The 115,343-nt window shown below is 44.2% G+C and carries 116 protein-coding genes and 2 tRNA genes (1 of these 118 running past the window's edge); 63 read left to right on the forward strand and 55 right to left on the reverse strand.

Annotation, left to right across the window (positions count from 1 at the left end; all coding sequences use genetic code 11):
• Positions 1 to 107: 107 nt before the first annotated feature.
• The 12 genes from FK220_RS15305 to FK220_RS15360 form a co-directional block, all read right to left on the reverse strand.
• Positions 108 to 189 (reverse strand) — tRNA-Tyr (locus tag FK220_RS15305).
• A gap of 184 nt (positions 190 to 373) precedes the next feature.
• Positions 374 to 447 (reverse strand) — tRNA-Thr (locus FK220_RS15310).
• 101 nt (positions 448 to 548) lie between these two features.
• On the reverse strand, positions 549 to 851 hold the full coding sequence (hpf, locus tag FK220_RS15315; protein ID WP_152575231.1) for a ribosome hibernation-promoting factor, HPF/YfiA family: 303 nt from the start codon (positions 849 to 851) through the stop codon (positions 549 to 551).
• A 38-nt stretch (positions 852 to 889) separates the two neighbouring features.
• Entirely contained in the window at positions 890 to 1,780 is an 891-nt protein-coding gene (locus tag FK220_RS15320; RefSeq protein WP_152575232.1) for a tyrosine-type recombinase/integrase, read from the reverse strand.
• 276 nt (positions 1,781 to 2,056) lie between these two features.
• Positions 2,057 to 2,251, reverse strand: coding sequence for a 30S ribosomal protein S21 (rpsU, locus tag FK220_RS15325; RefSeq protein ID WP_152575233.1), 195 nt, complete (start codon positions 2,249 to 2,251; stop codon positions 2,057 to 2,059).
• A 132-nt stretch (positions 2,252 to 2,383) separates the two neighbouring features.
• On the reverse strand, positions 2,384 to 3,556 hold the full coding sequence (locus FK220_RS15330) for an acyl-CoA dehydrogenase family protein (protein WP_152575234.1): 1,173 nt from the start codon (positions 3,554 to 3,556) through the stop codon (positions 2,384 to 2,386).
• Positions 3,557 to 3,566: 10 nt separating this feature from the next.
• Positions 3,567 to 4,484 carry a ComEA family DNA-binding protein gene (locus tag FK220_RS15335; RefSeq protein ID WP_152575235.1) on the reverse strand — a complete coding sequence of 306 codons (918 nt, stop codon included), beginning with the start codon at positions 4,482 to 4,484 and terminating at the stop codon, positions 3,567 to 3,569.
• Positions 4,485 to 4,494: 10 nt separating this feature from the next.
• The gene (locus FK220_RS15340; RefSeq protein ID WP_152575548.1) at positions 4,495 to 6,108 is read right to left on the reverse strand and encodes an alanine/glycine:cation symporter family protein; all 1,614 of its coding nucleotides are present in this window, start codon (positions 6,106 to 6,108) and stop codon (positions 4,495 to 4,497) included.
• Between the two features lie 89 nt (positions 6,109 to 6,197).
• Positions 6,198 to 7,205, reverse strand: a complete 1,008-nt coding sequence (locus FK220_RS15345; protein WP_152575236.1) for a potassium channel family protein — start codon at positions 7,203 to 7,205, stop codon at positions 6,198 to 6,200.
• A gap of 1 nt (position 7,206) precedes the next feature.
• Positions 7,207 to 7,434 (reverse strand): PspC domain-containing protein, encoded by a 228-nt coding sequence (locus tag FK220_RS15350; RefSeq protein WP_152575237.1) that lies wholly within the window; start codon positions 7,432 to 7,434, stop codon positions 7,207 to 7,209.
• A 111-nt stretch (positions 7,435 to 7,545) separates the two neighbouring features.
• Positions 7,546 to 8,823 carry a DUF2851 family protein gene (locus FK220_RS15355; RefSeq protein WP_152575238.1) on the reverse strand — a complete coding sequence of 426 codons (1,278 nt, stop codon included), beginning with the start codon at positions 8,821 to 8,823 and terminating at the stop codon, positions 7,546 to 7,548.
• Positions 8,824 to 9,041: 218 nt separating this feature from the next.
• Positions 9,042 to 9,356 (reverse strand): rhodanese-like domain-containing protein, encoded by a 315-nt coding sequence (locus tag FK220_RS15360; RefSeq protein WP_152575239.1) that lies wholly within the window; start codon positions 9,354 to 9,356, stop codon positions 9,042 to 9,044.
• Positions 9,357 to 9,497: 141 nt separating this feature from the next.
• On the opposite strand from FK220_RS15360, the gene FK220_RS15365 reads away from it, so the two are divergent.
• The 12 genes from FK220_RS15365 to FK220_RS15420 all read left to right on the forward strand — a co-directional run bounded on the left by FK220_RS15365 (position 9,498) and on the right by FK220_RS15420 (position 20,354).
• Positions 9,498 to 9,944 (forward strand): MarR family winged helix-turn-helix transcriptional regulator, encoded by a 447-nt coding sequence (locus tag FK220_RS15365; RefSeq protein ID WP_152575240.1) that lies wholly within the window; start codon positions 9,498 to 9,500, stop codon positions 9,942 to 9,944.
• A 52-nt stretch (positions 9,945 to 9,996) separates the two neighbouring features.
• Positions 9,997 to 10,575: a YceI family protein gene (locus FK220_RS15370; protein ID WP_152575241.1), complete on the forward strand. Its 579-nt coding sequence runs from the start codon at positions 9,997 to 9,999 to the stop codon at positions 10,573 to 10,575.
• 262 nt (positions 10,576 to 10,837) lie between these two features.
• Positions 10,838 to 12,235 (forward strand): anthranilate synthase component I family protein, encoded by a 1,398-nt coding sequence (locus FK220_RS15375; RefSeq protein ID WP_152575242.1) that lies wholly within the window; start codon positions 10,838 to 10,840, stop codon positions 12,233 to 12,235.
• A 2-nt stretch (positions 12,236 to 12,237) separates the two neighbouring features.
• Complete coding sequence (locus FK220_RS15380; protein ID WP_152575243.1) at positions 12,238 to 12,801, forward strand: anthranilate synthase component II; 564 nt, start codon at positions 12,238 to 12,240, stop codon at positions 12,799 to 12,801.
• An 85-nt stretch (positions 12,802 to 12,886) separates the two neighbouring features.
• A complete protein-coding gene (gene trpD, locus FK220_RS15385; protein WP_152575244.1) occupies positions 12,887 to 13,879 on the forward strand; it encodes an anthranilate phosphoribosyltransferase in 993 nt (330 codons plus the stop codon).
• A gap of 82 nt (positions 13,880 to 13,961) precedes the next feature.
• Entirely contained in the window at positions 13,962 to 14,744 is a 783-nt protein-coding gene (trpC, locus tag FK220_RS15390) for an indole-3-glycerol phosphate synthase TrpC (protein ID WP_152575245.1), read from the forward strand.
• Between the two features lie 6 nt (positions 14,745 to 14,750).
• A complete protein-coding gene (locus FK220_RS15395; protein WP_238719058.1) occupies positions 14,751 to 15,431 on the forward strand; it encodes a phosphoribosylanthranilate isomerase in 681 nt (226 codons plus the stop codon).
• Between the two features lie 5 nt (positions 15,432 to 15,436).
• Positions 15,437 to 16,666, forward strand: coding sequence for a tryptophan synthase subunit beta (trpB, locus tag FK220_RS15400; RefSeq protein WP_152575246.1), 1,230 nt, complete (start codon positions 15,437 to 15,439; stop codon positions 16,664 to 16,666).
• A gap of 60 nt (positions 16,667 to 16,726) precedes the next feature.
• A complete protein-coding gene (trpA, locus tag FK220_RS15405; protein WP_152575247.1) occupies positions 16,727 to 17,491 on the forward strand; it encodes a tryptophan synthase subunit alpha in 765 nt (254 codons plus the stop codon).
• Positions 17,488 to 17,721, forward strand: coding sequence for a hypothetical protein (locus tag FK220_RS15410; protein ID WP_152575248.1), 234 nt, complete (start codon positions 17,488 to 17,490; stop codon positions 17,719 to 17,721). Before trpA ends, FK220_RS15410 begins: the two co-directional genes overlap by 4 nt.
• A gap of 97 nt (positions 17,722 to 17,818) precedes the next feature.
• A complete protein-coding gene (locus tag FK220_RS15415; RefSeq protein WP_152575249.1) occupies positions 17,819 to 19,318 on the forward strand; it encodes a M20/M25/M40 family metallo-hydrolase in 1,500 nt (499 codons plus the stop codon).
• Between the two features lie 73 nt (positions 19,319 to 19,391).
• On the forward strand, positions 19,392 to 20,354 hold the full coding sequence (locus FK220_RS15420) for a peptidase associated/transthyretin-like domain-containing protein (protein ID WP_152575250.1): 963 nt from the start codon (positions 19,392 to 19,394) through the stop codon (positions 20,352 to 20,354).
• A gap of 76 nt (positions 20,355 to 20,430) precedes the next feature.
• Here the strand turns inward: FK220_RS15420 and FK220_RS15425 are convergent, their stop codons facing one another.
• Together FK220_RS15425 and FK220_RS15430 are read right to left on the reverse strand one after the other, a co-directional pair.
• Positions 20,431 to 22,977 (reverse strand): phosphoenolpyruvate carboxylase, encoded by a 2,547-nt coding sequence (locus FK220_RS15425; RefSeq protein WP_152575251.1) that lies wholly within the window; start codon positions 22,975 to 22,977, stop codon positions 20,431 to 20,433.
• Between the two features lie 305 nt (positions 22,978 to 23,282).
• The gene (locus tag FK220_RS15430) at positions 23,283 to 23,975 is read right to left on the reverse strand and encodes a uracil-DNA glycosylase family protein (RefSeq protein ID WP_152575252.1); all 693 of its coding nucleotides are present in this window, start codon (positions 23,973 to 23,975) and stop codon (positions 23,283 to 23,285) included.
• A gap of 129 nt (positions 23,976 to 24,104) precedes the next feature.
• On the opposite strand from FK220_RS15430, the gene FK220_RS15435 reads away from it, so the two are divergent.
• A complete protein-coding gene (locus tag FK220_RS15435; RefSeq protein WP_152575253.1) occupies positions 24,105 to 24,233 on the forward strand; it encodes a 30S ribosomal protein THX in 129 nt (42 codons plus the stop codon).
• Positions 24,234 to 24,236: 3 nt separating this feature from the next.
• Here the strand turns inward: FK220_RS15435 and FK220_RS15440 are convergent, their stop codons facing one another.
• The 4 genes from FK220_RS15440 to FK220_RS15455 all read right to left on the reverse strand — a co-directional run bounded on the left by FK220_RS15440 (position 24,237) and on the right by FK220_RS15455 (position 27,138).
• A complete protein-coding gene (locus tag FK220_RS15440; protein WP_152575254.1) occupies positions 24,237 to 24,602 on the reverse strand; it encodes a hypothetical protein in 366 nt (121 codons plus the stop codon).
• A 56-nt stretch (positions 24,603 to 24,658) separates the two neighbouring features.
• On the reverse strand, positions 24,659 to 25,420 hold the full coding sequence (gene yaaA / locus FK220_RS15445) for a peroxide stress protein YaaA (RefSeq protein WP_152575255.1): 762 nt from the start codon (positions 25,418 to 25,420) through the stop codon (positions 24,659 to 24,661).
• Positions 25,421 to 25,511: 91 nt separating this feature from the next.
• Positions 25,512 to 26,543, reverse strand: a complete 1,032-nt coding sequence (locus FK220_RS15450; RefSeq protein ID WP_152575256.1) for an RluA family pseudouridine synthase — start codon at positions 26,541 to 26,543, stop codon at positions 25,512 to 25,514.
• A 7-nt stretch (positions 26,544 to 26,550) separates the two neighbouring features.
• Positions 26,551 to 27,138 carry a PASTA domain-containing protein gene (locus FK220_RS15455; protein ID WP_152575257.1) on the reverse strand — a complete coding sequence of 196 codons (588 nt, stop codon included), beginning with the start codon at positions 27,136 to 27,138 and terminating at the stop codon, positions 26,551 to 26,553.
• 218 nt (positions 27,139 to 27,356) lie between these two features.
• On the opposite strand from FK220_RS15455, the gene FK220_RS15460 reads away from it, so the two are divergent.
• The 5 genes from FK220_RS15460 to FK220_RS15480 all read left to right on the forward strand — a co-directional run bounded on the left by FK220_RS15460 (position 27,357) and on the right by FK220_RS15480 (position 33,080).
• Entirely contained in the window at positions 27,357 to 28,331 is a 975-nt protein-coding gene (locus tag FK220_RS15460; RefSeq protein WP_152575258.1) for a D-alanine--D-alanine ligase, read from the forward strand.
• A 40-nt stretch (positions 28,332 to 28,371) separates the two neighbouring features.
• Positions 28,372 to 28,830, forward strand: a complete 459-nt coding sequence (gene coaD, locus FK220_RS15465; protein WP_152575259.1) for a pantetheine-phosphate adenylyltransferase — start codon at positions 28,372 to 28,374, stop codon at positions 28,828 to 28,830.
• A gap of 207 nt (positions 28,831 to 29,037) precedes the next feature.
• Positions 29,038 to 30,888, forward strand: a complete 1,851-nt coding sequence (locus FK220_RS15470; protein ID WP_152575260.1) for a PAS domain-containing sensor histidine kinase — start codon at positions 29,038 to 29,040, stop codon at positions 30,886 to 30,888.
• Positions 30,875 to 31,279 (forward strand): response regulator, encoded by a 405-nt coding sequence (locus FK220_RS15475; protein ID WP_152575261.1) that lies wholly within the window; start codon positions 30,875 to 30,877, stop codon positions 31,277 to 31,279. The genes FK220_RS15470 and FK220_RS15475 overlap by 14 nt, the downstream gene beginning before the upstream one ends.
• Before the next feature lie 55 nt (positions 31,280 to 31,334).
• Complete coding sequence (locus FK220_RS15480; protein ID WP_152575262.1) at positions 31,335 to 33,080, forward strand: M14 family metallopeptidase; 1,746 nt, start codon at positions 31,335 to 31,337, stop codon at positions 33,078 to 33,080.
• 12 nt (positions 33,081 to 33,092) lie between these two features.
• Here FK220_RS15480 and FK220_RS15485 read toward each other — a convergent pair whose 3' ends face one another.
• On the reverse strand, positions 33,093 to 33,680 hold the full coding sequence (locus FK220_RS15485; RefSeq protein ID WP_152575263.1) for an NUDIX hydrolase: 588 nt from the start codon (positions 33,678 to 33,680) through the stop codon (positions 33,093 to 33,095).
• Between the two features lie 7 nt (positions 33,681 to 33,687).
• On the opposite strand from FK220_RS15485, the gene pyrE reads away from it, so the two are divergent.
• Positions 33,688 to 34,329, forward strand: a complete 642-nt coding sequence (gene pyrE / locus FK220_RS15490; protein WP_152575264.1) for an orotate phosphoribosyltransferase — start codon at positions 33,688 to 33,690, stop codon at positions 34,327 to 34,329.
• 4 nt (positions 34,330 to 34,333) lie between these two features.
• The gene (locus tag FK220_RS15495; protein ID WP_152575265.1) at positions 34,334 to 34,726 is read left to right on the forward strand and encodes an SRPBCC family protein; all 393 of its coding nucleotides are present in this window, start codon (positions 34,334 to 34,336) and stop codon (positions 34,724 to 34,726) included.
• A gap of 30 nt (positions 34,727 to 34,756) precedes the next feature.
• Here FK220_RS15495 and FK220_RS15500 read toward each other — a convergent pair whose 3' ends face one another.
• A complete protein-coding gene (locus FK220_RS15500) occupies positions 34,757 to 35,488 on the reverse strand; it encodes a biotin--[acetyl-CoA-carboxylase] ligase (RefSeq protein WP_152575266.1) in 732 nt (243 codons plus the stop codon).
• Between the two features lie 93 nt (positions 35,489 to 35,581).
• On the opposite strand from FK220_RS15500, the gene rsfS reads away from it, so the two are divergent.
• Genes rsfS through FK220_RS15530 form a run of 6 tightly spaced genes read left to right on the forward strand, consistent with a single transcriptional unit; the run spans position 35,582 to position 40,356 of the window.
• On the forward strand, positions 35,582 to 35,968 hold the full coding sequence (gene rsfS, locus FK220_RS15505; RefSeq protein ID WP_152575267.1) for a ribosome silencing factor: 387 nt from the start codon (positions 35,582 to 35,584) through the stop codon (positions 35,966 to 35,968).
• 21 nt (positions 35,969 to 35,989) lie between these two features.
• Positions 35,990 to 37,978 carry an ATP-dependent zinc metalloprotease FtsH gene (gene ftsH / locus FK220_RS15510; RefSeq protein WP_152575268.1) on the forward strand — a complete coding sequence of 663 codons (1,989 nt, stop codon included), beginning with the start codon at positions 35,990 to 35,992 and terminating at the stop codon, positions 37,976 to 37,978.
• A gap of 56 nt (positions 37,979 to 38,034) precedes the next feature.
• The gene (locus FK220_RS15515; protein WP_152575269.1) at positions 38,035 to 38,643 is read left to right on the forward strand and encodes an LUD domain-containing protein; all 609 of its coding nucleotides are present in this window, start codon (positions 38,035 to 38,037) and stop codon (positions 38,641 to 38,643) included.
• 1 nt (position 38,644) lies between these two features.
• Positions 38,645 to 39,454, forward strand: a complete 810-nt coding sequence (locus FK220_RS15520) for a phosphatidate cytidylyltransferase (RefSeq protein ID WP_152575270.1) — start codon at positions 38,645 to 38,647, stop codon at positions 39,452 to 39,454.
• Positions 39,444 to 40,124 (forward strand): phosphatidylserine decarboxylase family protein, encoded by a 681-nt coding sequence (locus FK220_RS15525; protein WP_152575271.1) that lies wholly within the window; start codon positions 39,444 to 39,446, stop codon positions 40,122 to 40,124. Before FK220_RS15520 ends, FK220_RS15525 begins: the two co-directional genes overlap by 11 nt.
• Positions 40,102 to 40,356, forward strand: coding sequence for an acyl-CoA-binding protein (locus tag FK220_RS15530; RefSeq protein WP_152575272.1), 255 nt, complete (start codon positions 40,102 to 40,104; stop codon positions 40,354 to 40,356). Before FK220_RS15525 ends, FK220_RS15530 begins: the two co-directional genes overlap by 23 nt.
• 143 nt (positions 40,357 to 40,499) lie before the next feature.
• Here the strand turns inward: FK220_RS15530 and FK220_RS15535 are convergent, their stop codons facing one another.
• From FK220_RS15535 to FK220_RS15585, 11 genes are all read right to left on the reverse strand, one after another.
• Positions 40,500 to 41,261, reverse strand: coding sequence for a creatininase family protein (locus FK220_RS15535; RefSeq protein WP_152575273.1), 762 nt, complete (start codon positions 41,259 to 41,261; stop codon positions 40,500 to 40,502).
• Between the two features lie 53 nt (positions 41,262 to 41,314).
• On the reverse strand, positions 41,315 to 41,737 hold the full coding sequence (locus tag FK220_RS15540; RefSeq protein ID WP_152575274.1) for a hypothetical protein: 423 nt from the start codon (positions 41,735 to 41,737) through the stop codon (positions 41,315 to 41,317).
• A 20-nt stretch (positions 41,738 to 41,757) separates the two neighbouring features.
• The gene (locus tag FK220_RS15545) at positions 41,758 to 42,354 is read right to left on the reverse strand and encodes an RDD family protein (protein WP_166204943.1); all 597 of its coding nucleotides are present in this window, start codon (positions 42,352 to 42,354) and stop codon (positions 41,758 to 41,760) included.
• Between the two features lie 138 nt (positions 42,355 to 42,492).
• Complete coding sequence (locus FK220_RS15550; RefSeq protein ID WP_152575276.1) at positions 42,493 to 43,761, reverse strand: sterol desaturase family protein; 1,269 nt, start codon at positions 43,759 to 43,761, stop codon at positions 42,493 to 42,495.
• A gap of 5 nt (positions 43,762 to 43,766) precedes the next feature.
• Positions 43,767 to 44,375 (reverse strand): DUF1684 domain-containing protein, encoded by a 609-nt coding sequence (locus FK220_RS15555; protein ID WP_152575277.1) that lies wholly within the window; start codon positions 44,373 to 44,375, stop codon positions 43,767 to 43,769.
• Between the two features lie 121 nt (positions 44,376 to 44,496).
• Complete coding sequence (locus FK220_RS15560) at positions 44,497 to 45,012, reverse strand: GNAT family N-acetyltransferase (protein ID WP_238719059.1); 516 nt, start codon at positions 45,010 to 45,012, stop codon at positions 44,497 to 44,499.
• 3 nt (positions 45,013 to 45,015) lie between these two features.
• Positions 45,016 to 45,618, reverse strand: coding sequence for a short chain dehydrogenase (locus tag FK220_RS15565; RefSeq protein WP_152575278.1), 603 nt, complete (start codon positions 45,616 to 45,618; stop codon positions 45,016 to 45,018).
• Between the two features lie 42 nt (positions 45,619 to 45,660).
• Positions 45,661 to 46,761 (reverse strand): serine hydrolase domain-containing protein, encoded by a 1,101-nt coding sequence (locus FK220_RS15570; RefSeq protein ID WP_166204945.1) that lies wholly within the window; start codon positions 46,759 to 46,761, stop codon positions 45,661 to 45,663.
• Positions 46,762 to 46,879: 118 nt separating this feature from the next.
• Positions 46,880 to 47,812 carry an NAD-dependent epimerase/dehydratase family protein gene (locus FK220_RS15575; protein WP_152575280.1) on the reverse strand — a complete coding sequence of 311 codons (933 nt, stop codon included), beginning with the start codon at positions 47,810 to 47,812 and terminating at the stop codon, positions 46,880 to 46,882.
• 46 nt (positions 47,813 to 47,858) lie between these two features.
• Positions 47,859 to 48,323 (reverse strand): GNAT family N-acetyltransferase, encoded by a 465-nt coding sequence (locus tag FK220_RS15580; protein ID WP_152575281.1) that lies wholly within the window; start codon positions 48,321 to 48,323, stop codon positions 47,859 to 47,861.
• Between the two features lie 149 nt (positions 48,324 to 48,472).
• A complete protein-coding gene (locus FK220_RS15585) occupies positions 48,473 to 51,103 on the reverse strand; it encodes a valine--tRNA ligase (RefSeq protein WP_152575282.1) in 2,631 nt (876 codons plus the stop codon).
• A gap of 199 nt (positions 51,104 to 51,302) precedes the next feature.
• Between FK220_RS15585 and FK220_RS15590 the strand changes: the two genes are divergently transcribed.
• Entirely contained in the window at positions 51,303 to 51,689 is a 387-nt protein-coding gene (locus FK220_RS15590; protein WP_152575283.1) for a DUF1573 domain-containing protein, read from the forward strand.
• A 43-nt stretch (positions 51,690 to 51,732) separates the two neighbouring features.
• Here the strand turns inward: FK220_RS15590 and FK220_RS15595 are convergent, their stop codons facing one another.
• Positions 51,733 to 52,974: an aspartyl protease family protein gene (locus FK220_RS15595; RefSeq protein ID WP_317168342.1), complete on the reverse strand. Its 1,242-nt coding sequence runs from the start codon at positions 52,972 to 52,974 to the stop codon at positions 51,733 to 51,735.
• 254 nt (positions 52,975 to 53,228) lie between these two features.
• Here FK220_RS15595 and FK220_RS15600 point away from each other — a divergent pair, with 254 nt between their 5' ends.
• The 9 genes from FK220_RS15600 (at position 53,229) to FK220_RS15640 (ending at position 62,406) form a co-directional block, all read left to right on the forward strand.
• On the forward strand, positions 53,229 to 54,419 hold the full coding sequence (locus FK220_RS15600) for a pyridoxal phosphate-dependent aminotransferase (protein ID WP_152575284.1): 1,191 nt from the start codon (positions 53,229 to 53,231) through the stop codon (positions 54,417 to 54,419).
• Complete coding sequence (gene murB, locus FK220_RS15605) at positions 54,419 to 55,435, forward strand: UDP-N-acetylmuramate dehydrogenase (RefSeq protein ID WP_152575285.1); 1,017 nt, start codon at positions 54,419 to 54,421, stop codon at positions 55,433 to 55,435. Before FK220_RS15600 ends, murB begins: the two co-directional genes overlap by 1 nt.
• 293 nt (positions 55,436 to 55,728) lie before the next feature.
• The gene (locus FK220_RS15610) at positions 55,729 to 56,295 is read left to right on the forward strand and encodes an RNA polymerase sigma factor (protein ID WP_152575286.1); all 567 of its coding nucleotides are present in this window, start codon (positions 55,729 to 55,731) and stop codon (positions 56,293 to 56,295) included.
• A gap of 62 nt (positions 56,296 to 56,357) precedes the next feature.
• Positions 56,358 to 57,116 carry an anti-sigma factor gene (locus FK220_RS15615; RefSeq protein ID WP_152575287.1) on the forward strand — a complete coding sequence of 253 codons (759 nt, stop codon included), beginning with the start codon at positions 56,358 to 56,360 and terminating at the stop codon, positions 57,114 to 57,116.
• 79 nt (positions 57,117 to 57,195) lie between these two features.
• Positions 57,196 to 57,399, forward strand: coding sequence for a membrane or secreted protein (locus FK220_RS15620; RefSeq protein ID WP_152575288.1), 204 nt, complete (start codon positions 57,196 to 57,198; stop codon positions 57,397 to 57,399).
• Positions 57,400 to 57,440: 41 nt separating this feature from the next.
• On the forward strand, positions 57,441 to 58,004 hold the full coding sequence (locus FK220_RS15625) for an RNA polymerase sigma factor (RefSeq protein WP_152575289.1): 564 nt from the start codon (positions 57,441 to 57,443) through the stop codon (positions 58,002 to 58,004).
• 186 nt (positions 58,005 to 58,190) lie between these two features.
• Positions 58,191 to 59,066, forward strand: a complete 876-nt coding sequence (lipA, locus tag FK220_RS15630; RefSeq protein ID WP_152575290.1) for a lipoyl synthase — start codon at positions 58,191 to 58,193, stop codon at positions 59,064 to 59,066.
• 110 nt (positions 59,067 to 59,176) lie between these two features.
• Entirely contained in the window at positions 59,177 to 60,190 is a 1,014-nt protein-coding gene (gene gap / locus FK220_RS15635) for a type I glyceraldehyde-3-phosphate dehydrogenase (protein ID WP_152575291.1), read from the forward strand.
• Positions 60,187 to 62,406 carry a tetratricopeptide repeat-containing hybrid sensor histidine kinase/response regulator gene (locus FK220_RS15640; protein WP_238719061.1) on the forward strand — a complete coding sequence of 740 codons (2,220 nt, stop codon included), beginning with the start codon at positions 60,187 to 60,189 and terminating at the stop codon, positions 62,404 to 62,406. Before gap ends, FK220_RS15640 begins: the two co-directional genes overlap by 4 nt.
• On the opposite strand, the gene lpxK is transcribed toward FK220_RS15640, so the two are convergent.
• Complete coding sequence (gene lpxK / locus FK220_RS15645; protein WP_152575292.1) at positions 62,387 to 63,391, reverse strand: tetraacyldisaccharide 4'-kinase; 1,005 nt, start codon at positions 63,389 to 63,391, stop codon at positions 62,387 to 62,389. The genes FK220_RS15640 and lpxK overlap by 20 nt on opposite strands.
• Positions 63,392 to 63,439: 48 nt before the next feature.
• Between lpxK and FK220_RS15650 the strand changes: the two genes are divergently transcribed.
• The 4 genes from FK220_RS15650 (at position 63,440) to FK220_RS15665 (ending at position 66,199) form a co-directional block, all read left to right on the forward strand.
• Positions 63,440 to 64,534 carry a Nif3-like dinuclear metal center hexameric protein gene (locus FK220_RS15650; RefSeq protein ID WP_152575293.1) on the forward strand — a complete coding sequence of 365 codons (1,095 nt, stop codon included), beginning with the start codon at positions 63,440 to 63,442 and terminating at the stop codon, positions 64,532 to 64,534.
• Between the two features lie 2 nt (positions 64,535 to 64,536).
• Positions 64,537 to 65,316, forward strand: coding sequence for a zinc ribbon domain-containing protein (locus FK220_RS15655; protein WP_152575294.1), 780 nt, complete (start codon positions 64,537 to 64,539; stop codon positions 65,314 to 65,316).
• A 65-nt stretch (positions 65,317 to 65,381) separates the two neighbouring features.
• Positions 65,382 to 65,843: a DUF4174 domain-containing protein gene (locus FK220_RS15660; RefSeq protein ID WP_166204947.1), complete on the forward strand. Its 462-nt coding sequence runs from the start codon at positions 65,382 to 65,384 to the stop codon at positions 65,841 to 65,843.
• Entirely contained in the window at positions 65,840 to 66,199 is a 360-nt protein-coding gene (locus FK220_RS15665; protein WP_152575296.1) for a DUF2834 domain-containing protein, read from the forward strand. The genes FK220_RS15660 and FK220_RS15665 overlap by 4 nt, the downstream gene beginning before the upstream one ends.
• Here FK220_RS15665 and FK220_RS15670 read toward each other — a convergent pair.
• Positions 66,185 to 67,525, reverse strand: coding sequence for an FAD-dependent oxidoreductase (locus tag FK220_RS15670; RefSeq protein WP_152575297.1), 1,341 nt, complete (start codon positions 67,523 to 67,525; stop codon positions 66,185 to 66,187). The two genes, FK220_RS15665 and FK220_RS15670, sit on opposite strands and share 15 nt — an antisense overlap.
• Before the next feature lie 254 nt (positions 67,526 to 67,779).
• On the reverse strand, positions 67,780 to 68,328 hold the full coding sequence (locus tag FK220_RS15675; protein WP_152575298.1) for a ClpP family protease: 549 nt from the start codon (positions 68,326 to 68,328) through the stop codon (positions 67,780 to 67,782).
• A 118-nt stretch (positions 68,329 to 68,446) separates the two neighbouring features.
• Here FK220_RS15675 and FK220_RS15680 point away from each other — a divergent pair, with 118 nt between their 5' ends.
• On the forward strand, positions 68,447 to 69,115 hold the full coding sequence (locus FK220_RS15680; protein WP_152575299.1) for a hypothetical protein: 669 nt from the start codon (positions 68,447 to 68,449) through the stop codon (positions 69,113 to 69,115).
• Here the strand turns inward: FK220_RS15680 and FK220_RS15685 are convergent.
• The 4 genes from FK220_RS15685 to FK220_RS15700 form a co-directional block, all read right to left on the reverse strand.
• Positions 69,112 to 70,260: an MFS transporter gene (locus tag FK220_RS15685; protein WP_152575300.1), complete on the reverse strand. Its 1,149-nt coding sequence runs from the start codon at positions 70,258 to 70,260 to the stop codon at positions 69,112 to 69,114. The genes FK220_RS15680 and FK220_RS15685 overlap by 4 nt on opposite strands.
• A 51-nt stretch (positions 70,261 to 70,311) precedes the next feature.
• Entirely contained in the window at positions 70,312 to 70,722 is a 411-nt protein-coding gene (locus tag FK220_RS15690) for a VOC family protein (protein ID WP_152575301.1), read from the reverse strand.
• 81 nt (positions 70,723 to 70,803) lie between these two features.
• On the reverse strand, positions 70,804 to 72,075 hold the full coding sequence (kynU, locus tag FK220_RS15695; RefSeq protein ID WP_152575302.1) for a kynureninase: 1,272 nt from the start codon (positions 72,073 to 72,075) through the stop codon (positions 70,804 to 70,806).
• Positions 72,076 to 72,105: 30 nt separating this feature from the next.
• Entirely contained in the window at positions 72,106 to 72,591 is a 486-nt protein-coding gene (locus tag FK220_RS15700) for a GNAT family N-acetyltransferase (protein WP_238719062.1), read from the reverse strand.
• 59 nt (positions 72,592 to 72,650) lie between these two features.
• Here FK220_RS15700 and FK220_RS15705 point away from each other — a divergent pair, with 59 nt between their 5' ends.
• A complete protein-coding gene (locus FK220_RS15705; protein ID WP_152575303.1) occupies positions 72,651 to 73,292 on the forward strand; it encodes an O-methyltransferase in 642 nt (213 codons plus the stop codon).
• On the opposite strand, the gene FK220_RS15710 is transcribed toward FK220_RS15705, so the two are convergent.
• From FK220_RS15710 to FK220_RS15735, 6 genes are all read right to left on the reverse strand, one after another.
• Entirely contained in the window at positions 73,270 to 73,830 is a 561-nt protein-coding gene (locus tag FK220_RS15710) for a phosphatase PAP2 family protein (RefSeq protein WP_152575304.1), read from the reverse strand. The genes FK220_RS15705 and FK220_RS15710 overlap by 23 nt on opposite strands.
• A 7-nt stretch (positions 73,831 to 73,837) precedes the next feature.
• Entirely contained in the window at positions 73,838 to 74,176 is a 339-nt protein-coding gene (locus tag FK220_RS15715) for a Sec-independent protein translocase subunit TatA/TatB (RefSeq protein WP_152575305.1), read from the reverse strand.
• Positions 74,177 to 74,258: 82 nt separating this feature from the next.
• Entirely contained in the window at positions 74,259 to 76,565 is a 2,307-nt protein-coding gene (locus FK220_RS15720) for a M1 family metallopeptidase (RefSeq protein WP_152575306.1), read from the reverse strand.
• A 61-nt stretch (positions 76,566 to 76,626) separates the two neighbouring features.
• Positions 76,627 to 77,127 carry a DUF6702 family protein gene (locus tag FK220_RS15725; protein WP_166204949.1) on the reverse strand — a complete coding sequence of 167 codons (501 nt, stop codon included), beginning with the start codon at positions 77,125 to 77,127 and terminating at the stop codon, positions 76,627 to 76,629.
• A gap of 54 nt (positions 77,128 to 77,181) precedes the next feature.
• Positions 77,182 to 77,955, reverse strand: a complete 774-nt coding sequence (locus FK220_RS15730; protein ID WP_166204951.1) for a carboxypeptidase-like regulatory domain-containing protein — start codon at positions 77,953 to 77,955, stop codon at positions 77,182 to 77,184.
• Complete coding sequence (locus FK220_RS15735; protein ID WP_152575308.1) at positions 77,942 to 78,703, reverse strand: carboxypeptidase-like regulatory domain-containing protein; 762 nt, start codon at positions 78,701 to 78,703, stop codon at positions 77,942 to 77,944. Before FK220_RS15735 ends, FK220_RS15730 begins: the two co-directional genes overlap by 14 nt.
• A gap of 367 nt (positions 78,704 to 79,070) precedes the next feature.
• On the opposite strand from FK220_RS15735, the gene FK220_RS15740 reads away from it, so the two are divergent.
• The 7 genes from FK220_RS15740 to FK220_RS15770 all read left to right on the forward strand — a co-directional run bounded on the left by FK220_RS15740 (position 79,071) and on the right by FK220_RS15770 (position 90,684).
• Entirely contained in the window at positions 79,071 to 83,051 is a 3,981-nt protein-coding gene (locus FK220_RS15740; RefSeq protein WP_152575309.1) for a vacuolar protein sorting family 37 protein, read from the forward strand.
• Between the two features lie 9 nt (positions 83,052 to 83,060).
• Entirely contained in the window at positions 83,061 to 84,233 is a 1,173-nt protein-coding gene (locus FK220_RS15745) for a gliding motility-associated C-terminal domain-containing protein (protein ID WP_238719063.1), read from the forward strand.
• A gap of 503 nt (positions 84,234 to 84,736) precedes the next feature.
• Positions 84,737 to 87,322 (forward strand): collagen-like protein, encoded by a 2,586-nt coding sequence (locus FK220_RS15750; RefSeq protein WP_152575310.1) that lies wholly within the window; start codon positions 84,737 to 84,739, stop codon positions 87,320 to 87,322.
• A 19-nt stretch (positions 87,323 to 87,341) separates the two neighbouring features.
• Complete coding sequence (locus FK220_RS15755) at positions 87,342 to 88,499, forward strand: gliding motility-associated C-terminal domain-containing protein (RefSeq protein WP_166204953.1); 1,158 nt, start codon at positions 87,342 to 87,344, stop codon at positions 88,497 to 88,499.
• Positions 88,500 to 88,731: 232 nt separating this feature from the next.
• Positions 88,732 to 89,466 carry a M15 family metallopeptidase gene (locus FK220_RS15760; protein ID WP_152575312.1) on the forward strand — a complete coding sequence of 245 codons (735 nt, stop codon included), beginning with the start codon at positions 88,732 to 88,734 and terminating at the stop codon, positions 89,464 to 89,466.
• 39 nt (positions 89,467 to 89,505) lie between these two features.
• On the forward strand, positions 89,506 to 90,270 hold the full coding sequence (locus FK220_RS15765) for a M48 family metalloprotease (RefSeq protein ID WP_152575313.1): 765 nt from the start codon (positions 89,506 to 89,508) through the stop codon (positions 90,268 to 90,270).
• A 246-nt stretch (positions 90,271 to 90,516) separates the two neighbouring features.
• The gene (locus FK220_RS15770) at positions 90,517 to 90,684 is read left to right on the forward strand and encodes a DUF6747 family protein (RefSeq protein WP_166204955.1); all 168 of its coding nucleotides are present in this window, start codon (positions 90,517 to 90,519) and stop codon (positions 90,682 to 90,684) included.
• Positions 90,685 to 90,799: 115 nt separating this feature from the next.
• On the opposite strand, the gene FK220_RS15775 is transcribed toward FK220_RS15770, so the two are convergent.
• Positions 90,800 to 91,186 (reverse strand): ankyrin repeat domain-containing protein, encoded by a 387-nt coding sequence (locus FK220_RS15775; RefSeq protein ID WP_152575314.1) that lies wholly within the window; start codon positions 91,184 to 91,186, stop codon positions 90,800 to 90,802.
• Between the two features lie 215 nt (positions 91,187 to 91,401).
• On the opposite strand from FK220_RS15775, the gene gpmI reads away from it, so the two are divergent.
• The 3 genes from gpmI to FK220_RS15790 all read left to right on the forward strand — a co-directional run bounded on the left by gpmI (position 91,402) and on the right by FK220_RS15790 (position 94,611).
• Positions 91,402 to 92,919, forward strand: coding sequence for a 2,3-bisphosphoglycerate-independent phosphoglycerate mutase (gpmI, locus tag FK220_RS15780; protein ID WP_152575315.1), 1,518 nt, complete (start codon positions 91,402 to 91,404; stop codon positions 92,917 to 92,919).
• 33 nt (positions 92,920 to 92,952) lie between these two features.
• Positions 92,953 to 93,768, forward strand: coding sequence for a type I methionyl aminopeptidase (map, locus tag FK220_RS15785; RefSeq protein WP_152575316.1), 816 nt, complete (start codon positions 92,953 to 92,955; stop codon positions 93,766 to 93,768).
• A 78-nt stretch (positions 93,769 to 93,846) separates the two neighbouring features.
• A complete protein-coding gene (locus FK220_RS15790) occupies positions 93,847 to 94,611 on the forward strand; it encodes a class I SAM-dependent methyltransferase (RefSeq protein WP_152575317.1) in 765 nt (254 codons plus the stop codon).
• On the opposite strand, the gene FK220_RS15795 is transcribed toward FK220_RS15790, so the two are convergent.
• The 8 genes from FK220_RS15795 to FK220_RS15830 form a co-directional block, all read right to left on the reverse strand.
• Positions 94,612 to 95,700 (reverse strand): FAD:protein FMN transferase, encoded by a 1,089-nt coding sequence (locus tag FK220_RS15795; RefSeq protein ID WP_238719064.1) that lies wholly within the window; start codon positions 95,698 to 95,700, stop codon positions 94,612 to 94,614.
• A complete protein-coding gene (locus FK220_RS15800) occupies positions 95,678 to 96,040 on the reverse strand; it encodes a Na(+)-translocating NADH-quinone reductase subunit F (RefSeq protein WP_152575318.1) in 363 nt (120 codons plus the stop codon). Before FK220_RS15800 ends, FK220_RS15795 begins: the two co-directional genes overlap by 23 nt.
• Before the next feature lie 151 nt (positions 96,041 to 96,191).
• Positions 96,192 to 97,499, reverse strand: coding sequence for an NADH:ubiquinone reductase (Na(+)-transporting) subunit F (nqrF, locus tag FK220_RS15805; RefSeq protein ID WP_152575319.1), 1,308 nt, complete (start codon positions 97,497 to 97,499; stop codon positions 96,192 to 96,194).
• Between the two features lie 2 nt (positions 97,500 to 97,501).
• Positions 97,502 to 98,245 (reverse strand): NADH:ubiquinone reductase (Na(+)-transporting) subunit E, encoded by a 744-nt coding sequence (gene nqrE, locus FK220_RS15810; protein ID WP_152575320.1) that lies wholly within the window; start codon positions 98,243 to 98,245, stop codon positions 97,502 to 97,504.
• Positions 98,246 to 98,256: 11 nt separating this feature from the next.
• A complete protein-coding gene (locus tag FK220_RS15815; protein WP_152575321.1) occupies positions 98,257 to 98,904 on the reverse strand; it encodes an NADH:ubiquinone reductase (Na(+)-transporting) subunit D in 648 nt (215 codons plus the stop codon).
• Between the two features lie 3 nt (positions 98,905 to 98,907).
• Positions 98,908 to 99,657, reverse strand: coding sequence for a Na(+)-translocating NADH-quinone reductase subunit C (locus tag FK220_RS15820; RefSeq protein WP_152575322.1), 750 nt, complete (start codon positions 99,655 to 99,657; stop codon positions 98,908 to 98,910).
• A 2-nt stretch (positions 99,658 to 99,659) separates the two neighbouring features.
• Complete coding sequence (locus FK220_RS15825) at positions 99,660 to 100,937, reverse strand: NADH:ubiquinone reductase (Na(+)-transporting) subunit B (protein WP_152575323.1); 1,278 nt, start codon at positions 100,935 to 100,937, stop codon at positions 99,660 to 99,662.
• Positions 100,938 to 100,940: 3 nt separating this feature from the next.
• On the reverse strand, positions 100,941 to 102,293 hold the full coding sequence (locus FK220_RS15830; RefSeq protein ID WP_152575324.1) for a Na(+)-translocating NADH-quinone reductase subunit A: 1,353 nt from the start codon (positions 102,291 to 102,293) through the stop codon (positions 100,941 to 100,943).
• Between the two features lie 151 nt (positions 102,294 to 102,444).
• Between FK220_RS15830 and FK220_RS15835 the strand changes: the two genes are divergently transcribed.
• From FK220_RS15835 to FK220_RS15875, 9 genes are all read left to right on the forward strand, one after another.
• The gene (locus tag FK220_RS15835) at positions 102,445 to 103,689 is read left to right on the forward strand and encodes a type IX secretion system plug protein (RefSeq protein ID WP_152575325.1); all 1,245 of its coding nucleotides are present in this window, start codon (positions 102,445 to 102,447) and stop codon (positions 103,687 to 103,689) included.
• Between the two features lie 110 nt (positions 103,690 to 103,799).
• Positions 103,800 to 104,915, forward strand: coding sequence for a DUF3667 domain-containing protein (locus FK220_RS15840; protein WP_152575326.1), 1,116 nt, complete (start codon positions 103,800 to 103,802; stop codon positions 104,913 to 104,915).
• Positions 104,916 to 104,925: 10 nt separating this feature from the next.
• Positions 104,926 to 105,312, forward strand: a complete 387-nt coding sequence (gene apaG, locus FK220_RS15845; protein ID WP_152575327.1) for a Co2+/Mg2+ efflux protein ApaG — start codon at positions 104,926 to 104,928, stop codon at positions 105,310 to 105,312.
• 296 nt (positions 105,313 to 105,608) lie between these two features.
• Positions 105,609 to 107,237 (forward strand): L-glutamate gamma-semialdehyde dehydrogenase, encoded by a 1,629-nt coding sequence (pruA, locus tag FK220_RS15850; RefSeq protein WP_152575328.1) that lies wholly within the window; start codon positions 105,609 to 105,611, stop codon positions 107,235 to 107,237.
• Between the two features lie 84 nt (positions 107,238 to 107,321).
• Positions 107,322 to 108,290: a GlxA family transcriptional regulator gene (locus tag FK220_RS15855; RefSeq protein ID WP_152575329.1), complete on the forward strand. Its 969-nt coding sequence runs from the start codon at positions 107,322 to 107,324 to the stop codon at positions 108,288 to 108,290.
• Between the two features lie 79 nt (positions 108,291 to 108,369).
• Positions 108,370 to 109,407 (forward strand): DJ-1/PfpI family protein, encoded by a 1,038-nt coding sequence (locus FK220_RS15860; protein ID WP_238719065.1) that lies wholly within the window; start codon positions 108,370 to 108,372, stop codon positions 109,405 to 109,407.
• A 198-nt stretch (positions 109,408 to 109,605) separates the two neighbouring features.
• Positions 109,606 to 110,562 carry an alpha/beta hydrolase family protein gene (locus FK220_RS15865; RefSeq protein ID WP_152575330.1) on the forward strand — a complete coding sequence of 319 codons (957 nt, stop codon included), beginning with the start codon at positions 109,606 to 109,608 and terminating at the stop codon, positions 110,560 to 110,562.
• A gap of 128 nt (positions 110,563 to 110,690) precedes the next feature.
• The gene (locus FK220_RS15870; RefSeq protein ID WP_152575331.1) at positions 110,691 to 111,209 is read left to right on the forward strand and encodes a DinB family protein; all 519 of its coding nucleotides are present in this window, start codon (positions 110,691 to 110,693) and stop codon (positions 111,207 to 111,209) included.
• Between the two features lie 188 nt (positions 111,210 to 111,397).
• Entirely contained in the window at positions 111,398 to 112,381 is a 984-nt protein-coding gene (locus FK220_RS15875; protein ID WP_152575332.1) for a DKNYY domain-containing protein, read from the forward strand.
• A 326-nt stretch (positions 112,382 to 112,707) separates the two neighbouring features.
• Here FK220_RS15875 and rsmG read toward each other — a convergent pair whose 3' ends face one another.
• Positions 112,708 to 113,343, reverse strand: coding sequence for a 16S rRNA (guanine(527)-N(7))-methyltransferase RsmG (gene rsmG / locus FK220_RS15880; protein ID WP_152575333.1), 636 nt, complete (start codon positions 113,341 to 113,343; stop codon positions 112,708 to 112,710).
• 123 nt (positions 113,344 to 113,466) lie between these two features.
• Here rsmG and FK220_RS15885 point away from each other — a divergent pair, with 123 nt between their 5' ends.
• Both FK220_RS15885 and FK220_RS15890 read left to right on the forward strand, forming a co-directional pair.
• Entirely contained in the window at positions 113,467 to 114,570 is a 1,104-nt protein-coding gene (locus tag FK220_RS15885) for a fatty acid desaturase family protein (RefSeq protein ID WP_152575334.1), read from the forward strand.
• Positions 114,571 to 114,666: 96 nt separating this feature from the next.
• Positions 114,667 to 115,343, forward strand: the 5' portion of a protein-coding gene (locus FK220_RS15890; protein WP_152575335.1) for a pyridoxal phosphate-dependent aminotransferase. The gene runs 529 nt beyond the window's last position; 677 of the gene's 1,206 nt are visible here — the first part of the coding sequence; the start codon lies at positions 114,667 to 114,669; its stop codon lies beyond the right edge, outside the window.

The raw sequence follows: 115,343 nt of genomic DNA on the forward strand, positions 1-115,343 counted from the left end.
CTTTTACTAAAAAATGTGGGGAGAGCAGTCCCGACGCTTCGGGAGAACCTGCGAACAATCCCGTGACGAAATAATTCGATCCCAACACTTTCTTTTACTAAAAAATGTGGGGAGAGCAGGATTCGAACCTGCGAAGACATAGTCAGCAGATTTACAGTCTGCCCTCGTTGGCCGCTTGAGTATCTCCCCTATTTTTTATCTCAATACATACATGAACGTTAATGAACGTTGGGTTCAGTCCTTTTTTTAAGATTGCACAACCAACATTTTCTGCAATTTGTGTTAAAAAGGAACCCATTCAATTGATGTAAGGACGAATGTTCTTTCCATCAATTTCAACCCTTTTCGAAAAAAGCGGCTTTTACTTACTTTGAGCCGATAGAGGGACTCGAACCCACGACCTGCTGATTACAAATCAGCTGCTCTAGCCAGCTGAGCTACATCGGCCTTTCACCTCTTTTTTATGCATAAAAAAGTCCGCTATTTCTAACGGACTGCAAATGTAGATATTTATTTGTTTAATCAAAATAATTTTTGCGAATTTTTAATCACACCTGAAGTCGCATTTTCTCTTTCCTTTTCTTAAGCTTTCTTTCCAATGAACTGCAGGCAGAATCAACTGCTTCTTCGAACGATTTACACTGTTTTTTTACAACGTATCGGTCTTTGGGAACATTTACCTGAATCTCGACAATCTTATTTTCCTTTCCACTTGTTTTTTGCACCTTCATATATACGTCGGAGCTTATGACTTTGTCATAAAACACTTCTAATTTATTGAGCCGGTTTTGAATAAAATCGATGAGTTGGCCGTCTGCACTAAAATTCACGGATTGCGTGTTTACTTTCATAAATTAGGGTTTAAATTCAACTTACGCCTGTGTTCGAATTACTTCTTACTCCTAGGATGGGAAGAAGCATGCACTCTTTTAAGTTCGGCTATACTATTATGGGTGTATACCTGCGTAGATGCCAAACTTGAATGACCCAATAATTCCTTTACCGAATTAAGGTCCGCCCCTTTGTTGAGCAGATGGGTCGCAAACGTGTGTCTAAGGATATGAGGACTCTTTTTTACCTTTGAGGACACCTTACTAAAATACCCATTTATAATTCTGTAAACAAGGGTTTCATATATTTTTTTACCTCCTTTTGTCAAAAAAACATACGCTTCGTCGAGTATCGGGGCAAGTCGTTCCCGTTCTTTAAAATAGTCTTGAAAAAGTTCAATTGTTGAAGGCAATAAGGGAATGAACCGCTCCTTATTTCTTTTCCCCACTACTTTGATGGTTCTTCCCGAAAGGTTCAGTGCCTCCATTTTTAGATTAATGAGCTCCCCCCTTCTTATACCTGTCGTATACAACAATTCAATTAGTAACTTATCGCGAAGGCCGTCAAAATCAGTTTGGAAGTGTATTTGGTTTAAAATTTTCTCCATTTCGCTCTCTGAAAACGGTATCTCGACTTTCTTGGGTGTTTTGAGCGCCTTATGCTTCGCCAAAGGGTTGGCCTTTAGCTGTTCCGTTCGCAATAAAAATTTATAATACGCCTTTAAGGACGCCACTTTTCGGTTGACAGAACGATTCGTAACCCCAGAATCGACCAAACCCACTATCCAACTTCGTACAATACTATAACCGATCGTGTCAATGGTATCTAAACCATATTCCTCTAAACAAAAGGAACCAAATGTTTCGATATCACTCCTGTAGGCGTTAACGGTGTGATCGGAATATTTTTTCTCTAGCGATAAATACGACAAAAAAGCGGGCAGTGACATATGGTAAAGTTACAAAAGTAGTCGGCACAATTAAAAAATTTCCCGAAATCGGCTACCCTTCACGCAGCGTAGACGAATCGGATAGAAAAATATCGCTCTCCAATGGGAGCCCTGATCCTAGTCAATATGGTATGTACCCTTAAGACTCCTGTGTGAAAACTACTAAATGCTGGTAGTAGCGGATTTAGATAAAATCCCAACCCGACTCTAAATTTAAACAAAAAAAACCCATCGTAATGATGGGTTTTATTATCGTTAAAGGAATTTCAGGAATTCTTAGATTTCCTCTCTATCCTTAAGTCCTTGAATATACTGTGCCTTTTGTATCTGTGCCCTGCGCTCTACAGATGGCTTTGTAAACTGCTGACGTTTGCGCAACTGTCGCATGGTGCCTGTTTTGTCGAACTTTCGCTTAAAACGCTTCAAAGCTCTATCGATGTTTTCTCCTTCTTTAATAGGTATTATTAACATTGGCTACAACCTCCTTTCTTTAATGATTAAGGCTGCAAAGATAAAAACTAATTTGCAACTAACAACTATCATTCAATAAATATCCGTGAAGGCATCGATGAAGATTCTGGTCAAAGCACCATCCGGTGTTGATTACAAATCTTTGGAAGGTTTGTATTCTTTCTTATCGATGACTATTTTGGCAATTATTTCCCGTAAAATTTCTGAAGTACCGCCTCCGATGGGGCCTAAACGGCTATCTCTCAATAACCTTGCCATCGGGTAGTCTTCGATATATCCGTAGCCGCCCAAAAACTGCAGGCATTCATAAGCCACCTCATCGGCCATTTTGGTCGATCTTAATTTTGAGATTGTCGCTTCCTTGACCACATACTCCCCCTTTTGCATTTTGTAAGTAACCGCATAGTTGTACTGGCGACATATATCCATATCGGCGTATAGGTCCGCGATACGGTGTCTCAACGCTTGATATTGATTGATAGTTTTGCCGAAGGTTTCACGCTCGGACATATACTGAAGGGCATAATCCAACGCATACTCCGCTCTCGCGTGGGCATTGACACCCATTATCAAACGTTCCAGAGCGAAAGCCTCCATGATATATGAAAACCCTTTGTTCTCAACGCCCATGAGATTGGAAGCAGGGACCTCGACATTATCAAAAGCCAACTCTGCCGTATCCGATGCCCGCCATCCCAACTTGTTCAGTTTGTTGGCGGTAACACCCTTACTTTTAAGATCTACGATGAAAACACTGATGCCTTTATTACCTGCGGAAGGATCGGTTTTCGCAGCTAAAATGGTATAATCACCATACACCCCGTTGGTAATAAAGGTCTTGGACCCGTTTACAATATAACGATCCCCTTTTTTGATCGCTGTGGTTCTCATTCCTGCAACATCACTACCACCAAAAGGCTCACTCACCCCTAGACAACCTATTTTTTCGCCGTGGACACTTGGGGTCAAATAGGTTTTTTTCTGATAGTCGTTCCCATTTTTGTTCAAATGGGTCATTGCCAAATAGGCGTGCGCCCACATGGCTGCGGCAAATCCCCCTGAATTTATCTTTTGAAGTTCCTCTAATAGAATGACCGTATAAAAGAGGTCTAGGCCCAATCCGCCATATGCTTCAGGGGTGGCCAGACCGAAATATCCCATATCGGCAAACTTCTTCCAGATGAACCTATCGATGGTTCCGGTCTCTTCCCATTTCTCGAGATGTGGGACTACTTCTTTCTTTAAAAAATCTTTGAGGCTTTCCCTAAAAAGGCGATGTTCTTCAGTGAAGTACATACTGTGCATAGCAATAATTTTATAGGGACAAATATAAAGCTATTCTATCAATCTTCTCGACCGGAAAATCGGGAATATTTCTCAATTCATCCAAGCTTGAAAAGCTGCCGTTCATGTTGCGATAGTTAACCATTTCATTTGCAACGGCATACTTAATATAGATCAAGGAACTAATCTCGGAGGCCGACGAAGTATTGATATTTATTTTCCGAACAAGGGGTCTGTTCAATACTTTATATTTTCTCAAAACCCGGTCTGCCACCCCAGGGTCGAGACCGTAGACATCATAGAGTTGTTCATCCACTAGAAAACCTCCCAGTCTATCCCGAAATTTTAGGATCCTGGTGGAGAGTGTTTCCCCTATGCCATTGATGGCTCTCAATTGTTCGACCGTAACGGAATTCAAATCGGCTATCACTTCGTCGGTCGATGAATCTTTGGCCAGGGAATCAAATGAGTCGCTATCACCGCGAACTGTTTGGGACGTTTCGTAGGTGCCGGAAATCGACCGCCTATTTTTTTTAGTCCATTCCGGAAACTTGAATTGAGGGGACATCGCTCTTAACAGGGAATCGGACACCATAGTCACTTGCTGGAATTCTTCCGGCGAATTCACAAAGTTATTGCCCGCACGAAAGGCATGTAACCTATCGATTTCCGCTACCGACATGCCCAAGATGTAGCCCTTATAGTCGGTAATAAAATTTGGATTGAACGGATACGTCTTATTGGACTCCTTGCGAAGGGCCCTTCCCTTTAGTGTATCTATTTGCGCTTGTAGGGCCGAATCGACCAAGAGGGTGTCGCCATCTGCGTTTCTTGGAAACGATTTGAAAACAAAATACCCGATTTGAAGCAGTACGATGATCAGCAACAAATAGAAAATCCCACTCCGTTCCTGCTTATTGAACCTGAAGTGGGATTGGTAATTCTTCAAAAGATTGTTATTATTTTCCCAATCCTTTGATAGCTTCCAAGTATTTGCCGAGTTCGTCCTTGACCCTCGGGAAGAGAATCAGTAATCCTATCATGTTCGGAAATACCAAAGCGAGTATCATTGCGTCGGAAAAAGCAAATACCGCTCCCATGGAGGCAGAGGCTCCAATAATGATAAAGGCGATAAACAAAATTTTATAGCACAAATCGGCCATTTTGCCTCTTCCGAACAAATATTTCCAAGATTGAAGGCCATAATACGACCAAGATATCATTGTCGATATTGCGAAAAGCACCACCGCTAATGTCAGCACATATGGGAACCAAGGGATAACGGATTGAAAGGCCATCGAGGTAAGGGTAACACCGCCGACCGTTACTCCGTCTACAATCACATTTCCCACTCCATCCCCACCATAATCAAAGGCACCTCCGCTGTTAAAGAAAATAATCACCAAAGCGGTCATTGTACAGATAACCACGGTGTCGATGAAAGGTTCCAAGAGCGCTACGATACCCTCACTTGCAGGATATTTTGTCTTCACTGCGGAGTGTGCGATTGCCGCCGAGCCAGCACCTGCTTCATTGGAGAAAACCGCCCTTCTAAATCCGACTATAAGCACTCCAAAAAGTCCACCCAACCCAGCTTCAGGGGTGAATGCGCCTTTAAATATTAATCCAAATGCATCATCGATATAAGAGAAATTGGCAAAGATAACTATCAAACAGGCCAGTGCATAGATGACGGCCATAAAAGGAACTATCTTCTCAGTAACGGAAGCGATTCGTTTAATGCCACCTATGATTACGACTCCCACCAATATGGCCAAAACCACACCAATAATGAAACCTGAGGAACCTCCTTCCAAACCGACCATCGCAATTAGTTGTTCAGCTGCCTGGTTCGACTGAACAGCGTTACCGCCACCGAACGATGCGCCTACACAAAGAATTGCGAAAATTACTGCCAATGCCTTTCCCAGCCCCGTATAACCTCGAGCCTTAAGCCCTCTTGAAAGATAGTACATCGGGCCTCCATAGACAGTACCATTTTCATCGACGTCCCTATATTTTACCCCCAAGGTACACTCTACGAATTTGGTCGACATACTCAACAGACCGCAAATAATCATCCAAAAAGTAGCCCCTGGACCTCCGATAGCAATTGCCAAGGCAACACCGGCGATATTCCCTAAACCTACTGTTCCAGAGACCGCGGTTGCCAATGCTTGAAAATGGCTAACCTCTCCCTCTTCGCTTTCATCGCGAATAGTATCCGGTAGATCGCCATCCACTATATTTACTTCCGCCTTTTCGACCCCATGCCCTTCCGGGGCCTCTACTTCGTCATATTTTCCTCGAACCACATTGATTGCCAAAGGAAATCTCCTGATATTTACAAAACCAAAGTACAAGGTGAAAAAGGTAGCGCCTAACACCAACACAAAAACTACAAGGGGCACTCCGGTGCCGGGAACTTGCCAAAAAACGATACTCTCCCAAACTGCAGTAATCGGTTCGAACCATGCGTTGATACGTTCATCCAACCCCATTTCAGTAGTTTCCTGTGCAAACGAAATAAAAGGCAAAAGGAAGGTAATCAACGAAAGTATCCTGTACTTCATCATATGGTTTTCGGTTTTAAAATTTGAATTGATTCGGCGGCAATATCCTAAAAATATTCAATGCAATCAAATATAATAGTTGAATTAACTCATTCGATATGGAACATTTCGTTCAATTTCCGAATCTGCTCCGGTCGACCCAAAACGATCACCTTACTTTTTGGCTGTAGTTGCATATCGGCTTCGGGATTAATAATGTATTCACCGTCGGGAGCAATATACCCAATAATCGTGCAGCCTGTTTTTCTGCGGAGATCTAAATCACGGAGGGAGTTACACTCGACCTGGTCGGCAAAATCCTCTATAGGTACTTCTTCCAAGTTGGTAGTGTGCTCACCTTCCATACCCAGCTTGTCCATGAATGTAATAAGGTCAGGCATCACCACTAGCGAGGCCATGTGGTCTCCTCCTATTTTATCGGGCATAATCACCTTATTTGCACCAGCCAAGAATAATTTTTTCTGAGAGGTGGCAAAGGAGGCCCTGCTAATAATGAAAAGGTCTCTATTTAATTGTCTTGCAGAGAGTACGACAAACAAATTGGCCGCGTCATCAGGAAGGGTAGTAATCAGGTATTGGGCATTTTCGATACCCGCCTCGCGAAGCACTTCATCCTCATTGGCGTCGCCTTCGACAAACAAAATATCCGCCTCGTATTTTTCGATGACTTCCCGATCTTTTTCAATGACTACGAAAGGCCGTTTATAAGCTTTTAGCCGTTCAGCCGCCTGCATGCCATTGCGACCATGACCACACACAACCACATGGTTGGATAGACTTTTGATTTTGTTTCTCACCTTTTTCTTTTTTAAAAGTTGCAACGAATTTCTACCCAATACGTACTCAGTAATAACCGATATGGCGTATCCTAGGATAAAAACACTTGCCATAATTAAAAGTACAGTAAAAATCTTAGCGGTGTCATCTAATGGTTGTACCTCTTTAAACCCTACCGTGGCCATGGTGATGATTGTCATATACAAGGCATCGATCCATGTGTAATCCGCTAGAAATCGATATCCCATGACCCCGAACAGCACCACTGTGAACATCAGCGATAGCGCAAGGTAAATTTTGGAACGGAACAGTTTAATCATTTTAGAGGTCAAAAACGGAAGTTCTTTTGGTATGAATCAAATCCTTTATACGAAGCCAGAATGCCAAAAACAGATACAACGCGAAACCAAAGCCTAGGGTAACGAAAGTAAGATAAATAAAGGAAGTGCGCACCACCCTGGCCCGGATGCCCAACCGTTCCGCAATACGTCGGCACACTTCGAATCCACGTTTCTGAAAATAGTAGAGAATTGTGTAAAATAAATTCATAGAGCTAAAATTACTAAAAAGGCGAGATATTCCAGTACAATACGGTGAGACAAAAACAATGGGACAACACTTCGGTCAATGTCGGACGTACCGGTCCGGAACTTTTTGGACTTAAGCTTGGAGTAAACTAGCCCCGATAGCGCATTGCAGACATTTGTTCTTTGTACAATACTCATTGTATAACTGTATCAGTGCCTGACTCTCTTTGGCATTATCGATTTCCAAACCATGTTTCCCAAAATTGGAAATAATACTGTTCTTCTCTTCTTTTATATTCGAGATGATGCGCAGTATCTCGTCTCCGGCATTTTTACCTTTGTAATTGCTATAGCTGAATTTCAATGGAAGTATCGAGTTAATGATCAACAGATCGATAAACTTCTTCGAAAGCTTTTTGCTGCTTTTTTTGGAAGACTTGCCAAAAGTAAAGTGATCGTTCCAGTAGAGGCTGGCCCCTAAATCAAAAAAGGTATAAATGGTATCCAGGTCTTGGGAATTCATTAGTTTGCTGAACAAATTTTCATGGCTACCGTACACGTTGGCCAACTGCGAAAGCCGAATTGTGGGAAAGTTTGGCGGCCGAAGTTTAAAGAACCCTGGTTTTGGTATCGCTTCGTTATCCAATCCGAACTTTCTCTTTTGATACCGATACTCTTTTTGTATTTGCAAATAATAATCGTCGAAAACGGATGGATCATCCAACAAATGCGACATACCCAAAAGTACGGCTTCCATCGTTTGCGTGTTCGACCGTAACTTTCGAACTACGGAGAAATTCAAAGTTTTGCCTAATTCCAAAAAAGCCTCCCCATTGATCTTAAGTCCAAAACTTTTTAACAAAAGAATAAAAAGAACCTGTTCCCAGTCGTTTTTCGACTGCTTGAGGAGTTGATCAATAAGCAATGATTTCTGTTCCAAACGTTCCAAAAACAAACGGTCTAGCCAATTTTGAACTAGAAAAGTCTCGATTTGGGAAACACTCTTTTCACAGTTGATAAAAGACTTGTGCCTAGCATCAAAAAGGTTTTGATAAGCTTGTAGTATTTCGCTTGAAATAAAATCCTTTAACTGCAATGTCGGAATTTTGGTATTGTCGCTTCGAAACACGTCGCCATCATCCTGCCAGACAACATGTAGAATCACATTATTGTAATTGGGATCCCGTTCATGATGATGTGCAAACCAGTCGGATGAATTCAAATGGAGCTCCACGTTCCCTGCCCATAATTGCCCGTCGATTTCAATTTTTGAGTTGAAAAAATCAGGACCGGCTAAATGATTATGTGTTCCAACATCAACAATGAAAATGGTTTCACCGGCAGTGGTAACGAGATTTGAAAGCTGCAGTTTTTTGTATTTCCAGATAAAATGAAGGAGATCTTCTTTCACAAAGTTTGCAGTTAAGGTGTGCCCACCTCGGGCAAAGGGAGCAAAATAAGCTAAAAACACAAAACCAAAAAATACTCGATAGTCGAACGAGTCCTTGAAATTGGTTTGAGCTACTCATCTAGCACCAAATAGCGAGCGGATCTACCATTTTACCGATTCGTCAAGTGTTAATGGAGGGAACGAAGGTTAACCTGGCTTGTTCTTCGTTGACTCATAGACTATCCTGTGGTGATCTCTCCTTGCCACTCCATGAACCCACCTTCCAAATTATAGGCGTTTGGAAACCCAAGACTGTTCATAATGGCACATGCCTGTCCACTGCGGTTTCCACTGCGACAATAAACATAGTAGTTCTTACTCTTATCCAGTTTTTGAAGCTCGTCGATAAATCCCTGCCCCAAATAAATGTCGATATGCCGTGCATCGGGAATATAGCCCTCCGCTATTTCATCATCGGTTCTAACGTCCAAAATGACGGCATCGCCGTCTTGTGCCAGTTGTTGGGACCATTCTTCTTGGGATAAATCTGCCATACTTTACGTCGTTAAGGATGTGCCAAAAATACGTTTTTTGTCGTATATGCCAAGAAAAGAAGTTTAACAAAACTTTAAGGCCGGAGTAGTTGTGCGTATCCAAATGCATCATACATTTGTATATACAAATATTGTAACTACATGAATGTAGAGCAGGTCATAAAAACCAAGCGGGAAATTCCTCTTAAAAGCAGAACCGTTATTCATTTTATGCTGGTGAACAACAAAATCAACGAACGTATTACCGCCGTATTAAAACCTTTCGAGGTATCGCTACAACAATTCAATGTACTTCGGATTCTACGGGGACAAGAAGGAAAACCGGCCAACTTATCCACCTTGAACGAACGTATGGTGACCAAAATGAGTAATACTACCCGATTGGTCTACAAGTTATTGCTAAAAGGCTATGTGGACAGGGCTACATGTCCGTCCAACAGAAGAAAAGTAGAAATAACCATCACCGAACACGGGAAAAATGCACTAAAAAAAATGGATGTGGCAATGCAGAATGCCGAGGATGATATCCTAAAAAATTTCTCGGATGAGGAACTCAAAGAGTTGAATAACTTGTTTAATAAGTTTTAATACATCGTAAAACAGAAACACTAATTATTAATTAAATTTAAATTTTAAAACAATGAAAAAAGGAGTAGTAAGTTTAGCATTCGCACTGGTATTTGGTTTTGCAGCCACTGCAACCGAGCCCTTAGCCGATGAAAAAAAGGAAGTAAAAACGGATGCCAGCAAGGTCACCTGGAAAGCTTATAAGGTAACCGGGTCCCATTACGGAAGTATTGCACTAGAAGAAGGAGCTTTGGTATTCGATGGGGACAAACTGACCGGGGGAGAGTTCGTAGTAGACATGACTACCATCAATACAGAGGATTTGGAAGGCGAGTACAAGCAAAAATTGGACGGACACTTAAACTCCGCCGATTTTTTTGATACCGCAAATCACAAAACATCCTCCCTAAAGTTTACGGAAGTTAAATCTACCGGCAAGAATTCCTACGAGGTCACAGGCGATTTAACCATCAAAGGCATTACAAAGCCAATCACTTTTGACGTATCGATCTACGGGAGCAAAGCAACCGCTACTATGAAAGTAGACCGTACCAATTACGATGTCAAATACGGTTCTGGAAGCTTTTTCGACAACCTGGGGGACAAAACCATTTACGATGAATTCGACCTTGTAGTAGATTTGGAATTCTAGAACACCATATGATTTAAATAGGCTTAACCTCACAGCCTGGAGCCTTGAAACTATCATAGTTTCGAGGCTCCATAATTTTTATGCCCCAAGCGATTTGTATTTATTAAAATCATTTCTATATTTGAACCAATGAAAAGTAATGGAACAAATACTTGGTGGTGGTTTGACTCCCGACGAACATCGTGAGCTGAACTTCATTATAGTACAACTATAGAGGGCCTGTCATCACGACAGGCCTTCCTTTTTTATCAACAATCGTACAATGCGTTACCAACTCGAAACACATTCCAAAAAAATCCTGGCCGATACTATTACTCCGGTCAGTGTGTATCTAAAAATTAGGGATCGATTCCCGAACAGTATCCTTTTGGAAAGCAGCGACTACCATGCGAACGATAATAGTTTCTCTTACATCTGTTGCAATCCGATTGCTTCCATCAAAGTTGAAAATGAGATGGTTTCGCAGCAATTTCCCGATGGCACATCCCACGAGATGGGTATCTCGTCGGATTCCGATGTAGTGGAAATCATTCACGATTTCAGCAAAAAGTTTAAGGCGGGGGAAAATAGTTTCAAATTTATCGATAACGGGTTGTTCGGCTATATGGCCTACGATGCGGTTCGTTATTTTGAGGCGGTCGAAATAAATAAGAAAAAAGGGTCGGTGGCAATACCTGACATCTATTACGCCGTATACCAAAATATCATCGCCATCAATCACTTCAAAAACGAGGCCTATCTGTTTGCCCACTGTTTCGAGTCTGACAACAATATCCCTGAACTAGAGCGACTTTTGAATGTCAAAAATTTTGCTTCCTATAATTTTTCAACCGAAGGAGAGCCCGTTTCCAACTTGGAGGATGAAGAATATAAGGAACATGTACGGTTGGCCAAAAAACATTGTCAACGCGGTGATGTCTTTCAGTTGGTTCTGTCCCGAAGATTTTCCCAAGGGTTTAAAGGCGACGAGTTTAACGTTTATAGGGCGCTACGGTCCGTCAACCCATCACCCTACCTTTTTTATTTTGACTACGGGGACTTTAAAATTTTCGGAAGTTCCCCGGAAGCACAGTTGATCGTCAAGGATGGAAAAGCCGAAATACACCCGATTGCAGGTACTTTTAAAAGAACGGGAAATGACGAGGAAGACGCCAAATTGGCCAAAGCGCTTACCGAAGACGATAAGGAAAACAGTGAGCACGTAATGTTGGTTGATCTCGCAAGGAACGACCTTAGTCGAAATGGCAATATGGTTAAAGTGGCCAACTACCGGGAAGTGCAGTTTTTTTCCCATGTAATCCATTTGGTCTCCAAGGTAACCGGGCAAAAGAAGACCGACATTCCCACTATGAAGGTCGTAGCGGACACCTTCCCGGCAGGAACCCTGAGCGGTGCGCCCAAGCATAGGGCCATGCAACTCATTGAGCAATACGAAAAGACAAGCAGGGGCTACTATGGCGGTGCTATTGGATTCATGGATTTCAACGGGAATTTTAACCACGCCATCATGATCCGTACCTTTTTAAGCAAAAACCACCATTTGCACTATCAGGCCGGTGCCGGATTGGTTGCTGCCTCCGATCCGGAGGATGAACTGCAAGAGACCTATAATAAGCTAGGCGCCCTGACAAAGGCGTTGGAAATCGCTAAAACCATATGAAGATGAAGAAGATTTTAGTGATCGATAATTACGACAGTTTTACCTATAATCTTGTACATTATTTAGAAGACTTAGGTTGTGAAGTGGTCGTAAAACGCAACGACCAACTCACCTTGGAAGAAGTCGATGCCTACGAAAAAATAGTATTGTCCCCGGGACCTGGGATCCCGGATGAGGCCGGCCTCTTAAAGGCAATTATTTCGGCCTATGCCCCGACAAAAAGTATCTTTGGTGTGTGCTTGGGTCAACAGGCAATCGGGGAAGTCTTTGGAGGCTCACTCATCAATCTCGACGAAGTATACCATGGGATCGCTACCAAGATAAACATTGCCGAGGACGATGTTCTTTTTGAAGGGATGCCCAAAGAAATCGAGGTCGGACGATACCATTCATGGGTCGTTTCCCCTGAGCTTCCAGCGGTTTTGGAAGCGACTTCCTTTGATGAAAACGGACAGGTCATGTCGTTGCGCCACAAAGAATATGATGTGCGCGCGGTACAGTTTCATCCCGAGTCGGTCTTAACACCTCAAGGGAAGAAAATATTGGAAAATTGGTTGGAAAACTAACCTTAATTTACTTCGACTTATGAACGGATATTGAAGCAAAAATGGGATTCTCCTTTTGCACGAATGGAAACTAAAAGCCCTCTTAATGAAAGAAACACTCAACAAACTCATTAACCACGAACTCCTCTCCAAGGAAGAGGCGAAACAAATCTTGGTGAATATCGCCATCGGGGAGTACAATACCAGCCAAATAGCTGCTTTCTTGACAGTATATATGATGAGAAGTGTCACCATCGAAGAACTGGAAGGCTTTCGGGATGCCCTGCTGGAATTATGCTTGGCGGTCGATTTGTCCGACTACAATCCTATTGATCTATGCGGAACGGGCGGGGATGGTAAGGATACCTTCAATATATCGACCTTGGCCTCTTTCGTGACCGCCGGGGCGGATGTTAAGGTAACCAAGCATGGCAACTATGGCGTATCTTCGAAATGTGGCAGCAGCAATGTCATGGAGTTTTTGGGTATCAAATTCAGCAACGAGGCGGACTTTTTGAAAAAATCGATCGATGAGGCGGGAATCTGTGTACTGCATGCGCCGCTCTTTCATCCTGCAATGAAAAATGTAGCTCCTATTCGAAGGGAGCTTGGTGTCAAGACCTTTTTTAACATGTTGGGGCCTATGGTAAACCCTGCTTTCCCAAAAAATCAGATGGTCGGGGTCTTTAATCTGGAGCTGGCCCGTATGTATGGCTATCTCTATCAGAATACCGATAAAAAATTTACGGTATTGCATGCACTGGATGGCTATGATGAAATATCTTTGACCGGAAGCACCAAGACGATTTCCAACGAGTCGGAGGGCATGCTACGTCCCGAGGATTTTGGGGTATCGGCCATAGCACAAGCCGATATCGTTGGTGGCGACAACATTGAAGAATCAGCTCAAATTTTCATGAAAGTACTTGAAGGCAATGGTACAGAGCCACAGAACAATGTAGTATGTGCCAATGCAGGAATAGCCATTGCCACGGTCAAGAACCTCGGTCCGAAAGAAGGTTTTGAAAAGGCCAAGGAATCGTTGTTGAGCGGAAAGGGCCTGGATGCGTTGAAGAAATTGCAGCAATTGAGTCGATAGTTTCCCTGTGAGAAAGGGGCATCACAGGGTTGTTTGTATACCCTTCCGGCCCTACTTTGTATGAGGAAGTTAAAAATAAAAAATGAGCATTCTAGATAAAATAGTAGCGGACAAACGGAAGGAGGTCGATTTGAAAAAATCGCTCATCCCGATATCCTATTTGGAAAACTCCGTGTTATTCAATCGGGAAACGGTTTCCCTGTCGGATGCACTTCGCAGAAGTGACACGGGTATCATTGCCGAACACAAAAGGAGGTCCCCCTCGAAATCGGAAATTAATCAGGGACTTAATGTGCAGCAAGTCGTGCAAGGCTATCAAAATGCAGGGGTATGCGGTATATCGGTCTTGACCGATGGTAAATATTTTGGTGGGTCGTTGGATGATCTTTTATTGGCCCGTGCCTCGGTTCGGATACCCTTGTTACGCAAGGAATTCATTATCGATGAATACCAACTTTTGGAAGCCAAGGCCCATGGTGCCGATGTCGTTCTTTTGATTGCGGCCATACTCACTAGAGATGAAATCAAGACCTTTTCGGAATTGGCCAAAAGTTTAGGGTTGGAGGTACTTCTGGAAGTGCATAACCAGGAGGAGCTGCAGAAATCAAGGTTGTACAGCCTTGACATGCTTGGTGTGAACAATCGAAATCTGAAGACTTTTGAAGTGAGTCTGGAGACCAGTAAATCGCTCTCCAAACTGATTCCTGAGGAGTTTGTAAAAGTGTCGGAAAGTGGTATCAGCAACATTACGGCCATCCGGGATTTACAGGTCTATGGATACCAAGGGTTTTTAATCGGAGAGAACTTTATGAAGACCGATAATCCCGGACAATATGCGATGGACTTCATAAAACAACTCAAATAACGATTCATGGAGTACTACTATACCAATAAAAAAGATACTGTCAGCAACGGTGGCACAGCTGCATTGAAGCTAAAGGTATGTGGTATGAACAAAAACACTTCGGAAGTCGCGAGCTTGAACCCGGATTATTTAGGTTTCATATTCTGGGAACCCTCCAAGCGTTCCTTTGAAGGGGATATGCCATCGATACCCCATCGTATCAAGAAGGTGGGGGTTTTTGTAGATGCGACTATGGAAATCATCGCTGAAAAAGTCGATACCTACGGATTGCTAATGGTGCAATTACACGGAAATGAAAGTCCGGGGTTTTGCGATACACTAAAAGCACGTCTTCCACAGATAAAAATTATCAAGGTGTTCTCGATCAAAGACAACTTTGATTTCACCATCTTACGACATTTTGAGGATGTTTGCGATTTTTATTTATTCGATGCCAAGGGTGAACTTCCCGGAGGCAATGGGTATGGTTTCGATTGGAAGGCAATGGCCAGTTATCCCTCGATCAAACCCTACTTTTTGAGTGGGGGTATTGGATTGGAACAATTGGAATCACTTCAAGAATTTTTAAAACGGCCCGAATCAAAGTACTGTCACGCTATTGATATCAACAGTCGATTTGAAATCGAGCCCGGATTGAAAGATGTAAAAAGATTAGGGCAGTTCAAGAAATTACTAAGTATCGATTAAGTGCTATGAAACGAAAAAAAAGGACCACTACCATTTCGGGGGAGACCGAAAGGAAATCTTATCACGCAGACGAAAAGGGTAATTATGGAGAGTTCGGGGGGGCCTACATCCCTGAAATGCTGTACCCTAATACCGAGGAACTACGGCAAAACTATCTTCGAATCATGGCCGACCCTTCCTTTCAAAGGGAGTTCGACCACTTGCTCAAAGACTATGTAGGTCGCCCTACACCGCTGTACTTCGCAGAACGACTCTCCCAAAAATATGGAACAAAAATCTACCTCAAACGGGAAGACCTATGTCACACAGGTGCACATAAAGTAAACAACACCATCGGGCAAATCTTGATGGCGAAAAAATTGGGCAAAAACCGCATCATCGCAGAAACCGGGGCAGGGCAACACGGGGTCGCCACGGCAACGGTCTGTGCCCTAATGGGCATTGAATGCGTGGTGTATATGGGAGAAATAGACATCGCCCGTCAAGCTCCGAACGTCGCCCGTATGAAAATGTTGGGTGCTAAAGTGCGCCCGGCACTTTCCGGTAGTCGTACCCTTAAGGATGCCACTAACGAAGCCATTCGCGATTGGATCAACAACCCGGTCGATACCCATTATATTATCGGATCGGTGGTGGGGCCGCACCCCTACCCCGATATGGTAGCCCGTTTTCAGTCGGTCATCTCCGAGGAAATCAAATGGCAGCTCAAAGAAAAGGAAGGACGTGAAAATCCCGATTACGTGGTCGCCTGCGTTGGAGGTGGCAGCAATGCGGCCGGTGCCTATTTCCATTATCTAGATGTTCCCGAAGTAGGAATCATTGCCGTGGAAGCAGCTGGAAAAGGTATAGATACCGGGGAAAGTGCCGCGACTTCGGCCTTGGGAAAAGTAGGCATCATCCACGGGAGCAAGACCCTCTTGATGCAGACCCAAGACGGCCAGATTACCGAACCCTATTCCATTTCAGCCGGACTCGATTACCCAGGAGTAGGGCCTATGCACGCGCATCTGTTCAAATCGGGTCGAGGGGAATTTATCTCGATTACCGACGATGAAGCCATGACGGCCGGATTAGAAGTTTCGCAATTGGAGGGCATCATTCCCGCCATCGAAACCTCCCACGCCTTTGCCATTTTCGATTATAAACAATTCAAGGAAGACGATGTGGTCGTAATTAATTTATCTGGGCGAGGAGACAAGGATTTACAGACGTATATAGACTATTTCAAACTATAAAATGAGTAAAGAGTATGCTGTAAAAAGTAATCAGTAGACTTTGTTACTCGTATTTTTAATATGAACCGAATCAATCAAAAACTCCAGGAAGATAAAAAACTCCTCTCAATCTATTTCACAGCGGGTTATCCAGCGCTCAACGATACCGTACCCATTATTCGGGAGTTGGAAAAAAACGGGGTGGACATGATCGAGATCGGGCTGCCCTTTAGTGATCCTTTGGCGGATGGCCCCACCATACAGGCCAGCTCTACCGCCGCCTTGCAGAATGGTATGCGTACCGAGCTTCTTTTCGAACAATTAAAGGATATTCGTAAGACCGTTTCGATACCCCTGATTGTAATGGGCTATTTTAATCCCATGCTCCAATACGGGGTGGAGGCTTTTTGCAGAAAGTGCCATGAAATCGGAATCGATGGAATCATCATGCCCGATCTCCCCTTGGATGTTTACCAAGAGCAATACGAGGCTATTTTCACAAAATACGGACTCATCAATGTTTTCTTGATTACTCCCCAAACCAGTGAAGAACGTATTCGTCAAATCGATGGAGCCTCGGCAGGCTTCATTTACATGGTGAGCTCCGCCAGTGTGACCGGCTCGAAAGATGGTTTTGGGAATGCCCAGACCGATTATTTCGAACGAATCGCCAGGATGGGTTTGAAAAATCCCCAAATCGTAGGTTTTGGCATCAGCAATGCCGAAACCTTTCAAGCAGCTACAGAAACGGCTAAGGGAGCCATTATCGGCTCGGCCTTCATTAAGCATTTAACGGACTACGGTATCGCGACTATCGGTGATTTCGTTGAAAAAATAAAATCGTGAAAGAACTCATCAACAATTGGAAAATAATACTGCTGCTATGCCTTACATTAGGGTTGGCCCCTTTTTTTCCAGAACCCCACCTCTGGGGCAAGCTGAAATGGATTGCCGGAGGCGCCGTGGGCATGAAACCCTTGGATTGGTTCGACCTGCTCCTTCACGGATTTCCTTTTTTGCTTTTGCTACGATTAATCGTGCTCCTGGCCTTTTCCAAGTCGAAGAAAGCTCCCTAGAACAATTCATGCGGAGCTAAAATCCTGAATTCCAGTGCACCCCTTATTTCCCTTAAATATCCTTACATTTAGAACTTACAATCCAACTGCGATCCGTATGAAAAAAATACTGTTTTTACTCCTCATTTTCACCTGTTGCCCCAGTTCGGCACAAGAACCCGGCCAGCTTAAATCACAGGTACGCCATAGTATCGATGAGCTACGGGAATTTGTGGCAATTCCGAACGATGCCTTGGAACATGCCGACATCAATTTGAACCTCAACTGGTTGACCAAAAAATTCAACGATAGGGGCTTCAATTCCTCTGTACTTCCGACCGACGGGGAATCATTGTTCTTCGCAGCGCTTCCAATGGATGACAGTAAACCCACCATTCTTTTCTATATGCATTTTGACGGGCAATCGGTCGATCCCACCAAATGGAATCAACCCAACCCTTATCAAGTCGTTCTCAAATCCAAGGAAGGTGAAAACTGGAAAACCCACGACTTCGAAGAACTCGCCGACGATATCGATTATGATTGGCGTTTGTTCGGGCGATCAACCTCCGACGACAAGGGACCTATTGTAATGTTTTTGAATACTATTGACCTATTGAAAAAAACCGGGGTAGACCTCCCCTTTAATGTCAAGGTAATTTTGGACAGTGAGGAAGAAAAAAGCAGCAAACCCTTACCAAAGGCGGTCAAGGAATACCGCGAACTTTTGGAGGCGGACTTTCTGGTTATCAATGACGGACCGGTACATATCTCCGAAAAACCTACCGTAATCTACGGATGTAGGGGCATTACCACGTTATCCCTTACCGTCCACGGCCCTATTCGGCCACAACATAGTGGGCATTATGGGAACTATGCCCCAAACCCCGGTTTTCGACTGTCACAACTGCTGGCCGGCATGAAAGACACCGAGGGGCGTGTATTAATTCCAGGCTACTACGACGGTATCGATCTCGACGAAGCCACGATGACCATCCTAAAAAGCGTTCCTGATGACCTTGGTGGCATTAATGACAACCTAGCAATAAAAACCCCTGAAAAAGTAGGTGGTTTTTATCAGGAAGCCCTACAATATCCCTCCCTGAACATACGCGGGTTGGGCTCAGGCTGGATTGGAGAAAAAGCTAGGACGATCATCCCGGAAAGTGCCACTGCCGAAATCGATTTACGTCTGGTCCCGGAATCAGACGGTTCAAAACTCAAGGGACTGGTTAAAAAATATATCACTGATAAGGGATTCCACATTGTCGAAGGTACGCCTAGCAGGGAAGAGCGTATGTCACACGAAAAGATCGTCACCGTAAAGGAAGGAAGCGTTACCGATGCCTTCCGTACCGACTTGAATAACCCCTACGGAAATTTTTTGGTAAACAGTTTGAAATCAACTTTTGACGATGAAGTGGTACAAATACGTATCATGGGTGGGACGGTGCCTATAGCTCCATTTATCAACGAGCTACAGATTCCCGCGTTCATTGTACCGATGGTGAATCCGGACAACAACCAGCATAGTCCCGACGAAAATCTGAGAATCGGACAAATCGCATATGGCATTCGTGCATTCTACGGAATTCTAAGTACAAAGATGACTCCATAGTACTATATGGTATTTCCGTTCGTTTGATTAATACAGCCCATTACCTTTTCTGAAAATCAGGGCTTCCGTGCCTATGAGAGTAGTACTGACCATATTTCTTTTTTTGCTGACGTGTTATGGACTATATGGTCAGCGAATTGCCATAGTGGACAGCCTAAATCAAGAGCCTATACCCTTTGCGACTATCTCTTTTGGCGACGGATTGGGAACCTTCGCCGACGATGAAGGTATTTTTCTATTTTCCACGAAAAGATATAGTGATGTAGATACCCTTTACATTTCGGCCATGGGCTATGCGGAAAAGGCAGTAGTGGCAGCATTAATTCCATCGACCATTCGGTTACGGCCGGAGGTATCGCAACTGAGCGAGGTGGTCGTGTCGGCGCCAAAAGAGGGGAAGTTCAAAATGCGAAGGAAAAAAGCCATTACGCACGACGACCTGTTTGCCTGTTGGTTGCCAACAGTCGAAAGTGAAGTCGCCGTTTTCTTCGAACGAATCGATGATAAGCCTACAAGGATTAGCAAACTACTACTTCCTATCAATGCCGAATCACAATACAAATCAAAAGGAAAAGGGGACTACCCTACTGTTTTCCGAATTCAATTCTACGAAAATGACAACGGATTGCCCGGAAATCAAATAGGGTATGAGGAAATCGTTTTTGCCATCAATTACAAAGAAGACAAAGTATACGAACTAGAAGTAGCCTCTAAGTCTATTTTCATTCCGGAAACCGGAATCTATGCTTCCTTACAGGTACTCGGATATGCGAATAAAGAAGGTCGCCTGGCACAAACCAAAAAGTATCGGGAAGTACGTACCCCACGGGGAACCCAAAAGATTTCCACCTCTTTTAGACCTTTGCTTCCTTTTACAAAAGGGCTCCCCAACGAGAACACCTATGTGCGAAGGGTATTCCTCAACAATAAGAAATGGCAGGTTTTTGATAAGACCTATAACAAAAACTCTAAATTGATCCAGACTGGAAATCGGAATTATGGGATGGGCGCAGCGTTTGAGGTCTATGAAAATTGATTACAAAAAATTTCAAGGTATCGAGGTGCCGTTAGGCTTCCTTTCTTAATCAACTGAATTAAAAAACTAGTATCTATCAAGCTGAATTTCGGCTTGCATTTATATTTCCATAAAGCGACCTGGTAACAATTTTCTCATAGAGTTCATGATATTCAGACTTTTGCCCGATTTTTTGTAAGGCGTATTGCTGAATCACCAACAGAGGCAGTACGATGTTTTCACGAATCTTTATCGATTCCCTCGAAATGGTCTCATTCTCCATCAACACCTTCGACCCGGAGATCAACAACAACATTTTTTTGGACAACTGGAATTCTTCGTACAGTATATTCCAAAAAGCGCCGTATTCCTCGCTGTCTTTCATATAACTGGTAAGTTCAAAATAGCATTTCGAAAGCGACATCATACTGTTGTTCATCAATGCCTTGAACAGGGGCACTTCCCTGTAGAGTTTTTTGAGCTCCCTTAATTTTCCTTTGTCTTTCAAGGTCTTGATGGCGGTTCCTATCCCAAAATATCCTGGCACGTTCTGCTTTAACTGACTCCATGAACCTACGAAGGAAATCGCTCGCAAATCACTTAGTTCCAATTTCTTTTTATTGCCCCGCTTGCCCGGTCTACTACCAATATTTGCTTTGGTATAATACTTCAAGGTACTCATGTGTTCCAGATAGGGCATGAACTTCTCGTGGTTCTTTAAGGCATCGTATTTGGCAAAACTCAACTCCGACAATTGCTCAAGTAGTTGCCTTGACGCTCCCGATATCACGTTTTCCTTTCCGAAGAGATTGTTTGATAGTCCGGCAGTCAATAATTGTTCGCTATTGTACATAAATTGCTCCTTGGTACCATAAGTACTGGTAATCGTCTGACCTTGAATCGTTAGCTGTATTTCATGGTTTGCGATGTCTTTGGTCTGAGCCGCGTAAAAGCGATGGGTCTTGCCTCCACCTCGGGCCGGAGGTCCTCCCCTACCATCGAAGAAAATGGCCATTATATCGTTCTTTCGGCATACCTTCGAGAGGTTTTCCTTAGTCTTAAAAATGGACCAGTTGGCCTTAACGTAGCCCCCATCCTTGGTACCATCCGAAAAACCAAGCATAATCGTATGTTTGTTCTCCCTATTTGCCACATGCGCCCGGTATTCCGGTAGGTCGAAAAGTGCCTGCATGGTGGCCTCGGAACTATCCATACCTTTCATCGTCTCGAACAAGGGTACAATATCAAAAGTAATCTCTTCGGTTTTCCATCCGCACCATCGAAACAGGCCGAATACGAACAGTACCGAAAATACATCTTCGGAATTGCTGATGATGTATCGGTTGCAGCCCTCTTGCCCATTCTTGGATTGAATGGATTTTAGCTGCAGGATATTTTGGATAGTATCTTTTACTATGGGTTCTGTGAAATCCTCCGCCTTCAGTTTCAAATTTTTGTGCAAGAGTACATCGATCAAAGTATCTTCATCCAGCTCGTCGATGCTTTCCTTAACGATCTTACGGTCCTTCAAGATGGTTTCTACCACGTTCTTATGAACCCGATGGTCTTGTCGGATATCCAAAATCGCAAAATGCGTCTTGAAAATCTTCACCTTATCGATTAAGTGGTCGAGCTCTTGAAGTCTCAGACCATGATAGTGCTCTATCAAGAGGTCCCTGATGGTCAATAAAGGTTCGATGATATCGGCATAGCCTACGTTTCGAGACGTATCGAACATGGCTATATAGAGATTGTTTCTGAGTTGGTTTAAAGGTTCTTGCAACCTCTTGAAAGATAATTTTTTCTGAAGTACTTTTAAATCATTGTAGTAGCACTTCATCAAGTTTATTCTTAGTTCGTCGGCAACATCTTTAGTGATGTCCGCTGTTACGAACGGGTTGCCGTCGCGGTCGCCTCCAGGCCAAAACCCGAGTTTTATGATGTCGTGGTTTTCAAAATTGCCATTGTTGATATTTTCTTTGATGTACGCGTACAAATCACCTACTGCATCGTAATAGACATGCCTTAGAATATAAATAATGTTTCTGGCCTCGTCTAAAGGAGTGGGTTTTTTCGCATTGATCAAGGATGTGAGCCCTAGTTGCTGTAGCGTCACATCTATTTCATCGATTTTATCCTCGAGAATCAATGATCGTAGTTCACTGATGATATCGAGGATAGCCGGTGTATAAAATTGGGTCGGATGTGCGGTCAAAACAATACGGGCACTGAAGGTAGAGAGTTTTTTCGCTACTTTGTCCCAACTCTTTGTCTTGTGAACCAATTGAAAATAGTCTTTGATAGAAAGTGAAGTGCTATGTTGATTCAATTTGGGGAAAGCCGCATCCTCAACACTGTCGTACAGTACAACCTGTCGTTCTACATATTGTATGATTCGGAACATAAAATCGATCTTATCCTTCTCCGAACCTAGATCCACATAGTTCTGGAAAAATGCATCGAGTATCTCACGTGGATTTTGCCCTGATTGAAGCCCCTGTTGGCATTGATGTAATAGCAATGGAATCAATATACCTACATTGTCCATGTCACTATAGGGTAAATTCAAAAACAAGCTGTTATACACATTGAACTTGTTGTTGACCGATTTTCTGAACTCTTTTAGTCTTTCCGATTGCTGCATAAAATGGTACCTCTGTTTATTCTAAACCCTAAACTCTTTTTACTTGCGATGAAATAGAACCTTAAATATCGCCAATAATCCAGTATACGACCCATCAAATTTGAACTAAATAACAAAATTTACTGTAGACACCACAAAATCAACAGGGTTCACAACAATTGTTTCCGCCCTTGATATTACTGCACTACTTTTATTCTGTAATCAACCAATAAGTAATTTTTTTCATTTTCATATAGTGTTCTCGTAAAAGAGTCTTGGCGATACCGCCAGGGCTCTTTTTAGTTTTGAACCTTTTCTTGGAGCCCTTAGAAAAATTGGGCGTACTGCAGTACCCTGAAATCGACCGTACTAAAGAAAGGATTTTGGTCTTTCAACTTTTTAAAGGCCGGTAAACTGCCTACGGCCCTATTGGCAGCCCCGGAGGGCGCGGTAAGTGATACGGTTTTGATGGTTCGCGTCGTTAAGTTGGCAGGACCTTCCTCCTTACCGGGAATGACCGGTAATCCAAATTCATGGATACGGGGAACCTCTGCAGAAATCACTTTGAATTCCAGTTGGTACCGTTTAAGCTGTTTTCGAAAGAAATATTCGGGTCCGTTCTTGCTATTTCCTCCTGTGAAAAGTAGCGTCTTCACCTTCGGGTATTGTTGCAGGTAGCCGACAATATCCCTGAGTTGGGTTTGCTGCATACCCAAATCGGAAGCATCGACCTTTGAACGCTTGGCACTTTCAACAATATCACAGATCCCAATCCTTCTTTTTTTTAGAAAATCGATTCGTTGTTGAACTGCCTCCTCCGTTGTTTCAAATTTTAGATTCAAATTAAAAATGCGGTCTAAAATTGGCCAAAGCTGTCCATCCCTACTCCCATAGCAAAAATCTACATCGCCTTGTTTTAGCTCCCCCGTAGTAAATCTCGGCGGAGGCAAGGTGCCGACTATCAGTTTGGTCGCCTCGTTGAATAGAAACGGTTTATACGGATGGGTGTGAAGGAACAACGATATATGTTTGATTAAAAAGAAATGCCGGTTTCAATAACACTAAATTAAGAATTTCGGAGTCTTTGCCATTTCAGTTGACCTGTAACCTAGCATTTTGTATTTTAGGAACACAATAAAATCAAAAATATGGGAAAAGGAGATAAAAAAACCAGAAGAGGTAAAATCATCAATGGTACCTACGGAGTAAGAAGGAGAAGAAAAATCAAAAAAAAACCAACTGTTGAGGAAAAAATAAGCGTTAGCTCAAAAAAATAATCTTTATTCGATTATGAAGTCCAAATCTACCGTACCCGACTCGTTCGCGGTCAGTTCATAGGTATAAAAGCCGATACCCAAAGGCGTCTCACCTACAAAATCAATGGGCTGCAGCGTATAGGTCTGTCCATTGCCCTCAATATTGATACTGGCATACCTATAGGCCTGGTCATATATCAAATACTCCGAATAGTCCCCGGGACCAATATTTTCATAAACGTTCTCCGCACCGCCTACCGTTACCCTTTGATACACAAAATCATTATTATTTTTGACACGAATTTGAATGGTATCCAATTCGTCGTCCCGGTCGGTGCACCCTAGGGATAATAGTATTATCATCAATAAGGCAAGGATTGGTCTCTTCATCGTTTTTCTTTTATTACAGATGTCTATAAAAGTAAAACGGTTGCGCGCCCAAGATATTATCTAACGAACACGGGTTCGCTTTCCTTTACGGTATGCGCCGCACTGAATTCGTACTCGTCCAGATTAAAGCCCTTCACATCGTCCAGTGTCTTTGCACCGGAATCGACGATATAACGAACCATGGACCCGCGGGCCTTTTTAGCAAAAAAACTGATTACTTTAAGGTTATCACCTTTCCAATCCTTAAAAATAGGGGTGATGATCGGTACTTTCAGCGCTTTCGTATCAATAGCGCCAAAATACTCGTTACTAGCTAAATTAATAAAAAGCTCCCCGTCTTCCAGTTCGGTGTTCAAATACGCCGTCAATTGCTTTTTCCAGAATTCGTACAGGTTCTTTTTACGGCCCATTTTCAAAGAGGTGCCCATTTCCAATCTATACGGTTGTATTAAATCCAAGGGCTTTAATATCCCATAAAGTCCCGAAAGAATACGGAGGGTATCTTGTAACTTCTCTATTTTTTTGGTCGGCAGGGTATAAGCATCCAATCCTTGATAGACATCCCCGTTGAATGCGTAGATCGCAGGTCTGGCATTTTCGGCAGTAAACGGAAGCGAGAAATTCTGATTTCTTTCCCAGTTCAATTGCGCCAGATTATTGGAAATCCCCATCAAATCCGAAAGTGCTTTCGGCTTCTTTCTGGCCAATACTTTATTGAGTCTCTCCGCCTGCTCCAAAAAAGCGGGCTGGGTGTGGGCAAATTTGGGATACTCTCTTTCAAAATCCAACGATTTCGCTGGGGAAACCACTATCTTCATAAACTGACTTTTGTACCATAAAAATAGTAAGGATTTTTGTGATTGTACCTCCCATCGACAAAAGTGTTATTGATAGGGGAATCGAGATAATTTATAATTCCTTGCCGTGTTTCGAATAATCACGCCATTTGGCGATGCAGTTCACCATATCTTCGGGCAGTTCCGAATCGAACTTCATTTTTTCCCCTGTTACCGGATGTTCAAAACCAAGGGTTTTGGCATGTAGGGCCTGACGGGGAAGTACCTTGAAGGCATTCTCTACAAATTGCTTGTATTTGGTGAAGGTGGTACCTTTTAAGATTTTATCGCCTCCATATCGCTCGTCGTTAAATAGCGTATGCCCAATGTGCTTCATATGCACCCGAATTTGATGTGTTCGGCCTGTTTCAAGCCTACAGGAAACCAGGGTCACGTAGCCAAAACGTTCCAGCACCTCGTAATGGGTAATCGCTTCTTTACCTTCGTCCGCATCCGGAAAAACCTGCATTTGAAGTCTGTTTTTTGGATTTCGGGCGATATGGCCTTCGATAGTGCCACTTTCGCTTTCCACATTGCCCCATACCAGTGCTATATATTCACGTTCACTCGTTTTGTCAAAAAATTGTTTGGCAAGATGGGTCATTGCCTCCTCGGTCTTGGCAACTACCAATAGCCCTGAGGTATCCTTGTCTATCCGGTGTACCAGACCTGGACGTTCGTTGCTGTTTAGTGGGAGGTCTTTTATATGGTGCAATAGGGCGTTGATCAATGTCCCGGAATAGTTTCCATGACCTGGATGCACCACCATACCTGCCGGTTTGTTCACGACCAAAAGGGTATCATCTTCATAAACGATGTTCAGGGGAATCGCTTCTGGCACCAATAAAAACTCATGGGGCGGATGCTCGAACATCACTTTCACTTCATCTCCGGCCTTCACCTTATAGTTTTGTTTTACCGCTATCCCATTGACCCAAATATTTCCACTTTTGGCGGCCTGCTGGATTTTGCTTCGAGTGGCATATTCAATGAAGTTCATAAGAAACTTATCGACCCGAAGTGGGTCTTGGCCCTTGGCCGCAACGAACTTATGATGTTCAAAGAATTTATCCGCTTTGGCATCTAAGCCGTTTTGAGGTGCCATAATTTATTTATTCCGAATCGGCCTTAATTTGTGATCGTTGGGTTCGATTTCCATTACCACAGACCAATTCTACCTTGGAGGTTTTCGGAATTTTGTCCCCTGGCTTGATACGTTTTCCCTTGAATTTAATGTAGTAGACCATATCTTTCCCCAATTCATCGATATAGGTGGTTCGCTGTACATCGAGACCCACGGCCCTCAACATAGATGTGGCATTTCGCTTAGTGACTTGCTCGATATTAGGTACCGTTACTTTTTTGTAGCCGGATGGATTGACCGTGAGATATATTTTTCGGTTCCGCTTTACCTTATTGCCCGCGGGCGGATTTTGATCGATAATCGAAAAACGGGGGTAATCAGGATTGAAGTTGGCAGAATCCAACACCTCATATCTCAATCCTGCGGCTTCTACGGCAGTACGCATATCCGGAACCGACAATTTGGAGAAATCCGGCACCTCGACAAATTCCCCATGGTTCGTAGAGCTCTTTAGCCATTGAAGCGATAGGAACACGAGCACTATCAAAACCACGACCGCCAATGCCAATTGAATTAGAAAAGTTTTGCTTTTCAAAAAGTTTAAAAAATTTCGCATCGATTGTTATTCTTCGGTGCAAATATAGGAAATGAGGTATAACTAACTGGGGCCGTTTATCCGAAATATGTTCCCAAGATTTAAACGAAAACAGTTGGTACTACTAAAACCAGTCGAAAGTATCGAGCGACCATTTAAAAAAATAAACATCCAAAGATACATACCGCTCACTTTTTTCTTTACTTTGAAATGGAATAAATCAATGAATAAGGCTAGTCATGAGAAAAAATATTGCCATTATCATGGGCGGATACTCCAGTGAGTTTGATATCTCTATTAAGAGTGGCAATGTGGTTTACCAATATTTGGATAAGGACTTCTTTAATCCCCATCGTATTCATATTCTTAGGGACAGATGGGTGTATATAGATGACCGGGAAAAGGAGTATGTTGTGGATCGAAACGACTTTTCGGTAACACATAACGGAAAAAAGCTGATATTCGACTGTGTGTTTAATGCTATTCATGGCACCCCGGGAGAAGATGGTTTGATGCAAGCCTATTTTGAACTATTGGGCATTCCACAGACTTCCTGCGATTATTATCAATCTGCCCTAACCTTCAATAAACGGGACTTGTTAAGCGTTTTAAAACCCTACGGTATCAAATCGGCGCCGTCCTACTATTTAAATCTCGGTGATACAATCGATGAAGACGGTATTGTGGCCAAGGTTGGGCTACCTTGTTTTGTAAAGGCCAACAAAGCAGGAAGCAGTTTCGGAATAACAAAGGTGTATCGAAAAGGAGACTTGGCATCGGCCATAGAAACAGCCTTCAAAGAAGATGACGAAATTATAATCGAGAAATTTCTGGATGGTATCGAGGTCTCGGTCGGAGTCATGAAGTACAAGGGCGAGACCAAAGTGTTGCCCATCACGGAAATTATCAGTGAAAACGACTTCTTCGATTACGAAGCGAAATACAAAGGAAAATCCAAGGAAATTACTCCCGCTAGAATATCGGAGACGCAGGAGAAAAGAGTCACTATGGCCGCAAAACGAGCATACGACGTACTAAAAATGAAGGGATATTCAAGGAGTGAATTTATTTTTATCGAGGATGAACCTTATATGCTCGAAATGAATACGACACCGGGACTAACGACCGAAAGTATTCTTCCGCAGCAAGCAAAAACTGCAGGAATAGGGCTTTCCGAACTTTTTAAAAGCTCCATTGAGGAAGCCCTAAGATAGAAATGGCTACATTTAACCTACAATCATATTTCATCCGCCAATGAAACGCGCAATATTCCCAGGGTCTTTCGACCCATTGACATTAGGGCATTTCGACATTATACAAAGAGGTATCACGCTTTTCGACGAATTGGTCATTGCCATTGGCATAAACGCAGAAAAGAAGTACATGTTCCCATTGGAAGAGCGTCAAAGATTCATTACCGAGGCTTTTAAGGAAGAACCTAAAATAAAGGTAATGACCTACGAAGGACTAACGGTTGATTTTTGCCAAAAAATCAATGCCGGTTTCATTCTTCGAGGGTTACGTAACCCCGGTGATTTCGAGTTCGAAAAGGCTATTGCGCACACCAATAGGAAGCTTTCCGAAATTGAAACGGTCTTTTTACTCACCTCTTCCGGTAAATCGTATATCAGTTCCTCCATTGTACGTGATGTAATCAGGAATGGGGGGGACTATACCGGTCTGGTGCCCGATACCGTACGGGTACAACCATAGGGTTGGATTTGTAGGAATTTCTGATGGTATATTCTTTACCTTTTTCCGCATATCCCGATTCAAAAGGCAAAAATCCTGAGAAATACAACGATTTCTGCCCCCAATTATTCCCCGTTTTATCCATAACACAACGTAATTCGTACAATTCACAACAAATTTGACAAATAGTCAAACAATACCATTATTTTAGTAAGAAATTTCATATAAATGATAAAGAGTCCCCTAACTGAGGTCAATAATTATCTAATCAAACAATTACCAACGGCCACCGCTTTTCTCAATACCAAGTTGGAAGTCGTGTACGCCTCGGATACTTGGATCGATTATTTCAATTTTGGAAACCGAAATGTTTTTGGCAAAAAAATTCTCGACCTTTTCGAAAAAACGACGAGAAACTGGGAAAAGACGTTAAAAGACTGTCTTAAAGGTAAAAATCGTGGTCCCGGAATGGAACACTATGTCGATTCCGAGAAGAAAGATCGATGGTTCGAATGGACCAATATACCATGGTACGACGAAAACGAAAATGTCATCGGGGTCATTATACAGACCAAGGATATCACGAGGAAGGTATCGAATGAACTGGAGTTTGAAAAACTTCAAATACTGCACGACAAAAAATCGGAAATCGCCAAAATTGGAAGCTGGAACTTTGATTTGGCCAGCCAAAAATTAAGCTGGTGCAAAATGACCAAAAAAATTCATGAAGTGCCCCTCGATTTTGTCCCGGATATAGAAACAGGCATAAATTTCTACAAACAAGGCCATAGCAGAAATACGATATCACTCGCAGTGGAAAGGGCTATGAGCCAAGGGGCTCCATGGAATGAAAAACTTCAGATAGTAACTGCCAAAGGAAATGAAAAATGGGTCATAGCGGCTGGAAAGCCTTTGTTCAAGAACAATGAACTTGTAGGAATTCTTGGAACTTTTCAAGATATCGATGATCAAGTGCAAGCCGAAATGAAGATAAGGGAAAGTGAACGTCTCCTAAGAACATTAATAGACAACTTGCCCCTTAACGTTTTCATCAAAGATCGGGATTCCAAGAAAATCTTGGTTAACAAGGCAGAATGTGATTTTCTTGGTGTAAAACATCCCAAACAGGTGTTGGGAAAGGATGATTTTGACCTTTATCCCAAAAAAACCGCCCAAGAATCAAGGAATGAGGATATAAAGGTAATGAACTCCTTGAAACCCGTCTTGGGTAAAGAAACGATTTGTGAGAAGAAAGACGGTCAAATTACCACGTTTTTGACCTCGAAGATACCTCTGGTAGGAAATGATGGGATAGCAAATGGCTTAATCGGAATAAGCCTCGACATTTCGAACATCAAACAAAAGGAAGAGGAGCTTCGAGACCTCATCGATGTCACCGCCCTGCAAAACAAAAAGCTAGTCAATTTTGCCCATATTGTCTCTCACAACCTTCGCTCCCATTCGGCCAATTTTTCGATGTTGCTCGACTTCCTGGTCAATGAAAAATGTGGAAAGGAAAAAGAGAATCTCATCAATATGTTGGTAGAGGCTTCGGACAATTTATTGGATACATTGGAAAATTTGAATGAGGTCGTGGCCATCAATACCAATACCAACTTGAATAAAAAACCAGTTGTACTGAACGATATGGTGAAAAAAGTCACCAAAAACTTAAATGCCTTTCTTCTTAATAATAACGCGAAAATTGTCAATACAATATCCGATGATATGCGCATAAACGTAGTTCCGGCATACCTAGAAAGCATTCTTATGAACTTCATCACCAATTCGGTCAAGTACAAAGAGCCGACCAGAAATCCTATCATACGTTTACATGCCACCAAAAATGAAGGCCAAACACTTCTGGAAATAAGCGACAACGGCTTGGGGATCGACATGAAGAAATATGGTGACAAACTGTTCGGTATGTACAAGACCTTTCATGAACATAAGGATGCCAGGGGAATTGGCCTGTATATTACCAAAAATCAAATAGAGGCCATGAACGGTAAGGTGATGGTCTGTAGCGAGGTCGGCAAGGGCTCTATCTTCAAAATTTATTTTAATGAGAGAAATTAACTCGATCTACATCATAGATGATGACCCTATCACTGTATTCGGCATTAAAAAAATGCTGGGTAGTGTGGTTCACGGTGGTGTTGTTCATAGTTTTGCCAATGGAAAGCTGGCAATCGATGCCATTCGCGATACCACTTCAAAAAATGCGGAAATTCCAGAAGTAATCTTCTTGGATATTAATATGCCCATAATGGACGGTTGGCAGTTTCTTGAAGAGTTTATTCAGCTTTCCTTGCCTCAAAAAGTGCGCATCAACATCATTACTTCTTCCATAGATTCCGCGGATATTGAGAAATGGGAGCACTACCGGCTTAGATCGAAGCATGTGATTACCTTCAATAACAAACCGATTAAAAAGGAGAAAATAGATAGGATTACAAAAGTAGCTTAAGTACCAAAGCTGTTTTTTTGCTTAATTTTGCCGAAGCGAATAAAACCAGGTACCAATGAGATTTTTAATTTGGGTAGTGTTTTTTCTTTTCTTAGCTGGCTGCGAGACAAAGACCGAGGATAAGGTCGCGGATTTTCCGACTCATTTTGAAAATTCAAACGGTACTGAAACCGCTACCTATCTGCAGGTGGTGGATTTTTACATTCGACTTGCAAAGGAGTTTCCCGAAATTAATTTTCAAACCATTGGTGAAACCGATAGTGGCCATCCATTGCACATTGTCACCTACAACCCGGCAGGGGATTTCAATTTCAAAAAAATCGGGGCCGAAAAGACCGTTATTTTAATCAATAATGGCATACATCCCGGAGAAAGCGACGGCATCGATGCTACAATGATGTTATACCGCGATTTCGCCACGGGCAAACTTGCCCCTCCGGAAAATACGGTATTGGTCTCCATTCCAGTCTACAATATCGGAGGCGCCCTCAATCGAAATTCCGTAACAAGGGCCAACCAAAATGGTCCCCTCGCCTATGGATTCAGGGGAAATGCAAAAAACTTTGACCTTAACAGGGACTTTATCAAGGCAGATACCAAAAATGCCGAGACTTTTGCCGATATCTACCATTTGGTTAATCCCGATATCTTTATCGATACCCATGTGAGCAATGGTGCCGACTACCAATACATCCTCACCCATTTATTTACGCAACACAACAAATTGGGGGGCGACCTTGGCGCTTACTTACACCAGGAACTGATGCCCAAATTGGAAGATTCCCTAGCCGCTGTGGATTGGGACATTACCCCATACGTAAATGTGTACAACCGGGTTCCAGAGAGTGGTTTTTCCCAGTTTATAGACCACCCAAGATATTCAACTGGTTATACAGCCTTATGGAACACCCTGGGAATGATGGTGGAAACGCACATGCTGAAACCGTACGAACAACGAGTGAGGGGTACTTATGAACTTCTACTGCAAATGATCCGTATCGCGGAAGGCGATGGGGAAAAAATAAGACGACTTCGAGAAGAAGCACTGACACGTCACCAAAAATGGACCTTTTATCCCGTTCAATGGGCCATTGATACGACGCGTAGCAGTACCCTGGATTTTAAAGGCTATGAAGCAGATACCCTAACGAGTGAAGTAACGGGGTTCCCCCGCCTACAATACGATAGAAATCGGCCTTTCACGAAACCTATTGTGTACCAAAATTTTATGAAACCTTCCGATTCGGTGCTCATACCTAAAGCCTATATCATCAAAAAAGGGTATGAGCAGATCGTAGAACTCATGGAACGTAACAAAATTCAGTATAAAACGCTTCAAAAAGATACGATACTCCTGGTAGAATCCTATAGAATTAAGGACTACCAAACTATGGCCAACGCCTACGAAGGGCATTATCCACACTATGGCACCAAGGTCTCTAAACAAATGAAAAAGATGTCATTTTCAGAGGGAGACTATCTCGTCCATACCGACCAGCCCGGTATCCGTTACATTTTGGAAACCCTGGAACCCTCTGCCGTCGATTCGTTCTTCAACTGGAATTTTTTTGACCCCATTCTACAGCAAAAAGAGGGTTTTTCTCCCTACGTATTTGAAGATGTAGCGGCAAAAATGCTTTCGAACGACCCCGGGTTGAGAGATTCCTTTCTTCAAAAGAAAGCCGACGACCCGGTTTTCGCGGCAAACTGGTATGCGCAGTTGGAATGGTTTTTTAAACAATCACCACATTATGAGTCTGCGCATTTGCAATATCCCATATATCGATTGCCCAAGGATTAGGTACTTGGTATTTTAATCCTCAAAAAGGATTTTAATATTGATATAGGAGTTCTCCAGCGCCTTTTTAATTTTATTGGGGCCTTTCCATTTTACCTTTACAATGCCCTCGCTCTTTTGGCCTTTCAATTTGCCGGTATAGGAAGTCCGCATGGCGAACCAATGAACCTCTTTTAACTTATAAGTCCCATTTCTTTTAAAAATGTGATAGGTAGTCCTTAAAAAATTCTCAATTTTTAGACCACGTACCCCCGTCTCCTCCTCCACCTCACGAAGGGCACATTCCTCGATACTTTCCCCTTTATCTATCTTACCTTTAGGTAGGTCCCATTTGTTGTTCCTGTAGATAAAGAGCACTTTTCCCTCTTTGTTGGTGACCACACCGCCCCCTGCGGTTACCAATGGGATTTTCTTACTGAATTTCTTTAAGATTTCTTCATGGTTTGGATGGTATATATAGGCCGCTTGCAGCTTGTTTTTCATCAACGCTTTGATAGCCTCTTGAATCGAATCGGGGTTTAGGGGAAAGTATTCGCTGTTCTCGATTTCCGAAAGCTTATTTGTTAAGATCAGCGGCCTTTCGTTCACAAAAACTTTATACATTTGCGCTATGGTTTTAGACAAGGATACCGCCAAGAAAACAGCAGAGCTTTTGCTGCAAATTAATGCAATAAAATTGAAACCTGGAAATCCGTTTTTATGGGCTTCCGGCTGGAAATCCCCCATCTATTGCGACAATCGGATCATCCTATCCTACCCTGCTATCAGAAACTATGTAAGGGAAGAGCTGGCCAAGCAGTTGGAGCATCTCTACGGCAAACCTGATATCATCGCAGGAGTAGCCACAGGGGCTATCGGTATCGGCGCTTTGGTGGCCGATTATTTAGGGCTCCCGTTTATCTATGTAAGGCCCGAACCCAAATCGCATGGGAGACAGAACCAGATTGAGGGGATATTGGAAAAAAACCAGACCGTAGTGGTCATTGAAGATTTAATAAGTACGGGAAAAAGCAGTCTCAATGCGGTCAAGGCCCTACAAGAGGCAGGTGCAAAAGTAAAAGGTATGCTGGCTATTTTTTCCTATGGTTTCGATATTGCCGAGGACAATTTCGAACAACATGGGCTCGAGTTGCATACATTGGGCGATTATGACCACTTGATACAGCACGCCTTGCAAACCGATTATATCAATGACGCACAGTTACATACTTTAATGGATTGGCGCAAGAACCCATCGCAATGGAAAAAATAATACGATGCATATAGAAACGTCCAAAAGAACAATTGCCAAAAGCCAGAAAGAAGTATACGAGTTTCTTTGCGACTTGAAGAACTTCGAACAGCTCATGCCCGACTCGATTTCGAAATTCGAGCTGATCGATTCCAATCGGTTCCTTTTTCAGCTTTCCGGTATGCCCGAAATCGTTTTGGAACGGAAACAGCAATCCCCAAATCATCAAATCGTACTGGGTGCCGCAAGTGGAAAGCTGCCCTTCACACTTACTGCCGATATTAATGCCTTGGGTGACGATCAAAGTGAGGTGGCCATGAATTTTAACGGGGAATTCAATGCTATGATGGCAATGATGATCAAAACCCCTATCACCAATTTCATGAACACCCTTGCCGACAATTTGCGGCGAGTGTAAAGCTTGCAGTCATTTAAATTCCGGTGGTATTTAATATAGCAGCTTTACTTCCTTAAAACCATACTCTTTCAAAAGAGCCTTTTCATGCTCTACAATGAGCTTTCCTCCTGCCGACACACCCCGAATGGACCCCGACAGCCTGTTTCCATCTGGCAGCTCAAAGGCCGAAGGTTTATCTTTCCTGAACATCCGAGCTTCATATTTCATTTGCAAGCCTTCGTCGTTCATGGTCTCAAACCCCAAAAACAAGCGTCTTAGCTCTTCAATCAAATTCATCAGCAATTCGTCCAAATCCACTTCTCGACCCAACAACAATTTCAAGGAAGAAGCGTTTGGTAAAGCAGGGAAAGCAGTTTGGTTAACATTGAGTCCGATACCGATAATGGTAGATTTGATGGTGTCGCCTGAAATCATGTTTTCAATAAGAATACCACATATTTTGAAATTCCCTGACAGAATGTCGTTAGGCCATTTAATGGATAAATTCGGAGTTCCAAGTTTCTCCAAGGTCTTGAATACAGCCAAGGAGACGACCATGTTTAAATAAAACCGACGAGTTATTGGCAGATGGGTAAATTTTTTTAATATACTGGCAGTGAGGTTTTTACCGGGTTCTGAATTCCATTTAGTCCCCATTTGACCCCTGCCCGATAGCTGTTTTTTGGCCGTAACCACAAAAAAGTCATCGAGGAGGTTCGAAAGCATTAATTGCTTTAGATAGGAGCTCGTGGAATCTATGGCATCAAGTTTGACTATTTTCATGGTAAGGCGGCTTTGCCAATGTTTAATCAAATATTAAAAAGGTAGGGCTAAAAGAACAAAAAATAATAACTTTGTAAAAACTAAAATTTTTGAATGCAAAAAAAGAAAGCGAGCGCAGATGAGCTAATTGCATTGATCTTAGAGGGCATAGAAGAAGTAAAGGGGCAAGATATAAACTTACTTGACCTTAGGGAGATAGAAAATACGGTATGTGACTACTTTATAATTTGTAATGGAACTTCCAACACGCATGTGAACGCAATAGTCGGGTCCATCCAAAAAACAGTTAGCAAAACTATAAAAGATAAACCTTGGCACGTGGAAGGTGAAGACAACGCCGAGTGGGTTCTTATGGACTACGTAAATGTAGTAGTACACGTCTTCCAAAAACACATTAGGGAATTCTATGATATTGAGGGACTTTGGGGAGATGCCAAAGTGACGCTCGTGGAAAGTAGTATGAATCAAACCCTAAAATAAACATTGGGTAAAAAAAATAGAATGGCAAAAGAAAATAATACAAATCCTAAAAAACCGAAATTCAGCTCTTGGTGGATCTACGGATTGATCATTGTGGGGATTCTTGGTTTTCAACTGTTGAACAGTGGTAATTTCGCTAGTACGAAAACCACCACTACCTCAGAGTTACAGGAATTTTTAAGAAATGGTGATATCAGTAAGATATTGATAATTACTAATACGAACCAGGCAAAAGTCTTTTTAACAGATGAAGCCCTGGCAAAAGATGTTCACAAAGACGTCGCCGAGAAGTCGCTCTTACCCTCCACAGGTACCATACCGCAGTACATTCTGGATTTTGGGGATTTGCAGAACTTCGAGAAACAAATTACCGATAGTAAAAAAGAAAACAATCTGGACACGGTTGTCGAATTTGATAAGGAGTCCAACTACCTTGGGGATTTCCTGATTGGAATCCTTCCATTCGTTCTAATCTTTGGCATCTGGATTTATCTCATGCGCAGAATGTCGGGTGGCGGTGGCGGTGGCGCAGGCGGCCAGATTTTCAATATAGGAAAATCAAAGGCCAAACTGTTCGATGAAAAAACCGACACCCGCACATCGTTTAAGGATGTAGCCGGTTTGGAGGGTGCCAAGGAAGAAGTTGAGGAAATCGTTGAATTTTTGAAACATCCGGATAAATACACCTCCCTTGGGGGTAAAATCCCAAAAGGTGCCTTATTGGTAGGACCCCCGGGCACCGGTAAAACCCTACTGGCCAAAGCCGTTGCGGGGGAAGCCAAAGTGCCTTTCTTTTCACTTTCAGGTTCCGATTTTGTTGAAATGTTCGTAGGGGTCGGTGCCTCAAGGGTGCGCGATCTTTTCAAACAGGCAAAAGATAAGTCACCCGCGATTATATTCATCGATGAAATCGATGCCATTGGTAGGGCAAGAGGTAAGAATAACTTCACCGGATCAAACGACGAGCGCGAAAATACATTGAACCAATTGTTGACCGAAATGGACGGTTTTGGCACCAATACCAACGTAATTGTGTTGGCGGCGACAAACCGTGCAGACGTGCTCGATAAAGCTCTGATGCGTGCTGGAAGATTTGACAGGCAGATTTATGTAGACCTACCCGATATTAGGGAAAGAAAAGAGATTTTCGAAGTGCATCTGCGACCAATCAAAACTGCCGAAACCTTGGATTTGGACTTTCTCGCGAGACAGACCCCGGGATTCTCCGGTGCGGATATTGCCAACGTTTGCAACGAGGCAGCTTTGATCGCCGCTCGTAAGGAGAAGAAAGCCGTAAACAAACAAGATTTCCTGGATGCTGTAGACCGTATTGTAGGAGGCTTGGAGAAAAAGAATAAGATTATTACTCCCGGGGAGAAGAAAACCATAGCCTATCATGAAGCTGGCCATGCGACCGTAAGCTGGATGTTGGAACACGCCGCACCTCTCGTAAAGGTAACCATAGTGCCAAGGGGACAGTCGTTAGGGGCCGCTTGGTACCTCCCGGAAGAACGCCTAATCGTACGTCCCGAGCAAATGAAAGACGAGATGTGTGCTACCTTGGGCGGAAGGGCGGCCGAAAAGGTCATATTCGACAAAATATCAACAGGTGCACTCAGCGATCTCGAAAAAGTGACGAAACAGGCTAGGGCAATGGTAACCGTATACGGACTGAACGAAGAAATCGGAAACCTCACCTATTATGACTCTTCGGGCCAAAGCGACTACGGTTTCTCGAAACCCTACAGCGAAGATACCGCACAAAGAATCGATGAGGAAATATCGAAACTTATCGAAGAACAGTATGCGCGGGCCATCGACGTTTTGCAAGCCAATAAGGACAAGTTAATCACCTTGGCCGAAAGACTTTTGGAAAAAGAGGTCATCTTCAAGGAAGACTTGGAAAAAATCTTCGGAAAAAGACCATTTGATAGCCAATTTGAGGCCAATGGGGAAGAAATTATCGATGTCGCGGATACGACCGAGGAAATTAGCGAAGAAAATAAATGACCGTATTTCCCGTTGTTCTTAGGTAACAGACAGCGCTTACTTTTACATCACAATACATGGGGCTATTGGATAAATTATTTGGAGGTGGCAAAAAGGTTTCCAAGGAAACTGTGGAAACCAGGGGACAACACATGCCCGACCTCAACATCCCCGTAGATGAAAAGTTCACCATCCATTTTAAAAAAAATGGTGGTAAATTTCTTTACTGTGATTCGTTCCAAGAAATAACCCAAGCACTTAAAAACATTATCATCGAAAATGGCTGGGAATCGCATCCGTTCTTTGTATTGAATCCGCAGCTAGAGGAAAAATTTTCAAAGGAAAACGTACAATTCACCGATAAGATTAAAAATAGCGAGGTATTTTTTACAACCTGTGAGTACCTCATTGCACAAAACGGCTCTATCTTGGTATGCTCCAACCAATTGATGGAAAAAAAACTCAACGAGCTGCCGGACAATGTAATCGTCTTTGCCACTACCAGCCAACTCGTAGAATCTATCGGGGAAGGACTTAAGAAAATAAAGAAAAAATACGGTCATAGCATTCCGGCCAACATCACCACTATTAAACATTTTCAGGCAAACGAAGAAAATTCCGATGATTTCCTGACCTACGGGAGCAGTTCCAAAAATTTGTATCTTTTACTTTTGGAAGATCTGTAATATGAAGGAAATCTTAAGGCGTGCGCTTACTGGGGCTGTTTTTATTATTTTTTTACTTTCCGCGATCTTCCTCAGTTCCGACGCCTTTGACTTTTTATTGATGACTTTTGGTCTGGCCTGCATCTACGAATACAAACGTATGGTCGGCCTTCGTGGCTACTATATCTTTTTGGCGTATCTATCGCTTTGGTGGATTTTCATTTATCTGATCGACGAATACGATCGAATTCCTATCAATATCTTAATGTTCATAACAATTGGGGTCGATATCGCATTGCTCTATTTTCTGTTTTCCAAAAATGGAAAAGCGTTTAATACCGCCCAAAAATTCATTGTCGGCCTTTTTTATATCGGCGGGGGATGTATTTTTCTGACGATGATTCCCTACAAGGACAATGAGTTTGCCAAGTTTTTGATTATGGGTATTTTTATATTGATTTGGGTAAACGATTCGTTTGCGTATTTGGTTGGTCGAAGCTTGGGACGCACCAAACTCTATCCTAGGGTCTCCCCTAAGAAAACTGTTGAAGGTAGCTTGGGTGGACTCCTATTTGCGTTGGTTGCGGGTTATATATTGGCTCGGTATGAAGCCTCCATTAACCTTGCGCAATGGCTTATTCTAGCGACGGTCATTGTTTTTGCCGGCGATTTAGGCGATTTGGTGGAATCGAAACTCAAACGGGTAGCCGGTGTAAAAGACAGTGGTGCCATATTGCCGGGACATGGCGGTATGTTGGATAGACTGGACAGTTTAGTGTTTGCGGCCCCATTTGCCTATTTAACCTTAAAAATATTCACCTATGTTTCATAGAGAAGGTCAAAAGATTATCCTGAGCACTTTTTTCTTGGCGATAGCCCTCGTTTTGATAGCCCAATTTTATGTTTCAATACCATGGCTGCGCCTCTCCCTTCAAGTAATGGCGTTAGTGGTTTTGATCCTTATTCTTCAGTTTTTCCGTAATCCGAAAAGAAAGGTGGAAAGAAATTTTGATGAGATACTGGCTCCTGTAGACGGAAAGGTAGTCGCTATTGAAGAAATTGAGGAAACCGAATACTTCAATGACAAACGCAAGCAAGTATCTATCTTTATGTCCCCTACCAATGTGCATGTTACCAGATACGCTGCAAGTGGAGAAATAAAATACTCCAAATACCACCCAGGTAAATATCTGGTAGCTTGGCATCCAAAGTCAAGCACGGAAAACGAGCGAACTACAGTGGTCATCCGCACTCCGAAATTTGGGGACATCCTATACCGTCAGATTGCAGGTGCCATGGCCCGGAGAATCGTGAACTATGCCGAAGTGGGCGATAGCGTGCAACAAGGAGATGATGCAGGCTTCATAAAATTTGGTTCAAGGGTAGATTTGTTCTTACCTTTAGATTGTGCAATTACGGTAACGTTGAACCAAAAAGTAACGGGAGCCAAAACCTGTATCGCAGTAGTGGTTCAAAAAGATGAAGAACGAGAAATTACATAAGCGATTTAATGAGGCGGTGGAGTTCATCAACAATTATACAGAGCCGCTTCCTGCCGACGTTTTGCTAAAACTATACGCCTATTACAAAATTGCCAACGAAAATAAAAACCATCCCGGCAGCAAGACCCCGCTAATTAATGCCTTTAAGGCAAATGCGCTAATCCAAGCACAAAATCTGGAGCCCAAGGCAGCAATGACCCAATACATTAAACTGGTAAAGACACTTCGATAAAGCACCCCGGGGAAGATACGGGCAATCAAATCGTTAGCCTTCTATCACAATTCATTTTTAAGGCCCAATAGAAGGAAATACACCTCTTACCCGCTACTTTCGTATGATGTCACGGCCAGTTGACATAGGTGCCACAACGGAACCTACTCGTATAGATCTTCCAAATCGGACTGGCATAAGTCGAGAAACAAATCCCCGATTTTATCGGTTATATCCTCAAAAAAACGCGCTCCCTTTTCCTTGGTAGCCTTGTGGGGATTCCCCACCCCGGTATCCTTACTTATTTTAGACCATTGTCTTTCGGCCCATGCCCATCCCTCGGAAAAAGCCTCAATACGAAACTTTTTTGCGTCTCCGGTACCCCAATTGTCCTTCGGCAAAACCAGTTCCGGTCGTAAATACAGCATAAGACTTGTTTCCATCTCATCGGCATGGTCGCCCTCTTCCTCAAAATAGTTACTTTTATCCAATGCCTGGGGGAAAAAACAGAAACTGATGAAGACCTTTGGGAACCTGAGGCCAAGTTCCCGGACCAACGGTTTAAAATTATTGCCTCCATGACCATTGAAGATCAATAATTTTTGAATCCCTTGCCGGTCAAGTACTTCGACAATATCGGATAGAATGGCCATTTGAGTCGAAGGGTTGAGATTAATATCCAAATAAATATCGGATTGTCCAGTGTTCACCCCGAACGGAATCGTAGGCAACACAATGACCTTTCCCCCTTTTTTCCAAGCTTTTTCCGCAGCCACTGCAGTGATATTGTCTGCCTGAATGTTGTCGGTGGCATAGGGCAAATGGTAGTTATGGGCTTCGGTAGCGCCCCAAGGCAATACAGCCAGCTCAAATTGGGCGTTCTTTACGGCGGCCCAGTTGGTTTCGGCCAAAATATAGGGTCTCATAGGACAATTTTTGAAATACAAACATAGTAAGACCCTAGATAATAAGTTTTGTATTATTCAAAAATGTCCAAGTAATAGGCACAGGTATAAGGACTACAGAGGTCTTCACGCTCTTTGAGGCGCCAGTATTTTCGATTCCCCGCTTTTCTGAAGGTATAGTTCACGGTTCTGTCCAATAAGCCACAACAGCCTTTGGTAAAAAGCTTAAGGGAACCATTGATGGTAAAATTTCGTGAATCAATAACAGTTATAACCCCATCTAACAATACATACTCCTCCCGGTCGTCGGAATACTGTTCCCCCCTGATGTGTAGTACGCCGTCCAGCTTGCTCACAACCGCCGTTCCATAGCCGTCCCATATAAACTGCACGCCAAATTGATGGGAACCTAGTAGCGATTTTTCCTCGTCGGTCAACTGGGCAACGGCGCTTATCGATAAAAACAAAAGACAAAAAAATATCAGAAACGATTTCATAGGCCCCATTTGAAAATATCTTAATCAATATCGACCACTCTCGTACCCGAGAATTTATCGTGCCAACCGACCGCTTCCGAACCTAAAAAAGAAAATGCATTGAACGGAATATTGCGGCACAAAGAGCGAACTAGAATCGTTTTGAAGTTTGGCTTGTCCCCTACTTCGGTCACCACTTTGGTCTTTGTAAAAAACTTGCCAAGCGACCTGCCCGTGAACCCCTCGAAAAAACTGTAGTAAATCATGGCCACGATGAAACCGAGAAGGTACTCTAAGATTCTATTGTCCTCATCAAGCATATATAGGTAATCGGGAAACAGATAAAGTAAGATCAACCCCAATGCCACTCCTACGAGCATGCCGCAACCCACCAAAAACACTTGATCGATAAGATAATTCGCAAACCTTTTGCCTTGACTTGCGGTTTTCGAACCCAACGCATACTCCGCTACCTTGGCAGCAACCTTTGCCGTGAGTTCCGCATCTTCCTCAAACAAATCACATGTTTCCTCAAAATCGGCAGTACGGTTGGTAAGGCCACAAACAATTCCCAAATTGAAATCTTTTTTATGATTTGTACAAATTTTACAGAATTGCAGATGGGCTTCGCGGGTCATAGCGTGACGGATTTTTAAATCAACACAGCTACAACGGGGTATTTTTACCGGGGCGCAGAATTTTTCGACCAACGGAGAGAAATTCGATGAATAGCATTTAAGCAAGTATTTCATCGATTTTTTAAAAGGATTTTTACGCTAGAAAGCCCGCTCCGGACCAATGAAATCTTTCTCGAGAAAGGTGAAATATACGCCACCGGAAATGGTTATTAGAAAATAAATCGCTACCAGCACACTTCCAAAAGGAATGTAGGAATCGAGCCCGAACCAATCCTCGGTGAACCCGATCAAAAACAAGCCTAGGAGTCCTCGGAGTATCTCGATCCAAACGGCAAACGAACTTCGGTCCATTAAACTGGTATACCCATATATACCAACGAATATGAACCCTCCGAAAAGTAGTAATCCGCTAAATCCGATATTCGCATAATTGTAGAACATAAACAGCAATAGCGCGAGACTGAAAACCATTTGAAAGATAGCGTATCCTTTTAGCGCATCGCTTGCAGGGGTTTTATAGCGCTTAAAATTATAAACATCCTCGATTATAGGTACCGGGTATTTTTCCTTTACATCTGCCGGCCGCCATCCCGTAGGCATAAACCAAATGCGTATCTTATCCCAATAATTATTGGTTCTCCAGGCGTCTAACACCAGGCGCCACAAATGTTGAAAATTAATCAAGATTGGATTCCAGGTGGCCGCAGGCTTCAGAACTCCATACTGGGGAGGCACCTCGGGCAATTCTTCCTGAAAGGTTCCGAACCACCGATCCCAGACGCACAGTATTTGCCCCAGATTCTTATCGATATATTCCGGATTGATGGCGTGATGTACCCGATGTTGTGAAGGGGTCACTATCACATACTCTAACCATCCCATTTTGCCGATGTGTTGGGTATGGTACCAAAACTGCCCGAAAAGATGTATGGGACCTAAAATGGCAATGACCTCAAAAGGCACCCCAACTAATGCAGCCGGGATAAGAAACAAGGGGAAATAGCCAAGAAGGTTCGAAATCGATTGTCGCAGTGCACAGGCCAAATTAAATTCCTCGCTACTGTGGTGAATCACATGTTGGTTCCAAAAGAAATTGACCTTGTGGCTTAAGCGATGGTTCCAATAACCGGCAAAATCGATTACTAGAAAGGCCACTATCCAGACCAGCCAAGTCGCCTTTATTTCTGTAAGGGCCAAATGTTCCAAGAGATACGGATAAGAGACCAAAACGACTCCCAAGCCCAATGAGTCCTTGACGATATTAGTGAATCCCGAGCTAATGCTAGAGACCGTATCCATCACTTTGTGTTTCTGGTTCTTTACAAAATACCCATAGGCAATCTCTACCACGAGGAGAAAAATGAAGAAAGGAATAGCGTACAATAATGCGGTAGCGTAGGTCTCCATAACGGTTACTTTTTTGGCTCTTTAACCCCGGCCACGACCGCTATCCCTAAATGGTTCTCATTAGGAGGAATCTCGCAGGAATAGTTTTTATTGTAGGCGCAATAGGGATTGTAGGCTTTATTTAAGTCGATCATGATGGTATCCCCTATCGGAATTTCCAAATCGATATACCGACCCACCTCATAGGTTTCTTTCCCCGTGGTCAAGTCGGTAATGGGATGAAAAAGAAGGTTTTTATATTCCTCGGTTTTACTCGATCTGGGGCTTCGGTAGCGATGTAGGCCGTATTCCCTTCCTTCGACATCGAACTGGGCCTCACCGTAGTTCTTATAGGTATTATCCCCATTCGAATTCCCGGTGGTCTCCATTTTAAAGGGAAGCGGATCAAAGGCCTTTATGAATTGGGCCTCGATACGGAAAGCATTGGTAATCGGATAGAAATCGTGCCCTGTGAAAATTTTGCCCCTATCTTCCAACGGGGAAGACCCGTAACCGCTATACCGCCTATTTAGTTCTTGCTGAAAATCAACGGCCGACTGCTCATCTTGCCGCGCATTTAGCCCAAAGGCAACAAGAAAAAGGGTCGTCAACAAAACACGTTTTTTGGCCATCATCCTCTAAAAATCTATACAATCAAAAGTAGAAAAATGAAATGATTCTATACAGTCAAATCGTTCAATTCAAAAAATAAGGGACCTATGGCATCATCCGATATCCCCTTTGGATAACGGTCTGTTAAAGTGCAATTTCGAAGCGACAAACATCCGCATCGTGATAATGGGCCGGAAGCGCCTCCGAATAAGGTAATTTTTCTATTCCCAAAAATTTGAAACCATTGGTAGTGTAATGCTTTATAAGCCTCTTGTTGTTTCCGCAGGTATCGAGCCGGATAAACTTCCGATTTTTTGATACCGCATAATTCTTGGCCCAACGGACAATTACTCGTACGAAGTTGTGTCCCCGAAAATCGGGATGAACGGCAATTCGATGAATGTATACCGATGGATCACGGTCGTGAGCGCCCCATATTTCGGGGTCATTAAAAGTAACGGCCCACACACAGGCAATGGTTTCCCCAACAACAATTTTAAATTGTCGAAGTTCCCGAATTTCGGTTTCGACCATTTTACGATCGAATTCCGGCCAAATATGTTTAAGAAATTTGCTCCTTTGAAAATCTGCGGCAACACGGTAACGTTCGAAAATTACGTCGATATCCTTCGGCTTGCTGTTCTCGATTTTTATCACCATAGCTTATTCATACGTTCTGATGATTTCCCCGTTTCCCCTGCCTTGAACACTACGGATATAGGCATTCACCACCTTCGTCATCGGTACCGGATTATGTCCGGGGAAGTAATCCCGGTACTTTTCATAAGCATCCTCGACCACCCCCAGTGAAACCGCATTCACACGAATACCCCTTTCAATTTCCAAGGCCACCGCCTGCACAAAACTATGAATGCCCCCGTTTACCATGGCAGCGCTGGTGGTTTTGGGCACCGGATCATCCGCCAAGATACCGGTAGACAATGTTATCGAACCATTTGGGTTCACATAGTCTTTTCCAATACGCACCAAATTCACCTGCCCCATAAGTTTACTTTTAAGTCCAATATCGTAATCCTCTTCCGTGAGTTCAGTGAAATCGGCCCACTTGGATTCTCCGGCAATACAGATGATTGCATCTAACGTTCCCAACTTCTCCAGTGCCTTTTGAATCGAAGCACTCTGGGCAATATCCAGTGTGACATCGCCACTATATCGACCGGCCACGATAACCTCGTGGTCTTTAGAGTAATGAGCGACCACCCTTTTTCCTATAGTTCCGTTACCGCCAATAATCAGTAGTTTCATATTTAATTTTTCCTATCGGTTTTTTTTAGATTCAAAACCAGTTTACGGAGTCAATGTCTGCATCAAGGCGAGACCAAGTTCCTCTATTTTCCCCATATCCGGACTGAATGCTGAAATATTGGTTAGTAGCACTACCCCATTTTGTTTTTCCAAATCGATCATCATAGCAGCTGTATAGCCCCCCGTACCACCATTATGAAAGTGAATTGTTCCAGGATACTGCCCTGGCCGATTCATGAACCATCCTAGGCCTACATCCGTTGTCTCGTTCACCGATACGGTTTTTTCCCGGGTCAATGCAAGCGCTTTCTGGGTCGGGTCGAATTGCGCCAGTACGAATTTGGAAAGGTCGTGCACATTCGACAGTATACCACCCGCCCCAACCAAGATAGCCAAATCCCAATTGGGTACCACAGTACCCCCATTTCGACCCTTAACGAGCAACGATTCGACATCGCCCCTATTTGTGGTCGTATGTTCCATACCGTACATCGAGAAAATACTATCCCGTACCAGCTTTTGGTACGAGGTTTTTCCCATTTTGCCGAGGGTATACCCCAAGAGACCAGCCCCTAGGTTGGAATAACTAACTTCCCTTTTTTCGTCCAGCACCATCATTTCGGTCAGATATTCCGTTAGTTTGGTTTCATCATAGGATGCATACGGATTATTTCTAGATTCGAAACTCAGTTTTAAGTTGGTGGGCAGTCGGGGCAGTCCCGAGGTATGATTGGCCAGACTTTCAAAGCTAATTTCCGCATTGGCTTTCAGTGGAAATTTTAAATACGAATTGATAGGGTCTTCCAATTGTACTTGTTGGTTGATGACAAAATCGGCCAGTAAGGTTGCGGTAAAAATCTTGGTGATAGAACCAATCTCAAAAACGCGCTGTTGGTTGTTGATCGTTATTACGGAATCCCCTTGTCTTTTAATTCCGTAGAATCTAGCTTTCCCATTTTCAACCAAGGCAATGGCCACTTCGGTCTCCGGTGGAAATTGCTTGATTTTCTGGAAGATGGAATCTGCCTGGGCTCTGGTAACGAGGCCCCTCGAAACATCCTGATAGTTGGCTGCCACCGTTGTTTGCGCACCTAATACAAGGGGATGTACACTCAAAAAAAATAACAAAAAATACTTGTTCACAGTTATTTCAGGTTAGAGGGGTTTATGCCCGAATGGATAGCTTCCGTTCCGTAATGAAGATACTAATTAAATCGTAGCATCGGTATGCCGTATGAACAACATCCGCCAATGAAAGACCCTATTTAATTCCGAAATCCTCTAAAATGGTTGCAATTCCGTCCGAATAGGAAGTGACTTTAAATTCCGGGAATCGTTTTTTGAATTTGGAAGAATCAAATAGGTTATCAATGGCATACCTAGGCAATAGCTCCAAGGTCTCCTTGGCGTTGTTATTAAATAGCGATGCCGACCTCAAAAGAAAAGGACTCAGCACCGTGTATTTGATTTCCCTCCCCAACTGTTTTGAAATCTCCCCTATGAATCCCTTGTAGGTCAGTCGCCCATCATCACAGGGCAAATGCCAGGTTTGTCCGTATGCAGTAGTGGTATTCCCAATCAGGGCCATGGCCTTGCTGGCATCGGGGGTATATATCAAGGTCCGTAACACATCATCTTTCAGCAAGATTTTTGGTTTTTTACCCTTTTTCAGATTCTCAAAAACCAACATATTGGTGATTCCTTTGGTCTTTCCCGGACCATAAAACTCGGGTGCCCTGCAGATCGCACCTTCAATTTCCTCTGTGTCGATCGCCCTTAACAACAATTCAGCGGCCTCTTTCTTGGCTCTTCCCTTTTTTCCCTTTGAAATCAGAGGGGTCTCCTCCGTTTGTATCTCGCTATCTTGTGGATAGGCATAGGTATTGTCAAAATACACCAATTTACAGCCTTGCTGCTTACACCCTGCGATTACATTGCCCAAGATAATCGGCCAATCGCGAAGCCAGATATCCGACCTGTAGGGTAGGCCCACGGTGAGATAAGCGATTTCAGTGTCTACCAAAGCCTTTACCACACTATCGGCATCTAACAGGTCTCCTTTAACCAATTGATCTTTTGGATGCACCCTCTCCGGATGGCGGCCGACCAGTCGTATGGTTTCCGTATGGTTGGCGCGCAGTTCCTTTGCCAATTCTTCGCCGATTACCCCGTTAGCTCCCAAGATGGTTTGCATACCTATTTGTTTTATAAGGAAAGATAAAGGAAAAACCCTCTGAAAACTATTTTTCCCACCGTACCCTTATCCCTTGAATGCCTTGGTAATTAAATTTTTGGTCGGTAAGAATTTCAAATTCGTTTTTTCGATAGAATTCGATGGGTGATCGGTAGTATTCCCCATTCTTTCTAAGTTCGGTATCCCTATCGACCACCCAACCGTTCAATCGGGCATTGTTCTCTTTGGCAAGGTCCAATAATTTCGAACCGTAGCCTTTTCCCTGCGCCGATGCATCAAGCAGCATGGCGAACCATCGTTCCCGGTCTCGAACGAAATAAAGCAACCAACCTTTGATAGTGTTGTTTTCATCGTAGAGGATAATATGGTGTCTGTCGGAGAGTGCTTCGAGGTATTTTTCAAAATCATTTAAGGACGACTGTGCTATTTTTTCAGGGAATTCGGTATTCCACAGTTCAATAACTTGAAGCTTTTCGGTTTTGGTCAAAGAAGATGTTTGTCTAAGGCGCATCGTTAGATAATTTAAAAGCACGCCCTATCCCCACATTCTTGAAATAAAAGTGGCTATACCCGGTATACTTGGAAAAAGACAAACTCAAGTTATCGTTTCTTTCCCATCCTTTAAAGTCAAAATGCCCTTTCCGCAAGCTTTTTGCTTTTTCATGAGAGGCTGGCCAAACTCTTCTCCAAAGTCTCTATTTTTGCCTCTGCATCGGCCTGTTTCTTTTTTTCCAAGGCGATGACCTTTTCAGGGGCGTTTTGGACAAAGCGTTCATTGCCCAATTTCTTTTGAACAGATTGCAAAAAGCCCTTGGTGTAATCCAGTTCAGCCTTTATCTTCTCTATTTGGGCGGCTATATCAATCGATCCACTAATAGGAATAAAATATTCATTGCTCTTTACTCGAAAGCTCAAGGCTCCTTCCAGGGGCGCATCGACATACGTAATTTCGGATATATTGGTAAGTTTGCTTATGACCGTATCCCAAGTGGTGCCGCATTTTTCTTCGTTTAATACGGAAAGGCCGATCGCCTCTTTCATCGCAATCTGTTTTTCTTTACGAATGGTGCGTATTCCCGTAATCACCCCATCGGCAAAGTCAAAACCTTTTATCAGCTCATGATCGATCGCACCGACTTCGGGCCACTGGGAAACAATCAAGGCTTCCTCAGGCGTCCGTTCGGCCATGTGCTGCCAAACTTCCTCGCTCAGGAAGGGCATAAATGGATGTAAAAGCGTTAAATTTTGTTCGAACAGATAAATGACAGCATCCAAGGTCTTTTGGTCAATGGGCTGCTGGTAGGCCGGTTTGACGATTTCCAAGAGCCAAGAACAAAAGTCGTCCCAGACCAACTTATAAATGGCCATTAAGGCATCCGAAATACGGTACTTGCCAAAATGATCCTCGATTTCGGCGAGGGTCTGGTTGAATTTGGCGGTATACCAATCAATGCCCAATTTGGCAGCCTCCGGTTGTTCCAAATCGGCTACTTCCCAGCCTTTAACCAACCGGAAGGCATTCCATATCTTATTGGCAAAGTTTTTTCCTTGTTGACAAAGATCTTCGTCGAACATTAAATCGTTTCCGGCAGCGGAACTCAACAATAATCCTACACGTACCCCATCGGCGCCGTACTCCTCGATCAATTTTAGTGCATCCGGGGAGTTGCCAAGTTGCTTGGACATCTTTCGGCGCTGTTTATCACGCACCAGCCCGGTAAAGTATACATTCTTGAACGGACGCTCATTGCGGAATTCGTATCCGGAAATTATCATTCGTGCCACCCAGAAAAAAATGATGTCCGGTGCCGTGACCAAGTCATTGGTCGGATAGTAGTACTCGACTTCTTTATTATCCGGTTCCAGAATACCGCCAAACACACTTATTGGCCACAACCAAGAAGAAAACCAGGTGTCCAATACGTCGCCATCCTGTCGCATATCGGTCATCGCAAGGTCAGCGTTTTTCGACTTTTTCCGGGCCAGTCGCAGTGCTTCCCCCTTCGTTTCGGCCACTACAAAATCATCCTGACCTTCACCATAATAGAATGCCGGAATTTGCTGCCCCCACCATAGCTGACGGGAAATATTCCAGTCGCGAATGTTCTCCATCCAATGCCGGTAAGTATTTTCGAACTTTTTCGGGAAAAACTTTACCTCTCCCGTTTCCAAAACCGCCTTGATAGCCGGTTTTACCAACTCCTCCATCCGAAGAAACCATTGAACGCTTAGCCTAGGTTCAATGACCGCCTTGGTGCGCTCAGAGGTCCCCACTTTGTTCATATACTGCTCTGTCTTGACCAAAAAGCCTTTTTCTTCCAACTCTTTCGCAATGGCATTTCGGACCACGAAACGGTCCTGACCCTCATAGTGTAGGCCATGAGAGTTCAAGGTAGCGTTCGCATTGAAGATATCAATGGCCTCCAGCCCGTGTTTTTCTCCAAGGGCCTTGTCGTTCGCGTCGTGGGCCGGGGTTACCTTTAAACAACCGGTTCCAAACTCCATATCGACGTATTCATCCGTGATAATCGGGATGGCCCGACCACAAATGGGAACAATCGCTTTTTTACCTTTTAAATGGAGATATCGCTCATCGTGGGGATTTATACAAATTGCCGTATCGCCCAAGATAGTTTCAGGTCGGGTGGTAGCGATGGTCACCGTTTCGTCCGAGCCTTCTATCGGATAGGCCAAATAGTACAAAAGACCTTGTTTTTCTTCATAAACAACCTCTTCATCCGATAGGGTTGTCAACGCCTCCGGGTCCCAATTTACCATTCGATACCCCCTATAGATGTGTCCCTTGTTGTACAAATCAACAAACACCTTGATGACAGAGGCATACATGTCATCGTCCATGGTGAACTTGGTACGGTCCCAGTCACAGGAACAACCCAGTTTCTTGAGTTGTTCCAAAATAATCCCACCGTATTCATCGGTCCAAGCCCAAGCGTGTTTTAAGAACTCTTCCCGTGACAATTCTGCCTTTTCGATGCCTTCGGACTTTAACTTGGCAACTACTTTTGCCTCGGTAGCGATAGAGGCATGATCCATTCCCGGTACCCAACAGGCATTTTTGCCCATTAATCGGGCCCTACGTGTCAACACATCTTGAAGGGTATTGTTCAACATATGCCCCATATGCAACACCCCTGTTACATTGGGAGGGGGAATAACGATCGTGTAAGGCTCCCTTTCATCGGGCGTGGAATGAAAGTATCGATGCTGCATCCAGTACTCGTACCAGCGTTGCTCAACGTTTTTTGGCTCATATTTTGAAGGAATCTGCATATTTTGGTACGGTATTTGTCAAAGTAAGGGCGGTCGCATGAAAGGCGATGCAAAAAGATGTTAAATGTTAATAAGTAGTAATTTTTTCGCACAATTTTAAATACGAAACAAAAATAAGTAACGTTAATAGATAACAAAAGAATTTTGGAGGTTCATCGCAAAAGATTACATTTGAAATTCACCCAAAACTAAAATTATCATGAAAAAAATAGTACTTGTATTATTTGTAGGATTGCTAGGACTTAGCCTTACTGCCCAAGATAAGGCGGCAAAAATAGAGTTCAAGACCGAAACCGTGGATTACGGAACCATTGAGAAAGGCGCCGATGGCATACGGGTATTCGAATTTACCAATACAGGAGATGCTCCGTTGATCATCAGCAAGGTAAGTTCAAGTTGTGGATGTACTATCCCTAAAAAACCGGAAGAACCTATTCTACCAGGTAAAACCGGGGAAATCCAAGTGAAGTACGATACGAATAGGGTAGGTCCGATTAGAAAGGCAATTACGGTCATCTCAAATGCGGATACCCCTACTAAAGTCCTGAAAATCAAAGGTGAGATAAAAGCACCGGAAGGAAAATAAAGAGTAGTAATCAAGAGAAAATAAAACCCTGAGGTCGTTGGTCTCAGGGTTTTTCTTTGAACATATTTTTGAGCACAAAACTAAAAAGCAGGTCGGAATTGGAACGTTCTATCAACACCTTGATCCGCTTACCTTCTTTCTCGTTGAGCATGTGTAGGATCTCCTGCAATTTATACGTATGTACCTTCTTCCCGTTTACTGCCAAAATGACATCGCCCTCGCGGAGTCCCGCTTCCGCCGCAGGGCTTCCTGCACGAATTCCCGAGACGATAATTTCGGGAACAAGACTCAATCTTGTCTGATTTTGGAAAAGTAGTTGTACGTTGCCAAACCCGCCTTTATTTTTATCATTTCGTAGAATACCACGTTGATCCGTGATTCTCTCGGAGATATAGCGTAAACCATCGTGCTGTAAATCGAGGCCGCTCATATTGTATTGAAACGGGTCGTTAAAGCTGTGATTCTTTCGAAGGGTGATTTGACCCTTGGGATAATCAAATATGATATTGAATCGTTTCAGGACCTCTCCCCCCAAGCTTCCATTGCGGTCGCCCAAGTTCTTGATCTCATTGAACGAAGCCGCATCGGGAAATGCCGCTTTCGCATCCTCCAAAACAAAGCTTCCAATTTTAAAACCTTTTACCATGGTTCGTTTTCCAAAAATATCGCCATTCAATCCCTTCCCGAGAAAATCCTCGTAATTCTTATCGGGTATATCGATTTCTTCATTTTCAAAAAGCCAAATGGCATCACTACTTCCAGAATCTACCAACAGTCTCACAGGAATATTTTCCTCGTCTTTTAGAAACACCTCGCCAGTGACATAGGCCTTCTTTCTGATAATCGATAAGGGCAGGGTTTCATATTTCTTACCGGTCTTGTATTTGTAAGAAATAGGATCATGGAACTTAATGGTCTTACTCGCGTAATTAATATCGACCACAAAATCCCGAAAAAGGTCATACCCGATGATTCCGTGGATAGGAATGCCTAAATTCGGGGAAAAATTCATATTCTTATCCAACACCACGTACAATTGTTGATCCCTATTTTCGATACCGCCCAGCTTAAAATGGTTTTCCTTTGAACTCAAGGCCTCAATGGGCTCACCATCGCCCAACCCCCGAATCGTAATTTCCGAGACCTTGTTGATCTGTAACGAGTCTTGGTCGAACAGATTAAAGAGAATGGGTTTGCCCACCCCGGAATCCAAAATAAAGGAAAGCTCACTCCCGTTGACCTCCATCGGAATCACGATGAGGTTATTGATCAGCTCAAATTTCACCCGTTGCGACTGTTTACCTACCGGCAATTGAAAGCCCTGCGCCGATCCAAAAAATGGAGCACAAACGAATAGGAATGAAAAAAAGATTAAAAAACGCTTCAATTCTTCTATATGATGGGGTTACTTCTCTTAAAGTTAGTCATTTTGTCCCATAAGTATTTGTTAATTAACACTATGGGGCAACAAGAAATAAAACCGACTGTTGTTGCTTTGTCCGTAATGATTTCCCATTTTTGCGCTAAATCTGCTTGCACATGCCTAATGTTTCCCAAAAAGGGCTATCGATGCCCGAATCGCCCATCAGAAAATTGGTACCCTTTGCAGAGGCCGCCAAGAAAAAAGGAGCGACCGTAATACATCTCAACATCGGCCAGCCCGATATTAAAACGCCCCAAGTCGCCTTGGATGCCGTAAGGAATAACACTATCGAAGTCCTGGAGTATAGCAGAACGGAAGGCTCGGAAGGCTATCGCGAGAAGCTGGTCGCCTATTACGCCAAAAATGACATTCACGTAACGGCAGGCGATATCATCGTTACTACCGGGGGGTCTGAGGCTCTTTCATTCGTAATGGGCAGTATTGCCGATTCGGGGGACGAAATCATTATTCCAGAACCTTTTTATGCCAATTATAACGGATTTGCCACAGCGGCGAATGTAAAGGTAGTACCCGTTGTATCGCATATCGATAACAATTTTGCCTTACCTCCCATTGAAGCGTTCGAAAGGCTGATTACCCCGAGAACCAAGGCTATCTTGATTTGTAATCCCGGCAATCCGACAGGCTATCTGTACAGTAAGGAAGAAATCAAAAAACTTGCCCACATTGTCAAGGAGCACGATATATTTTTAGTGGCGGACGAAGTGTACCGCGAGTTTACCTATGATGACCGAAAGCACTACTCCGTATTACAGGAAGAAGGCCTTGGCAATCATGCCATTATCGTAGATTCCGTTTCAAAGCGGTACAGTATGTGTGGCGCCCGTATAGGTTGTCTGGTTACCCAGAACAAAGAAGTAATCAAAACGGCATTGAAGTTCGCCCAGGCAAGGCTTTCCCCACCCACCTATGCCCAGCTGGCCAGCGAAGCTGCCTTGGATACCCCGCAGAGCTATTTTGACGATGTAAAGACCGAATACGTTGCCAGAAGGGACCTGCTCTTGCAAGAGCTCGAGAAAATAGAGGGAGTAAAGATAGGGCGTCCTCAAGGTGCTTTTTATTGCATAGCGGAACTTCCCATTGAGGATGCCGATGATTTTGCACAGTGGCTTTTGGAAGATTTCAGGGTGAACAATGAAACGGTAATGGTAGCTCCGGCAGCAGGATTTTATGCTACTCCCGGGTTGGGAAAAAACCAAATTCGCATTGCCTATGTGCTCGACCAAGAACGGTTAAAACGTGCAGTAAATATATTAAAGGAGGCCTTGAAAAGTTATATAGGCTAATGCAGATACAGGAAAACAAATCCCTTACTCGCTATAATACTTTTGGCATCAAGGCCAAAGCGCGATTTTTCTGTGAAGTACATTCGATAAAAGACTTACGCGAAGTACTTCGGATGGAGCAGTACCCAAAAAAATTCATACTCGGAGGCGGTAGCAATATGCTCCTCACCAAAGATATTGACGCCTTGGTGCTATATATCAACATGAAAGGGAAGGAAGTCGTTTCCCAAAATGAAACGCATGTCTTCTTGAAGGTGATGGCCGGCGAAAATTGGCACGAATTGGTACTTTGGACGATGGAGCAGGACTACGGCGGACTTGAAAATATGTCCTTGATTCCCGGTAACACCGGAACCGCACCGATACAAAATATCGGGGCTTACGGGGTGGAGCTCAAGGATTCCTTCGTGGGTTGTGACGCCATGAAACTAGATACCCGGGAAATATATACCTTTACAAAGGAAGATTGCCAATTCGGTTATCGTGATTCTTTTTTCAAAAACGAGGGTAAAGGAAAATATATCGTTACCTCGGTTACCTTTAAACTGACCAAAAAAAATCACCAACTGAACACTTCCTACGGTGACATCGAAACACAGTTGCAAAAAAATGCAGTTAAAGAAGCTACCATTCAAGAGGTTTCCAAGGCGGTGATAGCCATACGACAGAGCAAACTACCAGACCCTTCGGTTTTGGGCAATAGCGGCAGTTTTTTCAAGAATCCAGTGGTTGACAAGGAAGTTTTTAAAAACTTCACCGGCGCGCATCCCGATGCCCCCTATTACAAAGTTTCCGACGATTTATATAAAATCCCTGCTGGTTGGCTCATAGAAAAATGCGGTTTTAAAGGCAAACGCTTCGGGGACGCCGGCGTTCACAAGCACCAGGCCTTAGTGTTGGTCAATTACGGCAACGCTACTGGTACCGAAATTCTGCATCTCGCACAAAGAATAATGAAATCGGTGGAAGAAAAATTCGGCATCATTATCACGCCAGAGGTAAACATCATTGATTAAATCATGATGATTGTGATTCCTTTCAAGCAAATCAAGCCCCCTTTACAAGCTTGAATTCTTTTTCACGAAAGCGAGAATAAAAATAACCCTCGAAGAATGTACTACGAGGGTTATACCAAACCAAACTAACCAAAAACTAAATGCACAGTTACCAGCTGCACATTTATCTAATTAAAATTTAGAGATAACGCTGCTTTACAATCAATTTTATAAATTAGCGTTTACCTATATACGGTTCTGATAATACCTTTGGATGCCCGAGTCACAAAAAAAGTCATAAACCCCATATTTCCATGAGCACACTTCTTGAAAAGCATATCGTAGAATTGCTTCAGGAGCGAAATGAAAAAGCCATTTCCCTTTTGTACGAACACTATGGGGATACCCTTTTCGGTGTTGCAAACAAGGTAGTCAGGGACGAGGAATTGGCGCAGGATGTATTGCAGGAAAGTTTCGTGAAGATCTGGAAGAAATCCGATTCCTATGACTCCTCCAAGGCAAAGCTTTTCACATGGCTCTTTCGCATCACCAGAAACACGGCAATCGACAAATTAAGAAGCGCCAACACAAAAACCGATAAGGAAATCCAAATAGATGTTTCAGACGTATATACGTTAGGTGTCGATAGCATTCGACCGGAGTTAATGGATGTCCGGGAGAATCTTGATAAAATTGAGGTAAAGTACCAAATAGTACTCGAAGCCTTATTTTTTCAGGGAATGACCCAACAGGAAGCCAGCGAAGAGTTAGATATTCCTTTGGGAACCATAAAATCCCGATTAAAAATCGGACTGAGGGAACTCAAAAAGATATATAATCCGGTTTCGCTACTGATACTAGTTTTAAACCTGATACAATAATAGCAGGAGGAAATCGACCAAATCAATTGATGATACCCCCTCCGAACAAATGAACTGAAACGATGAAAGATAAGATTAAAATATTTTTGGATTCGGACCTACTGGAGAAATATCTGATAGGGTCTACCACAGAGCAGGAAAACCTCCAAGTGGAACGATACATTGCCATGTACCCGGAGGTACGGAAAACCTACGATGAGTTGCAGGAAAATTTGGAGGCATTTGCCAAAATGCATGCTATCAAGACCCCTGAAGGATTGAAAGAAAGAATTTTAGCACGGATCAAATCTGAAAATGTCGGTAGAAAACGTTTTCTACGATACGCCATTGCTGCAAGCGTTGCCACGATTCTATTCGCAGGAGCGTCTTACTTCTTCTGGAGCGAAAACCAAATGTTACAGCAAGAAAATGCCATTGTTAACAGTAAAATCGAGAGTCTGGAAGCCGATATGAGGGAAGGGTTGGAAGATGTTAGGAACCAATTCATCGTATTAAACAATCCCCAGACCAAAAAAGTCGATATTAAGGGCAACAAAAAAGCCAAGGAGTTGAAAGCGGTGGCCTATGTAAACCCGGTTAAAAAGCTCTCTTATATCAATGTTAGCAAATTGCCTAATTTGCCCGAAAACCAATGCTTCCAAATGTGGGCCGAGGTAGATGGGAAAATGATCAATCTAGGAGTCATCGAGGAAGCTGCCGAAGCCGACAAATTATTGGCCCTGCCCTATGCGGACAAAGCGATGGGATATATTACTATTGAGCCCAAAGGTGGCAACAAGACCCCTACGGTGGAAAATATCGTCGCAAACATCTCCTATTAGCATATGCGCTATACAGTTTTAAAAGCCTGACGTTTCCGTCAGGCTTTTTATTTTTGTACCTTTGTCAAAACATTCAGGCATGAAGCTTCTTTTACTAACCATAGGCCTTTTGGCGCTCGCGTTCGCTGGAATCGCCATTAAGATATGGTCTAAGAAAGATGGTAAATTTGCGGGCACTTGTGCCAGTCAAAGTCCATTTTTAAACAAAGACGGTGAGGCTTGTGGTATGTGTGGAAAATTGCCCAGCGAGCAAGACTGCCGCAAAGATACCATCTCCGTATAGTCTAAGCCCCCAACCTGACGTACTTATCATAAATCTTTTTTTTGGAAAAATCCGAAAACACACTCCAAGCCATCATCAAAAAGGCAAAAATGGGTAACCAAATTGCGTTTAGCATGCTTTTGGATCGTTTTTGGAACGACGTATACGGGTTTCAACTGAAACGCACTCAAAATGAAAATGATGCCGAAGATATTAGTATACAGACTTTTTCAAAGGCGTTCGATAAGATAGACACCTACGATGAATCGTATGGGTTTAAAACATGGCTTATTACTATTTCCAAAAACATCCACATCGATTTGGTGCGAAAGCGAAAGCGAGACATTCTCGGAACGGATGGTGGTAGCAATGAAGCCGTTAAAAAGGTCTTGGACGATGCTCCGACGGCCGAAGATCGTTTAATTACCGAACAAAATCTAGCGACATTGTTGCAGTACGTCAAAAAGTTAAAACCACACTACCAAGAGGTTATTAACCTTCGGTATTTTCAGGAGCTCAGCTATGCCGATATCGCCGAACAACTCAATGAGCCCATCAACAATGTAAAGGTCAAGTTACTGCGGGCGAAAAAGTTGTTGGCCGAGGTTATCAAAAACAGATCATAAGCCGAGAGGAGCCGTTCGCGGAGCAATAGGTTTCAAAAATCGATGACCATAAGGCATTCGTCCAAAGAATCCAGGATTTTACCAAATCGAACAATTCTATACCTAAATTAGGACTGTCGATAGTAACAGGATGCAAGCCAACCGAACGCTAAATAGTTCGTATATTTGCTTCTCAAAAAAAATGACATGAGCACAGATACTTTCGCTAATGTAGCCCCACCAAAGGGAAAGCCAAAATGGCTCAGGGTAAAGCTTCCGACGGGGAAGAAATACACCCAATTACGAGGTCTGGTCGAAAAATATGACCTTCATACTATTTGTACCTCGGGTAGTTGTCCTAATATGGGCGAATGCTGGGGTGAGGGTACCGCGACCTTTATGATTTTGGGGAATGTTTGTACCCGTTCCTGCGGTTTCTGCGGCGTGAAAACAGGGAGACCCGAACAAGTGGACTGGGCAGAACCTGAGAAGGTAGCAAGATCCATCAAGATCATGGGCATCAAACATGCGGTAATTACTTCGGTAGATAGAGACGATTTAAAGGATATGGGTTCCATTATGTGGGCGGAAACCGTTAAGGCCATCCGGCGTATGAACCCTGAGACCACGTTGGAAACCCTCATACCCGATTTTCAAGGCGTTGAAAGACATTTGGACCGCATTATCGAGGTGGCGCCCGAGGTAGTCTCGCACAATATGGAAACGGTAAAAAGACTTACCCGTGAGGTACGTATTCAAGCTAAATATGAAAGGAGCATCGAAGTACTGCGCTATTTGCATGTAAATGGTGTGAACCGTACCAAATCGGGTATCATGTTGGGCTTGGGCGAGTTGGAGGAAGAAGTGATCGAGACCATGGAAGACCTTCGAAATGCGAACGTAGATGTGGTTACCATAGGCCAATATCTTCAGCCCTCGAAAAAACACCTTCCGGTTAAGGAGTTTATTCTACCGGAGCAATTCAAGAAATATGAGGAAATAGGACTTAAAATGGGCTTCCGTCATGTTGAAAGTGGCGCTCTGGTACGATCTTCATATAAAGCTCACAAACATATCGACTAGGTCCCAGCACAATGAGGGCTTTTTTAACCCCAATATGACAATCGTGTTATTCCGAACCGGCCTTTTCATTCATTATAACCCCCGTAAATTCTGGAGCTCCCACTATTTTCATGAGACAAATTAACGTAGGTATCAACGGTTTTGGAAGAATTGGTCGCACCCTATGCAGGCTATTGACCAATCATCCAGAAATAAGGGTGGGCGCCATCAATGACCTTGCAGACAGTCGAACCTTGTCGCACTTATTAAAGTACGATAGTATACATGGGGTATTCGATGGCGATATTACACACGATGACCTTCATATAATCGTCGAAGGCCGGAAAATACCCTTGAGCAATGCCGATCATCCCAAAAAAATTGATTGGCGGGCCCACGATATAGATATCGTTGTTGAAGCAAGCGGGAAGTTCAAGGACAGGGACACTTTACACTACCACCTCCGCAATGGTTCGAAAAAGGTAGTCTTATCCGCGCCCCCGACAGACGACAACATAAAAATGGTGGTGTTCGGGATCAACGAACAGATTTTGACCGCTGAGGATGATATGGTTTCAAATGCGTCCTGTACGACCAATAACGCCGCTCCAATGATCAAAGTCATTAACGATCTCTGCGGAATCGAACAGGCTTACATCACCACCGTGCACTCCTATACCTCTGATCAAAGCCTTCATGACCAGCCCCATCAAGACCTACGACGGGCCAGGGCAGCCTCGCAATCGATCGTGCCTACCACTACAGGTGCAGCAAAGGCATTGACCAAGATTTTTCCCGCCCTCTCGGAGGTAATTGGCGGCTGTGGAATACGTGTACCCGTACCAAACTGTTCCCTGACCGATATTACCTTGAATGTTAAAAGAACGACCTCTATCAAGGAAATAAACAGTACTTTTAAAAGAATTTCACATAACAAACTGAAAAACATACTTTTATATACTGAAGACCCAATAGTTTCCGTTGACATAAACAATAGTTGTTATTCTTGTACGTTTGATTCACAGATGACATCGGTCATAGGCGGTACCATGGTGAAGATTATAGGATGGTACGATAACGAAACAGGATACAGTAGTCGGATAATCGATTTGGTCCAATTGCTTATCGATAAAAGGTTTATTTGAGGATAAAGCACCTACATATAGAGCAGTTCCTATGTTGCCTAGTGTTTACACTATTGACGATTGGGGGAACGTATGCCCAAGACTCTATCCCAAATAAATCGTACGAGGCCTATTCTCAGGAGGCTATGACCTACAGACATCAGAATAAATTAGACCTTGCGTTGGTTGCATTGGAAAACGCCGCCAAAGTGGCCGAGCAAAACGATGATATAAAAGCGGTCATTGATGCATTGCACAAATTCTCAATAGTTTATCTGGAACTGGATAAAAAAAGTAATTCCGAAGTTTATTGGGACCGTGCCAACGCTCAATTGAAAAAGATGGAGTACCCCTTCGGTAACGCGGTGCAAAAGTTCATCGGTGCCCTATACAAATATGGGGAAGGAAATAATTTTCAGGCGATCGCGGAACTGAACGAGGCAAAACAGCTAAGCAATGATCGAAATCTCGTTAATAACATATTGCTTGCCGAGGGAAATATCTATATGGCGTTGGAAAAGTATGATGTCGCCTCCAAGAATTTCAATTCGCTGATTATCAATACAGATCCTTATGAGCAGGAATATCTATCGACCAAAGCCAGTTTGGGTCTGGCACAATTGCATCTAGCGACGAACAACTTGGAAGAAGCTGCCCTAAATGCTGAAAACGCTCTGGGCCTGGCCCGCCAGCATCATTTTTTTGTGGAGGTCGTGGCCTCGAACGAACTGTTATCACAGATTTACGAAAAAATGGGTCGCTTTGACCTAGCGGTACGGAATGTACGAAACCTATTGGGCATCAAAGATTCACTCTTCACTTTGGACAAACTCAAGACCGAGGCCAAGGCAGCGGAGAAAATTCAATTTGATTTTTTCACGGGTGAAATAGGGAGATTGGAGGAAAAAAACGAAGAGTTGAGCCAAGAGGCACGAAGCTCTGAATTGACCGCCATCCTGACTTCCGCTTTTTTGACCATTATCTCGCTTTTGGCCGTATCGCTTTATCGTAACAATCAAATAAAGCTAAAGACCAACGACCTATTGCAAACAAAGAATAACGAGCTACAATTGGCAAGGGATGCCGCCGTACAGGCCATGGAAGCCAAGACCAATTTCCTTTCTACCGTAAGCCATGAGTTAAGAACCCCGTTATATGCCGTGACAGGACTTACCCATCTTTTGCTGGAGGAAAACCCTAGCGAGAACCAAAAGGAACACCTAAAGGCCCTCAAATTTTCGGGAGATTACCTGTTGAATTTTATCAATGATATCTTACATATCAATAAAATCGATGCAGATAAGCTCGAGCCATTATCCATAGAATTCAATCTAAAAAAGGTCCTGAAAGAAGTAATCGACTCGCTACAGCAAAGTGCCAAGGAAAACAAGACCCAAATCGTTTTGGAATATGACGAAGACATTCCATCCCATTTGATGAGCGACCCCCTGAAGCTATCCCAAATATTTATGAACTTGGTGGGTAATGCTTTGAAATTTACCAAAAATGGTGAAGTAAGGGTCATCGCCAAGTTGATGAAAAAATTCGAGGAAGATGTGACACTTTATTTTGAAGTAGCGGACAACGGCATCGGCATTTCCAAAGACCAACAGGAAAACATCTTCGATGGCTTTGAACAAGGTTCTATTCAAATCAACCGGGAGTATGGCGGTACGGGGCTCGGACTCACCATTGTAAAGAGTCTTTTGGGCCTTTTTGGAAGCAAAATCCAACTAGAAAGCGAATTGGGCAAGGGTAGTTCGTTCTTTTTTGAATTAAAGTTGAAAAGCAAGGATAGTCTGGTCGATGATATTCCCTTTGAAATCAGTGAAAACAATTATGAGTTCAAGGGATTGCACCTTTTAATTGTCGAGGATAACAAAATCAATCAGGTCATCACGAAAAAAATGCTTTCCAAGAAAGAGATAACCAGCGATATCGCTAATAATGGTACCGAAGCCGTAGAAATGGCAAAAGCCAATATATACGATGCCATCCTAATGGATATTCACATGCCCGGTATTAGTGGTGAGGAAGCGACCATCGAAATTAGAAAATTTGACAAAGAAACCCCCATTATCGCGCTCACCGCAATCTCCTTGGACGATAGCTTGGAAAGTTTCTACGCGGCGGGATGCGATGATGTGGTTACCAAACCCTTCAAACCGGAAGTATTCTATCAAAAGATCGGTGAGAATATCTTTGACAAAAAAAGGGTTAAGAACCCTGCTTCATAAAATCCAGGATATCATTTTCAAATTCTTGGACATCTCCGGCAAAAAATCGGTGCTTAATGGGGATGTAGTACAAATTCTTTACCCGGTCTTTCAAGCGTACATAGTCTTTTTCCGTGGTTAGCAGTTTATTCTTGGAATTAAAAAGTTGCAGCTCGTTATCGGTAAAGAAGTGATGGTCCTTGAAACGTAAATGTTCACAGCGAATTCCCTGCTGTTGCAGGTAGTCGAGAAGTGGCCCTGGATCGGCTATTCCTGTCACTAGAGTTGCGCCATCTTTAAAGAAATCAAGCGGCCTCTTTGTACCATCACCAATGATCGCCTCCCCATAATCAAGATAGCTGAAGAGCACCTTTTGATGTTCTTTGGGTTGCAAATTGGTTATTATCTGTTTTCTTTCCGATTCCGAAAGCCCTGTCGGACATTTTGTAACTACGATGATATTGGCCCTTTGCGCCTGACTTTTGCTGTCGCGGAGATTCCCCGTAGGTAGGTACCAGTCGTCGTTATAGAGCTTTCCGTAAGCTGTCAATAAGATGTACAGACCAGCCTGTACCTTTCGGTGCTGAAAGGCATCGTCCAATAGAATAACCTCCGGATTGACCGTTGCCTCGAGGGTTTCGATACCTCGTTGCCGGTTAGCATCGACAGCCACCGTGATTTTTGGAAACTTTTGATACATTTGAAAGGGTTCATCGCCCAAATCGGTAACCTTACTCCCGGAATCGCCCAAAACAAAGCCGACAGATTTACGCTTATAACCACGACTTAACACCGCAATACGGTATGGGTCTTTCAATATCCGGATCAGATACTCTGTCATAGGGGTCTTACCGGTGCCCCCAACACTGAGATTACCGATACAGATGATGGGGGTTTTAAAAGACGTGGATTGAAACAAGCCTTTGTCATATCCATAATTTCGAAGGCGTACGACAAGCGCATAAATCAGTGAAATCGGGAACGCTATTTTTCTAAGCAGCTGCACGGCAACGAAAATATAATATTTTATCTTTGAATACCTTATCCAAATGATATGACCGTTAAAGAAGTGACCCTTCTAGTGGAAGAATTGGCTCCATTGGGCCATGCCGAGGATTTTGACAATGTCGGACTTTTAGTAGGCGACTACGATACCGTAGTTTCTGGTATTTTGGTAACCTTGGATACTTTGGAAAATGTGGTCGACGAGGCAATCGCCAACGACTGTAACCTCATCATTAGCTTTCATCCAATCATCTTCGGGGGTTTAGAAAGGCTCAATGGCAACACCTACGTGGAACGGGTGGTCATCAAAGCGATTCAGCATAATATCTGTATCTACAGTATGCACACGGCATTGGATAATGCACCGCGGGGTGTGAATGCCAGAATCTGTGAGGTTCTGGGAATTCAAAACCCTCAAATACTGATTCCCAAAAAGCGAACCCTAAAAAAACTGACCACTTACGTACCCAATACGGAAGCGGAAAAGCTAAGAGGGGCGCTCTTTGAAGCTGGTGCCGGCCATATCGGAAATTACAGCCATTGTAGTTTCAGCATGGAGGGTATTGGAAGTTACCGTGCAGGTGCCGGTGCCCAACCGACGAAGGGGGAAATAGGTAAAACCCATTTTGAACAGGAGCAATGTGTGAATGTCATCTTCCCGGTCACGCGAGAGGCACGTGTATTAAATGCACTTTTTCAGAATCATCCCTACGAGGAAGTGGCCTATGAAGTGTTGACCTTGGAAAACACTGATCAAACCGTCGGCATGGGGATGATCGGTAGGCTCGAAAAGCCAATAGATCCCAGGAAGTTTTTAGAATCGGTACGAGATAGAATGAACGCCCAAGGTATTCGCCACTCACGATTACTGGACAAAAAAATACAAAAAGTTGCTGTTTTAGGGGGAAGCGGGGCCTTTGCCATCGGGGCCGCCAAGAAAGCGGGAGCGGATATGCTGATTACCTCGGACCTCAAATACCACCAGTACTACGAAGCGGAAGATAAGATAGTCATCGCCGATATCGGACACTATGAAACTGAGCAGTTTACAAAAAATCTTTTAGTTGATTATCTTACGAAAAAAATGCCTAATTTTGCAATCCGTTTATCGGAAAGTAAAACCAATCCAATCAATTATTTATAAGTATGGCGAAAAAAACAGAAGCAACGGTAGAAGAAAAATTAAGGGCATTGTACGATTTGCAATTAATCGATTCTAGGGTTGATGAAATCCGCAATGTACGCGGGGAGCTTCCATTGGAAGTAGAGGATCTTGAAGATGAAGTTTTGGGCCTGAAAACTAGAATGGACAAATTAAAGACCGATGTGGAAACCATCAATTACGAGATTGGGGCAAAAAAGAATTTGATCGAGGAGGCCAAGGCCTTGATTAAAAAATATAGCGAACAACAGAAAAATGTTCGCAACAGCCGGGAATTTAATTCGATCAGCAAAGAATTGGAATTTCAGGAGTTGGAAATTCAATTGGCCGAAAAAAACATCAAGGAATTCAAGGCGCAGATAGAACAGAAGAAAGAGGTCATCGCGGAGACCAAGGAAAAGTTGGCCGAACGGGAAACCCATTTAAAACATAAAAAAAACGAGTTGGACGCTATTCTGGCAGAAACCGAAAAAGAGGAAAAAGCACTTTTATCACAGTCTGAAAAGTTCCAAAAAGAAATCGATGAGCGTTTGGTAAAGGCCTATGCGCGAATACGACGCAACGTAAAGAACGGTCTTGCCGTGGTTCCCATCGAAAGAGGGGCCTCGGGAGGTTCTTTCTTTACCATTCCACCGCAGGTACAGGTAGAGATTGCTTCCCGCAAGAAAATCATCACCGACGAGCACAGTGGTCGAATCCTGGTAGACCCCGTACTTGCTGAGGAAGAGCAGGAAAAAATGCACCAGATGTTCGAGAATCTATAACGAGAACGGTCGTATAAATGAAAGCCATCCCGAATTACGGATGGCTTTTTTTGTACCTTATGGGTATGAAAACACCGCTGCCACATTTGATCTTTGCAAAATCCGGCTACTTTTGTCTGTTAGTTGTCTTGATTCATTTTTCGCAGGATACCCATGCCCAAGAACTGGCAGATTATCAATGGTCGAACAGGATACTAGTGTTGGTCGATACTGACCATAGGTCAAAAGCGTTACAAAGTCAACTACGGCTTTTACAAGAGAGCTCCGACGATTTGGTCGATAGGGACCTGATTATCTTTTTGGTCGATAACACCCAAATAAGAAACGCAAAAGGGGAACCGATCCCTATGGATCGTGAAAAGGTTCTAAAAACGATACAGGTGAAAAACGATTTTAGCGGAGTGGTGCTGATCGGGAAGGACGGAGGGGTAAAGTTTAAGGAGACTTTTCAGGTAGCGCCCCAACAGGTTTTCGACTTGATCGATAGCATGCCCATGCGGAGAAGCGAATTAAGAAACAAGGGATGAAACCAAAATTAACATGGATAGAAGTGCTGTTCCTGGTATTGGCCGTTATAGGGTTAGCCGCAACCTGGTATTATAATGCACTCTTTTATTTGGAAGTCGATGACACCTCTATTGGGAACTTCATCGCCCTGACAAAAACCACGCTACCTGCCAAGTCGATCAATGCCGATATTTCGGTGGTAGCCATTACTTTTTTAATTTGGATGGTCTATGAGGCACGGAGGTTACAAATGAAGCACTGGTGGCTTTTTATACCCTTGACTTTTTTGGTCGCCCTGGCTTTCAGTTTTCCACTCTTTTTGTTCTTTAGGGAGCGAAAGATTCGGGGGAACGCCCATCTGTCAAAGCAAACTTAAAATTTTCTGTTCGACTTCCGGACTATCCCATTTCGCTTCTAAATTGGGCATTTGCATGACTTCCTGCATAATCTTCTCCTGTGCATCACCGATAGCCAATGCCTCTGCGTAGGGCCGCTCCGAGAAAGTAACCCTGGAATACGCCGGAATCCATTTTTCGGGATGTTTTGAGGCGAAATGTTTCTCGATCTTCTTTTGTAACAAAAACTTGGGGTCGGCTGTTTTACTGCTCATTTCCATGAAATTTCGATAACTGAGCTCGGCAATGGCATCGGCGTTCGGTTTGCGTTCTTTTTGGTAGGTCTGGAAGATGGTCTCCCAGTCGTCCCCGTACCGTTTCATAATCCTATTCAAGGCGTATATATCTTCAAAACCTGCATTCATTCCCTGTCCGTAAAAAGGTACTATGGCGTGGGCCGAATCACCTACCAAGGCAACTTTGTCCCAATACGTCCATGGGTAACACTTCATGGTCACCATGGCACTGGTCGGATTTTTGAAGAAGTCTTCAAGTAGGTCGTCCATCACCTGCATCACATTGGGGAAATACTTGGAAAAGAATTCCCTGGCCTGTTTTTCGGTAGTAATATTTTCAAAAGAAACCTCCCCTTCGAAAGGCATGAACAAAGTACATGTAAAGCTGCCATCCAAATTGGGCATCGCGATCAGCATAAACGCTCCCCTAGGCCAGATATGAAATGAGTGTTTGTCCAGTTGATGGCTCCCGTCCTCATTTGGGGGAATTCGAAGTTCCTTGTAACCCACATCGATGAAATCCTGTGAATAGTCAAAGCGACTGCGTCTTTGCATCTTATGACGCACACGTGAAAAAGCACCATCGCAACCAAAGACCATGTCATACCGGTACTCCTTCCACTCCCCCTTTTCGGTTTCCCCAGTGTAGATTTTAGCCTCTGGCAAATTGATGTCCCATACCTTTTCCTCGAAACGGAACGCTGCCCCGGCCCCTTCGGCCAAATCGATCATTTTTCTATTGAGAACCCCTCGGGAGATCGACCAAATAGCCTCGCCTTCTTTCCCATAGTTTTGAAAATATTCGGCCTGTCCGATAACGTGCATTGCCCGCTTGTACAACGGAATGGCGATTTTTTTGACTTCCTTTTCGATACCCACCTCCCTTAATGCCTTCCAACCTCTGTTACTCATCGCAAGATTAATGGAACGACCTGAAAACTCGACGTTTCGGATGTCGGGCCTTCTATCAAAAACGGTGACGGCATGGCCCCATCTTCTCAGATAAATGGCAAGTAGTGAACCCACCAGGCCCGATCCAATGATGGCGATGTTTTTCGGAGTTTGTGTCATAAGCTTTCCGATTATGGAGATGTTGAAATAAACCTTAAAGATAACAAAATAGCACTCCTTCCCCGACGCCGATTATTTTCCGTTTTACATTGCAAAGCAATACCTTATCTTTTTTTTAACATGTAGGAAAAGTCTATCGCATGTTTCGCTCACGTATATATACTAAATATTCCGCTACGGCGCCTATATATATCCAAAAAGTCCTTCACAATAAGCTTGCGAAGGACTTTTTCATTATTACGAAAGTACAAAGACTATTCTAGGATTCCGTCAACAATACCGTATTCTACAGACTCCTCGGCATTCATCCAGTAGTCCCTATCGAAATCCTTTAACACCCTTTCATAATCCTGGCCACAATTTTCGGCCAGTAAACGGGCACTCAATTCCTTGGTTTTGATTATTTCCTTGGCTTGAATCTCGATATTCGATGCCTGCCCCCTGGCGCCACCACTAGGCTGGTGAATCATCACCTGTGCATGCGGCTGGATAAAGCGTCTACCTTTTTTACCAACAGAGAGCAAGATAGATCCCATCGACGCGGCCAGACCCGTACAAATAGTTGATACAGGACTCTTCAACGATTTTATGGTATCGTACATAGCAAAGCCCGAGGTGACATATCCTCCAGGACTATTGATATATAATTGAATTTCCTTGTTGTTTTGTAAATCCAAATACAGAAGACGATCAATGACATGCTTGGCAGATTCATCATCGACCATGCCCCAAAGAAACACTTTGCGTTCCTCCAACATCTTTTGGTCGATAGCCTCTTGTATTTTCCCTTTTTTTGAACTCATTTGTTAATTTTTAGCAGTTTCAAAAATACTCATTTTATCCTTAAAAACTAGGGTACTAAATTGCTGGATTTTCTAATAATAAAGTCAAAAGCGTTTATCTTTGAGCAAAACACTGAAAATGAAGAAGTATCTACTCGCCCTATCACTGATTACCGGAATTCTGACAGGTTTTACCACCATCGATGAGGGCAATGCCCAGGAACCGCCCATTCCCGAAAAAATTGCCAATGCCAACGGATTTGAAAACTGGCCAAAGGTAAAAGAGATCAAGTTTACGTTCAATGTAGATCGGGATACGACCCACTTCGAACGTAGCTGGATTTGGAACCCCAGGACCAATGACATTACAGCCACCACCGCGGAAAGCACCTTGGAATACAACTGGGCCGATATGGACAGTACAGCCTATAGGACCAATGCCGGTTTTATCAATGATAAATACTGGCTTTTGGCGCCTTATCAATTGGTTTGGGACGGTGATAATATTACCTATGAACATCAGGCAGCCGTTGAAGCGCCCATCAGCAAGAACAAAATGCAGAAGCTCACAATTGTGTATGGTAACGAAGGGGGATATACCCCCGGCGATGCCTATGATTTTTATTTTGGAGACGACCTCATCGTTCAGGAATGGGTATTTCGAAAGGCCAATCAGTCAGAGCCTTCCATGATTACTACTTGGGAAGACTACCAAGAAATAAACGGTTTAAAACTCGCGACGATGCACAAAATGCCGAACAGCAAGTTTAAATTGTATTTCACCGGGGTGGAAGTAACAACCGATTAACCTCTCGACCTGTTCATCACGAAGGTAGCTCCAAGCACTAGGAATGCACAACAAAGGAGAATTATAAAACAAATGATCAGGGAAGTACTTTTGGCGACAAAACCCAATACGGGGGGCGCCACCAAAAATCCCATATAACCCATACCCGCTATAAAGGAAACTCCTTGGGAAGATTCCACACCTTTCACATTACCCCCTATTCTGAAAAGTTCGGGTACCATCACCGAGAACCCGAGTCCGCTAAGCGCAAAACCCATAATCGCCAAATTGGTCTGTGTGGTCAATACCAATAGGTGCCCGGCAATTGCAATCGAGGCGCCAAGTGCCACCATCTTTACCGAACCCAACTTTTCACTGATACCATCACCCAAAAATCGCCCGAGTGTCATGGTGACCTGAAACCCTAAAAAGCCGGCACCCCATAACGCTTCCGGCGCGATGCTTATTTCCTTCAGATAGAGTCCGCTCCAATCGACAATGGCCCCTTCGCTGCCCATCGACATAAAGGAGACCAAACCAAGCAGTAAAAGTGGTTTGAACAGCTTTAAACTAAAAGGCTCCTTTTCGACCGGGGCCGCCTTCACGGCATAATATCTTTTCATGAAAAACAGATTAACCCCCAACACCAACAACACGGCAATCAACATATGCAAGGGCGGATTGTCCAAAGGCCCTATCAAAAAACTTCCGAGACCTGCCAATACACCCCCAAGGCTAAAAAACCCGTGTGCCGCCGACATGAATTTTTTCCTATCCTCTTTTTCCAATTCCGTGACCAGGGTATTCATGGAAATATCTGTGAAACCATGGGTCGCTCCCATTAGAAACAACGCTCCCATCAGCGTGTATAGATTAGGGGCCATCAGTGGCAAGAGCCCGGCAAGACAAATCAAAAAAACACCAAAAGTCGTGGCCCTGCCCACACCGACCCTATTAATAATCCTGGCTGCAATAGGAAAGACCGTGAAGACGCCAAGGGAAAGAAAAAAAATCGCCAGTCCCAATTGGGATTTATCGATGTCCAAATTTTCCTTTACCGTCGGAATGTAAATCGCCCAGGTGCCGAATAGGATATTGAGGCTGGCAAACACCCATGCCGGGCCAAAATACCTAGGGTTCGAAAGAATGAGCAGAAGGGATTTCATTCAAAATGGCTTAGAAAGCGGCTAAAGTAGCTTATTTTTTCAAAATCCCTCTTAAGGTGTTCCAGTAAATAGGGTGGTCACTTCCAAACGGTTGTTATCGGGGTCCAATGTTTCAAATTCGTAGTAACCATCACCAGTTTTTCTTGGTCCGTTTAATATAGGAAATCCGGCCGCTTGTAATTCAAAGGCCTTTTGGTCTACCTCGACCATGCTATCTACCCCAAACGCCAAGTGAATGATACCCTGATACTGTTTCCGTATCGTATCATTAGTATTTTCCGGAATGCCGGCCATCGACATCAGCTCCAAACGGGCACCGGATTTAAAACTCAAAAAATAACTTTGAAACCCCTTGGTTGCGTTCTGGTATTTTTGATTTGGTATGCCCTCGAAATAGGTGGCGTAAAAGGTTTTCAACTCCTCCAATCGATTCGTCCATATGGCGACATGTTCCAATATCATTCGGTATGATTATTTCTTTTATCGAGTGTCAACGAAAAACCATTCTTTGAAAAGCATCTGCCAAATATTCGACCAGTATGGTCAAACTTTTTCCAAAATACCCTTTTTCAACAGCTGGCCGAAACGATACATATCTTCAAACGAGCAGTAGAAAGGGGCGGGAGCCAAACGGATCACATTGGGTTCGCGCCAGTCGGTAATGACTCCATTACTCATTAAGAAGTCAAACAAGGACCTTCCCTCCCCGTGCAGGAATACCGACAATTGACAGCCACGATCCTTTGGTGTGATTATTTCAAAAGTGCTTTCGACCTCCTTGTCGATTTCGTGCAGGACAAACTCCAGATAGGCAACGATTTGGTTCCTTTTCGCGATCAACGGAGGCATACCTACCTCTTCGAACAATTCCAATGACGCGAGATAAGGTGCCAATGATAATACCGGTGCATTGCTTATTTGCCATGCATCGGCATTCGGCATGGGTTCAAATTCGGGCTTCATCAAAAAACGGGTCTCCTTTTTGGTACCCCACCAACCTTCAAAGCGCGGGATATCTTTTCGGTCCAGATATTTTTCATGGATATACACCCCGGAGGCATTTCCAGGACCGCTGTTCATGTATTTATAACTGCACCAGGCTGCAAAATCGGCCCCCCAATCATGAAGCTTTAGTTCGATATTTCCCACTGCATGGGCAAGGTCCCAACCCACATAAGCCCCGACAGACTTCCCAGCCTCTGTAATTCGTTCGATATCAAATACCTGTCCGTTATAATAGTTTACCCCGCCGATCAACACCAAGGCCAACTCCTCGCCTATTTCATTGATTTTTTCAATCACATCCTCGGTACGCCAATGGTGTTCCCCTTTTCTTTTTTTGACTTCCACAATGGTTATTTCAGGATCAAGACCATGAAATTTCACCTGACTCTGAAACATATATTGGTCCGACGGAAACGCTTTTTCCTCACAAAGGATCTTAAAGCGCTTTTTAGTGGGTCGATAAAAGGAAACCATCAATAAATGAAGGTTGACGGTAAGGGTATTCATTACCGTCACCTCGGCTGTCTTGGCTCCTACTACTTTTGCCAAAGGTGCTGCCAACCGCTCGTGATAGTCCCACCAGGGTTTATCGGCATGAAAATGCCCCTCCACGGCCAATTCCTTCCAATCGGTCATGACCTCATCTACAAACCTTTGGGTGCGTTTGGGTTGCAGGCCTAGCGAGTTGCCCGTAAAGTAAATCACCTCTTTACCACCGACTCTAGGAAAATAAAACTCCTCTCGATACTTCCTTAAGGGATCGGCCAAATCCAGCGCTTGGGCAAATTCTAAGGTATTCTGAAACGACATAGCACAATTTTATTCAAAAATACAACTTCGTTAGGGAACATCGTTTGTTTGTCCGGGCAGGCGCATTTCGATAATGTGCTTCTTAAATCCGTATTTTTCATAGGCCTTTAGCGCAACAACGTTTTCGTCGTAAACAGTGAGCCGTATCTCCTTGAGCCCTTTCTTTAAGGCCCAAGCCCTCAACCGATCGATTACGGCAGCATTGATTCCCTGGCCCCGATAGTCGGGATGGGTATACATGAACCCCAAGTAGGCATAATCTTCATGATCTAGATAGGATCGCGCCTTTTTGATCCTGACGTATCCGGAAGCCACCAATTGGCTCCCTGTCTCGGCCACCACCACCAATGACTCCTCTGACGAGAGTAACACTTCCAAATCGTAATAGTTGACGGGATCGGGGCGTATGGTCGGGTCGAAGGGTCGCTCTGCCTGGATGATGCCTTGCTCAAATTGTAATAGGGTAGGAAGGTCTTTTAAGGTAGCTTCACGGATCTGGATCGATTTCCCCATCATAGGCGATTATTTTGGTTCAAGGTAGCAAATTTAATAGCTATTTTTGCCAAAACCATCCCATGCATTTTCTTTCGCCCATACTGGAGGAGTATATTCGGAACAACTCAGGGGAGGAGCCTAAATTGCTTCAAGAGCTTACCCGGGAAACCCATTTGAAGGTATTACGCCCACGTATGCTTACGGGTCATTTTCAGGGAAGGGTCTTGAGCATGTTTTCCAAAATCATCCGTCCGAAAAATATCCTGGAAATTGGCACCTATACAGGTTACTCGGCCCTTTGTTTGGCCGAAGGGATGCAAAGGGATGGACAATTGCACACCATCGATGTGAATGCGGAACTGGTAGAAATGCAAAGAAGGTATTTTGACAAAAGTGGTTATGGGGAACAAATCGTGCAACATTTGGGGGATGCCCTCGATATTGTTCCGACATTGGACCTTGTATTCGATTTGGTGTTTATCGATGCCGAAAAAATCGAATATCCCAATTATTTTGAGGCGGTGCTGTCAAAAACCGCATCGGGAAGCATTATTTTGTCGGACAATGTACTATGGACGGGAAAGGTAGTTGAACCATTGGACCCAAAGGACATCGTCACAAAAGTCTTGATCGACTATAACAAAATGCTAAAGGAAGATAGCAGGGTCGAGACCGTTTTGTTACCCATCCGGGACGGGCTTACGTTGAGTAGGGTACTTTGATACGTTGCCGAAGCCCGTTGAAGAGAAAAGCAAAACCGACGCCTACAAGGGCCCCGACCAAAATATCCAAGGGATAGTGCACCCCTAAATAAATGCGGCTGAAAGAGAACAACAGCGGCCATAGAAATATGAAGTAAATCCATTTATATCGATCTCTAAGTAACAAGACTGCCATGGTCGCAATGCTGAAAGAAGATGCGGCGTGCCCTGAAAAAAAACTAAAATCGGTGGGAGTGTGCAAAATTCGAATCAACTGATTGATCTCCGTATCGTTGTTGGGCCGTAATCTACCGATGTATTCCTTGGTAGCATCGATGGCGAAAGCCACTGAAAGCACCATTAAAACAAGGAATAGAAGATTCCACCCTGCCCTTTTCAAATTATTTCTCCAGAAAATCAAGAATATAATCAGTAGAAAAAGAGGTGTCCAAGTTCCAAATTTCGTGACCACTGACCAGAAAGCATCATACTCCTCTATCCCTAGTCCGTTAAGGTATATAAACGTTTCCCGATCCCATTGCTGCAACTGGTCTAGCATAGAGGAATCAGCTTCGTTTGATAGTCCCGCCTACATCGTCAAGCCCCTTCTTGATAGGGTCGATTTCCTTCTTGATATCATCGGCGATTCCGGAGCCGATGTTTTTCTTTACATCGTCGATATCCTTTTTGATGTCCGACACAAAACTCGTGTCGATACCTTGCTTATCGGCACTTCGTTGAATCTCTTGTTTGATATCCTCGGTCGCGTCCTTCAACTGTCGCATGCCTTTTCCAAGCCCCCTTGCGATATCGGGTATTTTATCGGCCCCGAATACCATCACCACGATGAACATGATGAAAAAGATTTCGGCTCCACTGATAAATAAAAAATGCGTTGATAACATGATGCAAATATAATCAAGATAAGCGACACCACTAAAAAAGCCCCGTATATTACAGGGCTTTATATCTTAAAAGATTTTAATCTTATTTACCCTTAATAGTTTCCTTTATCTTATCGAATTCCGACGGCGCTTCTTTTTTGGGCCACGAATTGTTGGTCGTATCGATATCGGCAGTTTCCGCCTTGGGGTCTACCACGATACCGGTGAGCTCTTTCTGGGACGAAATTACCACACTTACTTCCTTGTCATTCTTTCTCCATATTTCCGGCGGATAGGTGATATTTTCCGTAGTCCCGTCGGCATAGGTATATTCCACGATCAACGGCATCGGAATTCCTCCCGGTTTGTCGTAGGTTACCTCATAGAAATACTTGGGCTCCTTCACCTGGGCGCGTTCGGCCTCGGTCATATTGTCCATCATAAATTCTTTCAACGTCTTGGAACTTTCCGATGGGGCCTTCCCTTTCAAGGCAGGGTCAAAATCCTCGCTGCCTTCCTCGGCCAAATATACCAAGGGGGGTAAATCGGCTTCCGTGATATTTCGGGCTGCCATATATTCCTGCATCTTTTTCGTCGGTTTGTCCGAAACATAATATTTTTTGATACCCTTTACCCCAATATCTACGTAGTCGGTGGTATAGAACCACGATCTCCAGTACCAATCCAAATCTACTGCAGAGGCGTCTTCCATGGTGCGAAAAAAATCCTCGGGCGTAGGATGTTTGAACATCCACCTTTTCGAATAAGTCTTAAAGGCATGATCGAACAACTCTCTGCCCATGACCGTCTCCCGAAGAATGTTCAAAGCGGTGGCAGGTTTTCCGTAGGCATTCGGACCTAATTGGTAGACATTCTCCGGATTCGACATAATCGGGGAAAGCGTGCTTTGGTCTCCGGACATGTAAGGGACGATTTTCGCCGGATCCCCCCTTCTCGATGGGTATTTTTCATTGGGTGCAATGGCGTCCGGAAACTTCTCACCAAACTCCTGCTCGGCCATATATTGCATAAAGGTATCCAGGCCTTCATCCATCCATCCCCACTGACGTTCATCGGAATTTACGATCATGGGGAAGAAATTATGGCCCACCTCGTGGATGATCACACTGATCATACCATACTTGACCCGGTCTGAATAGGTACCGTCTTCATTGGGTCGGCCATAGTTCCAACAAATCATTGGATATTCCATTCCCTGATTTTTGGCATGTACCGAAATGGCTTTGGGATAAGGATAATCGAAGGTATGTGCAGAATACGATAACAGGGTATGAGCCACGGCTTTCGTGGAGTACTCTTCCCAAAGCGGGTTGCCTTCCGGAGGGTAGAGCGATACCGCCATCACGTCTTTGCTACCGACCTTCACTGCCTGCATATCCCAAATGAATCGACGAGAAGTCGCAAACGCATAATCCCGTACGTTTTTAGCCTTAAACCTCCATGTTTTTTTGGCATCCGAAAAACCTTTGGAAGCTTCCTCGGCTTCTTCCTGCGTGACGATTATGACCGGTTTGTCATATGACTTTTTAGCCTTCTCATAACGCTTCATCATGTCTTTTGAAAAAACTTCCTTTCTATTCTGAAGGGTCCCCGTGGCGTCCAATACATGGTCGGCAGGGACAGTAATGTTTACCTCATAGTCCCCGAATACGAGAGCAAACTCGCCATTGCCCCAAAACTGGTGGTTTTGCCATCCCTCCACGTCGTTATAGACGGCCATCCTGGGAAAGAACTGGGCGATTACATAGGCCCTATGACCATCGGCGAATTCTTCGTATCCCGAACGTGCCCGGTCAACCGTATGGTCTGGAATATTGAAGTTCCATTTGATGGAAAAGGATACCTGCTCCTTACTTTTTAAGGGTTGGGGCAAATCGATTCGCATCATGGTAAAATTGACAGTGTAAGGAAGCGGTTTCCCCGCACCATCCTTAACATGCTCAATTACGAAACCACCATCAAAAGGCTCTCCCATATACTTTCCTGCAAAGGAGCCGGCCATTTCCGCCATGGGAACACCTCCCCCATTTTTTAATCTGGCCTTGGAATCTTTCGTTCGGATGTTCTGATCCAGCTGAACCCAAAGAAACTCCAAATCATCCGGTGAATTGTTGATATAAGTAATTGTCTCCTCCCCATAAATTCGATGGTTTTTATCGTCGAGCTCTATATCCATCACATAATTCGCTTGCTGCTGATAGTAATCGGGGCCTGGGGCCCCTGAGGCTGAACGATAGGTATTTGGGGTAGAGAACAAATCGTATAGCTGTTGAAATTTGCTCTGATTGGTGTGCCCTGGCTCCTTCTCTTTCGGAGCCTCCTCCTGGGCCGTAGCCACCGCTGCAAGAAGGAGCAACGCCGACATGAGGCAATACTTGATTTTAGTCATCTTTATTGTCATTTTTTTAGCGGCGTAAAATAAAATTTTTTATAGGATTTGGTTATGAATGTTACAAGTTTAACATTCCTTTATTATTCTCTTTGATGAGGACAAAGCTTTTTTTGTTTCCGTTAATCTTAAAATGTACGACATTTTGTTGCTCATCGAACAGGTCGGTCAGAATTTCATTTTGTACCTGTATTGATTTCGTTTGTGACAATTCGACATCCGGAACTTCCAAGTAACAGACCATCACGTCATTATCGTACTTTTTCGCCAAAAAGGTAAAATCCCTGACCTCCCCATTCACTTCTACGACGAATTTGGCCCTCAAATATTTTTCAAGATAGTCACGGGCCAATTCCGACTCCTCCTCGGTGGCCAAGTTACCTTTGATATCGTACCGCTCCTGCAATACCTGTTCCATATCATCGATAAAAAGCCTACTGGTAATTTGAAGCGCGTTATCCTTTTCGGAATACCCGATATTCGTCACGCTCACATAAAATTTGTGGACCGTTGTGAACGCCAGTAGGGGCAGTAACAGAAACAAAAGACCTTTCTTGCGCATTGGTAGCAATTATTTAAAGCAAAAATAAACAAATCATGTGCCAAAAATCAGTTCTTAATCCAACCCATTGTTTTTGCGATAGAGCAGACTTCTTTTTCGCATCATTTCCCATATTTTTAGTTGGTCTTTGGAGTCCACTGCCTCTTGAAAACCGGTATCTACCTCGCAGAAATACATAAAATCGTCGATTTTGTCTCGAGGAATCCTCAAATCGCTCACAATCAAGGAATCGGCATAAAATGCGCGTACCCGTTCTGTACGTGCGTATTTTTTTTCGACACCGACCAACCGTTTTAAACGCTTTGTTCGCCCGGATATCGCATTGAAAACGAAATCAACGCTTCTGGCATCGGTAGCGGTCATCAATTGGCGTTCTGTCTGATTGGGAAGTTCAACATAGGCATTGGGCAGATTTAAGGTAGATGCGGTAACAACGGGACCGGTCTGAATCCGATCTGCATCGCGTCGCATGTCGCCGGTAAGGTTGTAGGGCATTACGATAACCTCGTCCAACTCATTGATTGCTTCTTCCAGGGGAATGGAGAGAAACCTGCTCTCTAGCATTTCAAGGGTCACTACCAACTCCTTTCTTTGGAATTGTACTGCCGAAAAAACGATGGTATCGTTTAATTTGGCGGTAATCGAAAAATACCCGTCGATATCGGTAATTGCAGCCCGTTGTGAGCTGATGTTCAATACATGTGTTGCTGCCACGTCCCCATCCTTGCTATAGACCCTTCCTTCCAATTTTTTGGAAAGTACGGTCTGTGCACCCATGGTACACCCTATCAATAAGAAAGCAAGTAGGAGAAACTTATTTTTCGGCATTCAACTCTTCCAAGTATGTTTTACTATGGGTGACCAGAAAGTCGATCAGCTGAAACTCGTTGTCCTTTTTCAACAGGGACTGTGCCGGTGTCTTCGTATCTACGTACAATAAAAAACTATCTATCTTATCCTGTGGAATTCTTAGATCGACCACGAAAAACTCATCATCGTAGACTTGTCGTAACACATCACTTAATTTCAGCGGAGTTCTCTCGGTTTCCTTCTCTTTGGACCCGGCCTTCAAAAGCGCCTTAAAAATATTTACAAAATTGACACCATCGGTCATGCCCCTTTCAATCTGTGATCGTGCGATGTTTTGAACCTCCGTAGAGCGGTCGGTTTCGTATTCGTACTTTTTAAACTCGTTGCTCTTTACCTGCAAAAATCGCTCCTGCTCTTCCGGGGTCACAATGACCTCATCCAACTCGGTCACCTTTTCATTCACCTCGACCACCAATCGGTTATTCTCCAATATTTCATCGGTAATCTTCACCACCATTAGTTGGTAATTCACCGCTGTGAAAGCCAGTTCGTCCCCTTCTTTGACCCTAATTGCAAACCTTCCGTTATCATCTGTAATGGTAGCGCTTTCCGTAGTTATATTGATGACGTTCTCGTTCGGTACGTTTACATTGCGATAAATGACCTGCCCTCGCAATAGCACACGGTCTTCTTGCCCGATTACGGTAAGCGTTGCTAAAAAAGTAAGGAGGAAGAATAGGGTATATCGAATTGTAGTTGTTTTCATTCGTAATTGTTTATCTGTTCCAAAACGGACAGCTTGGAAGCACATCGGATTCAATCGGGACTATCGAAGTATCGGGATGGCATTTTTCGCAAGGATAAAGAAAATATAAGTTAGGGGGATAAAAAAGCCCTCACCTCTAAACTTTTGTTAATTTGTTCCGAAGTCCCGGTCCAATCGGCCATAGTTATTAGGCACCGTAAAAAATGATTCGAAGCCCACACCGGTAAACAGAGAGGGCCGTTTAACGATTATAACCCTCTGTTCAACCGGAACCGTGTCCAATTTAACTAATAAAACTAGGTAACTGGTAAGATAATTATATTTTTGTTAGCCCCGCCGTATCGAAAATAATCTAATAGCGTTGTTTATGAGAGCACAGGGATTGTCTGTTTTAATTGGTTTGGTTTTTTGTATTATGAGCCATGGTCAAGTGAAGATCGGTGACAACCCCCAGACCATCGACCCCGCTTCCCTATTGGAACTTGAAAGCAATACAATGGCACTGGTCATCACCCGGGTCACTACGCCACAGATGGAAGCTATTCTTCCCTCACCGGGTGCCATGGTGTACAATACGGATACCCAATGTGTATACTACTACGATGGCACGCAATGGGTGAATCTATGTGAAGGTGCCAGTATCAACGTGACCACCGACCCGATTGTCAATTCCGTTAGTACCATTGTGTTGACCCAGACAGACGATGGCAACAACATTGAGGTAGCACCGAACAGCATTCGCTCGGAGCAGATAGTGGATGGGGGCATCTTCGGGGTCGACATTAATGACAATTCCATCGGAGCTAACAAGTTGGCCAGGAACTCCGTAGGTAAAGTTGCGATGAGCGAAAACGCCGTCGGCCCCTTTGCCATTGATCGCGATAGCCTCCCCTTGAGTTTCTTTATCAACGATGTGCCATTTATTACCGCCGCCGATATTCCCGGTGCAGTGAGCGAGGACCCCGATAATGCCATTTTACCCGACAACGATGGCCGGGCTTTCTATGACGACCAGCCTTTGATAGATGCCATTGCCACCAATACGACGGCGATTGCCAACGATTTGGATGGGAATCCTGAAAACGAGCTCCAGAATCTATCACTGACAGATAATGTATTGACGCTGTCCAATCCCGTAGGACCCCCGGATGAAATCGACCTGGAAAGTTTTACCATCGGGGATGCTGATGCCACAGACGACATCATCACACAGTTTGAAGTGGTGGGGGCAAATTTGATATTGACCGAAGGCGGAATACAGCGTCAAGTACTTTTATCAGATTTAGGAGCAGGCAGTGGGACTACGGAGGTGGTAGACGGTACTACCCTCACCGGCGATGGAACAGCGGCCGATCCCTTTACAATAGAACCTTCCCCTATCGCGGGTCAAATTTTGACTACCAATGCGGCTGGTGACGTAGTTTGGGACGACCTGCCACCTGGCAGCGGAGGTACCGTAACCACAGATGGCACTACCATTGTTGGGGATGGGGATACTACACCATTATCCGTCGTTGATGGAGGTATAAGTCCGATTAAGATTGAACCCTCTCCCACGCCCAATCAATTCCTCGTTACCAATACCGTCGGAGATGTGGAATGGGTTAGCGTAGCCCCGGGAGGAGGTACAACGGAGTTGGCCGACCAAGTTACCATTGTGGGTGACGGGCAAGCCGGGAACGAGTTTCAGGTAGCCGACGGAGCCATAGGCCCGATCAAAATCGAACCTTCCGCGACCCCTGACCAATTCCTGACCACCAATGCTGCCGGAGACGTTGAATGGGTGACCGTGACCCCGGGAGGAAACCCCGCTGCGGCTGACGTTACTTTCGCACCAACAGGAGGAACTACCAGTGATAATGTACAGGCTGCCATCGAAGAGCTCCAGATCGAAATTGACGGCATATCCTCGGGAGGTGCGGCCAATCCGAATGATGAGTTGATAACGAGTTTCAACCTTACCGGTACCGAACTGAACATCGCCGAAGGTGCGAATATCGTACCACCAGTTGACCTGGATCTGGCCTTCGCCACGGATGCGGAACTCACAGCAGCGATTACCGCTTCCAATCAAGTAATCGTTAGCACCGATGCCCCGAACTCTATTACTGCCGGGGTTGATGGTGGGGCGCTTTACAACGACCCGGACGACGATGCGACCAATGAAATTCAGACCGATGCCGAGGTGAATCTTGCAATACCCGTTGATATCGACGGCGACCTAGCCCCTGAAACAACCGTGCAAGAGGCAATCAACGCTCTTATAGCAACTAGCAGCGATGACCAGACTGATGCGGAAGTGAATCTTGCGACACCCGTTGATATCGACGGCGACCTTGCCGACGAGACCACGGTGCAGGAGGCCATCAATGCGCTTGTTGGAATAGCATCAATTAATGTAAGCACAGATACACCCAACTCGATTACTACTGGAACTGATGGGGGGGCACTTTACGATGATCCCGATGATGATGCTACCAATGAAATCCAGACCATCGCTTCCGCCGACGGTTCGGTGACCGTCACGGCGTCCGGGAACGACTACGACCTGTCCGTCCCAGGCGGCAGTACCGACGACCAGAACATCGAGGGCTCCATCCTGACGGGAGAGACCCTGACCATTGGAATTGAGGGCGGTAACAACCAGGACGTCGACCTGGGCGACTTCGCAACTGAGACGGAACTGGCAGCCGCCATCACGGCCTCGGAAGGCCTGGACGACGATACCGACGATACAAACGAAATCCAGACCATAACTTCCACCGACGGTTCGGTGACCGTCACGGCGTCCGGGAACGACTACGACCTGTCCGTCCCAGGCGGCAGTACCGACGACCAGAACATCGAGGGCTCCATCCTGACGGGAGAGACCCTGACCATTGGAATTGAGGGCGGTAACAACCAGGACGTCGACCTGGGCGACTTCGCAACTGAGACGGAACTGGCGGCCGCCATCACGGCCTCCGAGGGACTGGACGATGATACCGACGATACAAACGAAATCCAGACCATAACTTCCACCGACGGTTCGGTGACCGTCACGGCGTCCGGGAACGACTACGACCTCTCCGTCCCAGGCGGCAGTACCGACGACCAGAACATCGAGGGCTCCATCCTGACGGGAGAGACCCTGACCATCGGAATTGAGGGTGGGAACAGCCAGGACGTGGACCTTGGCGATTTCGCTACGGAGACGGAACTGGCGGCCGCCATCGCGGCCTCCGAGGGACTGGACGATGATACCGACGATACAAACGAAATCCAGACCATAACTTCCACCGACGGTTCGGTGACCGTCACGGCGTCCGGGAACGACTACGACCTCTCCGTCCCAGGCGGCAGTACCGACGACCAGAACATCGAGGGCTCCATCCTGACGGGAGAGACCCTGACCATCGGAATTGAGGGTGGGAACAACCAGGACGTGGACCTTGGCGATTTCGCTACGGAGACGGAACTGGCGGCCGCCATCGCGGCCTCCGAGGGACTGGACGATGATACCGATGACACTAATGAAATTCAAACGATTACGTCAACCGACGGTTCGGTGACGGTAACAGCTACCGGGAACGACTTTGATTTGTCTGTTTCAAGTTCCATAACCGGAACTACCGGGTCCTTATTTTTTGCCGACGGTTCTGGTGTACCGACGGACAACAATACAGAACTGTTCTGGAATGCCTCCAACAACAGACTTGGAATAGGCACTAATAATCCACAGAGGAAATTGGACGTCTCCGGTGAGGTAAGATCCCAAGGTTATGCAAACTCGAACGGTACAGTAGATGAACCTTCCTATGCCTTCACCAATGATTCGGATACAGGGATGTGGCGAGGCGGTAATACTGATTTTCTGAGATTTTCCACTGGAAGCGTTGAGGCCCTAACAATTAATCCAAGTCAAAACGTAGGAATCGGTATTAACACACCTTCCGAAAGATTAGACGTGTTGGGCAATATAAGAGCTTCCGGTGATTTCATTTCGGGAGCCATAACCTTAGATGTACCCGATTACGTATTTGAAAAATATTTTGATGGCTACTCCGATATTGACAACTCATATCAGTTTAAAACATTGGAGGAAATCGAGGCATTTGTAAGAACAAATAAACACCTTCCCGGTATACGGTCGGCGGCAGAGGCTAAGAAGACTGGTATTTGGAATCTGAGCGAGTCCAATCTTAAAAACCTCGAAAAAATTGAAGAACTCTTTTTACACACCATCGAGCAGCAAAAACAAATCGAAGGCCTCCAATCGCAGAACGTAGAACTGAAAAACGAAGTCAATATGCTACAAAAGCGCCTCGCGAGCATAGAGGCATTATTGAGTTCAAAAGAAAATGAATAAACGGAGATTATGAAAATGGAAACTATCCACAGACGCTGTTTTTTTGGGCTGGTCGTACTGCTAGCAGGTACCTCCCACGCCCAAACGGCCCTTCAGAATGCTGGGAATCTCCGTATCCATGAAAACGGACAACTGGGGTTCCATACCGACTTGATCAACAACGGAATCCTTGATGAGAACCAGGGACTGGTCGGTTTTTACGGCGATAATACCATCGATGTGTCCGGTGCGGTACCGGCCACCTTTAACGATGTGGAATTTGCCACATCGATCGCAACCGTACTTCGAACCAGCCTCAATGTTTCCAACAACGCCAATTTCATCACTGGCAATGTCCTTACTCCAAGGGAAGAATCTACGGTGACCCTGAATTTTTTGGAAAACGCCTTCTATAACGGTGAGGGCGATATCAATAAGGTCGATGGATATGCCAGCATTACCCAACAACAGAATTTCACGTTTCCCGTGGGCGATTTTCAACAGTTGCGACCCCTGATTTTGGAATCACAAGGGGTCAATGCGTTCGCAAATTGTGCCTACTTTTCGGAAGACCCTAACAATCCGACCACCTTCGCCACCTCTTTTGACACCCAGAATAAACCAGCCAGCCTGGGCGAAATCAGCACCCGGGAATTTTGGCGGTTGGAAGGCAGCGTACCCTCGACCATCCAAATAAGTTGGAATGCCCAAAGCGATATGGCGGCCCTGACCGATGATGTAACGACCATTGTTCCCGTAGGATGGAGCAAATCAGCGAATCAATGGGTAAGCCTCGGGAATTCCGGAGGGGTTGGAGACCTTACCGAAGGATTTACCACTTCTATTTCCTTTGTGCCCGACGACTATGAGATCATTACTTTTGGTGGGGCCGGCGAACCTTTGGAGGCCCTGGATTTGGGAAATTATTTGGTTACCCCCAACGGAGATGGCCGTAACGATGTGCTGGAAATCCCGGAATTGGAACAATCACCGAATAATACCGTACGAATTTTTGACCGCTTCGGGTTAAAGGTATTTGAAAAGGACAATTACACTGACGAATTCGATGGGTTTGCCACCACGGGAACCGTGGTCATCAACAAGGAGAAAGGACTCCCCTCGGGCGTCTATTTTTACGTTGCCACCCTGCATGACCTGGGTTTGGAGTTTCAGGGGTTTCTCTACCTCTCCGCCAGAAGGTAAAACGATACCTGACAACAGAATCCTTTGTCCGGGAAGAAACGTTTTGGTTACGCAAGTGTACTACTTCGACCAACAGTCAAAAAAATAGGTAAAATACCTTTCTTATCGTTCAAAATATAACGTCTACTATATTTGTAATCTCTTCTTTTATATATTTTACATACTTTTCTTACGTTTTCACAACAAAAATTAAATTGCTGGCCGGTTTATTACTAGTTTTCCAAATTAGAATGAACCCCCAAATCCCCCAAATAATGAGCCTCATATCTTCAACAAACAGGGCTGGTAGGTTTTTGAGTGAACCTACAACCAAGATACAATCTTCGGAATTCCGAATAAAGCCATCATAAGAACGGGTGAAACCCTCACCAATGGTATTCATTATTACCTGGTGGGTCTGAAACATCCAAACAAGAAATATCCAGGTTTCTTCTACCTCGCACAACAAGGAGCCGCATTACTAAACCCATTTATCGACTATATCAACCTACAAAAATGACATCATGAACTTTAAGAAACTAGCATTTGTTTTTCTCTTATTGGTCGCAAACCATACGATTGCGCAATTAAAAGTCGGGGATAGTCCCGACCAAATCGATGGTTCGTCCCTCTTGGAGTTAGAGAGCAGAAACAAGGCATTGGTGCTTTCCCGCGTCAATACTGCCCTGATGGAAAAAATCAAGCCCTTGGCAGGGGCCGTGGTCTACAATACCGATGCCTCTTGCGTGTATCATTACGATGGGCGAAAGTGGAACAGTCTATGCAAAAATGGCAGCGGGACGAGTATTTCGTTTCAAGAACATGCCGATGGAACATTTACGATTACCAATCCTAATGGATCGACCCTAACAACAGCAAACCTTGTAGGACCTAAGGGAGACAAGGGCGACACCGGGGAAACCGGTCCCAAAGGCGAGCAGGGAATCCAAGGAGAAAAAGGAGATAAAGGGGATTCCGGAGCCATAGGACCTAAAGGTGAGAAGGGCGACATTGGCGAAACAGGGCCCAGAGGCGAGCAGGGAATCCAAGGAGAGAAAGGAGACAAGGGCGACACCGGGGAAACAGGTCCCAAAGGTGAGCAGGGCGTCCAAGGAGAGAAAGGAGATACCGGAGCTACGGGACCTAGAGGTGAACAGGGAATCCAAGGAGAAAAGGGCGAGAAAGGAGACAAGGGCGACACCGGGGAAACAGGTCCCAAAGGTGAGCAGGGCGTCCAAGGAGAGAAAGGAGATACCGGAGCTACGGGACCTAGAGGTGAACAGGGAATCCAAGGAGAAAAGGGCGAGAAAGGAGACAAGGGCGACACCGGGGAAACCGGTCCCAAAGGCGAGCAGGGCGTCCAAGGAGAAAAAGGAGATAAAGGGGATTCCGGAGCCATAGGATCTAAAGGTGAGAAGGGCGCCACTGGCGAAACAGGGCCCAGAGGCGAGCAGGGAATCCAAGGAGAAAAAGGAGACAAGGGCGACACCGGGGAAACCGGTCCCAAAGGTGAGCAGGGAATCCGAGGAGAGAAAGGAGATAAAGGGGATTCCGGAGCTACAGGACCTAGGGGAGAGAAGGGCGACATTGGCGAAACAGGGCCCAGAGGCGAGCAGGGAATCCAAGGTGAAAAAGGAGACAAGGGTGACACCGGGGAAATCGGTCCCAAAGGAGAGCAGGGAATCCAAGGAGAAAAAGGAGACAAGGGCGACACCGGGGAAACCGGTCCCAAAGGTGAGCAGGGAATCCGAGGAGATAAAGGAGATAAAGGGGATTCCGGAGCTACAGGACCTAGGGGAGAGAAGGGCGACATTGGCGAAACAGGGCCCAGAGGCGAGCAGGGAATCCAAGGAGAAAAAGGAGATACCGGAGCTACAGGACCTAGGGGAGAGAAGGGCGACATTGGCGAAACAGGGCCCAGAGGCGAGCAGGGAATCCAAGGAGAAAAAGGAGATACCGGAGCTACGGGACCTAGAGGTGAACAGGGAATCCAAGGAGAAAAAGGAGATACCGGAGCTACGGGACCTAGAGGTGAACAGGGAATCCAAGGAGAAAAAGGAGATACCGGAGCTACAGGACCTAAAGGTGAGAAGGGCGACACTGGGGAAACCGGTCCCAAAGGCGAGCAGGGAATCCAAGGGGAAAAAGGAGACAAGGGCGACACCGGGGAAACAGGTCCCAAAGGCGAGCAGGGAATCCAAGGAGAAAAAGGAGATACCGGAGCTACAGGGCCTAAGGGAGAGAAGGGCGACATTGGCGAAACAGGGCCCAGAGGCGAGCAGGGCATCCGGGGTGAAAAAGGAGACAAGGGTGACACCGGGGAAATCGGTCCCAAAGGAGAGCAGGGAATCCAAGGAGAAAAAGGAGATAAAGGGGATTCCGGAGCCACAGGATCTAAAGGTGAGAAGGGCGACACTGGGGAAACCGGTCCCACAGGCGAGCAGGGAATCCAAGGGGAAAAGGGTGAAAAAGGGGAAAAAGGGGACACCGGTGAAACAGGTCCAAAAGGCGAACAGGGAATCCAAGGAGAGAAAGGAGACAAAGGGGATACCGGAGCTACAGGACCTAAGGGAGAGAAGGGTGACATTGGCGAAACAGGTCCCAGAGGCGAACAGGGCATCCAGGGAGAGAAAGGTGAAAAAGGGGAGAAAGGCGATTCCGCCGCCGACCTTCCGAGCTTTTATGTAGGTTCCTTTATGATCAGTAACAAAGGTACCGTAGTCATATCGGACTTGCCTTTTGAACCTTCGTCGATAACGTTTACAGCTTTTGCCAATATTGAAGGATCCGATATTGACTCGGACAACGGTACTCGAAATAATGACGGTGGCGTTTCAAATGCCTATGGCACTATGAAAGGCTTCGCCAGAAACGATGGGAACTCGATAACACAGCAAGTGATTTATATTGGTGGAAGTGGAAACTCCATCAATGATATCTCAAGGTACGCCTCGAGTAACCATAGCATAGGGTTACGATATTCCAATCAAAACGGCGATAAACTCGGTCTGACTTCGGCCCGCGTTGACAGTTTTAACGCCAATGGATTCAAAATAAAAACCGATAACTACCTCGATGGGGTACTCGTCATTTTTGAGGCGTATCGCTAAGCACTCAAAACATCAAATAATGGATAAAAGAAAAAATCAGCTACTTACCCTTGCACTTTCCCTTAGTGCTGTTTTGTGCATGGCACAGGAAGCGGCCATCCACAATTATGGGGGTTTACAACTGCACAAAAAAGGCCAGATCGGTTTTCATGCCCCCTTTATCAATGACCATTCTTTTGACCAAAACAAAGGTTTGGTGGGTTTCTACCAAGACGAGGGTGGGTTATCTATTTCCGGGGGCTTCAGTCCAACTTTTTATGACTTTGAACTAGCCGTTGAAAGCCACCTGAACATAAATCTTCCCATTATTATCAGTAACTCCCTGAATTTCATATACGGTGATATCAAGGCCGATAGAAACAACCAGAATGTCTATGTCAAACTCATGGACGAGGCCATTTATGACGGGGAAATGAACCGCACTAAAATAGATGGTCATGTGGCCGTGGAGGGACAAAAAGAGTTCCGTTTCCCCGTAGGATACGATGAAATCATTAGGCCGCTGAAAGTTAGATTTATCGATGGCGCATTTTTGGCGAAATGCGAGTTTTTTCGTGAAAATCCCAATGCCCCTGAGAGCTTTTACGAAAGTTTCGATATCAGGAAAAGGGATAGTAGTCTGGGAAGTATTTATGATGAGGAATTCTGGAGGTTGAATACTTCGGGGATGGTACAAATTTCACTTACCTGGAATGCGAAATGCAATCTCTCTTCACAGGTGAAAAATATAGAGCATGTAACAGTTTCGGGTTGGAATAAAAAAGACAAGCGATGGGTTAATTTGGGAAATACCTCCTGCGATGGGGATACGGCCGAAGGGTTGGTAACCTCGAACACCTTTAACGCCAACGACTATGAAATCTTTACCTTGGGATTCCTTTTTGATCTCAAGGCTAATTTACCGGGCAATTATGTGCTCACACCCAACGGAGACGGAATCAACGATTTCTTTGACCTAAAAATCATAGAACAATCGCCCAATAACGAGTTCAGGATCTTTAATCGATCGGGAATGTTGGTTTATGAAAAAACGAATTATAGAAATGAATTTAGTGGTATAGCCAACAGGGGCCTTGGCCATAAAAACAAAGCTTTGCCAAAGGGGGTTTACTTTTATATTCTTGACGTCAAAGACCTCAACCAGCAATATCAAGGATACTTTTATCTTGCTTTGTAGACGTCCCCATTCAACAAAATATGACGGTAGCCAACTGTAGGCCCGATAGAATGTACTTCCTTTCGCCACCGCAAGGGCGACATTGATGACTTTTTGATAAAATACTTCTTATATTTGGGACAGGCCTCATCTTGGTAAACGTCGTATGGAAAAGGAGTCGAATGCCTTTGGCAACATTTTTGCGATATTCGGGTTATATAGATAACTAAAATTTTTAAACTAAACTAACGATATGCAACGAAGATCGTTCTTGAAAAAAACCGGTATGGCAGGTCTGGGTCTGACTGCATTGCCCCATCTATCGTTTACACAGGAAATCGAATACTCCATTCTTGAATTGATGGGAAAAAGCGATCTGGAATTGGTCGGGGAAGGCATCAACCTTAGGCCAGCGGCCCATGATGCCTTTGTAGAAATGAAGAAAGCGGCCTATGGGGATGGTATCGACATTAAAATCGTTTCGAGCTATCGGAGTTTTGCCCGTCAGGCCAATATCTGGGAGCGAAAATACATCCGATACACCGATGACGACAATATGAAACCCATAGACGCCATCGACAAAATCATTGAATATTCTACCATCCCCGGTACGAGCAGGCATCACTGGGGAACCGATATCGATATCGTCGATGGAAACAAAAAGGTGAACGGCGATGTGTTGGTGCCTGAAAAGTTCGGGCAGGGAGGTCCTTTTGAGGAGTTCAAAAAATGGATGGACGAGCATTCCAAAAAATTCGATTTTTATCTGGTCTATACCGATGATCCAAAAAGAAAAGGGTTCAAATACGAACCTTGGCACTATAGCTATGCCCCTATTTCGATCCCGATGTTGACCCAGTTTCGCCGAAAGAACATTCTACAACTCCTGGAGAAAGAAGATTTTCTGGGAAGCGAACACTTTACCAATGGGTTTTTGACCAACTACATTCAGGATAATATTTTGGACATCAACACAGAACTTTTGTAAGTCTTTCGTATATTGACCAGTACTTGAACACCGTAGGACATGAGAAGAAGTAGCTGGAAAATTCGCATTTTCATAGGTTTGGCCATTGTTGCATTCGCCTTCGTCAAAAAATGCAGCAGCAAAGAGGAAAATCCGTACACGGGAAGGGTTCAGACCATTAATATGACCCCGGAACAAGAAATTGCCATTGGCCTACAAAGTGCCCCGGAAATGGCCCAGCAACACGGTGGGCTCTATCCCGATGAAAGGTTACAGGCCTTTGTAGACGCGGTCGGCAATAAATTGGTACGTAACAGTATGGCTAGGGAAACGCCGTACCAATTTGATTTCCACCTCTTGGCCGATGACCGAACCATCAATGCCTTTGCCTTACCCGGTGGGCAGTGCTTCATCACCTATGCCCTTTTTTCACAACTGAACGAATCCCAACTAGCAGGTGTCCTAGGACATGAGATCGGGCACGTCATCGGAAGACACTCCGCGGAACGGATTGCGGAGAGTGATTTCTGGAGAACGGTCACCATGGGCGCCTCCGTCGGTGGGGACATGGGCGGACTAGTCGGCGGAATAGGGCAGAATACCTTGCTGAAAAATGGCCGCGGAGATGAACTTGAAAGTGACGAACTGGGCGTCTTGTTCATGATACAGGCTGGATATAATCCCGAGGAAATGATCAAGGTGATGCAAATCCTAAAAGCAGCGGCCGGACCCAATCGGGTTCCCGAATTTCAAAGTACCCATCCCGATCCCGAAAACCGAATCGAAAAAATCAAGGAAGCAATAGAACGGTATCGCACACAATAGTTCTGCGAACACTATCCATGTAAGACAGGTGTGTTATCCGCTGCACATACATGCTTTGCACGATTGCAAGAAATCGGTCGTCATCTTATACGACGAAGCGCTTCCTATTTTCGATAAACGGTCGTTAGTGAACTGAAAATCAAACCATTTTTGGCTTTTTTTTGTTATATTTGATTATCCCAAATGTTGTTATTGCCTCAGATTTAATCCTTATAGCTTTATTTTAATCATTTAAATTAAACTATAATGGGAACACTATTGCATTTTAGAAATTTGTACGAACAGGCTTTTGAGGATTGTAAGCCACAAGTGGCGGTCATTCTCCTGAAAATTTATTCGGTTTTTGCAGCCTTTATGCTCTTCATGGCGGTGTATGCCTTGATGGATAGGGCTTTGAACGGATTCGAATTTTAACTCCTGAACGATTTGCTCTTTTACGTGAACACTATTTGAAGCAAATACATCAAAAAAACAAACCCCGTAGGTGTTTCCTATGGGGTTTTTTGATTGATGAATAAACTTTTAGCTATCAAATGTTTTCCCGGAGCACTTCCAATGCATCTTGGGCATTGGAAAGTTCGGCATGTTTTTGTGCGGTCCAACCCTTATCGCATTTGCGATTAAGGTCGGCACCATTTTCAATCAAAATTTTTAGAATTTCCGCTTTGTTATAGCGGGCGGCAAAAATAGCGGGGGTCATCCCCAAGGATTTTTTGTTCACATCTTCGCCTAACTCGATCATACGTTTTACCGTTTCAATATCCCCTTCCATGATGGCCTTACAGAAAGAGTTAATACCGACAACATAGCAGTCGTTGGTTTCAATAGCGGTTGCTGTCTCACTGCCGCTGGCAGCAGACATACTGGTGACCATTGCCAACAGGGCAAGAGTCAGGGTTAACACTGTTTTTCTCATGATGAATGATTTTGATTGATGAATAAGTATTACTTATACATATATAGACGGACTCTATTTCTTTTTGTTTCATCCCGAAACGTTAATTCACTTAATTTTAACATATAGAACAAAGGATTCACCTCATTCGCCTCTGTAAACCAAAAAGGAGGGACTATTTATTGAAAAACTTGTTAAAGAGGGCTACTTTTGCAGCGCCTTTAAAGTACATCGCCATGAACAAGAAAGTAATCCTGATGATCCTAGACGGTTGGGGAAAGTCTCCCGATCCGAAGGTCTCCGCCATAGCCAACGCACATACCCCGTTCATCGACTCGCTCTACGAGCGATATCCGAACGCAAATCTTCTTACAGATGGTATGAACGTGGGGCTTCCGGAAGGACAAATGGGCAACAGCGAAGTGGGGCACATGAACCTGGGAGCCGGCCGTATCGTTTACCAAGATCTGGCCAAAATAAATCGGGCGGTAACAGAGCGTACGTTAAAGGACGAAAAAGTACTGCAGGCAGCTTTTTCCTATGCCAAGGAAAACCATAAGCCCGTACACTTCCTGGGCCTCCTAAGCGACGGCGGGGTGCACAGTCACATCTCTCACCTAAAAGGCCTTTTGGAAGCTGGCGAGGAATATGGTGTCGAAAAAATGTTCGTACATGCCTTTACCGATGGTAGGGACGTAGATCCTCAAAGTGGCAAAGGCTTTCTAGGGGACTTGGTTAGTTTTTGCTCTGGGAAACATGCCCAACTAGCTTCTGTTATCGGAAGGTACTATGCTATGGATAGGGACAAGCGTTGGGAGCGGGTAAAATTGGCCTACGACCTGCTGGTAAATGGTACGGGGGAAAAGTCAACGGACATTGCTGAATCAGTGCAACAAAGTTATGATAACAACATCACGGATGAATTTATCAAGCCTATTGTAATGACCGATGTTGACGGAAACCCCCTGGCGACCATCAAAGACGGGGATGTGGTACTATTCTTTAACTTTCGGACCGACCGGGGAAGAGAACTTACACAAATGCTGAGCCAAGCAGACTTCCACGAACAGAATGCCCATAAGTTAGACTTGTTCTACGTAACCTTGACCAACTATGATGACACTTTCGAAGGTGTACATGTGATCTATGACAAGGATAATATCGAAGAAACCCTAGGGGAGGTGTTGGCGAAGGCAGGAAAAAAACAGATACGAATCGCCGAAACGGAAAAGTACCCCCACGTCACCTTTTTCTTTAATGGAGGAAGGGAGGAACCCTTCGAGGGGGAAAAACGTATTTTATGTCCTTCGCCTAAAGTGGCCACCTACGATTTAAAACCGGAGATGAGCGCCTATGAGATTCGGGATGCAATCGTACCCGAGTTGGAAAAAGGAGATGCGGATTTTGTTTGCCTAAATTTTGCGAACCCCGATATGGTGGGGCACACGGGTGACATGCAGGCTGCCATCATGGCCTGCGAAGTGGTCGATAGCTGTGCCAAGACCGTGGTCATGGCCGGATTGGAAAACGGATATAGCTCCATTGTCATTGCAGACCACGGAAATTGCGATACAATGATCAATCCTGATGGGAGTCCGAATACGGCGCATACCACCAATCCCGTACCACTGATTTTAGTGGATGACGAACTTAAGGATATTGAAGACGGTGTGTTAGGCGACATTGCCCCTACCATTCTCAAACTGATGGGTATTCCACAACCTGAATTGATGACCCAAAAACCCCTGGTATAAGTCTCCGCTTCAAATATTTTACCTTTGCCGACTATGATCAAGATTAAAACACCGGAACAAATTGAACTGATGCGCGAAAGCGCGTTGGTCGTGTCGAAAACCCTAGGCATGCTCGCCTCGGAAATCAGACCCGGGGTCACGGCTTTATATTTGGACAAACTGGCAGAGGAATTTATTCGGGAACAAGGTGCCGAACCTGGTTTTTTGGGAATGTACGATTTCCCAAATACCCTCAACATGAGCCCCAATGCCCAGGTGGTGCATGGTATCCCCAACAACGAACCCCTGAAGGATGGGGATATCATTTCAGTGGATTGTGGTTCCCTTAAAAATGGATATTATGGTGATCACGCTTACACTTTTGAGGTGGGCGAAGTGGCCGAAGAAACCAAAAAACTATTGCGGGTTACCAAAGAATCCCTGTATCTAGGTATCCGGGAGTTTCGGGTGGGCAACCGTGTCGGCGATGTCGCCTATGCCATTCAAAACCACTGTGAAAGTCATGGGTACGGCGTCGTGCGTGAATTGGTGGGCCACGGTTTGGGGACCAAATTGCATGAGGGTCCCGAGATGCCGAACTATGGCAAACGTGGAAGAGGCAAGAAATTCGTAGAGGGCATGGTCGTAGCCATTGAACCTATGATCAACATGGGTACACGACGGATAAAACAACTGAAGGATGGCTGGACCATCTTAACGGCAGATGGGCAACCCAGCGCCCATTTCGAGCACAACGTGGCCATCGTTAACGGCCGACCAGAGCTTTTGTCCACTTTCAAGTACATCTATGATGCCCTGGGAATCTCAAGCGATGAAGAGGAAGAATTCAGGCGACAAACGAATGCCTGATAGCAAGGGGTTATCCAATAGAGGTAACTATCGTTCTTAAAGCGTTGCAGTACTACAGTCTAATAGAAGCAAGAATTCGTGTCCAAGCTGTTCAAATTCATACTGAACCTCATTCCCCGACCGCTCCTTATTAAGTTGAGTTATTACGCCCGTCCTTTATTTGCGTGGTATTTCAAAGGGGATAAGTATACCGATCCCATCGATGGAAAGCACTTTCGAAGTTTTCTCCCCTATGGCTATGAGAACCCGCGTGAGAACGTATTGTCACCCTCTACCCTATCGTTGGAGCGCCATCGACTGCTCTGGTTGTACTTGAAGAACGAAACCAATTTTTTTGAAGACCCGCTCAAAGTACTTCATTTTGCTCCGGAACAGGCATTTTATAAGCGATTCGGAAAACTCAAAAATCTCGATTACCTCACGACGGATCTGTTATCGCCTTTGGCGGATGTAAAAGCGGATATCTGCAATCTCCCTTTTGAGGACAACTCCTTCGATGTGATTTTATGTAACCATGTGTTGGAACATATTCCTGATGATACAAGGGCAATGCAGGAACTTTTCAGAATACTAAGACCCGGCGGCTGGGGCATCTTCCAAATTCCACAAGACCTACACCGCGAAACCACTTTTGAGGATAACAGTATCACCGACAAAAAGGAGCGGGCCAAAATTTTTGGACAGTACGATCACGTTCGCATTTATGGAAGGGATTATTTTGACAAATTACGATCGGTAGGCTTTCAAGTGAACGAGGTGGACTATACGAAACAACTGGGCCCGGAAGAGGTCGAAAAATATCGGTTGGCAAAAGGGGAGATTATCCCTTTGGTTCGAAAATAATCAATTTACGACCACCAACTCTTTGAACCCATCGGTCATGAACTCTTTGGTCTCGCCGTTCTCTAGATAGATGATGTAGGCATCCAATCCCTTATGCTTCATTAAGAAAGCAAGTGCATCCTCTAGGTTCATCGCCATAAAAGCAGTGGCATAGGCATCGGCCTCTGCGCAATTAGTTGCCAAAACCGTTGCCGCTAGCGTATTTGCATTTTTGGTATACCCGGTTTTGGGGTCTACGGTATGCACGTATTTCTCACCAGAGATAGAGTCTACCCGAAATTTTCGATAATTACCCGAAGAGGCCAAGGCCCGGTTTTTTAAATGCAACATCAGTTTGAGTCTCCTACCCACTTCTACCTGTGGGTCATCGATACCTACTACCCAAGGTTGCTTCTTCATGCGGTTCTCCCCTTTAGCGACCAACTCCCCCCCAACTTCAAGCAGGTAATTTTGGATACCCATCCCATCCATCATTCGAGCCAATCGATCGATGGCATAGCCTTTGGCTATGGCGTTGAAATCGAAATAAATGGTCGGATTCTCTTTTTTGACCCGTCCATTTTCCGATAGACTTACCTTATCAAAACCCACATAGGCAAGAAGGCTATCCACACGGGTGCTATCCATCGTCATTTTCCGCTCCGGACCAAACCCCCACGCATTGACCAGAACACCCACCGTGGGGTCGAAATAGCCATCGGTCTTGTGGTGCACCTCTTTGGAAAGCTCAAAAACCTCCCGGAACATATCATCGACCACAATGGTAGTGTCTCCCTGGTTGATTTTGGAAATATCCGAGTCGCCGATGTAGGTAGATAGCGATTGGTTCACGGCCCTGAAGACCGAATCGATCTCGTCTTGAAAATCCAGTTCCCTGTCCGATTGATAGATGATACTATAAGAGGTTCCCAAGGCACCGCCCGTATTTTCATTTTGTACAATTTGGGAGTTTTGGTCCCCACAGGAAAACAAAAAGGCGGCAAAAGCAGTTGCCACCACCGCCAAAACAAAGTGCTTTATCGCTTTTCCGAACCACTGCCTTTGGTCAACAGTGCCAAGCACTTTGTCAAATTTGTATAAGTCCATCATAATCGACAATATATTCTTCGTTCAAATAAACGGGCAAGTTGTAATCTGCGGCGTTCACCAATCCCACGGGCGCATAAAACGTATCTGCTTCGAATTTCAAGGCATGCTCTTTCATCTTGTTCAAATCGCCCCTGTAGAACTCGATGTCCTTGGGGTCGCCCGGGTATGAAATACTCTTCACTACCACAAAATGCAGCTTTTTATTTTTCAGGCAAACAAACTGGGGGTTCTTTTTAAGTTCACTATTGACAGCCATGAATTCAAAGCCATCGGCTTCTAGCTGCCTGCCTACGATGTTCATTGCCAAATTATGCAACTCTTGCTCTGTCAGTTCTTTCATATCAATGCGTCTCAATTAAAAAAACCGATAGTGGACTATCGGTTTCCTATGTCGCAATGCCCATACCTTACACTGCACATCGACATTTATCGATGGTATCATCAACTTCCTTTCTATGCGGTCTGGAAATAAGGCAAAGGAAGTTTACGGTCTAACCGCCGAAATCGTCAAAACGGATATGCTCATCCGGGATACCGAAATCCTCCCCCATTTTTTGCACTGCCTTGTTCATCAATGGCGGACCGCAGAAATAAAGTTCTATGTCCTCCGGCGCTTCGTGTTTGCTCAAATAATGGTCGATTACACAATTGTGAATAAACCCTACAAAACCATCCCCCGGGGCATCAATATCTTCCTTGATCTTCCAGTTGTCTTCTTCCAAAGGCTCCGATAAAGCCATGTAGAATTTGAAATTGGGAAAATCTTTTTCCAACTGTTTGAAATGGTCTATATAGAACAGCTCGCGTTTGGATCTACCGCCGTACCAGTAAGTAACCTTTCTATCGGTCTTAAGGGTCTTGAATAAGTGATAGAGGTGCGAACGCATCGGGGCCATCCCGGCTCCACCACCGACATATAACATTTCCGAATCGGATTCATTGATGAAAAATTCCCCATACGGACCGGATATGGTGACATCGTCACCTTGTTTCAACGAGAAGATATACGAGGAAGCAACGCCGGGATTTACATCCATCCAACCGTTCTTGGCACGATCCCATGGTGGGGTCGCAATACGAACATTGAGCATGATTTCCCTTCCTTCGGCAGGATAGGAAGCCATGGAGTACGCACGTTCCACTGTTTCAGGGTTCTTCATTACCAACGGCCAGAGATTAAATTTGTCCCATTCAGCCTGAAACTTATCGGGTGTCTCGTGTTCATCGGGATGGGCGGTAATATCGATATCCGAATATTTGATTTCACATGGTGGAATCTCGATCTGGATGTAACCTCCTGCCTTGTAACCCATGTCTTCCGGTATCTCGACCACGAACTCCTTGATAAAGGAGGCTACATTGTAATTACGGACCACCTTGGCCGGCCATTTTTTAATTCCGAAAACTTCCTCCGGAATGGTGATTTCCATGTCTTGCTTCACTTTGACCTGACAGGCCAAACGCGCACCTTGATTCAATTCTTTTTTGGAAAAGTGCGGTGTTTCGGTCGGTAATGCCTCCCCACCCCCGGAAAGAACGTGGCACTCGCATTGAATACAAGTACCCCCACCCCCGCATGCGGACGGAAGAAATACTTTTTGATTTCCCAGTGTAGATAACAGGGTACCACCGGAAGCAACCTCGATTTTCTTTTCACCATTGATGGTCAAGGTCACCGGTCCCGATGGTGAAAGCTTTTCTTTGGTAAATAGCAATAGGGCCACCAATAATAACGTCAAAATCAAAAATGCAACTACGGTTATTAGAATGGTACCACCAACACTTGTAGCTAATATCATCGTTATTCTTTTATTATGTCGTTATAGGAGACCGATTTTCCATCTTCCTCCATCTCTTTTTCAATCAGTTCTTTTTCTTCGGTTTTCTCGGCCGTTGTGGTCTCTGTTCCTTCGGGCGGGTCGTTATCACCGGTCAACATTCCACCAAAACTTTGGAAACCGATACCCATCAATCCTGTAATGATGAATGTAATTCCCAGCCCCCGCAATGGCGCGGGTACGTTGGAATATCTGATCTTCTCCCGAATCGCGGCGATTGCCAAAATTGCCAAGAACCAACCGATACCGGAACTTATTCCATAGTTCAGCGCCAGTCCCAGTGTTGGAATATCGCGGGCCTGCATGAAAAGGGAACCACCTAGGATGGCACAGTTCACGGCAATCAGCGGCAAGAAAATACCCAAGGAATTATACAGGGCCGGAGAAAACTTTTCAACTACTATCTCTACCAGCTGTACCATGGTCGCTATCGTTGCGATAAATAGGATGAAGGATAAAAAACTCAAATTGTAATCCGCGTATTCCGGTCCTAGCCAAGCCAGCGCCCCATCGCGAAGTAAATACTGATCCAACAGCCAGTTCAGGGGTACGGTTACCGCCAAAACGAATATGACGGCGGCACCTAGCCCGACGGCGGTTGCCACTTTCTTGGAAACCGCCAAATAGGAACACATTCCCAAAAACACGGCAAAGACCATGTTATCGATGAAAATGGATTTGAAAAATAATTCTATATGTTCTAACATAATTTTTTGATTTAAGCTTCCTCGATCAATGCTTTGTTACGTGAACGTTGTACCCAGATGATAATTCCGACCACGATCAGGGCCGCAGGGGGAATGATCATAAACCCATTATTCTCATATCCGGTGGCATATAACCCCGTTTTTGCAATCGGGTCTCCCAACACCTGAAACCCAAACAGTGTTCCGGATCCCAATAACTCCCTAAAGAAACCTACTATAATTAAAATGATGCCATATCCCAAGGCATTGCCAATACCATCCAAAAAAGACCGCCAAACCCCGTTACCTAGGGCAAATGCCTCAAAACGACCCATGATAATACAGTTGGTGATAATCAAACCAACGAAGACGGAAAGCGTTTTACTCAACTCGTATTGAAACGCTTTGAGCATTTGATCTACCACGATTACCAAGGTCGCGACCACGATTAGCTGGGCGATGATTCGGATTTTGGAGGGAATCACATTTCGCAATAATGAAATAACGACGTTGCCCACCCCCATTACAAAAAGGACGGATATCGCCATTACTACCGAGGCTTTCAATTCCGCGGTAATCGCCAGTGCTGAACAGATACCCAACACCTGAATGGTAATCGGGTTGTTATCCGCGAGCGGATCCAGAATTAAATTTGCATCTTTTTTTGAAAGTAGTGCCATTGGTTATTTGTTTCTAATCGTTTCTAAATAGGGTTTATAAGCATTCAGGGTTTCCTTGATCATTGCCGAGACCCCATTACCGGTAATCGTGGCACCTGCAATCGCATCCACCTGATTATCCTCCTTGTCTTCATTTAACGGGTCATTATTGGTCTTCGATACCTCTACGCCCGCATAGCTATTCCCGTCAAGCAGTGTCTCACCCAGAAAATCGTCCATGAAAAAGCGTAGTTTGATGTTCGCTCCCAAACCTGCCGTCTCGCCTTTGTGATCAAAATAAACACCTTGAATGACCAGGTCTTTGTTCACGGACATGAAGCCCCATATGGCATCCCATAATCCTTTACCATACATCGGCAGGACGTATATTTCCTCACCGTCTTTCTCGCCCACAAAGATGGGAAGTCGGGCTTCGTTACCCGCTTTGAATGCGGCCAGTTGTTTTTTAACATCGATTAAAAATGCTTGGTCGTCTTTTTGAACATTGCCGTCCACCAGTACATACTGCTCTTTGATACGCTCATTAAAGCGCGCTTCAACAACATCCGTCGGCACGAAATTTACGCCACTGTCCGGTGTATTCTCATTTACGCCCATGGCATAGAGAATGTTTTGTTGCTTCTCAAAACGTTCGTTCTCCTTGATTCTTTCGCTAAGGCCCGATGCCAAAAATGCAAGCAATGAACCAACAACGACTACCATGACTACCGCAAAAAGTACGGTATAGGAATTTTTATCTGTATTGATCGCCATAATTAAACAGTTTCTACTTTAAGTTCTTCTGCCTTACTATCCGAGTCCTTGGGAAGGATAACCGCATTTTTTAATCGTTTCATTCTTCGTTTCACATTTCCCCTCACTACATAATGGTCGATCGTAGGAGCAAAAACGTTCATCAACAAAATGGCCAGGAAAACACCTTCCGGATAACCTGGGTTGAATACCCGGATCATTACCGATATGAAACCGATAAAGAAACCATATATCCATTTTCCCCGGGTCGTCTGAGAACCTGTAACGGGGTCGGTAGCCATATAAACAATACCAAAGGCCAAGCCCCCAACAATTAAATGTTTCCAAAAATCAAATTGCATCAAGCCATAGAATTTACTGTAATCCGGTATCCATCCGGCATCGACCACACCGTTGAATATGAGGCCCATGACCAACGCACCAATGACGGCACTTACCATGATACGCCAGCTAGCGATTTTGCTAAATATCAAGAAAAGTCCACCGATCAGTATCAAGAAAGTGGAAGTCTCCCCTACCGAACCTGGTATAAAACCAAAAAACATATCGGAGATACTAAACTTGGAAGCTACCGCAGCCTCGTTATTTTGGGCCAAATATCCCAGGATGGTCTCTCCTGAGATGGCATCTGCCGATCCCGCCTGCGTTACCCCTTCCTTGGCACCATGCACCCAGACCTTGTCACCACTCATCCATGTTGGATAGGCAAAGAATAGAAAAGCCCGGATAGTCAAAGCGGGGTTCAGAATGTTCATTCCCGTTCCGCCGAATACTTCCTTTCCAATTACTACTCCAAAAACCACGGCAACGGCCAACATCCAGAGCGGTGTATCCACAGGAACGATAAGGGGAACCAACATACCTGTTACCAAATATCCTTCCTCTACCTCATGCCCCTTGATCACGGCAAAAATAAATTCCACCAAAAGTCCGACCCCATAGGAGACCACTACCAGAGGAATTACTGTGATGAATCCCAACCAAAAGTTATCCCACGTAATGAAATGTTCCATTACAGAGAAATTCTCCGGAAAACCATTAATAGCGGAATAATGCTGGTATCCCGCGTTGTAGAAGGAGAACAACAATATTGGGATCAAGGCGGTAATGACCGTATTCATCGTCCGCTTTAGATCGTCTGCTCCCTTAACATGCGTACCACCTGGATGTGTGGTTTCATTTGGGGTATACAAAAAGGTGTGAAAAGCATTGAAGGCAGGGGCCATTTTCTTACCCTGATACTTCAACTTTAACTCATGCATCTTAGATTTTAAGCTCATCTCTTATCCTATTTCTTTATATAATAAATCCAACCCTTCCCTAATAATCTGTTGGTGGGGCTGTTTCGATATGCAAATAAATTCCGTAAGTGAAAAATCCTCGGGGGCCACTTCATAAAGACCCAACTGCTCCATCTCATCCAAATCCTTTACCATACACGCCTTCAGCAGTTGCATCGGATAGATGTCCAGAGGAAACACCTCCTCATACTGTCCCGTTACTACGAAAGCTCTATGCTCCCCGTTGGTATTGGTCGTTAAATCATATTTCTTTTTGGGCTGCAACCATGAGAAGGTCAATGCCCTGGTGGTCGATATTTTATTGAAGATTGGTTTGTTCCAGCCGAAGAACTCGTAGTCATCACCCTCCGGAATGGCCGTAACGGTGTTGTTATAGAATCCCAAGTAACCATCGGGACTACTCTTGGATCCCGTGAGGACATCCCCATTGATGACCCGGAAGTTTTCCGTGTTGACCCCACTGGCATATAAAAATGTGGAAATCTCGGTTCCAATCTTGGTTTTGTAGTATTTGGGAGCTTTTACCGAGGATCCTGCCAACGCTACGATACGCTCGGCGTTGAACTTTCCGGTCAATAATAATTCCCCGATGACGACCAAGTCCTGTGGGGAAACCGTCCAAACCGTTTCTCCTTTATTGATAGGGTCTATTTTGTTGATTTGCGTACCCACCAGACCTGCCGGGTGCGGACCGGATACTTTGTGCACGGTAATTCCAGATAGCCCTGCCATTGGCGACTTCCCTGATTGACCTATGGAAACATGCACCTTACCAGGGGTTAATTTACCCAAGGCGCTGACGGCCGCTTGTAGTTCCTTTTCCTTTCCCTGAAGCGTAAAATCCAAATCGGCCGCTAGGGGCGCCGTTACATACGCGGAAATAAAAATCGCCTTGGGAGTGGCATCAGGATTGGCGACTATGTCGTAGGGTCTTTGCTTTATGAAGGGCCAACAGCCTGTCTTTAAAAGAAAAGCCTTGATTTCGTCTTTAGAGGCCTTATCTACGTTGAGTGTTCCATTATCCAGAAATTGCTGTTCCTTATCGGCAAGGATTCTCAATTTAAGTATTCGTCTTCGGGCACCTCTTTCAATCTCGACCAGTTCTCCGCTCACCGGGGAAACAAATAACATTTCCTCGATATTCTTATTATAAAAGAGCGCTTCCCCCGCTTTGACTTCGCCACCCTCCTTCAGTAACATTTTTGGGGTAATTCCGTGAAAATCGTTGAGATTGATAGCGTAAACATTGCTTAAAACCGCTTTGGAAATAGTCTGTTCAGCGGCACCTACAAGGTTGATGTTCAAACCTTTTTTAATTCGGATGTCTTTGGACATATAGGATACACCTTTAGGTTATAAAAAGTTGCGCAAATTTAGTACTTAAACGATTGTTTTCATAATTATTGCATATAAAATTAGGCATTACAACGATCTAAATTTTTTAGGTACGCTTTTTGTTTACCTTTGCCCAAAAATTAGCTTCGAAATGCGCATAAACCTTAAACAGATCCTGTTTTTACTGTTTGTTCCGTCGCTCTTTGCACAGGTGCAGGAAGAAGTAAATCCACCGTCGAACATTAAATCCGTTATCTTCAACGGACCTACCGGAGACCAGTTTCCGGTCGTTCAAATAGGGGAGCCCATTTATCTGGAATTTGATGATATTTCGGCTAATGAGCAGGACTATTATTACAAGATCATACACTGTGATTACGACTGGACGCCTTCCGACCTTTTAAAATCGCAATACCTGAACGGGGTCGATAACCAACGAATTATCGACTATGGTAACAGCTACACCACCTTACAGCCTTTTTCCAATTACCGGCTAACTATACCCAATGACAATGTAAGCCTTAAGGTAAGCGGTAATTATGTTCTGGAGATTTACAACAACAGCTATGAGCTTCAGTTTTCCAGACGTTTTGTGCTGTATAAGGATTTGGTCAAGGTGGCAGCGACCGTAAAGCGCTCAAGGGATTTTAATTTTTTGAACGAGAAGCAGGTAGTGCAATTTAACATCAACGCCGGCAACTTTCAGTTGGTGAATCCAAAGAAGGAAGTAAAGGTGGCGATTATACAGAATTACTATTGGCCCACAGCTATTTACAACATACCCCCACAGTTTACCTTGGGCACGGAACTTGTATACAAATATGACCAGGAAACCAGTTTTTTTGGGGGTAACGAGTTCCTGAATTTTGACACGAAGGATTTGCGCGCTCCCAGCTCTGTAATCTCTAGGATAGAGCTAAACAACCTTTATAACCATTATCTTTTTAGTGATCGATATCGCATATTCGAGCCCTACACTTATTTCCCGGATATCAACGGGGATTTTGTGATTCGAACACTTCAAGGAAATGATGATGCCCGGGAAGCCGAATACACAAGGGTACATTTTAGCCTGCCCTACGATGAATTATTGAATCTCGACGAAGTATATGTTTTTGGCAAATACAACAACTACGCCCTAACAGAGGAGAACATGCTCAGGTACAACGACGAAAACGGAATGATGGAAGGAGACATCATGCTCAAACAGGGCTTTTATAATTATAAGTACGTTATCAAACGTGAAGATAGTATTATCGACCTCAACGCCGTTTGTGGCAACTTCCATTTTACTGAAAACACCTATCTTGTTTTGGTGTATTACCGAAATTTTGGTGACCTTTATGACAGTATTATCGGGGTCGGTTCTGCAAATTCCAGGAATATCAGCAACTAGGTTAATAGGAATTTGGATGCAGTTGTTTCTGTGAGTCACCCTTTCCCGACCAATGCCGAAGACACCCTTCCTTTGGAAATAGCACAATAAGCCGACAAGGCACTATCTAAATGACCGACAAACCGACCATACCACAAAAGGGCAGGTATCAGCTGCAATACCGGGGAACGGAATGTCTCAACTGCGGGCATCCGTTGGATATGAGTGATAAGTACTGCCCGAATTGCTCCCAGGCCAATAGTACCAAAAAATTAACGCTCAAGGATTTCTTTGACGAATTTTTCTCGAGCCTTATTTCCTATGATTCCAAATTGTTGAAGACCTTGTCGGCCCTGATATTAAGACCTGGGACGATTACTAGGGACTACATTGATGGTAAAAGGGCTTCATACACCAACCCTTTTCGTTTTTTGTTGAGCTTGGCAATTGTCTATTTTTTGATGCTAAGCTTTCGTACTAGCGATGATTTCACGAAATTGGATAAATACGGAGCCGATTCGAACGGTAGTTTTTTTAAGGAGGGCCGGTCGCTTTCCTTCGGGCTAGACGAACAGGAGGCAGCAGCGGAAATAAATAAAACCTTAGATTCCTTAAACGTTATCGAAACCCTTGAAAGGGAAGACTCCCTAGTGCTAAGTAACCCCAGGAAATACTTGGATAGCGTAAATTCCCTATCATTGATAAACCGATTTTCCGGCAAAAGAAAATTTTTCAACATTGTCATGAGCAGAGAGGGTCTCGATGAATTTATTCCGATTATAGATAAATATGGAATGGACGATTCTTATGGGAACCGGGCCGCTTTTAACGCTGCCAATAGTTTTGTAAGATTTAAACAACGTCCCGGATCTTTTTTGAGTAGCCTATTTTCCAAATTACCGTTTCTTATTTTTTTCTTTCTTCCGGTCTTTGCGTTGTTCATTTGGTTGGTATATATCAGAAAAAAATACAATTATACCGATCATTTGATCTTTAGCTTTCACATTCAGTCGCTCTTGTTTATCTTGCTGATTATTGGTTTTTTGGTCGATAGCGTATTCAACATTTTTGTAAGTTGGATTTTCATTTTGATTTTCGCGGTCTATCTGTATAAATCGCTTCGAAAATTCTATGGACAGGGAAGATTTAAAACTATTGTTAAATATATTTTCCTTAACACTATTTTCTTTATTTTAGCTACGTTGTCTATAGCCATACTTTTGACCGGAAGCTTATATACTTATTAGCAGCAACGATATGATTACACAGGTTACCAAAGGCATCAAAGTTTCAGTTAATACCAGTTTTGAAGGTACCTTCTTCAAGAACTACAAGATGCATTTTGCATTTGGCTATACGATAACCATCGAGAACCAAAGTAAGGATTCGGTACAACTCACTTCCCGCCACTGGGAAATTTTCGATTCCCTGAACGAACTGGAAATCCTGGACGGCGAAGGCGTTATTGGCAAGAAACCCGTGATAAAGCCCGGGGAGTCGCACACCTACAATTCAGGGTGTCTTTTGGCATCTCCCATTGGTGCTATGAGAGGACATTACAATATGGTCAACTTCAGTAGTACCGAAAAATTCAGGGTCTACATTCCTACCTTTAAATTCAGTGCGCCATTCGCGCTTAATTAGAAAGGTTTCAAGTGCATCCGAAATTATTTCCGATTATCTTGTACCGATTAGTGACCCCCGGATTTACCTTGAACCCGTCTTGAACCATCATTTCTCCTGCCAACAAACCATAAGAGACATATTTTGCAGGTTTAATTTTACCTTTTCCCCTTGCCCTGATAAAGACCTATTGAATAGAAAATCTCTTGAATTTGATACCAGCTCTTAAACTTGTACCTTCACCGGCTTCCACTCTTTTAATTCTCGATTACTAAAGCTACCTTTGCACCACATTTTTAATCCAAAAACATACCATTATGGGCAAAGGTTTTTTCCAAGTACCGACTGCATACAACGAACCGATAAAAGGGTATGCTCCCGGCTCTCCCGAACGGGAAGAGGTGCTGAAACAGTACAAAACGTATTTTGAGGGAAATGTTGAAGTACCCTTGTTTGTTGGCAGCGAGGAAATTAAGACGGGAAATACGAGACCCATGTCGCCGCCCCATGACCATCGGCATGTAGTGGGCAGCTATCATTTGGCAGAAAAGAAACACGTTTCCCAAGCCATTCAAAACTGTCTGGAGTCCAGAACGGCATGGGCTGATTTGACCTGGGAACAACGAGCAGCCATTTTCTTGAAAGCGGCGGAACTGATTGCCGGACCCTATCGTGCCAAAATCAACGCGGCAACGATGATCGCCCAATCGAAAACCATCCATCAGGCAGAAATAGATGCTGCTTGCGAATTGATCGACTTTTTACGATTCAATGTGGAATACATGTCCCAAATCTATGAGGAGCAACCAGACTCAGCCGAGGGTATCTGGAATCGTGTCGAATACAGGCCGTTAGAAGGTTTTGTTTATGCCATTACCCCTTTCAACTTCACGGCTATCGCAGGCAACCTACCTGCCAGCGCCGCTATGATGGGCAACGTAGTAGTTTGGAAACCCAGTGATAGCCAAATTTTCTCGGCCAAGGTGATCGTAGATGTTTTCAAAGAGGCCGGACTTCCAGACGGAGTCATCAACGTGGTCTATGGGGATCCGGTCATGATTACTGAAACCGTATTGGCGAGTCCCGATTTTGCGGGCATCCATTTTACCGGCTCTACCCATGTCTTCAAATCGCTATGGAAACAAATAGGACACAACATTGACATCTATAAGACCTACCCACGGATAGTGGGAGAGACCGGAGGAAAGGATTTTATCATTGCACACCCTACCGCCAAACCGCAACAAGTAGCAACTGCCATTACCCGGGGGGCTTTTGAATTTCAAGGACAAAAATGTAGTGCCGCTTCAAGGGTATACCTGCCCAAATCTTCTTCTAAAGAAATACTCGACTTGGTCAAAACCGATATAGACTCGTTTAATAAACCGGGATCCCCTGAAGATATGTCCAACTTTATCACGGCAGTGATTCATGAGGGTTCCTTTGACAAGTTGGCCAGCTATATCGACCAGGCCAAAAAAGATGCCGACGCCCAAATAGTGGCCGGAGGTCATTATGACAAATCCAAGGGCTATTTTATAGAACCTACGGTCATTGTTACCACCGACCCAAAATATGCCACCATGGAAACCGAACTGTTTGGACCGGTAGTGACGGTATATGTCTACGATGATAATGACTGGAACAAAACCTTGAAACTGGTCGACTCGACTTCCGAGTATGCGCTGACAGGAGCCGTATTGGCTACCGACCGCTATGCTATTGAGGAAGCTACCAAAGCGCTACAAAACTGTGCGGGCAACTTTTATATCAACGACAAACCCACCGGTGCCGTTGTCGGGCAACAACCCTTTGGGGGGGCCAGGGCTTCAGGCACCAATGATAAAGCCGGTTCTGCCCAGAACCTGTTACGTTGGGTATCGCCACGATTAATCAAGGAAACATTTGTTAGTCCCGAGGACTATCGCTATCCGTTTTTGGGATAGTCAAAAAAAGTGCCAAATCACAGCCGTTATTTCTCAAAGTTGTAGAAATAACGGCTACTTTTATGTCTAATTTTCACCGGACTATTGCTAGGCAAAACAACACATAAGGCTTTTTTTCTTGTTCCGCCCGAGGTGCAGCTATTGGACCTCACGGGTCCTGCGCATTTGTTTTATGAGGCGAAGGAATACGGTGCACCCATAGATATCCATTACTTAAGCCTAGGCGACGAAAAAGAGTGTGTTTCGAGTGCAGGTATTTCTTTAGGGCAGCTCAAAGCTTTTGACCAATTTGAATTGACCGAAAATGACCTGCTTTTTTTACCAGGCCTGGAATCACATCTTTTCTTCGACGAAGCCTTTGTGACAAAACTACGACCGTTCTTTGATTGGCTGGAAAAACAAGCCGAAAGGGGAGCTAAGGTGTGCTCCGTTTGCACAGGAGCGTATTTTTTGGGTCTTGCAGGACTTCTAGACCATAAATTCTGTACGACCCATTGGAAGTATCTCAAAGATTTTCAAGAGCGTTTTCCAAAAGCAAAATTACTTTCGGACAGACTTCTGGTCAAAGATGGCAACTTATATTCCAGTGCCGGAGTTTCGTCGGGAATCGATCTGACACTCTATCTTTTAGAAGAGCTCTTCGGATCTATATTCGCCGCCAAAATCGCCAAAGAGGTGGTCATCTACTTCCGCAGAACGGAAAACGATCCCCAACTCAGTGTATTTCTTCAATATCGAAATCACGTCGAAAATAGAATTCATCAAGTTCAGGATGAATTGGCTCAAAACCTTGCACAAAAACAAAAGATCGAAGAATTGGCCGAAATTGTTCATATGAGCCCTAGGAACCTTACACGACTTTTTAGGAAAACGACAGGCATCACCATTGGGGACTATTTGGAAAAGCTTCGGGTTGAGCATGCTGTTCAATTACTTTCAGCTGGCTCAAAAGTAAATACTGCCGCAATGGCATGCGGACTTCAAAGCAGCAATCAACTACGATCATTGCTGCGGAAACACAAATCAGTACTACCTTCACAATTGCGGTCATAAATGGCCCGATACTGCGCATTATTGTCCTTGTAGCGTGGTTTTCCCGGAATTAACTTTGAACGCATCAAAAAACGGGTTAATGAGAAAATTAATTAGTATTCTTATTTTGTCATTGCTAGTCAACTTTGCAATGGGACAAAACTCCATAAAAACTTCGGCAAAATATATATGTCCGCCTTGTAACGCATCCTGTGATGGTATTGAACACGATTCCCCCGGTGTATGCCCCCATTGCAATATGGTCTATGTTCGCAAAGATTTCTCAAAAACCATCGCCTTTTACCTTCAAGACGGGGTTGAAGTCTTGGATTTTGCCGGCCCGATGGAGGTGTTTGCCTATGCAGGCTATGAGGTATTTACGGTTTCAGCCACCCAGAAACCGATAAGGTCCCAAGGGATTTTGACCGTTACGCCTGATTATAGTATTGAAAATGCCCCAAAGGCAGACATCCTCGCATTTTTTGGAGGTAATTCAGCGGCAGCTTATAAAAATAAAAAGGTTATTGACTGGATCAAAAGCCAGGAGGATGTTCAGTATTACTTCTCCGTATGTACCGGCGCCTTTGTTTTGGCCGAATCGGGAATTTTGGATGGGAAAACAGCAACCACTTTTCATAACTCCCTTGATGATCTAGAATCCCAATATCCTGAAGTCGATGTTCGAAAAAATGTTCGCTTTGTAGATAATGGAAAGGTTATCACAACTGCAGGGATTTCAGCCGGGATTGATGGGGCGCTACATTTGGTCGCCAAACTTCAAGGACTTAATGCGGCCAAAAGGACCGCTTATTATATGGAGTACGATAACTGGAACATTGGCGATGGACTCATACTGGCAACCGATAATCCGTACAACGTCCCCTCTAAGCCGGACCTATCTATATTTGAGGGAACCTATGAGTATAAAGACAATACCCACCTCGTATTGGCCTATGATGAGGCCAATGGAAACCTGAATGCCAAAATCCAGGGTACGAACTACCCTATCTATCACGAAAAAGAGGATCTTTTCTCGGATACGAACAGCCAGCCGGTTTTTTTTAAGAGAAACGAAAAAAATGAAATCGTGGGTTATGAATTAATTGAAAACACTCGGCTCTTTAAAAAATTGAATTAAGAATACACATCTTTGACAGATTCACTTAGTTGGTTAAAGATACCAGAGCTTTTAGCAATGAGAACTTCCATTTTCTTCCTAATTATCTTTTTATCATTCGCTTGTAAGCATCAAGATGAGACTTTCAAGTGCCCCCCGTGCAATTTATCCTGCGATGACCGGATTTTTAGTGCCAAAGGAAATTGCCCCAACTGTGGCATGCGTCTCCAGAAGCAAGTAGACCCGGGCGAGGAGAAAAAACTGGTATTGAACGACATAAATATTAAGGAAGGCGCTGGTGTTTTCTTAGTGGAGGGCGGAAACGGAAAAAAAGACAAACCGATAAAAGTGTTCTACTATCGGCCTAAAACATTTACATCCAATTCAAAAATTATGCTCGTTCTGCCAGGGGCAGGCAGAAATGGGGATAGTTATCGAGACGCCTGGATACCCGAATCCGACAAATATGGTTATCTGATACTGGCATTAGCGTATTCCGAGGAGGACTATCCCTTTGAAGATTATCATCTCTGCGGAGTCGTTACCGATTTTCGTCTAGGGGAAGGCATCGAATTTGTCGAAAACTCCAACATCGTAAAATTGGATGAAAACAAGGTAGACTATGGAACCATAACAAAGCAGGAAGATTGGATTTTTATGGACTTTGATAGAATTTTTGACCTCGCCGTAGAGGCAACAAAATCGAATCAAGAGCAGTATGACATTTTTGGTCATTCAGCAGGAGGGCAAATTTTGCACCGATTTGCCTTACTTGGAAAAAACTCAAAGGCAAAAGACATTTTTGCATCCAACTCGGGGTTTTATACACTTCCTGATTTTAATACGGAGTTTCCTTTTGGATTGAAAAATACGCCCTTACGTGCCGAGGATTTGAAAGAGGCATTTAAGAAGAGACTCGTTCTCGTTGTTGGGGAACAGGATAATCAGAATGAAACAAGGGGAACCCTTCTGCGTTCAACTACAGCAGATATGCAGGGGCTACATAGGTTAGAAAGGGCTACGTTCTTTTTTGACAATGCAAGGTCAACCGCCTTAAAGATGAAAACAGATTTCAATTGGGAGCTCAAAATAGTTCCGAAAGTTGGCCATGACCATGTAAAAATCGGCGATTATGTGACAACCCTACTTATCCAAAAAGAAAAAAACCCTAGCTGACCTTCTATATCGAACGACTACAATGTAAACTGAAAGGAGAAAGCTGATTAACTGCAAGTTTTTCAGTATTTTTAAAATTCCTTTTGGGAACGTCTCAAAAGGCGTTGAACAACTATAACCTTATCAAAATGAAAAAATTAGCAGTAGTATTCATGGTAACCTTCGTGGGTTATTCCTATGCACAGGAAAATTTACCGCAATCGGCTGTACAGGGCCTTTTGGAAAGTGCCCAAGGGCAAGTAGTACAATTGGCAGAAGCTTTCTCCGAAGAACAGTATGACTGGCGACCGATGGAAGGGGTCAATTCGGTACGGGAAGCGCTTTTGCACATCGCTGGAGGCAATTATTTCTTGGCGTCAAAAATGGGATTCCCTCCTCCAGAGGGTGTTGATATGATGGGATTATCTTCCATCACCGGAAAGGATAATGTAATTGCCGCCCTTAAAAAATCCAACGAGTTCGTTTTGGCAAAAATCATGGAAGTCGAAACTGCCAAGCTTGCAGAGGAAGTCGATTTTGGTTTTGCCAAGATGACTATGATGGGTGGCATGTTGGTAATCATGGAACACAACGGGGAACACAAAGGCCAATTGATTGCCTATGCCCGTTCCAATGGCGTGGTTCCACCTTGGAGCCAGCAGCAATAGCTGTCCGGATGTATCAAAATTGAAGTCCTTCCTAGCGTTTATGGGAAGGGCTTTTTTTATAATCGGCCATTTGTTATCGACGGCTTAACGCCAAGTCTTCAGCCACTACACAATCTATCTTTCCGAATTCCGTTTACCAAGAACAAGCTCTTCAGGACATCTGGAAAACCAAAAGCTTCAGACCGATCATGAAATTGTTATTTAGGACACTATTCGCTCCGATTATTTGGCTGCTACAGGCTTGCAACCCGTTGGGACAGCCGGTGAATGAGTCGATTTCGGGGAATCACTATTTCGACCATTCCAAATCGGACATCCGATATAGCCCGATGGGAAACTGGTTCGAATTGGGCAACAGTGCCATGAATGCCGATGTGGAAAGCTTCGAAGTATTCAACAACACCATAGCCAAAGATAAAAATCGGGCGTATTTTGAATCAAATGCCATCATCCATCCCCATCTTCACCTGGAAAGTTTTCACGGAAAACCAGAAGTATACATGTCGAACATTGGATTGGACAAAAACAGGGTATACACCTTCAACACAATATATATTGATGGAAAGGCCAAAGTAAACACGACCGAAATATCCGGTGCCGACCCTTCGACCTTTGAGCAGTTGGATTTCAACTGGAGCAAAGACTCGAGGCATTATTTCTACAGATACAGGTTGGTCGATGTAGACTACCAAAGTTTCCATAGTCTAAATGATTACTTCAGTACCGATAAAAACAGGATATATGTTCATTATTATCAACATTTCGAACCCCTAGCGGTTGGTGACCCCAAAACATTCCAAGTCCTCGATAAAAGTCTGTATGCCAGAGATAGAAATCAGGTCTACTATCTATCGTTCCCCAAACAAACAACAGACCATGTTGCGCTTTTAAGAATACCCTGTCCGGGAGAAGGAGGGGTCGTATTGCTCAATCCAAACTATTTGAAATGCAGGAATAAAATCTATTACAATGCCATCGAAGTTGTAGAGGCCCAAGCGAGCGATTTTGAAATCATCAGTGAAAGATACGCTAAGGACAAGAATAATGTCTACTTTGAAAATACAGTAATCCCCAATGCCGATGTAGCTTCCTTTTCGTACGATGAAGAGCGCCTCGCGGTAATTGACAAAAACGGAATCTACCGAAACGGTAAACTGTCACAGGAAAACTAAAACTTTGAGTAAGCCAAGAATATCAAAATCCAGGGTATTATTGATTTTTCAACACTAGGATCATCGCTATCAATGCCTTTTTCAATCATATCTGCTTGACTTTCAAAAATTCAGGAAAGTAGGAAAACAATTCAATATTAATTTAACGTTACATAATTGTAACTTCATCTTGTTTGGAGAGTCAAACTAGAATGCGATGAGAGAAAACAATCCCCGAAATCCCAAGAGCGATCAACCTGAAAACTCATTTAAGAAAACGGAAAATTACCGCAAAAAGTACGCTTAAAAGTGTCGGTATTTCTATTCAAGAGTGTTCAGTGTTTGATTCAACCCTTATACTTTAAAGGTAGATACACCACTTTCTTGGTGTCGAAAAAGTCTTCGGTAAAATAATTGGATAGGTTGAAGATCTGAACGTTTCGATAGTCTTTTAACTCCTCCGACAAATCGCCTCCCTTGAGATAGAGTATGCCATTTCTTCTTTCGTGTATCGAGTCTTTTTTTATACGACCCTTCACCCAATGAACAAAAGTAGGCATGGCTGCCACGGCCCGGCTTACGATAAAATCGAACCGAGGTTTGAGTTCCTCCACTCGTTTGTTGACAGCGGTGACGTTTTTTAACTGTAAGCCTTCGACCACTTCTTCGACCACCTTTATTTTTTTTCCAATCGAATCGACCAAGGTAAAATGCGTCTCGGGAAAAAGAATCGCTAGGGGAATTCCGGGGAAACCTCCACCCGTTCCTACATCCAAGACCGAGGTTCCCGACTTGAACCGCTGTACTTTGGCAATACCCAGGGAATGAAGCACGTGACGTAAATATAATTCATCGATATCCTTCCGGGAGACCACGTTGATTTTCTGATTCCAATCCCGATAAAGATCCGATAATTGTATAAACTGCTGTTTCTGGTGATCGGATAAATCCGGGAAATAGTTAAAAATCAATTGGGCATTCATACTTCATGTTATATATTGCGTAAAAATAGTATTTTCAATCTCTTAAAAATTCATCTTTTTTTGTGAAAGTATTAAACGTTTAAAAGCCTATTTCGGCTATCTTTACCAAAAGTATTGCTTTATATGGAACAGAAGACCATCCGTTTTTCCAGGAAAGACTCCGCTCAATTTTTTAGGACCCTCAACAAACGTGTCAACGATTACTTCAAGGAAAACAAAATCAAGAAAACCGGTAATTGGCAACTGCATTTAAAGGCAGTGGTTATGTTTGCCATTTTCTTGACCCCTTATTTTTTAATCCTCACCTTAAACCTTCCGAACTGGGCCAACCTCTTGTTGACCATTGTTATGGGCGTAGGTATGGCGGGTGTGGGTATGAACGTAATGCACGATGGGAACCACGGTTCCTATTCCAATAAAAAGTGGGTAAACAAGCTGATGGGAAGCAGTATCTACATTCTGGCCGGTAATGTTTATAATTGGCAGGTACAGCACAATGTGTTGCACCACACATATACCAACATACACGAGCATGACGAAGATTTGGAAGCGGGAAGGATTTTGCGATTTTCAAAACATGCCAAGTGGCATCGATTTCACCGATTTCAGCATTTTTATTCCGTGTTCTTGTATGGACTGTTGACATTCAACTGGGCCATTACCACTGATTTTCAACAGATGTACCGATACATGAAACGAAAGCTGGCCTATGGTAAGCTGCCCAACCCTGTGATGAATTGGAGTACCTTGGTAATCACCAAAGTACTTTATGTTACTATTTGGATTGTTCTTCCACTAATTTTTGTTGATGTTGCCTGGTGGAAGGTATTGATAGGTTTCTTTATCATGCATTATGTGGCCGGGGTAATTCTGAGTGTGGTATTTCAATTGGCCCATGTTGTCGACGAAGCCGACACTCCCTTACCCGACAACAGTGGTACCATGAAAAATACCTGGGCGATTCATCAATTGTTCACCACCGTCAATTTTGGCACCAAAAATCGAATCGTTAACTGGTTCACCGGTGGATTGAATCACCAAGTAGAGCATCATATTTTCCCAAATATCAGTCATGTTCATTACACAAAAATCTCCAAAATTGTGAAAGAAACGGCGAAGGAATTTAATTTGCCCTACAACGAATACAAGACTACCAGAAAAGCTATAATTTCGCATTTCAAACATCTTAAGGAATTGGGGAAGCGTCCCACTCTTCAATACCAATAAGATTCGAAAAAGGAAAATTCAGGTTCACAAAACAAATGGATTCTCGGTAAAGGAGAATTCTTCAATACTTTGTAGTTATACGTATAGCTTTAAATCATGACACCATCCATCACCACGCAGCAACTCTCTGAAAGAATCAACAGTGTTACCCCTTCGGCTACACTTGAAATGGCCGCAAAAGCCCGCGAATTACGAGCCGCTGGAAAGGACATTATCGGACTCAGTTTGGGGGAACCCGATTTTAATACACCGGATTATATCAAGGAAGCAGCCGTACAGGCCATTAATGACGACTACAACTCCTACACCCCGGTCGATGGCTATGTAGCGCTTAAGGATGCCATCATCACAAAGTTTGAAAGAGATAACCACTTGCAGTATGAACGTGCCCAAATAGTCGTTTCTACCGGGGCCAAACAGTCATTGTACAATGTAGCACAGGTAATCCTCAACAAAGGGGATGAAGTAATCTTGCCTTGTCCGTATTGGGTGAGTTATAGCGATATCGTAAAATTGGCCGGTGGGGTGCCGATTGAAGTACCCACTTCGATTGAAAACGATTTCAAGATGACGCCTGAACAGCTAGAGGCGGCCATCACGCCTCAAACAAGAATGCTTTGGTACAGCTCGCCCTGTAACCCCAGTGGTTCCATCTATAGTCAACAGGAATTAAGGGCATTGGCGGATGTATTGCAGAGATACCCGCAAATTATTGTGGTGAGCGATGAAATATATGAGCATATCAATTATGGTGTAACGGCCCATGCCTCCAT

The organism is Pelagihabitans pacificus (assembly GCF_009371985.2).
Taxonomy (GTDB): domain Bacteria; phylum Bacteroidota; class Bacteroidia; order Flavobacteriales; family Flavobacteriaceae; genus Pelagihabitans; species Pelagihabitans pacificus.

What these genes read in the sequence shown, in the direction of transcription:
- map (WP_152575316.1), top strand. Translation starts at nt 92,953, where the DNA reads ATGATCAAGATTAAAACACCGGAACAAATTGAACTGATGCGCGAAAGC.
- FK220_RS15495 (WP_152575265.1), top strand. Translation starts at nt 34,334, where the DNA reads ATGCATATAGAAACGTCCAAAAGAACAATTGCCAAAAGCCAGAAAGAA.
- FK220_RS15320 (WP_152575232.1), bottom strand. Translation starts at nt 1,780, where the DNA reads ATGTCACTGCCCGCTTTTTTGTCGTATTTATCGCTAGAGAAAAAATAT.
- FK220_RS15870 (WP_152575331.1), top strand. Translation starts at nt 110,691, where the DNA reads ATGAAAAAATTAGCAGTAGTATTCATGGTAACCTTCGTGGGTTATTCC.
- FK220_RS15475 (WP_152575261.1), top strand. Translation starts at nt 30,875, where the DNA reads ATGAGAGAAATTAACTCGATCTACATCATAGATGATGACCCTATCACT.
- FK220_RS15575 (WP_152575280.1), bottom strand. Translation starts at nt 47,812, where the DNA reads ATGCAAACCATCTTGGGAGCTAACGGGGTAATCGGCGAAGAATTGGCA.
- FK220_RS15545 (WP_166204943.1), bottom strand. Translation starts at nt 42,354, where the DNA reads ATGACCCGCGAAGCCCATCTGCAATTCTGTAAAATTTGTACAAATCAT.
- FK220_RS15655 (WP_152575294.1), top strand. Translation starts at nt 64,537, where the DNA reads ATGGCGAAAAAAACAGAAGCAACGGTAGAAGAAAAATTAAGGGCATTG.
- FK220_RS15840 (WP_152575326.1), top strand. Translation starts at nt 103,800, where the DNA reads ATGACCGACAAACCGACCATACCACAAAAGGGCAGGTATCAGCTGCAA.
- FK220_RS15710 (WP_152575304.1), bottom strand. Translation starts at nt 73,830, where the DNA reads ATGCTAGACCAGTTGCAGCAATGGGATCGGGAAACGTTTATATACCTT.
- FK220_RS15520 (WP_152575270.1), top strand. Translation starts at nt 38,645, where the DNA reads ATGAAGGAAATCTTAAGGCGTGCGCTTACTGGGGCTGTTTTTATTATT.
- FK220_RS15470 (WP_152575260.1), top strand. Translation starts at nt 29,038, where the DNA reads ATGATAAAGAGTCCCCTAACTGAGGTCAATAATTATCTAATCAAACAA.
- FK220_RS15600 (WP_152575284.1), top strand. Translation starts at nt 53,229, where the DNA reads ATGCCTAATGTTTCCCAAAAAGGGCTATCGATGCCCGAATCGCCCATC.
- FK220_RS15770 (WP_166204955.1), top strand. Translation starts at nt 90,517, where the DNA reads ATGGGAACACTATTGCATTTTAGAAATTTGTACGAACAGGCTTTTGAG.
- rsfS (WP_152575267.1), top strand. Translation starts at nt 35,582, where the DNA reads ATGCAAAAAAAGAAAGCGAGCGCAGATGAGCTAATTGCATTGATCTTA.
- FK220_RS15440 (WP_152575254.1), bottom strand. Translation starts at nt 24,602, where the DNA reads ATGAAGAGACCAATCCTTGCCTTATTGATGATAATACTATTATCCCTA.
- FK220_RS15860 (WP_238719065.1), top strand. Translation starts at nt 108,370, where the DNA reads ATGAGAAAATTAATTAGTATTCTTATTTTGTCATTGCTAGTCAACTTT.
- FK220_RS15650 (WP_152575293.1), top strand. Translation starts at nt 63,440, where the DNA reads ATGACCGTTAAAGAAGTGACCCTTCTAGTGGAAGAATTGGCTCCATTG.
- FK220_RS15500 (WP_152575266.1), bottom strand. Translation starts at nt 35,488, where the DNA reads ATGAAAATAGTCAAACTTGATGCCATAGATTCCACGAGCTCCTATCTA.
- FK220_RS15525 (WP_152575271.1), top strand. Translation starts at nt 39,444, where the DNA reads ATGTTTCATAGAGAAGGTCAAAAGATTATCCTGAGCACTTTTTTCTTG.
- rsmG (WP_152575333.1), bottom strand. Translation starts at nt 113,343, where the DNA reads ATGAATGCCCAATTGATTTTTAACTATTTCCCGGATTTATCCGATCAC.
- FK220_RS15795 (WP_238719064.1), bottom strand. Translation starts at nt 95,700, where the DNA reads ATGATGGACTTATACAAATTTGACAAAGTGCTTGGCACTGTTGACCAA.
- FK220_RS15685 (WP_152575300.1), bottom strand. Translation starts at nt 70,260, where the DNA reads ATGAAATCCCTTCTGCTCATTCTTTCGAACCCTAGGTATTTTGGCCCG.
- FK220_RS15535 (WP_152575273.1), bottom strand. Translation starts at nt 41,261, where the DNA reads ATGAGACCCTATATTTTGGCCGAAACCAACTGGGCCGCCGTAAAGAAC.
- FK220_RS15530 (WP_152575272.1), top strand. Translation starts at nt 40,102, where the DNA reads ATGAAGAACGAGAAATTACATAAGCGATTTAATGAGGCGGTGGAGTTC.
- FK220_RS15360 (WP_152575239.1), bottom strand. Translation starts at nt 9,356, where the DNA reads ATGGCAGATTTATCCCAAGAAGAATGGTCCCAACAACTGGCACAAGAC.
- FK220_RS15690 (WP_152575301.1), bottom strand. Translation starts at nt 70,722, where the DNA reads ATGATATTGGAACATGTCGCCATATGGACGAATCGATTGGAGGAGTTG.
- FK220_RS15480 (WP_152575262.1), top strand. Translation starts at nt 31,335, where the DNA reads ATGAGATTTTTAATTTGGGTAGTGTTTTTTCTTTTCTTAGCTGGCTGC.
- FK220_RS15675 (WP_152575298.1), bottom strand. Translation starts at nt 68,328, where the DNA reads ATGAGTTCAAAAAAAGGGAAAATACAAGAGGCTATCGACCAAAAGATG.
- FK220_RS15800 (WP_152575318.1), bottom strand. Translation starts at nt 96,040, where the DNA reads ATGAAAGAACTGACAGAGCAAGAGTTGCATAATTTGGCAATGAACATC.
- lipA (WP_152575290.1), top strand. Translation starts at nt 58,191, where the DNA reads ATGAGCACAGATACTTTCGCTAATGTAGCCCCACCAAAGGGAAAGCCA.
- FK220_RS15865 (WP_152575330.1), top strand. Translation starts at nt 109,606, where the DNA reads ATGCGTCTCCAGAAGCAAGTAGACCCGGGCGAGGAGAAAAAACTGGTA.
- FK220_RS15660 (WP_166204947.1), top strand. Translation starts at nt 65,382, where the DNA reads ATGAAAACACCGCTGCCACATTTGATCTTTGCAAAATCCGGCTACTTT.
- FK220_RS15380 (WP_152575243.1), top strand. Translation starts at nt 12,238, where the DNA reads ATGAAGAAGATTTTAGTGATCGATAATTACGACAGTTTTACCTATAAT.
- FK220_RS15670 (WP_152575297.1), bottom strand. Translation starts at nt 67,525, where the DNA reads ATGACACAAACTCCGAAAAACATCGCCATCATTGGATCGGGCCTGGTG.
- FK220_RS15375 (WP_152575242.1), top strand. Translation starts at nt 10,838, where the DNA reads ATGCGTTACCAACTCGAAACACATTCCAAAAAAATCCTGGCCGATACT.
- FK220_RS15540 (WP_152575274.1), bottom strand. Translation starts at nt 41,737, where the DNA reads ATGAAATCGTTTCTGATATTTTTTTGTCTTTTGTTTTTATCGATAAGC.
- FK220_RS15730 (WP_166204951.1), bottom strand. Translation starts at nt 77,955, where the DNA reads ATGCCGAAAAATAAGTTTCTCCTACTTGCTTTCTTATTGATAGGGTGT.
- FK220_RS15825 (WP_152575323.1), bottom strand. Translation starts at nt 100,937, where the DNA reads ATGAGCTTAAAATCTAAGATGCATGAGTTAAAGTTGAAGTATCAGGGT.
- pyrE (WP_152575264.1), top strand. Translation starts at nt 33,688, where the DNA reads ATGGTTTTAGACAAGGATACCGCCAAGAAAACAGCAGAGCTTTTGCTG.
- FK220_RS15590 (WP_152575283.1), top strand. Translation starts at nt 51,303, where the DNA reads ATGAAAAAAATAGTACTTGTATTATTTGTAGGATTGCTAGGACTTAGC.
- nqrE (WP_152575320.1), bottom strand. Translation starts at nt 98,245, where the DNA reads ATGTTAGAACATATAGAATTATTTTTCAAATCCATTTTCATCGATAAC.
- FK220_RS15820 (WP_152575322.1), bottom strand. Translation starts at nt 99,657, where the DNA reads ATGGCGATCAATACAGATAAAAATTCCTATACCGTACTTTTTGCGGTA.
- FK220_RS15715 (WP_152575305.1), bottom strand. Translation starts at nt 74,176, where the DNA reads ATGTTATCAACGCATTTTTTATTTATCAGTGGAGCCGAAATCTTTTTC.
- FK220_RS15620 (WP_152575288.1), top strand. Translation starts at nt 57,196, where the DNA reads ATGAAGCTTCTTTTACTAACCATAGGCCTTTTGGCGCTCGCGTTCGCT.
- FK220_RS15745 (WP_238719063.1), top strand. Translation starts at nt 83,061, where the DNA reads ATGAAAATGGAAACTATCCACAGACGCTGTTTTTTTGGGCTGGTCGTA.
- FK220_RS15515 (WP_152575269.1), top strand. Translation starts at nt 38,035, where the DNA reads ATGGGGCTATTGGATAAATTATTTGGAGGTGGCAAAAAGGTTTCCAAG.
- FK220_RS15760 (WP_152575312.1), top strand. Translation starts at nt 88,732, where the DNA reads ATGCAACGAAGATCGTTCTTGAAAAAAACCGGTATGGCAGGTCTGGGT.
- FK220_RS15610 (WP_152575286.1), top strand. Translation starts at nt 55,729, where the DNA reads ATGAGCACACTTCTTGAAAAGCATATCGTAGAATTGCTTCAGGAGCGA.
- coaD (WP_152575259.1), top strand. Translation starts at nt 28,372, where the DNA reads ATGAAACGCGCAATATTCCCAGGGTCTTTCGACCCATTGACATTAGGG.
- ftsH (WP_152575268.1), top strand. Translation starts at nt 35,990, where the DNA reads ATGGCAAAAGAAAATAATACAAATCCTAAAAAACCGAAATTCAGCTCT.
- FK220_RS15720 (WP_152575306.1), bottom strand. Translation starts at nt 76,565, where the DNA reads ATGACTAAAATCAAGTATTGCCTCATGTCGGCGTTGCTCCTTCTTGCA.
- trpC (WP_152575245.1), top strand. Translation starts at nt 13,962, where the DNA reads ATGAGCATTCTAGATAAAATAGTAGCGGACAAACGGAAGGAGGTCGAT.
- yaaA (WP_152575255.1), bottom strand. Translation starts at nt 25,420, where the DNA reads ATGAAGATAGTGGTTTCCCCAGCGAAATCGTTGGATTTTGAAAGAGAG.
- FK220_RS15775 (WP_152575314.1), bottom strand. Translation starts at nt 91,186, where the DNA reads ATGAGAAAAACAGTGTTAACCCTGACTCTTGCCCTGTTGGCAATGGTC.
- FK220_RS15740 (WP_152575309.1), top strand. Translation starts at nt 79,071, where the DNA reads ATGAGAGCACAGGGATTGTCTGTTTTAATTGGTTTGGTTTTTTGTATT.
- FK220_RS15875 (WP_152575332.1), top strand. Translation starts at nt 111,398, where the DNA reads ATGAAATTGTTATTTAGGACACTATTCGCTCCGATTATTTGGCTGCTA.
- FK220_RS15365 (WP_152575240.1), top strand. Translation starts at nt 9,498, where the DNA reads ATGAATGTAGAGCAGGTCATAAAAACCAAGCGGGAAATTCCTCTTAAA.
- FK220_RS15345 (WP_152575236.1), bottom strand. Translation starts at nt 7,205, where the DNA reads ATGATTAAACTGTTCCGTTCCAAAATTTACCTTGCGCTATCGCTGATG.
- FK220_RS15755 (WP_166204953.1), top strand. Translation starts at nt 87,342, where the DNA reads ATGGATAAAAGAAAAAATCAGCTACTTACCCTTGCACTTTCCCTTAGT.
- FK220_RS15830 (WP_152575324.1), bottom strand. Translation starts at nt 102,293, where the DNA reads ATGTCCAAAGACATCCGAATTAAAAAAGGTTTGAACATCAACCTTGTA.
- FK220_RS15735 (WP_152575308.1), bottom strand. Translation starts at nt 78,703, where the DNA reads ATGAAAACAACTACAATTCGATATACCCTATTCTTCCTCCTTACTTTT.
- FK220_RS15420 (WP_152575250.1), top strand. Translation starts at nt 19,392, where the DNA reads ATGAGAGTAGTACTGACCATATTTCTTTTTTTGCTGACGTGTTATGGA.
- FK220_RS15435 (WP_152575253.1), top strand. Translation starts at nt 24,105, where the DNA reads ATGGGAAAAGGAGATAAAAAAACCAGAAGAGGTAAAATCATCAATGGT.
- FK220_RS15815 (WP_152575321.1), bottom strand. Translation starts at nt 98,904, where the DNA reads ATGGCACTACTTTCAAAAAAAGATGCAAATTTAATTCTGGATCCGCTC.
- FK220_RS15665 (WP_152575296.1), top strand. Translation starts at nt 65,840, where the DNA reads ATGAAACCAAAATTAACATGGATAGAAGTGCTGTTCCTGGTATTGGCC.
- FK220_RS15485 (WP_152575263.1), bottom strand. Translation starts at nt 33,680, where the DNA reads ATGTATAAAGTTTTTGTGAACGAAAGGCCGCTGATCTTAACAAATAAG.
- FK220_RS15350 (WP_152575237.1), bottom strand. Translation starts at nt 7,434, where the DNA reads ATGAATTTATTTTACACAATTCTCTACTATTTTCAGAAACGTGGATTC.
- FK220_RS15330 (WP_152575234.1), bottom strand. Translation starts at nt 3,556, where the DNA reads ATGCACAGTATGTACTTCACTGAAGAACATCGCCTTTTTAGGGAAAGC.
- FK220_RS15415 (WP_152575249.1), top strand. Translation starts at nt 17,819, where the DNA reads ATGAAAAAAATACTGTTTTTACTCCTCATTTTCACCTGTTGCCCCAGT.
- FK220_RS15450 (WP_152575256.1), bottom strand. Translation starts at nt 26,543, where the DNA reads ATGGCACCTCAAAACGGCTTAGATGCCAAAGCGGATAAATTCTTTGAA.
- FK220_RS15425 (WP_152575251.1), bottom strand. Translation starts at nt 22,977, where the DNA reads ATGCAGCAATCGGAAAGACTAAAAGAGTTCAGAAAATCGGTCAACAAC.
- trpD (WP_152575244.1), top strand. Translation starts at nt 12,887, where the DNA reads ATGAAAGAAACACTCAACAAACTCATTAACCACGAACTCCTCTCCAAG.
- FK220_RS15560 (WP_238719059.1), bottom strand. Translation starts at nt 45,012, where the DNA reads ATGGTGATAAAAATCGAGAACAGCAAGCCGAAGGATATCGACGTAATT.
- FK220_RS15580 (WP_152575281.1), bottom strand. Translation starts at nt 48,323, where the DNA reads ATGCGCCTTAGACAAACATCTTCTTTGACCAAAACCGAAAAGCTTCAA.
- rpsU (WP_152575233.1), bottom strand. Translation starts at nt 2,251, where the DNA reads ATGTTAATAATACCTATTAAAGAAGGAGAAAACATCGATAGAGCTTTG.
- gpmI (WP_152575315.1), top strand. Translation starts at nt 91,402, where the DNA reads ATGAACAAGAAAGTAATCCTGATGATCCTAGACGGTTGGGGAAAGTCT.
- gap (WP_152575291.1), top strand. Translation starts at nt 59,177, where the DNA reads ATGAGACAAATTAACGTAGGTATCAACGGTTTTGGAAGAATTGGTCGC.
- nqrF (WP_152575319.1), bottom strand. Translation starts at nt 97,499, where the DNA reads ATGATATTAGCTACAAGTGTTGGTGGTACCATTCTAATAACCGTAGTT.
- FK220_RS15370 (WP_152575241.1), top strand. Translation starts at nt 9,997, where the DNA reads ATGAAAAAAGGAGTAGTAAGTTTAGCATTCGCACTGGTATTTGGTTTT.
- murB (WP_152575285.1), top strand. Translation starts at nt 54,419, where the DNA reads ATGCAGATACAGGAAAACAAATCCCTTACTCGCTATAATACTTTTGGC.
- FK220_RS15700 (WP_238719062.1), bottom strand. Translation starts at nt 72,591, where the DNA reads ATGATGGGGAAATCGATCCAGATCCGTGAAGCTACCTTAAAAGACCTT.
- FK220_RS15550 (WP_152575276.1), bottom strand. Translation starts at nt 43,761, where the DNA reads ATGGAGACCTACGCTACCGCATTATTGTACGCTATTCCTTTCTTCATT.
- pruA (WP_152575328.1), top strand. Translation starts at nt 105,609, where the DNA reads ATGGGCAAAGGTTTTTTCCAAGTACCGACTGCATACAACGAACCGATA.
- trpB (WP_152575246.1), top strand. Translation starts at nt 15,437, where the DNA reads ATGAAACGAAAAAAAAGGACCACTACCATTTCGGGGGAGACCGAAAGG.
- FK220_RS15835 (WP_152575325.1), top strand. Translation starts at nt 102,445, where the DNA reads ATGCGCATAAACCTTAAACAGATCCTGTTTTTACTGTTTGTTCCGTCG.
- FK220_RS15750 (WP_152575310.1), top strand. Translation starts at nt 84,737, where the DNA reads ATGAACTTTAAGAAACTAGCATTTGTTTTTCTCTTATTGGTCGCAAAC.
- FK220_RS15885 (WP_152575334.1), top strand. Translation starts at nt 113,467, where the DNA reads ATGGAACAGAAGACCATCCGTTTTTCCAGGAAAGACTCCGCTCAATTT.
- FK220_RS15680 (WP_152575299.1), top strand. Translation starts at nt 68,447, where the DNA reads ATGAAGAAGTATCTACTCGCCCTATCACTGATTACCGGAATTCTGACA.
- FK220_RS15460 (WP_152575258.1), top strand. Translation starts at nt 27,357, where the DNA reads ATGAGAAAAAATATTGCCATTATCATGGGCGGATACTCCAGTGAGTTT.
- FK220_RS15585 (WP_152575282.1), bottom strand. Translation starts at nt 51,103, where the DNA reads ATGCAGATTCCTTCAAAATATGAGCCAAAAAACGTTGAGCAACGCTGG.
- FK220_RS15765 (WP_152575313.1), top strand. Translation starts at nt 89,506, where the DNA reads ATGAGAAGAAGTAGCTGGAAAATTCGCATTTTCATAGGTTTGGCCATT.
- FK220_RS15340 (WP_152575548.1), bottom strand. Translation starts at nt 6,108, where the DNA reads ATGAAGTACAGGATACTTTCGTTGATTACCTTCCTTTTGCCTTTTATT.
- FK220_RS15615 (WP_152575287.1), top strand. Translation starts at nt 56,358, where the DNA reads ATGAAAGATAAGATTAAAATATTTTTGGATTCGGACCTACTGGAGAAA.
- trpA (WP_152575247.1), top strand. Translation starts at nt 16,727, where the DNA reads ATGAACCGAATCAATCAAAAACTCCAGGAAGATAAAAAACTCCTCTCA.
- FK220_RS15555 (WP_152575277.1), bottom strand. Translation starts at nt 44,375, where the DNA reads ATGATGGCCAAAAAACGTGTTTTGTTGACGACCCTTTTTCTTGTTGCC.
- FK220_RS15395 (WP_238719058.1), top strand. Translation starts at nt 14,751, where the DNA reads ATGGAGTACTACTATACCAATAAAAAAGATACTGTCAGCAACGGTGGC.
- hpf (WP_152575231.1), bottom strand. Translation starts at nt 851, where the DNA reads ATGAAAGTAAACACGCAATCCGTGAATTTTAGTGCAGACGGCCAACTC.
- kynU (WP_152575302.1), bottom strand. Translation starts at nt 72,075, where the DNA reads ATGTCGTTTCAGAATACCTTAGAATTTGCCCAAGCGCTGGATTTGGCC.
- FK220_RS15705 (WP_152575303.1), top strand. Translation starts at nt 72,651, where the DNA reads ATGCATTTTCTTTCGCCCATACTGGAGGAGTATATTCGGAACAACTCA.
- FK220_RS15725 (WP_166204949.1), bottom strand. Translation starts at nt 77,127, where the DNA reads ATGCGCAAGAAAGGTCTTTTGTTTCTGTTACTGCCCCTACTGGCGTTC.
- FK220_RS15455 (WP_152575257.1), bottom strand. Translation starts at nt 27,138, where the DNA reads ATGCGAAATTTTTTAAACTTTTTGAAAAGCAAAACTTTTCTAATTCAA.
- FK220_RS15565 (WP_152575278.1), bottom strand. Translation starts at nt 45,618, where the DNA reads ATGAAACTACTGATTATTGGCGGTAACGGAACTATAGGAAAAAGGGTG.
- apaG (WP_152575327.1), top strand. Translation starts at nt 104,926, where the DNA reads ATGATTACACAGGTTACCAAAGGCATCAAAGTTTCAGTTAATACCAGT.